The sequence below is a fragment of the Pseudemcibacter aquimaris genome, from assembly GCF_028869115.1.
In the GTDB taxonomy this organism is placed as follows: Bacteria; Pseudomonadota; Alphaproteobacteria; order Sphingomonadales; family Emcibacteraceae; genus Pseudemcibacter; species Pseudemcibacter aquimaris.
Genome location: NZ_CP079800.1, coordinates 1 through 115,343, shown reverse-complemented (window position 1 = coordinate 115,343; position 115,343 = coordinate 1). Strand labels below are relative to the sequence as shown.

Genomic DNA, 115,343 nt, shown 5'->3' with positions numbered 1-115,343 from the left:
CAATGCCGCAATCAATGGCGCCAACTGCTTTTAAAATATGTAATGTGCCATCAGGATCAATTTTGACATCAACAACCCATGCTGCATACCCGCCGAAAGTAAAGTGACAGGCAATGCCACGGCCATACCCGCTTGCTTTTTTGGCATTCACTTGCCAATTTGCTTTTTCGGCGGCAAGTTCCAGTACACCTAATAACCGGTCATGATTAACCGGCAAGTTATCCCATGTGTCATATTGGGCCTGCCCTTTACCGGATAAAAGGTTTCTTTTAAATTCAAATGGGTCTTGCCCCGTTGTAACCGCAATTTCATCAAGGAATGATTGATTGGTAAATCCAGCCAAATTTTCCATGGGGCCACGCCACGGGCCTGTTTGCAATCCTTCTGCCACAGCAAAGCTTGCTCTAAAATTTTCTATGGCATGTGCCGGAAAAGCTTCTGACGCGATGGTGTTATTATTGGCGCAAAGAAGCGTATATGTCATACCACTGATGTTGCCATTCTGGTCAAGGCCTGCTTTTAATATATGTCGTGCTTTCGGGTTAAAGTAATCCTGTTCAATTTCATCTTCACGGGTCCAGTAAACCTTAACTGGTTTATTAATTTCTTTGGATAAAAGGACCGCTTCATAAACAAAATCACGATGTGATTTTCGGCCAAGGCCTGTACCCATTCTTGCCATTTTAACATTGATGTTTTTAAGATCGATGTCCGTTAATTCATGTGTAATTCTCGCCACACGCGCTGTTGTTTGATGGGATACAATGATGTCGGCACCATCATCACGGATATCCGCGATACAGCCGTGCGGTTCCATACACACATGCGCCCAATATGGGTTTTCATAGGTTGCTTCAAAAATTTGATCGGCATCGCTGAAGGCTTGATCAACATCGCCTGATTCATATAGAACCTCATGACCGCCCTGTTTTTCTAAAATATCAAATTGTTCATCCAGCCATTCATTGCTTTTGTGGGCATTGGGTCCTTTGTTCCACACGACGTCCACTGCATCATATGCTTTTTTAACATTCCAGAAACTGTCGCCGATGATGGCCACACCAGCAGACATGATACGGGCTTTAGTGTGATCTTCGGGGATGCGGTTAAATACGGTGACATGATCAATGCCAGGCATATTTTCGATCTCGGCTCTATTAAAATCCTGAACGCTTCCTTCTGAATAGGGGCTTCTTTTGATCATCGCATAACGCATGTTATCGATTTTCATATCTATGCCAAAAGTGGGCACACCCCTTACGATATCAGGGGAAATTTCATTTTTAATTTCCTGACCGATAATGTGAAATTGATCTGCGGTTTTTAAAGGCGGAATTTCATCACCAATATCAATTTTTGCGGCTTCTTCAATCAAATCACCATATGCTATCTTGCGACCATCTGTTTTATGAATGACATGGCTTTTTTCTGTGTAAAGCTCATCCAATCCCACATTCATTTTTTTGGATGCAGCCATTAATAATTGTTTTCTGGCGATCGCACCCGCCTCTCGCATGGCGAGCCATACTTCTCTGATACCCTGACTACCGCCGGCGTTTTGTCTGATATTTTTTTCTTCAACCCGCCCCTTTATCATTGTTAAGTAAGGCTTTAATTTTTCAATTTTGACTTGATCCCAATCTGCGTCAAGCTCATCCGCGAGCAGCATAGGAACGGCAGTGCTTACCCCCTGCCCCATATCAGGAATGGGCGATCCGATGGTAATTATATTTGCTGATGAGATTTTCAAAAAAATACCCAGATCGCCCTCAACAATATCCGGAAGGATATTGCCTGTTACATCTGCCAAGGTTTTTAATGGGCAACTAAGAACAAGCGCCCCCATGGCAAAAGATGATTTTAAGAAATTACGTCTTGATGTTGTTTGTGCGCCGTTATTCATGATTTTTCCTCCGCCATATATTCTGCGGATTTATGAATGGCTTTTCTGATGCGTGAATAAGTCGCACACCTGCAAAGATTTGAAATATTTTCGTTTATGTCTTGGTCTGTTGGATTTGGATGATCATTTAAAAAAGCCACCGTCGCCATGATTTGTCCTGATTGACAATATCCACACTGGGCAACATCTTCATCAATCCACGCACGCTGAACCGGATGCAGGTTATTTTCTTTTTCAAGCCCTTCAATGGTCGTGATATTTGCGTCTTCTGCGTCCTTTACGGAAATGATGCATGATCTAACCGCTTGGCCGTCGATATTGACCGTGCAGGCACCGCACGAACCAATTCCGCAACCAAATTTGGCGCCAGACAGATTTATTTCTTCACGCAGATACCACAATAACGGCATTTCTTCATCGCCATTAAAGTCATGATTTTTACCGTTTATTTTTAAGCTGACCATTGAATGCTCCAGATAAAATTATCAAACATTCATTTGGTAATATGATCACATAACAATGTACAGTAAGTGTGGGCAGCTTTGCGCTAAACGGTCATTACGGGACGCCAAGCGGTCAATTCAGTTTTTCAATTAGAAAATCTTTGACCTGTTTTTGATATCTGCGACTGACGGGAAGCTGTTTTCCGTTCTTCATCTGAACATGATATCCGTCCTTATCGACGAATGATTCCAGATAATTTTCATTGACGGCATGGGACCGGTGAAGTCTGATGAATTTATCCGGATTTAGCATATCCAACAGCGATGATAATGGTTGTCTGTGAATATAGGTATCCCCACCCGCCGTGATACAAAGATAATCACCTGCGACTTCAACCGTTTCAATTTTTTCAACATCAATCATATAGATATTATTCTTGTCTCTGATCCCTAATCTTTTGAGATATGATATTGATTTAGACGGTTTATTATTTTTTGCACTGCTTATTTGAACCGATCTGTTTTTCACACGTTCAATGGTTTCTTTAAAAAGTTCGTCATTGATCGGTTTTAACAGATAATCAAGCGCATCTACCTGAAAAGCTTCAACTGCGTGATCATCATATGCGGTCACAAAAATAATCATGACATCCGCATATTCTGATAATTCTTTCGCAGCATCTAAGCCGTTCATTCCCGGCATATTTATATCAAGGAAAATTAAATCCGGTTTTAATCGGTCCACCAGTAATACTGCATCATTGCCGTTGTCGGCCTGACCGACAATTTCAAAACCATCCTCTTTTTCAAGGCGTAAAATTATGTTTTCTCTGGCAAGAATTTCATCATCAATTATTAATGTTCTTATCATTGATCAAAACTGTCCATCGGAATGGTTATAGTCACTTTAAATTCTTCAGCATTACTAACAATATCCACGTGGGCTTTTTCCCCATAAAAGACGGCAATACGTGCTTTTGTATTATCAAGCCCGATACCATGTTTTTCATTTTTCACGTCCTGACCATTTTCATGATCTCTCGCGGTATTTTTTACATAAATGACAAGTGTGTTCTGATTAAGACGGCTACCGATTTCAATCATGCCCCCATGAATATTGTAATTAATGGAATGCTTAATGGCATTTTCCAAAAGCGGCTGCAGTATCAATCTTGGAACCAGAAAATCATTGGTATCTTGTTCATTTGAAAACCGAATATCCAATTTATCTTTAAAACGCACCTTTTCAATTTCAAGATATTTGGCGGCGCTGCTTATTTCTTCTTTTAAGGTGGTGCTATATTCATTTTTATTTTTTAAAGACTGTCTTAAATATTCACTTAATTTCGCGACCATTGATCTGGCCTCACCGACATCCTCTTTCATCAGCATGGTATCAACGCTATTCAAGACATTAAAAAGAAAATGCGGGCTAATTTGTTGATGAAGTTGTTTGATGATCGCTTCTTTTGCCTGCAATTCTGCCTTCGCTGCGCGCGCCTGTTGATCTTCGTATTTAATATAAAACAGGATTAACAGATACCCGATGCTCCACGCCAAGAGCTGTATGAATGATGACATTCCCCCAATAATATATTTGAAAAAGTCAATTTCCTTTGGCTGTTTACCAAGTAAAATATGGATATCAATATAATTGAATGTATATCGCCAAATTACCGCGACAATCATTGCACAAAAAAGGGCAATGATACATTGGGAATAAAATTCTTTATCCTTACATTTCCATAATATTAGCGCCAGAAATGAACTACAGATAAAGCCACCGGTATTATAGACAATGTACCATGCTGGCTCAGGCGGGGTATATTGATCATAACCAACCCATATAAGGCGGAATATCAAACCATATAAAACCCAAAGCACAATTTGGATTGCATAAAAATATCCCTTATGTGGATCTAAATATTTTAATGCTTTATGGTTCATAGATGCTGTTTCAATTCTAAAATATTAATCATAGCTAAAAATAAATAAGGCCCGCTATAGTAACGAGCCTTAATCATAATCACTATATATTTTTTTATTATGCTTCGTTAAATGGCACCACTTTTTGGTCAATGCGGCCAAAAATTGTGTTTCCATCCGCATCAAACATATCGATTTCAACACGGTCACCAAAGCTCATAAACGGTGTTGTCGGTTTTCCGTCAGCAATGGTTTCTAGACAACGCACTTCTGCAAGACAGCATGATCCATCATGAGAACCTTTATTCGATACGGTACCGGAACCAATTACAGTACCCGCCACAAGCGAGCGTGATTTTGCACAATGTTCAATCAGTTCCGCGAAATCAAATGTCATATCAATACCGGCATTTGGTGAACCGATTTTTTCACCGTTTAAAATTGCATGTAATGGCAAATGTACTTTTGCACCGTCCCATGCATCACCCAATTCATCAGGTGTCGCAAACACAGGCGCAAATGCCGTCCATGGTTTTGATTGATAAAAACCAAATTGTTTCCCAAGTTCCGCCGGGATCAAATTACGCAATGATACATCATTTAAAATTGAGACAAGCTTAATATGTTTTTTGGCGTCTTCACCCTTTGTGCCTGCTGGCACGTCGTCGGTAATTACCGCGACTTCGGCTTCAAGATCGATGCCCCATTCTTCCGATCCGGCCTCAATATCGTCACATGGACCAATAAAAGCATCAGATGCCCCCATATAAACAAGTGGATCTTCCCAAAAACTTGGTGGTAATTCTGCACCACGTGCCTTACGCACCAATTCAACATGGGTTACATAAGCACTGCCATCAACCCAATGATAAGAACGCGGCAGCGGCGCATCACATTCACACGGGTTAAAATCACTGCCTTCGACATCACCATTTTGCAGCGCATCATAAAGCGCGACCAACTTTGGTTCAGTGTTTTCCCAATCATCCAGTGCGGCTTGCATGGTCGGGGCAATATCACCCGCACCCACATATTTTGAAAGATCTTTTGATACGACGACCAGCTTGCCGTCTCTACCCTGTTTTAATGATGCCAGTTTCATGGTTTGCTCTTTCTTACAAATTATATAATATTGACCTATTGAATTGATGAATATATAATAGTTACAAATGAAACTAATTGCAAGTAAATTATAAAAAAGAAATCAAAATGACAAAAAACACACTGCTTCTGGAAGAATTTTTACCGTATAAACTTTCCTATCTTACCAATTTAATCAGTAGTGATCTTGCAAAACTTTACACCGAAAAATTCGGCATTGCCCATACGGAATGGCGTGTGATGGCTGTTCTCGGTGTATCCAGTGGTGTTTCGGCAGGATTGGTTGCTGAAAAAACCGCAATGGATAAGGTGGCCGTAAGTCGCGCCATCAATAACATGATTAAAAACGGTCTAGTCACCCGTTGTTTTTCAGATGACGATAAAAGACGTTCCGAACTTGCCCTATCTGAAAAAGGACAAGAAACCTATAAAGCGATTGTGCCAATGGTATTAAAATATGAAAATGAAATACTTCAATCCCTAAGCAAAAACGAACAGGAACAATTAACCAATATCCTTACCAAGTTGACAGGCTATATCAGGGAAAAATAATTACCCTTCGCTTTCGTGAATACAGCGGTCAATAATATCCGATGAATTTTGATCAAAATATTGGTCAAAGATCGTCGCAATTGCACGAAGGAATGGCTTGCCGCTTTCGGTAATTCTAAATGAATTGCCGTCACGAACCATATAATCCGCATCAACCAGCTTCGACAGATCATCAATTTCTTTATCAAAGTTATAATGAATGCCATGTTCCATCGCGACTTTGACTGGATCAACTTCGAAATAACACATTAATGTGGAAATAACGTCACGGAACATTTTATCGTGACCATCAATTGCAAGCCCTCTCACCACTGGTGAAGCCCCCCCTGTTACTTTTTCGACATACTCTTTGATTGATGGAATATTCTGCGAATACCCATCAGGTAGGCTGCTTATAGCAGAAGGTCCAAAACCAATCAAGCTATCCGCTGCATCATCCGTATATCCTTGGAAATTACGTTTCAATTTTCCATTATCATATGAAACAAATAATTGATCATCCGGCAATGCAAAATGATCAAGGCCAATTGAACGATATCCGCTTTCTTTTAACATTTTGCTGGCCCATTCAAATTGGGCTTGTCGATGTTTCTGTTCCGGAAGGCTGTGTTTACCAACAAGCTGTTGATGTTTTTTCATATGCGGCACATGCGCATATCCAAATAACGCAATCCGGCTCGGTTTAAAGGCAAGCGTCTTCGCCACTGTTTCAGTGATTGTTTCAATGGTTTGATAAGGCAAGCCATAAATCAAATCAAAATTAATACGTTCAATACCACTATCACGTAGGTAACCCATCACTTCTTCGATTAGTTCCTCGCTTTGGATGCGATTAATGGCTTCCTGTGTTTTGATATTGAAATCCTGAATACCAAGGCTGGCACGGTTTACACCCGCTGATGCGTATGCCTTGATTTTTTCCTGGTCAACCGTACGCGGGTCGATTTCCACCGCGAATTCTTTTGCGTCACTGATGTCATAACATTCTTTAAGAACATCAATCAGTGATAAGAAATCATCCGGTTCAAGTATGGACGGCGATCCACCGCCAAAATGAATATGGCTTACTTTTAAACGGCCCGTTTTCTTTGCCGTTTGTTTTATTTCATTTTTCAGTACTTCAAGGAATTTTTGTACCGGTTCATATTTATTGCTGATTGTCGTGAAACAACCACAGAACCAGCATAATTTATCACAATAAGGAATATGGAAATATAGGCTGACCGGCTCACAAATCGGAAGCGATTTAAACCATTCATCATTTTTGCTGCCATCCATCGGGCCAAATTCAAGCGCGGTTGGATAACTCGTATACCTGGGCAGGCGTTTTGGACGCGCCGCAGTATTTACCTTGTTTTTAAGCACTGTTTTCTCCTGAGTCATGCTGACTTTATAGGAGAAAGGCTTTTTAAAATAATTGATCTATGTCAGAAAAGCGGGATTTTTATTAAATTACTTAAATGCTTTGAAAGTCATAATCGTAAAGGTATCCTGAATACCTGGAACAGTTTGCACTTTTTCATTGATAAAACGGCCAATATCAATGTCATCTTCAAGGTGAAATTTGATCATCAGGTCAAAAGCGCCGGAAATGGAGTATAGATCTTCTGTTTCCTCGATATTATCAACAAGCGCTTCCGCTACATCATAGACTTTACCGAGTTCACATTTAATTTGTACGAAGATATTTTGCATGACTTTAATTCCATTTCCAATTGATAGCGCATCATAAAAAACTTTGTATTTTTATTCAATCATTGTTTGACAATACAATTTAATAATTGTTCGAACAAAACCAATTATTCGTATAAAAATCATAACGATATACTTGATATTTTTATTTTAACCGATACCTTATACATCACCTAGAAATGTAATTTCGCAATAGTTAATATAAAGGAAGTAAATGAAGAACCTTCAACAGATAATGTTGCCGATAGTTGCTATCATAATATTATCTTTTGGGAGTTTTTTCATATTTCTAAATTCGCAGATAAAAAATGTCGACCTTATCTCCTTAAATAACAACGAACGCGTTTTACAGATTCACATTAATCAAATTAAATCTAATTTGGCTATTTTAGCAGCAGATTCCGCATGGTGGGACGATGCTTATACCAAAATGTTCGTCGCATATGATCCCGAATGGGTACATAATAGTATTGGGGAAACAGGAAAAACAATTGATGATATCGATACCGCATTTTTATACGGCGTAGAAAATCAAGTGTTATATGAATATTCAATTGATCATGCACCAAGCGCCGACCTTTTATTAGATACAGGATTAGAAGATTATCTAAAAACCTTAGAGGTTAGTGATTATTACAATCCTTTAATTTTTTCAGGGATTATTCAAAAAAATAAACGCCTCTTTTTATTTGGCGCTAGCCTTGTTCAACGCTCGCAAAATACTGATCAAACAACGATAAGCCCTGAAAGACGGCCTGTACTTGTGTATGTGTACGAAATCACCCAAGCCCGTCTTGATAGCTATGGTACTAATTTTGACTTAGAAGGACTTCAAATAAATTCTGATGAAGATGCAATGGAGAATTTTTTATCAATAGATGAAAACCTCTCTCCTTTACTTTTTGCCGATGATGACCAGCTTTCTATTATTTGGGAACCAAAAAGACCAGGGTCAGACCTGATACAAAATATTCTTTTGCCCTTAACCATTGTCATTTTACTAACGATAGCCGCACTTATATATTTCTATCTCAATGTATCAAAATTATTTTCTGCATTAGAAAATGCTAATCAAACTAAATCAAGTTTCTTAGCAAACATGAGTCATGAAATTCGCACTCCTTTAAATGCAATTATTGGCTTTAGCGACTTATTAATGACAAAAGATAAAAACCCCACTTTAGCCAAAAACAAAAATGAATATCTTGGTTACATTAATGAAAGCGGCCAACATTTGTTGGGTATTATCAATGATATTCTTGATATTTCAAAAATTGAAGCAGGCCAAATTGAAATCCTGGAAGAAGATGTTGATGTAATTGAAGTTTTAGAAAACTGTATTGCAACCATGTCTGTTATGTCAGACCAAAGCGGTGTATTAATAGAGACCGAATTACAAGAGATGAACCTCATCACGGATCAAAAATTACTTCGCCAGATTGTTCGAAATATCCTTTCAAATGCAATAAAGTTTACGCCTTCCGGTGGAAGTATCTCTATCAAAAATGAATGTATAAACGGCCATTCATGTATAATAATTTCAGATACAGGAATAGGCATGAGCGAGGACGAACTTAAAGTGGCACTAGAAGAATTCGGACAAGTACAATCCGGCTATTCCAGAAGTTTTCAAGGTACAGGTTTAGGATTGCCATTGGTTATTAAATTTATGGACTTGCTTGGTGGCAAAATGACCATTCATTCAGAAAAGGATGTTGGTACAACTGTTAAGTTAGAATTCCCAATTGATTGACAGTATTATCATAGAAGCACTAAAGATTACCCATATTTGCTCGGCAGATCGGTCTTGTTTTTAAGGGCTTTCAACACGTCATCAGGGTTTGACTGACACCAATAACGAAACATCAATTTAGCGGGTTGATCAGTAAAAATGGTGTTAATTTTTTCATTTGCAGAAATCAGAAAATGAGGAACTGACCATTGTTGCGCCAAAACACCTAAGCAGTGAAGGTCATTGTCCCCTGCATAAATAATCCACGTTGCTTTTCCTCCGGAAATTTTCGGTAACGGGCATGCATCTTGTGCGATTTGCAATAATTCAGATACATCCGAATTGCCGGATAGTTCAACCGAAACACCATGATCATCCATATCATCCGCTGGATGCACGCTATCACGGTCAATTTCGATCATTATCATTTTAAGGGCTTCCCGACATTATTTTAATCAACGCTTTTAATATATTTCGTAATTTTTCTACTTTATCCTGATCAAATTCATTACTCAATTCATTCATATAAGTGATCTGGGAAATTTCCAGCTGTACGGCATGGATTTGATTTTTGGGATCCCCGTAATGGCGGGTGATATAGCCGCCCTTGAAACGGCCGTTGAGCACACTGCTATAATCAGACGTGCGCACAATATTTTCTAACTTTTCCACAAGGGCATGATCCGCCGATATGCCATTGCCTGTTCCAAGGTTTAAATCCGGTAATCGACCATCAAACAGTTCCGGAACGTGGCTTTTGATGGAATGGGCATCCCAAAGACGAACGTAACCGTGTTTTTCTTTTAATCGGCGCAATTCCTTTGCAAGCATTTCATGATAAGGAAGCCAGTATTTATTAATCCTGTCTGCTTCATCGATCTCATAACCATCCTGATAAAGCGGATCACCATTAAACGTATGTGTTGGGCAAAGGGTCGTTACCGTTTGCCCGGGGTATAGGCTAACCCCATCCGTACCACGGTTAAGATCAACCACATAACGGCTATACTTCGCGCCGATAATGGTGACATCCATTGCCCACAAAAAATCATAAAGACGGTCAATATTCCAATCGGTATCAACCATTTCTTTTCCCGCATCCGTCATATGGGCCTTGATATCATCTGGAATTTCAAGACCAATATGCGGCATACTTACGATCAGTGGACTTTCGCCCTTTTTATAATGAAATGCTTCCATTACATATTTCCTGACGGCAAGATATCCATAATATGATCCGAGAAATCACCACCAAGCACCATATTTGTGGCCTGATCCATGTCCGGCGCAAAAAAGCGATCCACCGTATAATGCGGTACTTTATCGCGGATTTTTTTATGTACTTTTTGAAGTATCGGTGATGTTTTATGTGGCGCCCTGAAATCAACGCCTTGCGCCGCCGCCATCAATTCAACACCAATCACCGTCGCACTGTTAAAGGCAAGATCGGTTAATCTACGCGCGCCATAGGTGGCCATGCTAACGTGGTCTTCCTGATTTGCGCTGGTGGGGATGCTATCGACACTGGATGGGTGGGACATGGTTTTATTTTCAGAAACAAGCGCCGCCGCCGAAACTTGTGCGATCATAAAACCGGAATTAACCCCACTGTTTTTCACGAGGAATGCGGGTAAGTCGCTCATTTTCGGATCAACAAGAATGGAAAGCCTGCGTTCTGAAATGCTGGCGATTTCACAAATTGCCATCGCCAGAATATCCGCTGCAAAGGCAACCGGTTCCGCATGGAAATTACCGCCAGAAATCACGTCCCCATTATCGGTGAAAATAAGCGGGTTATCTGTTACCGCGTTGGCCTCGATCAATAAAGTATTCGCTGCATTATTAATAATATCAAGAGCCGCACCCATGACTTGCGGTTGGCACCTTAATGAATATGGGTCCTGCACCTTTTCGCAGTCATGATGGGCAAGATTAATTTCACTGTTCTTAAGTAATGAAAGATATTTTTTAGAAACCGTGATCTGCCCCGGTTGGCCGCGGGCAATATGGATGCGTTCATCAAATGGCGCAACGCTGCCCATTAAGGCATCGATGCTCATTGACCCTGCTACAACGGCGGATGCAAACACATCTTCGGCTTGAAATAGTCCTTTTAACGCAAGGGCGGTTGAAACCTGTGTCCCGTTTAAAAAGGCCAGCCCCTCTTTTGAACTAAGGGATAATGGCTTAAGTCCACATTTTTCTAGTCCCTCTTTCGCGCTCATGCGTTCGCCTTTTAATCTAACGAACCCTTCACCCATAATCGCGGCTGTCATATGGGCAAGCGGTGATAAATCACCGGACGCACCAACCGAACCCTTTCGTGGGATTTCCGCAATGATTCCCGCATTGACAAATTTTAAAAACGTTTCAATGGTCGATGCACGAATGCCTGAATATCCTTGCGCGAGACTTGAAATTTTAAGCGCGTAAATCAGGCGTACTACATCATCGGTTAACGGCCTTCCCACACCTGTACTGTGGGATAACACTAAATTAGTTTGAAGCAGCTCCAGCTCATCATCAGCAATTGATGTCTGTGCAAGAAGTCCAAACCCGGTGTTAATGCCGTAAACGGTTTTACCCTGATCGGTGATATCATCAACCACCTTACGGGAAGCTCTAACCACATCCCATGCGTCATCATTTAAGGAAAGGTTTGCTTCATTACGGTAAAGACCACGTAATTCTTTCAGCGTCATCTGACCCGGATTGATTTGAAAACTCATCTGATTATCCCTCCATCATCGGTAGGTTTAAGCCCTTTTCGCGGGCACAATCTTTGGCAATTTCATAACCCGCATCAGCGTGGCGCATCACACCCGTTGCCGGATCATTCCAAAGCACACGGCCAATACGCTCAGCGGCTTTATCCGTTCCGTCACACATAATCACCACGCCACTATGTTGTGAGAAGCCCATACCAACACCGCCACCATGGTGAAGCGATACCCACGTTGCACCACTTGCCGTATTAAGAAGCGCATTCAGCAAAGGCCAATCAGAAACGGCATCTGAACCGTCCATCATGCTTTCGGTTTCACGGTTCGGGCTGGCAACCGATCCGCTATCCAAATGATCTCGGCCGATGACAACTGGTGCTTTTAATTCACCGTTTTTCACCATTTCATTAAACGCGAGACCTAACTTATGACGTTCACCAAGACCAACCCAGCAAATACGCGCCGGTAACCCTTGGAACTGAATACGGTCACGGGCCATATCAAGCCAGTTATGTAGATGCGGATTATCAGGGATAAGCTCTTTTACCTTTTGATCGGTTTTATAGATATCTTCCGGGTCACCGCTAAGCGCCGCCCAGCGGAACGGCCCGATACCGCGGCAGAATAGCGGTCTTACATATGCGGGTACAAATCCAGGGAAATCAAACGCATTTTCAACGCCCTCATCAAAGGCCACTTGGCGAATGTTATTACCGTAATCAAAGGTTGGAATGCCCATTTTATGATATTCAAGCATGGCTTCCACGTGAACGGCCATTGCTTTTTTGGCCTCTAATTCCACTTCCTTGGGTGCGCTTTCAATTTTGCTTTCCCATTCATCAACGGTCCATCCTATTGGAAGATATCCATTTACCGGGTCATGGGCCGATGTTTGATCGGTTACCGCATCCGGCTTAATGCCTCGCTTGATCATTTCAGGGATGATTTCCGCTGCATTACCAAGCAGGCCGACTGATACCGCCTCACCCTTACTGGTGGCATCATTAATCATCGCCATGGCTTCGTCCAGTGTTTCAGCGCGTTTATCCAGATATCTTGTACGTAGTCTGAAATCAATTCGGTCACTGCGGCATTCGATGGCAAGCATCGATGCACCGGCCATGGTCGCAGCAAGCGGTTGTGCGCCACCCATACCGCCAAGGCCGCCTGTTAAAATCCATTTTCCTTTTAAATTGCCATCAAAATGCTGACGGCCCATTTCAACGAATGTTTCGTATGTGCCCTGCACGATCCCTTGGCTGCCGATGTAGATCCAGCTGCCGGCGGTCATCTGGCCATACATCATCAAACCCTTTTGATCCAATTCATTGAAATGATCCCAATTGGCCCAATGTGGCACAAGGTTTGAATTGGCGATTAATACGCGCGGCGCATCTTCGTGGGTTCTAAAAACACCAACCGGCTTGCCGGATTGAACGAGTAATGTTTCATTTTCTTCTAAGTTTTTAAGACTTTCCACAATCTTATCAAAACATTCCCAGTTTCTGGCTGCTTTTCCGATACCGCCATAAACAACCAGATCTTCCGGACGTTCTGCAACATCCGGATCAAGGTTATTCATCATCATGCGCAGTGGCGCTTCCGCGGCCCAGTGTTTTGCATTTAATTCTGTGCCAGTTGGCGCCTTGATAATTCGTGTGTTTTTACTCATTTTTTTCATCCTGTATATACAAGTTAAAATTTCAGACTAATTCCATGTCCGATTCTTTATAAAATTAAAAATTATTCCGGTTTAAATAACCCTGATAGCTCATACCGTGAGCCGGGGTGGTAAAGTTTCGCTGTTGACGCCACTTGGCCCTTTGTCCAGGTGCGTCTTTCCACAAGTAAACATGCATCATCATCCGACATATCAAGCAATTCTTTTATGCCCTGGGTCGGAATAATGGCCTTCACAATATGTTCCACTTTTTGCAGTGGGGCTTTTTTAATTAAGTATTCATATGGTGTTTGTTCGGTGTAATCCTGTTCGCCGTAACCCGGTACGATCCTCTCATTCACAAGGCGGTCTTCGAGCTGAATAGGAATACCTTGTTCTTTATGTACAATTTGTGTGTGGGTTAATTGATCACCGACCTCAATATTCATAATGGTGGCGATTTTCTCATTGGCTTTAATGACTTCGACCTTTAGCACGTCTGCGGAATGTTCATGATGTCGGGCACGGATTTCATCGGCGATGTTATGAATTTCCAACGGATTGCTTTTGGCCCTAAGTTCCGCAACAAATGTCCCCACGCCCGCTACACGGATCAAATATCCTTCATCGGTAAGCTCACGTAATGCACGATTCGTCGTCATGCGTGAAACGGAGAATTCCTTCACCAATTCATTTTCAGAGGGCACTCGCATGGAAGCACCCCATTCGCCGCTATCAATACGGTCAAGAATGTGGTTCTTGATTTTCAGGTATAATGGTTCTGACTTTACGTCTGTGGTCATTATGGTCTCCTATGAACCGATAAATTATGCACTTGTATATACAGCTTAGTCAAGATGAATTTTCAATCGTTCCACAACGGCTTTAAATTTTTCGAAAATCCGCACTTCGCTGATATGATGGTAATCATTGATGACATGATTGCCACCAACGAAAACATCTTTAACAACATTCTGATTTCCATTAAAAATAAATCGGTCGATAATGTTTTTATCCGGCGTTCCAACCATGGTGGATTTGTTATCATCAAGCACGATTAAATCAGCGCGCTTTCCAACCTCGATCACACCATTATTAAACCCGCTTGCTTGCGCGCCGCCCATTAACACCTGATTATAAAGGTTGGTTCCCGTATGAATTTCATCTTCATTCACAGCAATGTTGCGCCCCTGCTTTGATAAACGCTGACCATATTCAAGAAGGCGTAATTCTTCGCTGACACTTATCGACACATGGCTATCGGATCCGATGGCCATTGTTCCTTGTCTGTCCAAAAATTCTGTTAATGGAAATAACCCGTCCCCCAAATTTGCTTCTGTGGTTGGACAAAGTCCCGCAACCGCGCCCGACGCCGCAATCATACGGGTTTCATCATCATTTAAATGGGTCGCGTGAATGAGGCACCATCGATCATCCACATCAACATTATCATAAAGCCATTCAACGGGCCGTTTTCCAGAAAATTCAATTGAATCATTCACTTCCGCCATTTGTTCGGCAATATGAATATGGATGGGGCCTTTGCATTCGGTGTTTTCAAGCACGTCTTTCATTGCCCCTTCGGGTACGGCACGTAAACTATGAAAACATGTACCAATATGCTGGTTATCATTCAGTAGTTCCAAATCATTCTGAAGTTTTAAATATTCATCAACCGAAAGGCCAAATTGTCTTTGCCTGTCATTGAGTGGCTGATCACCAAAGCCGGACGACATATAAAGCACCGGTAAATGACATAAACCAATACCCACATCATGGGCCGCCGAAAGTATCGCATTTGACATTTGAACCGCATTTCTTCTTCCGCCATGAAGATAATGAAATTCAGAAACGCTGACATATCCGGCCTTTAACATTTCCATATAAAGCTGCGCCGCAATCGCACGCAAATCTTTATCGGAAATAATGCCCGCAAACCGGTACATAATATCCCGCCATGTCCAAAAGCTGTCTTCACTTGATGTTGAATATTCTGCAAGGCCCGCCATCGCACGCTGGAACGCATGACTATGGATATTATTAACACCCGGCAATGCAAACCCGGCAATGAAATGGCCTGATGTTTCAACATTTTCATTTATCGAATGAACGATGCCCGCATCATCAATATCAAGCTGGACATTATCTGCCCATCCGTCCTTTAAATATGCCTTTTTTAAGAATATACTTTTCATTTACGATGCTTCTGGATATAGTTGTATATACAAGTTAGCTTAACTCAAATATTTTAATTGTCAATTCGAAACGGAACAATCGCAAATGGCCGATAAAATCTGGACCAATGTCAATCTAATCACCATGCAGGATAATGGGCACGCTTACGGCCTTATGGAAAATGTATCGATGGTGATTGAACATGATTATATCGCATGGATCGGACCGGAAGAAGAAATCCCCAATCATTATGACTATGAAATGGAAAGCACAGATGGCGATTATATGACACCGGGGCTTATCGATTGTCACACCCATCTGATTTATGGCGGAAACCGCATTGATGAATTTGAATTAAGGTTAAAAGGGGCATCATACGAAGAAATCGCCAAATCCGGCGGCGGCATTCTTTCTACCGTAAACGCAACGCGTGCCGCCACCGAAGGGGACCTAATCGAAAGCGCAAAGAAAAGACTTACTCATTTCAAATCTGAAGGCGTCACCACCATTGAAATTAAATCCGGATATGGTCTTGATCTGGATACGGAATTAAAAATGTTATCTGCTGCCCGTGCGCTTAACATTAGTCCCGCAATTGACGTGATCCCTACTTTCCTTGGTGCCCATGCCTTGCCACCGGAATTTAAAGATAACCGTCAGGGTTACATCGATTTAATCGTAGAAGAGATGCTGCCAAAGATTGCCGAATTGAACATGACGAAAGCCGTCGATGGCTTTTGTGAAAATATCGGTTTTACTTACCCCGAAATGGAACAAATTTTTACCCGTGCCAAAGAACTTGGGTTTGATTTAAAACTTCATGCGGAACAGTTATCCGATCAACAAGGCGCTGCACTCGCGGCAAAATATGGCGCCCTTTCCGCCGATCATCTGGAACATTTAACGGAAGAAAGCATTATCCAAATGAAAGAAGCGGGTACCACCGCAGTGCTACTTCCCGGTGCATTTTATTTCTTGCGTGACACAAAATGTCCGCCCATTGATCTTTTAAGAAAGCATGATGTTCCAATGGCGGTTGCAAGTGACAGCAACCCAGGATCATCACCCGCCCTTTCATTAAAGCTGATGATTAATATGGCAACGACGCTGTTTAAATTAACACCGGAAGAGGCGCTCGCAGGTGTCACCAGAAATGCAGCAAAGGCCCTTGGATTAAATGACCGCGGTATGATTAAAGAAGGCATGCTCGCTGATCTGGTCAGATGGGATATCAGCCACCCGGCTGAACTCGCTTATCACTTTGGTGGTAATCAGGTAAAAGCCGTTTATAAAAACGGCGAACAAGTTCTTTAAAGCCAAACTATTTTAAAAACCTTGCGACATTTAAGCCCGCATCATCAATACCGATTTCTTTTATATCATCCGGAATATCATGGCCAAGTACCATGGACGCGGCAATGCGTGATAACGCCGGTGACGTCATGATGCCAATCCCTTCTTGTCCTGCAAGCCAGAAAAAACCTTCCGCCTCCGGATCATACCCAATGGCAGGGTAACCATCTTTGGTCCGGTTACGAAGACCGGCCCATTTATGATCAATTTTGCGGACCTCGATGTCTGTGCATTCCTGAAAATAATGGGCTGCGTATGCCACATCAATTTCTTCTGGTTGTGCATCACAGGGTTCCGATAATGTTTTATCACAAGGACTAATCAATACCTTACCTGCATCCGGTTTGAAATAAAATACTTCCGCAAGTTCATTGATCATTGGCCAGTGATCAATACTATCTATTCCCGCTGGCGCGTCGATGGTAATCACGGTGCGTCTTAATGGCTCGATACCGATTTCCTTTACCCCTGCCAATTGGGCTATTTCATCAACCCACGCCCCCGCAGCATTGATAATAATGGGTGCTGAAAATTCACCACTTTCTGTTTTAATAATCCATTGATCACCAGTTTTATCAATTTCAACGACTTTGCTATTTGTATGAAGATCTGAACCATTTGACCTTGCCCCTTTTAAGTATCCTTCATGCAGGGCATGGACATCAATATCGGCAATTTCATTTTCCATGATAAAGGCAAGATCACCATAATTTTCATTGAGTATAGGAATTAATTTATTGATTTCTTGTTTTTCAATAAGCCTAACGTTATCGGATTGTTTTCTTAGTTTTTCATAAGCTTGGGTAAGTTTTTCACGGTCACTTTTCGGGGCGATATAAATCATATCACGCGGATGAAGCAGATCATGTTCTGTAAAACCATCCGGCGGGTTTCTTAAAAACTTCCCACTCGCCAGAACAATTGCACGGATAATTGGATCGCCTCCACCATATGTGGTTTCAAAAATGGCGGCACTACGCCCCGTGGTGTGATAACCGGGCTGACTTTCTGCTTCTAGGATAATCGCCTTTCCATGCTTGCTAAGCTCATAAGCAACAGAGGCGCCAGCAATGCCGGCGCCTATGATAATAAAATCAGATTTGATCATTCTTGTTAAATAAATCCGTATCCTAGGAAATCAATAATCAGGTAACCAACCACAATCGGTACCACAAACCTGATGATCGCACGCCAGAATTTAAACAATGTACTGTCACCAAGCCCAAGTTCCTCGAGCGCCTCTTTACGGTGCATAATCCAACCAAGGAAAATTCCGGCAAACAGTGAATTAAACAGCATCATTCCATTTGCCGACATATATTCAAGCAAGTCCATGATGTTCTTGCTCGCGACCGTATCATTAAATGTCAACAGGCGCACATCCGACAGCACATTCATTGAAAGGGCCGATAGTGCAGCCAGACACCAAAGTCCAAAACCAACAACAAGTGATGCTTTACGGCGTGTGAAAATACCACGTTCTTCAAGGTTAGAAACCGCAGGTTCAAACAGTGAAATTGTTGATGTAATCGCTGCAAAGGCAAGAAGCAGGAAGAATAAAATTCCAAATACCTGACCAAATGGCATTTGATCAAAAATCACTGGAAGCGTCACAAACACAAGATTTGGACCACTATCAAGTTCAAGACCATTCGTAAAGATAATCGGGAAAATCGCAAAACCGGCAATCAATGCCACAAATGTATCCGCAAATGCCACACCACATGCAAGCTTTGGAATGCTTTCATTTTTCGGCAAATATGAACCATATACAAGCATCGTCGCACTACCCAAAGAGAGCGAGAAGAAAGCCTGTCCTGTTGCTTCAAGCACGGTTTTCATATTGATCTTTTCAAAATCAGGCGTGAACATAAATTCAAATGTTTCTTTGGTGCCACCATTAAAGAAGGAATAAATCACCAGTGAGACAAGGATTAAGAAAAGCATCGGCATTAAGATATTAACGGCTTTTTCAAGGCCCGCTTTAATGCCACGTGAAATGATAAAGGCCGTGATACCAACACTTAATGTCATCCAGAATATAAGCGTACCCGGGCTTTCCATCATATCGGCAAAAACGGCCTGCGTCTGCCCTTCCTGAAGGTCACTAAGCTGTCCGGTAACAATGCTGACCACATAATTCAACGTCCAGCCGGCAATCACAAAGTAAAAACCTAAAATGCCAAGTGGGGTTAAAATACTGGTAAAACCGATAAATTTCCAAAATGGTTGGCTTTTCTTGCCTTCTGAAAGCTCGGTGAATGCTGTTACTGGTGGTAATTGTCTTCTACGGCCAATGGTGAGTTCCGTCATTACAAGCGGAATACCAAAGAATAAAACAATCCCCAAATAAAGGATTACAAAGGCGCCGCCGCCATTTTCACCAACCACATATGGAAAACGATAAATATTGCCAAGGCCAACCGCGCTACCAATCGCAGCAAGAAGAAACGCCGTACCCGACGACCATTTTTCCTGAGTTACATGTGCCACTTAAAACTCCCGATAATTATTTTTATATAAGCCCCTAACGTAATGGTTCATAACTAGTACGTCCATAAAATAATTGTGCCTTAATTTCGGCACATTTGATTTCTAATTTTTTCACAAGGGTTCATATTCTATTTTAATTCGGGGCATGGCACGACCTCTCATCTCAGAAACCCGCATTATCGAAAAAATAGAAATCATAATATCCTAAGGGGGAATTAGGGATGATAGAATTATCAGTAAACGGTAAAAGCTTCTCATATGATGGTGATGAAGATATGCCACTGCTTTGGTTTATTCGTGAGAATGCTGAATTAACAGGGACAAAATATGGTTGCGGCATTGGTCAATGTGGCGCCTGCACAGTTCATATTGACGGCGAAGCGGTCAGAAGCTGCACCATACCAATGGCTGAAGCTAAAGATGCTGATATCAAGACCATTGAATCAATAAGCGACGGTGAAAAACTTCATTTCGTTCAACGCGCTTGGATTGAAGAAGATGTTCCCCAATGCGGTTATTGCCAATCCGGGCAAATCATGGCAACCGTAAAATTCTTGGAAGAATTCCCAAACCCCACCAATGAAGACATCAATAATTACCATACCAATATTTGTCGTTGTGGTTCTTATGAAGAGATGAGGCGCGCTATTCATTTGGCCGCGAAGCTTAAGTCGGAGGGGGCCGCATAATGGATATTTCAAGAAGATCATTTTTAAAGGCCACGGTAACCACAACAGGAAGCCTGCTTGTTTATGCCCATATTGGTGCACACGCGAATCCAAAAGGACGTGATGCGAACCCTATGCCTATCATTGAAATGGCGCCAAATGGCGATATTACTTTCATCAGCCCAAGATCCGATATGGGACAAGGATCGTTAACATCTCTAGCGCAAATCGTGCTGGATGAAATGAATGCAGATTGGGATAAACTTGTCGCAACCAAAGAAGCAACTGCATCAAGTGCTGACGTTTACGGTGATGATCTTGTTACTGTTGGCGCGATAAGTATGTTTGAAGGTTGGAGAACTTACCGTAAAGCAGGCGCCAGTATGCGTGAAGGTTTTAAGTTGGCCGCATCCGGACTTTGGCAAGTTGACGTCAACCGCTTAACAACCGATAAAAGTAAGGTGATTGATCCAGAAAATGGAAAAATATTTCATTATCATGAACTCATTAACAGCCTGACGGGTCTTTATTTACCTAATGATCCTGAATATAAAACAAAAGAACAGTCAAATCTGATTGGTAAACCGTTCCCGCAACTATTTCCGAATAAACGTGTCACTGGCGAAGCGATATACGGTATGGATATTCATTTTCCAGGGTTAAAAGTAGCAATGGTTGAGCGTTGCCCCACTTTTGGAGGAACATTGAAATCCTTTAACAGTGAAGATGCGATGAAGATTAAAGGCGTCCTTTCTGTCGTTGAGATTTATAACGGGGTTGCCGTCATCGCCGAAGGATTTTGGGCCGCTAAAAAAGGGCGCGATGCCCTTATAATAGAATGGGATCATGGTGAATTAAAAGATACTTCGTCAGCATCCCTTAAACAAATGCTGAAAAGAAATTTGGATGAACCGCCCGTTGACAAAAACCCAGAACCGGGTGAAGCAAAAACCGTCCTTCAACAAGAAGGCGGGAAAAAATTAACAGGCGAATTTGATTTCCCTCTCGTAGCTCATGTTACTATGGAGCCGATGAATACAACGGCATGGGTCACAGATGATAAATGCGAAATCTGGTCTCCTACGCAAAGCATGATTATAGCCCAGGAAGAAGTTGCAAAACTTCTAAATCGTCAGACAAAAGATATCACATTCCATCGCACCCTTTGTGGCGGCGGATTTGGCAGACGAGCACAAGAAGACTTTGTTCTGGAAGCCGTCGATGCATCAAGGAAATCTGGCTACCCTGTAAAGTTAATCTGGACGCGAGAAGATGATATGCGTCATGATTATTACCGTTCTTGCAGCACCATGAAAATCGAAGCCAAAATGGATGATGATGGAAAATTACTTGCATGGGATGCCGATCTTAGTTTCATAAACACAAACCCGTATCATTTTATTCCTGAAAATCGAGGTACGAGAAGAGGGAACGGCATTGGATTAGCGGGCATTGATCCCGCTTATAATATTCCCAATAGATATTTAGAGTTTGGCATGCTCGACCTTCCTATTACTGTTGGAATTCTTCGTGGCATATCTCATGGATATACAAATTTCTCCATTGAAGTCATGATTGAAAGGCTTGCAAAAATTGCCAATAGAGACCCGCTTGAGCTTCGTGCAGAGTTATTAGTTGAAAATAGGCGAGCTCACACTGTTATTACCGAACTTCAGAAATTAAATTCTGAAAACCCCGTAACAGAAGGAATGTCCCGCGGGTTTGCTTTTGCATATGAAGGTAGGCCAGTTATAGATTATCAATATTATAGCGCCCATATGGCTGATGTCAGAAAACTGGATGATGGCCAAATTAAAGTGCATAAAATATGGGTTGTTGCCGACCATGGTCGCATCATTAATCCTCACGGATTCAAAAAACAAATCAACGGATCAATATATTTTGCCCTTTCAATGATGCGTAGCGGTGAAATTACCGTAAAAAATGGTCAGATTGAACAAGGCAATTTTGATGATTATCCGGTTTCCCTAATCGGTGAAGGGCCAGAAAAAATTCACATTAAGCTTCTGGATAATGGTGCACACCCAATGGGATGCGGTGAAAAAATGCAAGCTGGAATTCAGCCAGCCATCGCAAACGCCATTGAAAAATTAACTGATGAAGAAGTAAACGGTATTCCTATCAAGAACCTAGCATAAACCTGCTGCTATAAAATTATCGTTTCGCAGCGTTGGCAATACGAAGACAAGCACGTGCGCATATCGCCTCAACCGGCATGCCTGTGGTTTTACAGTCTTCTTCTGCGGCAGATGTAATCGACATGGCACTGGCAAGTCTGCCAGTCGTCCATTTTGAAAGATCCGCTTTAAATCTGCGGGCTTCCATCGCGAATACTTTTGGCACGAGTTTTCCCATGGCTTGATCCGCAGAAAACCCCTGGTCCATATAGCCGCGTGCGAGATGCATACGGTTAATTTTTCTGGATAACGACCTAAGCACCGCAATTGCATTTTCGCCGCGGTTAAAGGCTTTAAAAAGCGTGTCATCAAGCCGTTTCAAATCACCACTGATTGTGGCACTTGTGATCGTGTCAATGCTAAGTGCACCGCTATCACCAACACATTTCGCCACATCATCAAGCGTCACCATATCGCTTTCACGTTTGCCTTGTGGCCCCATATAAATAGCAAGTTTATTAAGCTCGCTTCTGGAAACAAGTCTGTCACTGCCAAGATTCATTTGTAAAAATGACGCCGCATCGGGATCAATGGATAATCCATTTTCCCGCATGACTTCATGAATAAGTGCATCAAGTGATGCTTGGTTATCTTCATAACAAGGAATAGCGGCAGCATTTTTTGATTTTTCAAAAAGTTTCCGAAGCCCCGATGTGGGCCTTAAATTACCTGCTGTGATAACAATCAGTCCATCCCCAACCGGATTTTCAAGGAAATTTGTTGCGGCCTTTGTTGTGTTTTCAGCTGCACCTTCAACACGGATTACGCGCCTGCCGCCCATCATTGAAATGGCAGCTACTTCATCAGCAAGGATACCCGGTTCAGATTTCAATGTATCAGGGTCAAGGTTCGCGACCAGAAATGGATCTTGAAGATCTTCAACCACCTGTTTGGCAATTTTCGTTGCACGTTCTCTAACAAGTCCTTCATCCGGGCCAAAGACCAATACCGCCTGATATTGTGGTGACAGGGATTTAATCTGCGCATCAATATCACGGTAGCCAATCTTCATTAAAGTGTTCCCTGATTATTACTTAAATAGGTACCGATTCTGGTAACGACTTGATTGGCGGCCTCTTCCGCGAGCCTTTCAAGTGACGATTGTCTTGCCGTCATGTTTGATAAATCCGACTGAACCAGATCATATGTCACAATGGCTCTCGCGGTGCCGTCCATAATCGGTTCATCACTGGCCACATCAACAAGCTGAAAAGCAACAGACAGTCTTAAGTTTTGCAAAGTTACAGATTCGTCTTCCCGGATACCGTATCCTTGCTCAGTGACTTCATACATCGCTTTTAAGATATATTGTGTTTCACCGCTTTTGCTTAAGGGGGAAATACGATCTTTCAGATTATTCTCAATCAGTTGCGAAAGGCGTTCTTGCCTTCCAGCCGGACTTCTAACCGGATCAACCTGAATATTCGCCATTACCTGCGCAAGGCTCGATGAATTCGAAGAACCTTGCCCGTACATCGGTTTAAATCCACAAGCAGCGAGCATAACGATTAATGATATGCCGAGTACTGATCTTATGGATTTAAATATTACTTGCATTAACGGTCCTATATGGATGTTTCCTAGACAACGATATTAACAATTTTGTTTGGCACGACAATGATTTTACGGATTTCCTTGTCACCGACAAATTGCTGAACTTTTTCAGACGCAAGCGCAAGCGCTTCAAGTTCTGTTTTGTCCATATCTTTGGCAACCTCAAGTTTATCTCGTAATTTGCCCTGAACTTGAACCACCACAGTCACGGATGATTCTTGCATTAATTCAGGGCGCGCAACAGGCCAGGCCGCATCAGAAATTAATCCTTCACCACCAATAAGTGTCCACATTTCTTCTGATAAATGCGGCATCATAGGTGCGGTAATTAGAATGATTGTTTCTATCGCTTCATAAAGCGCATATTTATCACCATCTGATCCATCCGGTTTAAACGCGGCAATCGCATTGGCAAATTTATAACACTGCGCAACCGATGCATTGAAATGGAAATTTTCAATATCTTTACCGATTTGTTCTATCGATAGATGCGTCATGCGACGAAGGTCTTTTGCAGCTTTGCCAAATTCTTTTGGCTCTTCCATACCGATCGCACTTTCATCAAGCGATGTCGTGACTGTACGCCATAGACGTTGAGTGAAACGCCATGCGCCTTCGACGCCTTCTTCCGTCCATTCAAGGTCACGTTCCGGCGGGCTATCTGATAGCATGAACCAACGGGCCGTATCTGCACCGTAAGTATCAATAATCGCTGTCGGATCAACCACGTTTTTCTTGGATTTTGACATTTTCACCGAACGGCCGACGGTAATTTCTTCGCCGGTTTTGGTCAAAACATAACTGCCGTCAGATTGTTTGGTCAGATCTTCCGGGTTAACCCAGTCACCATTTTTATCCTGATAAGTTTCATGGCAAACCATCCCTTGAGTAAAGAGACCGTCAAACGGTTCCTTAACATCACAAAGACCCACTTCTTTCATCGCACGTGTATAAAAGCGTGAATATAATAGATGAAGAATAGCATGTTCGACACCACCAACATATTGATCAACCGGAAGCCAGTAATCACCGGCTTCTTTATCATATGGTGCATCTGAATGCGGTGACGCAAAACGGGCGAAATACCACGAACTATCAATAAATGTATCGAAAGTATCCGTTTCACGAACGGCGGGTTTCGAACAATTCGGACAGTTAACATGTTTCCAGGTTGGATGATGATCAAGCGGATTACCCGGTTTATCAAAGGTGATGTCTTCTGGTAACACAACCGGAAGATCAGCTTTCGGTACAGGCACCACACCACAATCATCACAATAAATCATTGGAATTGGTGCGCCCCAGTAACGCTGGCGGCTTACGCCCCAATCACGAAGACGGTAATTAATTTTGGCTTCACCAAAACCGCCCCCTTCACCAAGGGCAATGACTTTTGCTTTCGCATCTTCAACGGCCATACCGTCAAGGAAATCCGAATTGCCAATAGTACCGGCATCCGTATAGGCGACATTTTCAATAGCAAATGTGGATGGGTCTTCGCCATCCGGAATAACAACCGCCTGTACATTAAGGTCATATTTACGTGCGAAATCAAGGTCACGCTGGTCATGGGCAGGACAACCAAATACAGCGCCTGTTCCATATTCCATCAACACGAAATTCGCCACATATACAGGCAACTTGCAATCATCAATGAATGGATGCTGCATATGAAGATCAAGCTTAAAGCCTTTTTTCTCTGCCTTTTCTAATGCTTCTTCACTGGTGCCTAATTTCCGGCACTCTTCGATAAAATCTGCGAGCTCTGAATTCTCTTCGGCGATTTTTAAACTTAATGGATGATCCGCAGCAATCGCAACAAATGACGCGCCGAAAATCGTGTCAGGTCGCGTAGTATAAACGGTTACTTTTTCATCATTCTCGCTAGCCGAAAACGTCAGCAACATACCCTTGGATTTTCCGATCCAGTTTTTCTGCATGGTGCGAACTTTTTCCGGCCATCTCGGCAGATTATCAAGTTCAGCATCAAGATCGTCTGCGGCATCCGTAATTTTTAAGAACCACTGATTTAATTTTCTACGTTCAACCACCGCGCCACTGCGCCAGCCTTTACCGTCAATAACCTGTTCATTTGCAAGAACCGTATTGTCTACAGGATCCCAGTTCACCCATGATTCTTTACGGTAAACTATGCCTGCTTCCATGAAATCTATGAACATGGCTTGTTCTTTACCATAATATTCTGGATCACAAGTCGCCAGTTCACGCGACCAGTCAAAAGAAAAACCAATTCGTTTTAACTGGTTTTTCATATGGTCAATATTTTCATATGTCCATTTGGCCGGGTGAACATTATGTTCCATCGCCGCATTTTCTGCAGGCATTCCAAAAGCATCCCACCCCATTGGATGAAGAACATTAAATCCTTTTGCGCGCTTATATCTGGCAACAACGTCACCTTGCGTATAGTTACGCACGTGTCCCATGTGAATTTTACCAGATGGATACGGGAACATCTCAAGCACGTAATATTTTGGTTTTGAACGATCTTCACCGACTTTGAACGTGTCTTTTTCCGCCCAAATTTGTTGCCATTTTGCCTCAGTTGCACCGGCGTTATAGCGTGTCATTACTTTTACTCTCTAGAAAATAAATATATTATTAGAACGACGTTACAGGCGCATTATCGCGGCGAAGCAGTCTTGCCTGAATTGTAATTGCCTGAACGATTTGTGATGCTGCATTCGGACGTGGTTCAACAGATACCCAGTTACCGTTTTGCATAGTTTCACGGTGCACAGTTACGTTCATTGAATCAGCACGTAGTTCACTGCCTACGATATAGACATCAACTTTTGTTCTTTCATTTGCATCAGAAGGGTTAACTTTCCAGTCTGTAATAATAATACCACTTGTTGGTTCTGCGGAAACCAACGGCATAAAAGAAAGTGTGTCCAGAGCTGCGCGCCAGATATAGGCATTTACACCAATTGTATAAACTTCTTCAGCCGCAGTAATATTCATACGCGGCTCACCAATTTCACTACGCGTATCACAACCAGATACCAAAATGGTAGAGAATATCATCAATATTGTCGCCAGACTTTTCATTGATACTTCCTGCAATTTATTCATTTAAAATATTTTCCTTTGATACATGCATCATATGAACGTGTCATGAATGCCATCACATTTTGTTGCATCATAACCATTGCAACTTGTTAGATAAAGCTGTTTATCGGCTTTTGCACATGTTTTTATTGTTTCACCAAAAAAAAACAGTTTTTTATGAGAGCATATTGAAATTATATATTAATTCTATATACTTAGAGGATGAGTCGTAAAATACGATTTAAAAAATAATGAGAATTTCACAAAGTCAAAAACTGGCAAATATTGCTAAGTTCTTGATTTATAATGTGTTATGTAAATTATATTGGTTTGGAAAGTGACTTTTAATTGCGGTAAAATACGCTTGTTAGCGACTGTTATTAGTGTGCTTGGAGTTATCGGTTCGGTGACTACGGCGAGTGCACAAGAACAGATTCGTTTAAATCCAAACTATAAGGGGCCGACCGATCAAAACCCAGTGATCGGTAATAACGACATTATCTCCGGTGAAATTAGTGAAGAATTTGACCAGTTTTTAAATAAATCAAACGATGATGGCCAGTATATCCTGCTCAAAGATCCTGAAGATGGGCAAAAACCGTTAATCACCCTTAACCCGGAAAAGAAACCAGAATCAGTTCTGACACTGAATCAGGAATATACATATTCACCGTCGCTTTCATTTGGCATGACAGATGCCATGGCCAGCGCAGCGAACCCTTCGATCTTATCTAGGGCTGTTGGCGGTTCTGAAATTGTCCTGTCATTAGAATCTTCTGATCCAAATACGCTAGTGAAAAACGATAGCAAGGCATTAAGCGTACGTATCGGTTCTAGCTTCATGAGATCAGCAGAAAGCCGTTATGCCATGTTGCTAAACAATGGCATCTTCACACAGCAAGCCTATAACCTGTCACTTGGTATTGGATATTCCGGCTTTAGATTGGGTGCATCATTTAGCCGCAATGAAAATAGAATTGCTGCCGACTTGTCCGGTTATGATGTTGGCATCGGTTATTTTGCCGATAGATGGTCAGCAAATTTAAGAATGGCTGAATATAACCGCACCAATTCAATCCTTCTTAATTCAGAATATGATGTATTTGATACTATTTCTGCTTATGAACTTGGTGCTGCATATCGTCTGTTCCCGAACATCAGCTTAACTGGCCGCTTCACATATTATTCATATGGTGCAGAGGTTGATTCACTCGCCATCGAAGATGTCAAATCACTTATGTTTGGCACAAACGTAAGCTTCTAATCCTTTATATCCCGCGAATTGCGGCTATCCCGGCTATACCTGTATCCTTTAATGATAAAGCTGTATCAATATTGATGCCACCAAGTGCATAAATTGCAATTTTCTGTTTGGCACAAATATTGGCCAGTTTGTCCGTACCAATCGTTTTTGATGGGTCGTCAAATGTTTCAGGATGGCTATAGGTTGGAAACACAGGGGCCAAAAGCACGCCATCTGCGTCCGATTTTTCCGCTTTACGCACCGCTGAGTGATCATGTGCAGAAACCGTGACTGTAAAATCCGGATTCTCTCTTTTAATGGTCGCAATCTGATCAAGCATATATTCCGGCAAATGAATGCCGTCTGCCTGAACCATGAGAGCAAGCGTCAAATCACCAGCCACCATAAATTTAATCCCCTTGACGCGACATATATAACAAAGCGCCTTGGCGAGTTCTGCCCGGTTTTCATGATCATAATCTCTTAAGATCACCATTGATCCGGACGGCATTCTTTCGATTACCTCTTCCGGTAAAGGTTGCGCCTTTTTATCGGTCATAAAAATCAATCGCGGCAAATCGTCAAAGCGACTTTCGCGATTGAGCTCCAATGCAATCTCTGTTAGGTTTCGTTTCATATCCCAGACTTTAATGGAAGACAGTGTCGATGACCAGCAATCTGAAAAACATAAATGAAAAAATCAGAACCGCAGAAGAAAAATCAGGACGCAATGAAGGTGACGTAACACTCGTTGCCGTGTCAAAAGTCCATGTTGCTGAAACTATCCGCCCTGTGCTTGAAGCCGGCCAACGTATTTTCGGTGAAAACCGCGTTCAGGAGGCCGCCGAAAAATGGCCGGCGATGAAAGAAGATTTTGATGATGTGGTACTACATCTCATCGGCCCTCTTCAAACCAATAAAGTACGGCAAGCCATTCACCTTTTTGATGTCATTGAAACAGTGGATAGGCCGAAACTTGCGCGAGCGCTCGCACGTATTTTTAAAGAAGAAAATAAATACTGTGATGTATATGTACAGGTTAATACCGGGATGGAAAACCAAAAAGCTGGCATCAACCCTGAAGACGCCGATGAATTTATTGCCCTGTGCCGTGATGAACTTGGATTAAATGTAACCGGCGTCATGTGTATTCCGCCTTTTGATGAAGACCCCACAGATCATTTCAAATTGTTAAAATCCATCGCAGATAGAAATAACATAGAAATCATTTCAATGGGCATGAGTGGCGATTTTGAAAAAGCCATCGAACACGGCGCCACCCACGTACGTGTGGGCACCGCCGTTTTCGGAAAACGTCCCGGATATTAATAAAGTGATATTAACAGTCTTTGCTAAGGATCATGCAACTCGCTGACCCTGTTGCATAAATTTTGCCATTTTCATCAATGATTTTCCCGTCGGCGATTGCAAGCCTGCGGGATTTATTGATCACGCGCCCTTCCGCAATCAGTTCCTGCCCGACTTGAATTGGTCTTACCATTTTGACATTAAGGTCCGTGGTTGCAAAGCCCGTATTTTCATCGAGTAATGTACTAACCGCGCAGCCCGTAACGGTATCCATCACTGTCGCACTAAAGCCGCCATGAACACCCCCCATTAAATTAAGCAACCTGTCATCGGCCGTCACAATAAAACGAACAAATCCATCATCCACACCAACAAGTTTCGTCGACATGGTTTTCGCCATTGTTGGCGGAGGAATGTCCCCCGCCATCATACCTTTTAATCGATCAATGCCATTCATTATTTTGTAAAATCCACATCGACGTCCGCGGCCATATAACTAAACATGGCATAGATTGCAGCATTATGAGTAATTGCATCCATATCGACCTTATCAAGGGTGTCATTGGCCGTGTGATGGAAATCAAAATAATTTGTTGGCTCCATCCCTAAATTAACCGCAGGCATACCTGCATTTCCAAGTAGTGACATGTCAGACTGCCCTTTGGCCGTATTGGTCATTAAGGTTGCTACACCATATGGCGCAAGCACGTAGCCAATTTCACGGGCGACGCTAAGCGATGTTGGCCCGACACCCGGTGCAAAATTTATAATGCGTCCTGTGCCGCTATCCCATTCCGCACCAAGCAGAATATTATCAAAATCCTTATGGTCTTCTTTATGGGCACGAACATATTCTCGCGCACCGATTAATCCTTCTTCCTCAGCCGCGAAAAGGATCACACGAACAGAACGTTTCGGGCGCTTACCGCCATCAAGGATATGTTTCGCCGCTGACATTACAATGGATACGCCAGTGCCATCATCAAGGGCCCCTGTTCCAAGATCCCAACTATCAAGATGAGCACCTATAAGTACAGCTTTTTCCGGATCTTCCGAACCAGTGATTTCACCAAGCACGTTATAAGTCACCACTGGATCATGGGAATGGGATGACATTTCTAGCTTTAATGTTACTGGCTCTCCATACTTAAGTGCATTATCAAGAAGGTCCGCATCTGGATTTGAAAGCGCGGCGGCAGGAATTTTTGTAACACCATCCTCATAATTCATGCTGCCTGTATGTGGCGTGCGGTTATCATCTGTTCCAATTGAACGGATAATGATGGCCGACGCACCGGCCTTTGCCGCGGCTACAGAACCCATACGGCGAGCCTGCCCCGCATAGCCATATCCTTTAAGACCAGTTTTCGCCATACGCAATGAAACATATGCAATCTTACCGTCAAGGCTGTTTGGCTCGGCCTCTACCAAGTCTTTATATTCATCAAACTGAACGACCTCGGCAGTCAAGCCGCCTTCCGGTGTACCGATACTGGTACCAAGCGCCACAATGTGTAGGTCGTGTTCAAATGGCGCCGTCATTTCAAGACTGGCTGAACCGCGGTGCCAAAGTGGGAAATCAACTGGTTCTTCCCATACACGGTCAAAACCCATTTCACGCATTTTACGCATGGCCCACTCGCGGCCCTTTTTATCGTTGGCCGTTCCCGCCAAGCGATGCCCCACTTCTGTAGTCAGGGACGTGATCAAATCTTTTGTAAGGTTTGATTTATATGCGGCCTCACCAATTTTAACGGCATGATCCTTCATTTCCTGTGTCAGGGGGCTTTCCTGTGCAACAGATGAAAATGAAACTGCCATACTGGCAAGTGCGATAAGCGCAAATTTCTTCATTATTCTCTCCCATAAATTATTTGATGGGAGAGAATAACAAGTTAAGCATGAAAGTCAAAAGTGACTATTCAGTTATCCCCAGAAGATCAAAAAAGAACGCATATTCAAGGGCCGTTTGTTTATATCTTTTGAACCTGCCAGATGCACCGCCGTGGCCCGCTTCCATATCGGTTTCAAAAACCAGCAAATTATCATCTGTTTTATAATCACGCAGCTTCGCGACCCATTTCATGGGTTCGAAATATTGTACCTGGCTATCCCAAAGGCCGGTTGTGACGAGAATATTCGGATAATCTTTTCGTTCAACCTGATCATAGGGTGAATAAGAAAGCATATAATCATAATATCCTTTCTGGGCCGGTTTGCCCCACTCATCCCATTCACCGGTTGTAAGTGGAATGGATTCATCAAGCATGGTTGTTACAACATCAACAAATGGCACATGTGCCCCAACCCCAAGATAAAGTTCCGGTGCCATATTAAGAACACCACCCATAAGCAAGCCACCCGCGCTTCCGCCCATGGCGTAAATCTTTTCCGGGTGACCGTATTTCAATGCGGTTAATCCCTTTGTCACATCAATGAAATCATAAAAACTGTTCTTTTTATTATAAAGCTTACCATCCTCATACCACGGGCGGCCCAGCATCTGGCTGCCGCGGATGTGAGCGATGGCATACACAACACCACGGTCAAGCAAACTTAACCGCGGTCCACTAAAGGACGGGTCAATTGTCGCGCCATATGATCCATATGCATATTGAAACAGTGGATTTGTACCATCCGCATTATACATGTCTTTACGGTATACGATGGAAACCGGAACCTGCTTGCCATCTCTGGCTTCTACAAAAATACGCTCGCTTTGGTAATTTTCCGCTTTAAATCCACCAAGAACCTCATCCTGTTTTAACAATGCGCGTTCACCGCTTTTTAAATTAAATTCATAAACACTTGATGGTGTTGTCATGGAACTATAACCAATGCGCACAACTTCACTTGATACTTCCGGATTATTTGAAATATTTGCACTAAAGACCGGATCATCAAATGAAAGGTTCTTACTTTCACCTGTGCTTAAGGTAAGTACACGCATTCTGATGACACCGTTTTCTTTTTCTTTAATTACAAGCGCATCATCAAAAGCCGATAAATCCTGCAGGAATACGTCTTCACGGTGCGCAACCACATCCTGCCACGCCGATTTATCGGATGTTTTATCCTTAGATACACTCATAATACGGAAATTATTAGCATCCCAATTGGTATAGATATAATAAGTATCCCTTAGCTTTTCGACCGCATATTCAAGATTATCTTCAAGCGGCAGGAACGGCTCAAAACTTCCCATCGGATCATCCGCAGAAAGAATTGATACCCCGGTTGTCGTTGTGCTGGAATGATGAATATAAATGACCGACCCATCACGCGATTTCGAAAGATAGGTATAATATGTTTCGTCATCTTCGCGGTACATCAGCACATCTTCGCTTTGGTCAGTGCCGATTTTATGACGGTAAACTTCGTTCCCAAGTAATGTTTGCGGGTCTTTACTTATGTAAAAAATATGCTGATTGTCATTGGCCCAGACCGGTGACCCTTCAGTATTCACGATTTTATCAGATAGAATTTCACCTGAATTTAAATCCTTAATCTGAATTGTATATTGCCGTCTGCTTACTGTATCGGTGCTAAAAGCTGCCATCATATTATTTTCAGATACTGAATATGCGCCAAGCCGGAAATAACCGTGTCCTTCTGCCATTTTATTTTCATCAAATAAAATTTCCTGGGCTTCTGTTCCGTCAAGCCAGCGAACATGAACGGGATACTCACTTGAACCATCAAATTGCGATTGATACCAAAACCCACGTCTTTTTACAGGAACGCTACTATCGTCTTTTTTAATACGGCCAACAATTTCATCATACAGTTTTTTCTGAAAATCTTCTGTGTGTTTCATCACAGATTTTAGATATTTATTTTCCGCTTCCAAATGTGCAAGCATTTCAGGATCTTTACGTTCATCATCGCGCATCCAGTAATAATCATCGATTCGTGTATGTCCGTGGATTTCCATTTCGTGTGGAATTTTTTTGGCAACTGGTGGCATTGCTTCTGAATTCATATTGTTACTCATTTCATTATTGGAATCGGGTGCTGAATTATCGGCACAAGCGGAAAGCAGCATGACTGCGGATAAAACTGATATAAGTTGTTTATTCATATAGAGGCCCGTCATCGTTAGTTTTTTCGAAATATACACTTATTTTTCCGTGAACTACAAAAAAAAGGATGTTTCTGTGATTTTTAAGTGCCTAAATCCTTGCTCTATCGCTTCATTATGCTAAAAACAGTCTGTGGAAGGGGAGGTAATATAGCCTCCTTAAAAATTTAATCTCTAGAGGGAGTAGCAGATGTCTCAAACCAAGCGGCCTACCTCGCCGCATCTGCAGGTATATTCATGGAGCCTCGAGATGGCCTTGTCCATTCTCCATCGTGCTTCTGGCGCAGCTTTAACCGGTGGCGCACTTCTTATTACATGGTGGGTAATCGCCATCGCATCCGGGCCAGAGGCCTACGCACAGTTCAGCGACATTATGGGCAGCATCATTGGTAAAGTCTTTCTTTTTGGTTTTACATATGCCCTTATGATTCACCTTTGTAACGGTATCCGTCATTTATTCTGGGATATGGGTAAAGGTTTCGACCTTGAAGATACTCACCGTTCCAGCCGTGTCGTATTCATTTCATCTGCAGTACTGACAATCCTTAGCTGGGTTATCGGTTACGGCCTGGTATAGGGAGAGAATAAATGAGTTTACGTTCCCCTCTTGGAAAAGTTCGCGGTCTTGGTTCTGCAAAGAACGGGACGCATCACTGGTGGATGCAAAAGGTAACTGCGGTTGCACTTATCCCGCTAACAATCTGGTTTGTTTCCAGCGTCGTACAAATGACACAGGCCGATTACGCAACCGTCCTTAAATGGATGAGTTCCCCTGTCGTTGCAGTACTGCTGACATTATTTATCGTAACAGGTATTTACCATCTGAAGCTTGGCCTTCAGGTAATCATCGAAGATTATATCCATTCTGAAGGTCAGAAAATCGCCCTTCAGATGCTTGTTACTTTTGGCTGTGTGCTTGTTGGTACGCTGGCCGTATTCTCCATTTTAAAAATTGCGCTTTAAGGTACGTTTAAATGACTAAAGCATATGAAATAGAAGATCATGTCTATGATGCGATCGTAGTGGGGGCTGGCGGTGCCGGTCTTCGTGCGGCCATGGGCATCGCCGAAAGCGGCCTTAAAACCGCATGTATTACAAAAGTATTCCCAACCCGTTCGCACACCGTTGCGGCGCAGGGTGGTATCGCCGCATCCCTTGGTAACATGGGGCCGGATAAATGGCAGTGGCATATGTATGACACCGTGAAAGGTTCCGACTGGCTTGGTGACCAAGACGCCATTGAATATATGGTTCGTCAAGCACCAGAGGCCGTATATGAACTTGAACATTTCGGTGTTCCGTTCAGCCGTACCGAAGAAGGCCGCATTTACCAACGCCCATTCGGCGGTATGACAACAGAATTTGGCGAAGGGCCAGCAGCACAGCGTACATGTGCCGCCGCTGACCGTACCGGTCACGCGATGCTTCATTCGCTTTATCAACAATCACTTAAATATGACACAGACTTTTATGTTGAATATTTCGCCATCGATCTGATCATGGAAGACGGTGAATGTCGCGGTGTGATCGCCCTTGATATGAATACGGGTAAACTTCACCGTTTCCGCGCTCATTCAACAACACTGGCAACAGGTGGTTATGGTCGTGCGTACTTCTCTGCAACATCAGCGCATACCTGTACTGGTGATGGTGGCGGCATGGTTCAACGTGCCGGACTGCCGATGCAGGATCTTGAATTCGTTCAGTTCCACCCAACCGGCATTTACGGCGCAGGTGTATTGATCACGGAAGGTGCCCGCGGTGAAGGTGGTTACCTTGTGAACTCAAAAGGTGAACGTTTCATGGAACGTTACGCACCATCAGCCAAGGACCTTGCATCACGTGACGTTGTGTCCCGTTCCATGTCATATGAAATCCGAGAAGGACGCGGTGTTGGTGAACATGGCGATCATATTTTCCTACATCTTGATCATCTTGATGCGGAAACATTGGCAAGCCGTCTACCGGGCATTTCAGAATCAGCGAAAATTTTCGCCGGTGTTGACGTGAACAAAGAACCAATTCCGGTTCTTCCGACTGTTCACTATAACATGGGTGGTATTCCAACCAATTATCACGGTGAAGTGCTTAACCCATCAGAAGATGACCCAGACCGTATCGTGCCGGGCCTTATGGCCATTGGTGAAGCGGCCTGTGTATCCGTTCATGGTGCCAACCGTCTTGGATCAAATTCACTGATTGACCTTGTTGTGTTTGGCCGCGCGGCCGCGCAACGTGTTGCCGATGTGGTAACAGCTGGCGCGCCACATGCGAAACTTTCAGAAAGCCATGCTGACATGGCGCTTGGTCGTCTTGACCGTCTTCGTTATGCGGATGGTGAACTATCAACCGCTGAAATCCGTGACAAGATGCAACGCACAATGCAAGCAAACTGCGCCGTCTTTAGAACCGAAGAAGTTCTTGAAGAAGGTAAAGTCAAGATCGACGAGATTGCGGGTCTGTTACCAGACATCAAAACATTCGATCGTTCGCTTGTTTGGAACAGTGATCTTATTGAGGCGATGGAGCTTGAGAACCTTATGGGGCAAGCACAAGTCACAATGCACTGTGCCGCCAACCGTAAAGAAAGCCGTGGTGCCCACATGCATGAGGACTACCCGGACCGTAATGATGACGATTGGATGAAACATACCGTTGCTCATTTAAATGATAACAAGGTTGAAATCAGCTACCGCCCGGTTCATGACTATACGCTCACGGACGAAGTTGAATACATCAAACCTAAGCCACGTGTTTACTAAGGGAAGGGAATAGAAAAATGGCAGAATTTAAACTTCCCAAGAACTCTACTTATACTAAAGGGAAAACTTGGCCTGCGGAAGCGGGCGCAACCAATGTAAAACGTTTCAACATTTATCGCTGGAACGAAGACGACGGTGAAAATCCACGCATCGACACATACGAAGTCGATCTGGATAAATGTGGCCCGATGGTTCTTGATGCACTGATCAAAATTAAAAATGAAATTGATCCAACACTGACGTTCCGTCGTTCTTGTCGTGAGGGTGTGTGTGGTTCATGTGCGATGAATATTGGTGGTAAAAACACGCTGGCGTGTACCATTGACATTGCGTCATATAAGGGTGATGTGAACATCTTCCCTCTTCCGCATATGGATGTGGTGAAGGATTTGGTTCCTGATCTAACCAACTTTTACGCGCAATACGCGTCCATCAAACCATGGATGCAAACGCAAACACCAACACCATCTGGCACAGAACGCCTACAAAGCCCGGAAGACCGTGAAAAATTAGACGGCCTTTATGAATGTGTGCTTTGTGCATGTTGTTCAACATCATGCCCGAGTTACTGGTGGAACAGTGATCGTTACCTTGGTCCAGCCGTGCTTCTACAAGCATATCGCTGGCTTGTGGATACACGTGATGAAAATACTGGTGAGCGTCTTGATAACCTTGAAGACCCATTCCGTCTTTACCGTTGTCACACGATCATGAACTGTACAAACACATGTCCAAAAGGCCTTAACCCGGCCAAGGCAATCGCCGAGATCAAAAAAATGATGGTCGAGCGTCAGGGATAAATAAAATCCTATAAGAAATTTAAAGGCTCGCTCATTCAGCGGGCCTTTTTTATTTGATGTGATATTTTAAAGACAACGAACATACACCTAATGGAGATACGCTTTGATTACTTGCTATATTCAATATGAAATAAATCCATCTAAAATAAATGAATTTGAAGAATACGCCCGTATGTGGATTCCATTGGTTGAAAAATTTGGCGGCAACCATCATGGATATTTTCTACCCCACGAAAGTCCTAATGATCTTGCAGTATGTTTATTCTCATTCCCATCACTTGCTGATTACGAGCAATACCGTACAGACAGCTTAAAAGATGAGGAATGCTTAAAAGCTTTCAAATATGCAGAAGAGACTGACTGCATCAAACGATATGATCGTCATTTTTTAAGACCTATCTTAAATGAATAAGAAACGCCCATATACCTATGAAAAAAGAAAAGGCCGGATCAAATGACCCGGCCTTTTTAATGCTTTACCTAAAAAGTGACTTAACCCTTTTTAAGATGATCGCGGCAAAGAACTTCAGCGATCTGTACGGCGTTTAGTGCTGCACCTTTAAGAAGGTTATCAGACACACACCAGAAATTAAGGCCGTGCTTCACTGTTTCATCTTTACGCATACGGCTGATGTATGTGGCGAATTCGCCTGCGGCTTCGACAGGTGTGATGTAACCACCGTCTTCGCGTTTATCAACAACCATGATACCCGGTGCTTCGCGTAGAATTTCAAGCGCACGTTCCGGTGTAATTTCACGTTCAAATTCAAGGTTGATGCTTTCAGAATGTGAAAGGAATACCGGTACACGCACACATGTAGCTGTAACACGGATATCAGGATCAAGGATCTTGCCTGTTTCCACAACCATTTTCCATTCTTCTTTGGTGTCACCATTATCCATAAACACATCAATATGTGGGATACAGTTAAACGCGATTTGTTTTGTGTAAACTTCGTTTTCAACCGGGTCATTCACAAAAATCGCACGTGTTTGTGACCATAACTCTTCCATCGCCGCTTTACCGGAACCGGAAACTGACTGGTAAGTTGAAACCACACAACGTTTAATCACCGCCGCATCATGAAGCGGCTTAAGCGCAACCATCATTTGTGCCGTTGAACAGTTCGGATTGGCAATGATGCCTTTCTTTGTGTATCCGGCGATGGCGTCACCGTTTACTTCCGGTACGATCAATGGAACATCAGGATCCATACGGAAATGTGAGCTGTTATCGATCACAACACAACCAGCCGCCGCGATTTTATCGGCGAACTTGGCAGAAATTGACCCACCAGCAGACATAAGCGCAATGTCCGTACCCGTGAAGTCATAGTCATCAAGACATTTGCATTTAATCGTCGTGTCGCCAAAGGTCACTTCGGAACCAATGGAACGACGTGACGCCAATGCGACTACTTCTGAAACGGGGAATTGGCGTTCATGCAGGATATTCAGCATTTCTCGGCCAACGTTGCCAGTCGCTCCCACGACGGCTACTTTATAGGACATTATACTCTCCAGTATGTATTAAGTTGTTTTTGTTTAATTAGATTTTAGTTACTTAGTTTTTCCATGGCATCCACAATGTGGCTACCCATCTCGCTTGTGGATACAAGCGTCATTCCAGGCTGGTTAATATCAGCCGTGCGAATATCGTTAGCGAGAACCTCATTCACTGCGTTCTCAATTAAATCTGCGGCATCACCCTCGTCATATGTATAACGAAGCGCCATTGCGAAACTTAAAATCGTTGCGATTGGGTTTGCTTTGCCCTGCCCTGCGATATCAGGGGCACTGCCATGAACCGGTTCATAAAGGGCACCTTTACCCTTTTCACCAAGGGATGCTGACGGAAGCATACCAAGCGAACCTGTAAGCATCGCCGCAACATCAGATAGCATGTCACCAAACAGGTTATCCGTTACAATCACGTCGAACTGTTTTGGTGCACGCACCAACTGCATGCCACAGTTATCCGCAAGCATATTTTCATATTCCACATCCGGATAATCTTTGGCGATCAGCTCCATTTCTTCGCGCCATAAAAGGCCGCTTTCCATCACGTTGGCTTTTTCAGATGACGTTACCTTGCCGTTTCTTTTACGAGCAAGATCAAAGGCCACATGACCGATGCGGTGAATTTCATATGTTTCATAAACTTGTGTGTTAACGCCGCGACGTTGACCGTTTGTCAGTTCTTCAATACCGCGCGGCTCACCGAAATAAACACCGCCAGTTAGTTCACGAAGGATCATGATATCAAGACCGCTCACCAGTTCCGGCTTAAGACTTGATGCATCAACAAGTGGTTCGAAACAAAGAGCCGGACGCAAGTTTGCAAAAAGGTTTAATTCTTTACGCAGTTTTAAAAGACCCGCTTCCGGACGAAGGCTATATTCAACACCGTCCCATTTTGGGCCACCCACTGCACCGAACATCACAGCATCAACTTCTTTTGCTTTTTCAAGGGTATGATCAGCAAGTGATGTGCCGTATTTATCATATGCCGCACCGCCCACTTCGTCTTCGGAAATATCAAATTCGATACCCTTATTTGCGGTAAGCCATGCAACGACCTTTTTCACTTCAACCATTGCTTCCGGGCCAATACCATCACCCGGTAGAATTAACATGCTGTGTTTTTTGCTCATTTTATTCTCTTCTTATTCTTATTTATATAACCAAGGCTGCTCGGCCTTTTGCTTGGCTTCAAATTCTGAAATCTTCGCGCCCTTTTCCATGGTAATGCCGATATCATCAAGGCCATTGACCATTGAATGCTGCCGGAATCCATCCATTTCAAATTTCACCACTTCGCCGTCAGGACGAGTGATTTCAAGATTTTCAAGATCAACGGTAAATACCGCATTGGCACCTTTATCCGCGTCCGCCATCAAATCATCGATTACTTCTTGTGGCAGCTTGATCGGTAACAAACCATTTTTAAAACAGTTGCCATAAAAAATATCAGCAAAGCTTGGCGCGATAATGCAGCGAAGGCCCATATCCATCAATGCCCACGGCGCATGCTCACGGCTTGATCCACAACCGAAATTCTCACCCGTGATTAGGATTTTTGCATCACGATATGCCGGTTTATTCATAATGAATTCCGGATTTTCAGAACCATCGTCAAAATAACGGATGTTCGTAAAGGCATGCTTGCCAAGACCGGTACGTTCAATTGTGCGCAGGAAGTTTTGCGGGATGATCATATCCGTATCAACATTGGTCATCGGAAGTGGTGCTGCAACCGCACGAATTTTAGTAAATTTTTCCATGTGATTATAGCTCCCTTACATCCGCTAAATGACCCGTGATCGCAGCCGCAGCAGCCATTGCCGGGCTAACCAAATGCGTACGTGATTTTGGACCTTGGCGTCCTTCGAAGTTACGGTTTGATGTCGATGCGCAGCGCTCACCCGGTAATAATTTATCCGCATTCATGGCAAGACACATTGAACATCCTGGCTCGCGCCAGTCAAAACCGGCATCAACAAAAATCTTATCAAGACCTTCTTCTTCGGCTTGTAATTTCACAAGGCCACTACCCGGTACGATCAATGCTTCTTTAATATTGTCCGCGATCTTTTTGCCTTTAACAACGTCTGCTACGGCACGCATATCTTCGATACGGCCATTGGTGCATGATCCGATGAAAACTTTATCAACGGAAATATCAGTCATATTTGTGCCGGCCTCAAGCCCCATATATTCAAGGGCACGTTCTGCGGCCGCCTTTTTATCCGCATCAGCCATATCAGCCGGGTTTGGAACCGCCCCAGTGATCGGAACCACATCTTCAGGGCTGTTGCCCCATGTTACTTGCGGTACGATTTCAGCGGCATTGATAAACACTTCGTTGTCGTATTTTGCACCGTCATCGGATTTTAAGCTGTTCCAGTAATTCACCGCCATTTCAAATTCAGCACCCTTTGGTGCTTTCGGACGGCCTTTGATATATTCGTATGTCTTTTCATCCGGCTCAACAAGACCGGCACGCGCGCCGCCCTCAATCGCCATGTTACAAAGGGTCATACGCCCTTCCATGCTTAAACCTTTAATGGCAGAACCGGTAAATTCAATCACGGAACCCGTACCGCCCGCAGTGCCGATATGACCGATCACAGCAAGCGCCACGTCTTTTGCGGTAACACCCGCACCAAGTTCACCGCTTACATCAATACGAAGGTTCTTTGAACGCTTCAGGATCAGTGTATTGGTCGCCATCACATGTTCAACTTCGGATGTACCGATACCGAACGCAAGCGCACCAAACGCACCGTGTGTCGCCGTATGGCTATCACCACAAACGATTGTTGTGCCCGGTAAGGTAAAACCCTGTTCCGGTCCAACAATATGGACAATCCCCTGACGGGCATCCATCATCGGGATATAATCAAGATCAAATTCTTTTGCGTTTCTTTCAAGCGCATCAAGTTGATTTTTACTTTCGATACTATCAACACGTGTTTCACGGTCAGATGTTGTCGGCACGTTATGATCAGGAACAGCGAGAATAGTTTCCACCCGGCGCAGTGAACGGCCAGCCATACGCAGACCTTCAAAGGCTTGCGGGCTTGTTACTTCGTGGACGATATGGCGATCGATATAAACAAGAGTGTTGCCGCTTTGTTGTTCTTCAACAACATGGGCATCCCATATCTTGTCATACATTGTACGCGGACTTGTCATTTCGCTTATCCTTATTTTTCTTCTATAAACACAAAAAATGAGGCTCCGTTTCCCGAGCCTCATTTTGCTGAGGCTCATTTTCTTGAAGCCTCGAATTCGATATTAGACGGTCAGGTCTTAATTCGCAGACTTCTTGTGATAATCCGTTTTTTCAGCAATACGGGCTTTCTTACCACGCAGACCACGAAGGTAGTATAGTTTCGCGCGACGAACACGACCGCGACGAATAACTTCAATGCTGTCTACATTTGGTGAGTAAAGTGGGAATACACGTTCCACACCTTCACCGTATGAAATTTTACGTACTGTAAATGAAGAGTTAAGAGCACGGTTTGAACGTGCAATGCATACGCCTTCATACGCCTGAATACGTTCACGTGAACCTTCAACAACCTTCACGTTAACTTTAACAGTATCACCAGGAGCAAATTCTGGAATGTCTTTGCCGTCTGTTAATTGAGCGATTTGCTCATTTTCTAGTTTTTCAATAATATTCATAACATTTATCCTTATACGGCGGCCCTTTTAAACAAGTTTGAGCCATATTTCAATATCAATCATCACTTTTATTGTGCGAATCTTTATTTTTCGCCTCAATATATTCTTTCCACAGGTCTGGGCGTCTTTTTTCAGTCAATTTTTCAGACTTTTTAAGGCGCCAGTCCTTAATTTTTCCATGATGTCCTGATGTCAGAACATCCGGTATTCCGAGTCCCTCCCACATTTGTGGTCGGGTATATTGCGGATACTCAAGTAATCCGCTTGAAAAACTCTCTTCCAGTAGCGTATCCGGCTCTCCAATTACCCCAGGAATAAGCCTTACGACCGCATCCATCAGCATCATGGCGGCAATTTCACCGCCGGAAAGCACGAAATCCCCTAACGAGACTTCCATCACTTCTTTCTTTTCAAGAACCCTTTCATCAAGTCCTTCGAAACGCCCACAAATTAATGTGATGCCTTTCTTATTCGCAAATTCATGAACCATTTTCTGATCCAGTCTTTTGCCGCGGGGGGACAAATATATGAGCGGCCAGTCTTCTTTTGCCGTTCCTTCGGGGCGCTTATGGACGGCCGCATCAATTGCACGGCCCATCACATCCGCCCGAAGCACCATTCCCGCACCACCCCCAGCAGGGGTATCGTCCACCGAACGGTGTTTGTCCGTAGCATGGTCGCGAATCTGCATCACATCCATGCCCCATAAATTATTTTTAAGCGCCTTACCCGCCAGTGATAATCCAAGTGGGCCGGGAAACATTTCCGGAAAAAGGGTTAGTATCTGTGCCTGCCACATATGTTACCCTTTCTTAGAATTTTCCCTGTCTTCTTCACCGTCATTAAACGCATCACGGTTAACGACGATGTAACCTTCTTCGATATTCACTTCCGGAACCACTTCATCAGAAAAAGGATACATGCGTTTCCCTTTTTCCTTTGAAAGGTTCACTTCGATAATGTCACCGGCGCCAAAATTATAAACGCCTTCAACCTTACCAAACTGGCTACCCTCCGTATCTCTTGCCATAAGCCCCACCAGATCTTCGAAATAGAAACCGTCTTCTTCTTCAATGTCCGGTAAGGCCGATCTTTCAATATAGAGCTTCGCGCCTTTTAAAGCTTCGGCTTTATTGCGATCATTCACACCTTTTAGTGTCGCCGCAACACCGCCTTTAACTTCATGCAGGATTTTTACCTTATATTTTTTGCCATCTTTGTGATCCTGACTGAATATCGTCACCGGACCATATTGGGAAATGGCTTTTAAATCCTCGGTAAAAACCTTAAGCCTTACAGCACCGCGTATACCAGATGCCCCAAATACCGCCCCAAGACAAATTAAGTCTTCGCGTGGGGCCTCATCATCATATTTACGCGGGTGTGCCATAAACCTTATTCTTCAGCAGCAGCTTCTTCAGCTGGTGCTTCTTCTGCAGGAGCTTCAGCGGCAGCTTTTGCTTCTTCTTCAGCAGCTTTTGCAGCGGCTTCTGCTTCCGCAGCAGCTTCAGCAGCAGCAGCTTCTTTTTCTTTTTTCTCTTCGATACGCTCTAGCGCTTTTGCACCTGGCTTACCTTTGTTCGGGTTGTTACGCTCTTCACGCTTCATAAGGCCAGCAGCGTCAAGAAAACGAGCAACACGGTCAGTTGGCTTTGCGCCTTGACCTAGCCAGTATTGAACACGCTCTGCATCAAGCTTAATGCGGTCTTCGTGATCTTTTGGAAGAAGTGGGTTATGTGTACCTACTTTTTCAATGTATTTACCATCGCGAGGTGCGCGGCTATCAGCCACAACAACACGGTAGTAAGGACGTTTTTTTGCACCACCACGTGCAAGTCTAATTTTAACAGCCATTTAATTTTCCTTTAGCTTATTTAAATCGTTTAATTGGTTTTAATATTTTCAGAAAGCCTGCTTATTTCGGAAGCAAACCATCCATTCCAGGCGGCAATTGTCCGGGCATCGGCATGCGTCCGCCCTGTTTGCCTAATTTCTTCATCATGGTTGCCATTTGCTTTTGCATTTTCATCAACTTGTTGACATCCTGAACGCTGACGCCCGCCCCTGCTGCAATACGTTTTTTACGTGATGCATTCATTAGTTTCGGATTGGCGCGTTCTTTTGGTGTCATACTGTTAATGATGGCTTCCTGTCTTAGTAGAACCTTGTCATCAACCTTGGCGGCGGCCATTTGCTTTTGCATTTTGCCAAGACCAGGAAGCATGCCAAGAATACTGCCCATTCCGCCAATTTTTTTCATTTGCTGAAGCTGGGAACGAAGATCATCAAAATCAAATCTTCCCTTCTTCATCTTTTTGATCATTTTTTCGGCTTCTTCAGCCTCAATGGTTTCCGCGGCTTTTTCAACGAGTGAAACCACATCGCCCATCCCGAGAATACGTGATGCAACACGTTCCGGATGGAATTCTTCCATGTCTTCGATTTTTTCGCCGACACCGACAAGCTTGATCGGTTTTCCAGTAACCGCACGCATACTAAGCGCGGCACCACCACGACCATCACCGTCCATACGGGTTAGGATCACACCGGTTACACCAACCTGATCACCAAACTGTTCCGCCACATTCACTGCGTCCTGACCGGTTAAGGCATCAACAACAAGAAGCGTTTCATGTGGGTTTACGGCGTTACGTACCGCGACAACCTCTGCCATAAGGCTTTGGTCAACATGCAAACGACCCGCTGTATCAAGCATCACAACATCAAAACCCTGAAGTTTCGCAGCTGTCATGGCGCGATTCGCGATATCAACCGGCATTTGGCCCGGGATAATCGGAAGTGTCGCTACATCAATTTGTTTACCAAGTATTTCAAGCTGTTCCATCGCCGCTGGACGTTGAACGTCAAGGGACGCCATAAGAACTTTTTTCTTATTCTTATCTTTAAGGCGTTTGGCAATTTTCGCGGTCGATGTTGTTTTACCAGAACCCTGAAGACCAACCATCAGCATTGGAACAGGCGACGGCGCATTTAGATCAATCGTCTGCGCATCACCACCAAGCATTTCAACAAGTTGGTCATTAACAATTTTAACAACCATCTGGCCTGGGGTCACAGATTTCACAACCTCTTGACCAACTGCGGCTTCTTTAACCTTGGAAATAAAGTTTTTAACAACAGGTAAGGCAACATCCGCTTCAAGAAGTGCAAGACGCACTTCACGCATGGCTTCATCAACATGGGATTCACTTAATGAACCACGCTGTTTCAGCTTATCAAATATACCACCAAGTTTATCACTTAAACTATCGAACATATCGCTCTCTATTTTTAGTTGCCTTAAATTTGCCTAATGAATTTTTCATAACACAAACACACCAGTGGGCGAACCTTCGCTGACTGGTGGGTATCCTTGGACACATATTATGTACGATCCATTCGGGAACGAGCGGAAAATATGAGGATTCCCCGTAAGAGTCAAGTTATTGTTTACGGTGGCTTTAAAAAATGTAATATGATGTCATAAATTTTAGTTCTAATGATCATGGACAACAGACCAATGAACCTGAAAACCATTAAAATATTAATGATATCTGCTATTTCCTATCTTACAATTTCACCAGCGCTTGCTGGACCGGATGGCAGTCCATTTGAAGGCCTTTATTTAGGCCTGGTGACAACCAAAAACACATTCGAAACGACGGCTTCTTACCTTGAAAAACCGAACGATGATTTTCCAAGTAATTTTACCGGCATTACCAGCGGCACATCAAAAGACAGTTATGGTGCCGGAATGCTTGCGGGATACGGCCTAAATTATGGTCCACTTTATCTTGGTGCTGAGGCGGCTTTTATCATCGATAAAGGACATTCCATTTATTCGGATGGATCAAATACCATTAAAATCAATAAAAGTAATACATTCGATATCAATGGCCGTGTCGGCTTCACACTTGCCGATAAGGCACTAGTATTCGGTTTGATTGGTTATTCTGGTCTAAACCTGAAATCCAAAGGTGTTAATGAACAGCGCGCGGATCGTCTTGATTATAATACACGTGTGACAGCCTTCCAATATGGTGGTGGTGTTGAAGTTGCCATTATGGAAAACATCGCGTTACGTGCTGAATATACCCGTCAAAGCGTGAATGACGCCGTTTACCGCGACGGGTCAGACGAATTTACATTCAAACCAAAAACATCCCGCATCCTGGTAAGTGCAGTACTTCATATGTACTAAGAACAAAGTATCAGGGTATAGGGTATGGAAAAAATCGGGGCAAAGAACGTTTATATGCTGTTGGGCATGATGCTTTTTATCATCATGCTCATACTACCCGCGCCTGATGGCATGAGCATCAGCGCATGGCGCGTTGCCGCGGTTACTGTTCTTCTTGCCTGTTGGTGGTCAACAGAAGCATTACCCGTTCCGATTACATCACTGCTTCCCATTGTTTGTTTCCCTATGCTTGGAATATCGAGCATTGGTGCGGCGACCGCCCCTTATGCAGCACCGACGATTTTTCTGCTGATGGGTGGATTTATTATGGCAACGGCTTTGGCGCGTTGGAATCTTCATCGCCGTATCGCGCTTATGGTTCTGGTTCGGGTTGGTAATAACCCTACGGCCCTGATCGGTGGATTCATGGGTGTTACGTCGATGATTTCCATGTGGATCAGTAATACAGCCAGCACCATCATGATGTTGCCGATTGCCATTTCCCTTGCCAGCGAAGTTGTAAAAGAAAAAACAGAACAGACGTATGGCTTTACATTATGTCTTGTCCTTGGGGTTGCCTATGGTGCCAATATTGGCGGCTTTGGCACGCCGATTGGTACGCCGCCTAACCTGCTTGTGGTTGCCTTTATGAAAGAAACATACAATATTGATGTTAGTTTCCTTTCCTGGATGATGTTTGGTGTTCCGGCTATTCTGATTATGTTGCCTGTGGCGATTTTTGTTCTGACCAAATGGGCATATCCCTTTAAACTGGATGCCAATTCAGTAGCGCAGGATTTATTGCAAGAAGAACTGGATGAAATGGGTCCAATGACAACTCCGGAAAAACGCATGGCGCTGACATTTGCTTTTGTTGCCAGCTGCTGGATATTCAGAACACCTATTCAAAATGAATTGGGAATACTTCCATGGTTAAGTGACGCGCTTATTTCCGTTGGTGGCGCCATGATCATGTTCATGATTCCTGCGGGTGCAAAAGACCAAAAGCACGCGACACTATTAAACTGGAAAACGGCCGATACCATTCCGTGGGGTGTATTATTACTGTTTGGTGGTGGATTAAGCCTTGCTGCGGCCGTTAAATCAACTGGCCTTGCTGTTTGGATCGGCAATGAACTTGGTGCCATTGGTTCATTGGAACTGATCTTTATCGTTTTAATTCTTGTAGCGCTGGTCGTATTTTTAACCGAACTAACCAGTAATACGGCGACTGTGGCCACGTTGCTGCCTATTCTTGGGGCGCTTTCCGTTGCAACAGGCATTGACCCAATGATGTTGTTTGTACCCGTCGCAGTATCAGCAAGCTGTGCATTTATGTTACCCGTCGCGACCGCCCCCAATGCGGTTGTTTATTCCAGTGGCGAAGTCACCATACCGCAAATGGCCAATGCAGGGTTCCGCCTGAATTTATTCGCTATTTTCGCCATAACGGGTTCAAGTTATCTATTGGTTCCGGTTATTTTTGGCTGAAAACGCCGAATCCACTGGACATTTCATCAAACACGCCCATATAAGGCCATATGAGCGACAGGAAAACAGAGGTCGTCACCTTTGGGTGCAGGCTAAACACATATGAATCAGAAATTATTAAAAACAACGCCGCCCAGGCGGGGTTAAATAATGCTGTCATTTTCAATACCTGTGCCGTGACCGCAGAAGCCACCCGTCAGGCCAAACAATCCATCAGACGCATGCGCCGCGATAACCCGGATGCAGAAATCATTGTAACCGGCTGTGCCGCGCAGATCGATCCTGCGCAATTTGCCGGAATGGATGAGGTTGACCGCATCATCGGCAACGAGGAAAAACTGGACTCAAAAAGTTATCAGGATTTTGGTTTATCAAATTCTGAAAAGGTCGCGGTCAATGACATTATGTCGGTTAAGAAAACCGCCCCTCACTTAATCGATGGGTTTGAGGAACGATCCCGTGCTTTCGTTCAGGTACAAAATGGCTGCGACCATCGCTGCACATTTTGCATCATTCCTTATGGCCGTGGTAACAGCCGTTCTGTTCCGGCAGGCGAAGTAATAGATCAAATTAAACGATTGGTGGATAACGGTTACAAAGAAGTGATCATCACAGGCGTTGATATCACATCATATGGTCCTGACCTGCCTGGTAATGCAACACTTGGATCATTATGTGAAAAAGTTCTCACCAATGTGCCGGACCTTGAACGATTACGCCTTAGTTCCATTGATAGTATTGAAACGGACGAAGCGTTATTTGATATTATCACAAGCGACAAACGCATGATGCCGCATCTGCATTTATCATTACAGGCTGGCGATAATATGATCCTAAAACGCATGAAACGCCGCCACACCCGTGAGGATTCCATTGAATTTTGCAATCGTGTGCTCGCTGCCCGCCCTGACGTGGTTTTTGGCGCCGATATCATCGCGGGATTTCCCACGGAAACAGAAGAAATGTTTCAAAATTCACTAAAATTAGTGGAAGATTGCAATCTGACATATCTGCATGTGTTCCCCTATTCCGAACGCGAAGGCACGCCAGCAGCAAAAATGCCGCAGATGGACAAAAGCATCCGTAAAGAACGCGCCGGAAGATTAAGAGCGCTTGGCGAAGAAAAGGTTAGAAATCTTCTGTCCTCTCAAGTGGGTCAAGAAGTCAGTATTTTGGTGGAAAAACCACTTAAAAATCAAAATGCTGTCATTGGCCACACGGAACATTTTGCACCGGCAAAAATTATGGGCAATATCCCAACAGGCCATATTGCCAAAGCACGCGTGACGGGCTATCAAGATGGTATATTGATAACGGAAGTAATGGATGTCTGAAGAAGAAAAAAAATTAAGCTGGTTTGGTCGCCTTAAGCAGGGACTAAAGAAAAGCTCAAACGCCCTTACCGAAGGGATCACGGGGATTTTTACCAAAAAACGTCTTGATGCCTCGACATTAGAGGAATTAGAAGACCTGCTGATCATGTCTGATCTTGGTGTTTCGGTAAGCGCACGTGTCTGTGACCGCCTATCAAAAAACCGTTTTGATAAATCCATTTCCGCGGAAGAGGTTCAACAAGCCCTCGCCGAAGAAATTGGTGAAATTATGGAAAATGTCGCCAAACCACTGGTGATCAATTCAGAAAATAGCCCGCATGTTATTTTAATGGTCGGTGTCAATGGTGCCGGTAAAACCACCACCATCGGCAAGCTTGCGAAACAATTTAAAAATGACGGCAAATCAGTCATGCTTGCCGCCTGTGATACATTCCGTGCAGCGGCCGTTGAACAGCTTAAGGTCTGGGGCGACCGTAATGATGTTTCCGTGGTCAGCGGTAAAGAAGGGTGTGATGCAGCAGGACTTGCATATGACGCGCTTGAGCAAGCCAAAAATTCAAATACAGATATTCTGCTAATTGATACAGCAGGGCGATTACAAAATAAAAGCCATCTGATGGATGAGCTTAAAAAAATCGTCCGCGTCATTCATAAATTCGATGAAGATGCACCGCATGATACGGTTCTGATCCTTGATGCGACTACAGGTCAAAATGCGGTTCTTCAAACAGAAGTATTCATGGAAATGGCGGGTGTAAGCGGACTGATCATGACCAAGCTTGACGGCACCGCCCGTGGTGGTGTTCTTGTGGCATGTGCAGAAAAATTTAAATTACCAATCCATGCGATCGGCGTTGGCGAAAGTATTGACGACTTACAAGCATTTGATCCAAATGATTTTTCAAAAATGCTTGTGGGCGTGGAAATAAATTAAAGGGTATTAGATGAGCAATCTTCCAAACCAAGAACAAGATGTTAAACAACAGTTCATTAAGTTGCTAATTGAAATTGGACCAGTTTTCGTCTTTATCTGGGCCAACAAACATTATTCGGATGAGAACGGAATGGGCGGTGCCGTTCCTGCGATCAAAGTCTTTATGATAGCAATGGCAATATCTCTAATCGCATCAAAAATTTATTTAGGAAAAATATCCAGAATGCTTTTGGCATCAGGTGCATTAGTAGGATTCTTTGGTGCTTTGTCTATCTATTTTGATGATGAGTTTTTCATGAAAATTAAACCCACTGTTTTATATGGAATTTTTGCGACTGTACTTCTAGGGGGCGTATTGGGGAAAAAAGCATTTCTAAAAAACGTTTTTAAAATGGGCCTTCCTCCTATGAAAGACGAAGGTTGGCTTATATTAAGCCGAAACTGGGGAATATACTTTCTTATTTGCGCAATATTAAATGAAATAATTTGGCGCAATTTCTCTTTTGCGGATTGGTTATGGGCTAAGTTGTGGTTGTTTATACCTCTGAGTTTTGTATTCGCATTTACGCAAGTGCCTGTTATGATGAAGCATCAAATCGAAGAAGAAAATGTGGACGATTAAACCAGAATATTAATGATCTGACCCAGTTTTTGAAATTCCGGCTGGCCTGGTGCACGGCCTGTTGAACCAAGGCTTTCACGGAAATTGATATTAATCGGGCTTTCCGTTTCATCGGAGGCATCCGTACTTGTAATTTCCGTTGGTTCATATTCAGCGCTTAATGCAGCCAGATTACGCTGTTTAAGTTCTGTTTGTGCTTTTTGTAAAGCATTTCTATTTTGTTGAATGAGTTCCTGACGTTCTTGCTTACGCGCAGCAATACGAGCATCACGGGAATTTTCCTCGTTCAGCTTCTTTTCTTGCTGGTTTTCGCGGTTCACCTGTTGCTGCTGTTTGGCAGCATCAATTAACGATGATAACGATACGAGCGATTGTTGCTCTGGTCCTACTTTCATAAATCATTCCAACACAAAAATCATCATCAGCCCACCAAAAATACTTGATAGCCGATATCATTCTGACTTTCTGCCTTATCGGGAATGCCACTTTTCTGCGGCGATAGAATCGGATTCTACTCTAATATGGTTAATTTTTCCACTTCTTTCTGAAGTGCTGCCTTTTGACCGTCTGGTGCATTATCCACAGCCGATTGCATAGCGGCAATCGCCTGTTCACGTTCACCCAGTACCATATAAGCACGGGATAGTCTGATCCACCCTTCAATGTTGGTTGGATTTTCTGCTTGCTTATCCGCAAGCTGCATAACCATTTGACGAATAAGTTCTGCCTGTTCATCTTCGGACATATTCTGGATGGTTTCGGCTTGTTCCGCTGTAATCGATGGTGCACGTGTTTGCGGTAGTGGTTCTGCAAGTCCTAGTGATACTTCCGCACGGTTAATCCATACATTGATAAGCGGCATTAACGGATCATCATCTGCAAGACCGATTTGAACGCTTTTCCATTTATCAAGGGCGACATCAACATCACCATTTTGGAAATCCGCCAACGCCAGATAATATTTTGGTCCTGCATGATCAGGGGCTTTCTTGGCGGCTTCGTTTAAAATAATAAGTGCCGCCGGTGTCACCCGTTCATTTGCCGCCATAATAAGACTTTCCGCATACATAAGCTGATAATCAAATGTATCGGGGGCTAGCAAGTGCGCGTTATAGAGTGCCTCCGCTGCATTTTGGAAATTGCCCTTGCTCATTTCCAAATTGGCGAGATAAGCCCAGCCCTGAACCTCATCTGGGTTGGTGGCAAGTCGGGCCGTTACGCGGTCAATCATAGCATCTGTTTCCGCCAGTGCAGCTAACCTTTCCGGTGAGCTTTGTGCGGCCTTGTGATCCTCAATCGGGAAATCAGGCATACCCGGTGTACCGATGACGGCATAAAAGGCGGCCGAAAATAAAATGATCGTCACCAATGAAATCATGACCGGCATATTTGGTGCATCAAATGATGTGACCGATCCCGTTTCCGCGACCTTTAAAATACGGCGTTCAATTTCTGTTTTGGTTCTTGCGGCTTCTTCATCATCCAAAAGGCCGCTCGCATGATCATTTGCAAGCTCTTTTAACTGTGCTTTATAGACACTGATGTCCGGTGCTTCGATAAGTTTTACGTCTTTTGCCCTGTAATAAGGAACCAAAAGAAATAAAATGGCGATAAGGCTAAGAACAACAAGAGCAACGATATACATTATTCCTTACCCCCATCATTTAAAAGCGCATCTAACCTTGCTTTTTCATCATCGGAAAGTGGCGCCACCGCCGCAAGTTTCCTGGATTTCATATTTCGGTAAACCAAAAAGAAACCAATCAGCACCAGTAACGCTGGTGATAACCATAAGATCACCGTCGCACCGTCAAAGGGTGGTTTCAATAATACCCAGTCACCATACCGGTCGGTCATATATTTAAGCACTGTTGCTTCATCTTCGCCAAGCGCCACGCGCTCACGCACAATAATTCTGATATCCTTGGCAAGACCTGCGTCACTATCCACAACAGACTGGTTTTGACAGACCAGACATCTTAATTGTTTCATAATTTCTTGGGCGCGGGCCTCATCAGCCGGATTTGCAAGACGTTTTTCATCAACACCAACAGCCAATACCGTTAATGACATCATGATCCAAAGTATGAGGCTTGCAAACATTCTCATTGTGAAAGACTTTCCAAGATTGGCATAAACTCATCTTCAAACTGCATTTCCATAATCGGGCCCGCATGTTTATAACGAATGACGCCATCTTTAATCACGAATGTTTCCGGAAAGCCGTATACGCCCCATTCAATCGCCGTACGGCCATCATTGTCCGCGGCCGTCTTGAAAAATGGATTGCCTTGCTCTTCTAAAAAACGGTTGGTGGCATGTGGCTTGTCTTTATACGCTACCCCGTAAATTTTATAACCGCGTTTTTCAAGTTCCATCAAAAAGGGATGTTCCACATAACAAGGCGCACACCATGATGCGAAGAAATTAAGCAGCACAACCCCCTCTTCGGCGGCAATATCCGCTTTGGTAAAACCAATTTCCTCACCCCCCACAACAGGAAGCGATAATTCCGGCATTGGTTCATCGATGAACACAGAAGGAAGCTTGCTTGGGTTAAGGCCAAGACCAATATAAAGCGCAATTGAAATCACACAAAAAACCGCAAAAGGGATAAATGTTTTTTTCATTTATTTCTTTCCTCCTACTGTGCCGGTTCTGAAACGACGATCAGATAATGAAATAAATCCGCCCAGCACCATAATCGCCGCACCGGCCCAAAGCCAGATTTGCATCGGCTTATAATATAATCTTACCGCCCAGCGATCATATGTGTCACTGTTTGCTTCGCCGATCACAACAAAAAGATCACCCATAAATGTGCTTAAAATGGCCGCTTCCGTGGTTGGCATTGGCGGTGTCATATAAACACGCGCTTCCGGTTTAAGGGTTGTTATTTCACCGCCATTCGTAACATCAAATGTGGCGCGAACAGCCGTATAATTAGGTCCGATAACACCATCTGTGTCTTTTAGGGTGACCTCATACCCGCCAATGCTTGCTTTATCACCATAGGACATAATGCCTTGATATTCTTTATCCCAATATGACGTAGACGCCATACCAAGCACCGCAATCGCAAGACCCAAATGACCGAGGGTCATACCAAGGGACGCCCGCGGTTGGCGTTTAATTCTTTTTAATGCACCACTCTTAAACAATTTTACACGCCCCGCCCATTCAAGAAGGGTCGTGAGCAACAACCAAATCCCAAGCCCAAGCCATACGGCAGCCATGATGGTGCCACCGCCCGCAATATAATAAATCGCGATCATGGCAATCAGGCTCGCCATAAAAACGAACTTAAGACGGTCCACAAGCCCTTTAAGGTCAGCCCGTTTCCAATTTGATAGCGGACCAAGTGCCATCACAAAAATAAGCGGGATCATAAGAGAGCCAAACGCCATGTTAAAAAATGGTGGCCCCACAGTAATTTTTTCACCCGTTAATGCATCACGCAGAAGCGGATAAAGCGTTCCAAAAAGAACAACGAGCGCCGCCACAGACAGAAGCAAATTATTCACCACCAGCATGCTTTCACGGCTAATCGGTGCGAATAGTCCGCCCGGTTGCAATTTGTCGGCCTTAAGCGCGAATAAAAACAAACTGCCGCCAATTACAAGGAATAGAAATGCCAAAATAAACACACCGCGTTCCGGGTCAGTGGCGAATGCATGCACGGACGTTAAAACGCCACTACGGACAATAAAGGTGCCAAGAAGGCTGAATGAAAAGGCAATAATCGCAAGCAAGATTGTCCATGCTTTTAACGTGTCACGCTTTTCAACAACAATCGCCGAATGAAGAAGACCGGTTGCCACAAGCCACGGCATAAAGGATGCATTTTCAACCGGATCCCAGAACCACCAGCCACCCCAGCCAAGCTCATAATAAGCCCACCAAGAACCAAGCGTTATACCCGCCGTTAAAAAACACCACGCAAGCAGTGTCCACGGACGCACCCATCTGGCCCATGCCGCATCAACACGCCCTTCAAGAAGCGCCCCAACCGCAAATGAAAATGTTACCGATAACCCCACATATCCCAGATATAAAAGCGGCGGATGAAACGCGAGGCCCGGGTCTTGCAAAAGCGGATTTAAACCGTTTCCTTCTTCCGGGAACGGGAAAATACGTTCAAACGGGTTTGATGTTAATAATAGAAATAAATAAAACCCAAGCGTTATAATGGCTTGAATGCTAAGCACTTTAACATGGAAACTTTTTGGCAAATTCCGTCCAAAGAAAGCAACCAACGCACCAAAGAGCGCCAGATTTAAGGCCCAGAATAAAATTGACCCTTCATGGCTGCCCCATGTGGCCGAAATTTTATAAAGCATTGGTTTTAATGTATGGGAATTTGCCGCCACATTGGCCACTGAAAAATCCGACACAATAAAAGCATACATCAATGCAGCAAATGAAAGTGCAACGAAGAAAAACTGACCATATGCCGCTGGCCCGGCCAGTGCCATTAAGCGACCATCATTATTATATGATCCATATAACGGGAATACCCCCTGAATAACAGAAAGGGAACACGCAATTATCAGGGCAAAATGGCCAATTTCGGCGATCATACTTCCTCATCTTCTGCGTGGCGGAATACACCCCGCTTTTTAAGACTATCTACAACTTCTTTCGGCATATAATTTTCATCATGCTTAGCGAGCACCTCTGTGGCCTTAAATGGCCCTTGATTGCTAACCTCACCTTCAACGACGACGCCTTGCCCTTCGCGGAACAGATCCGGTAATGACCCCTTATAAACAACACTGACTGTTTCAGCACCATCTGTAATATCAAAATGGTACGTCAAGCCATCCGCATCCTTAATAAAGCTATCTTCTGCGACAAGACCGCCAAGTCTTACGCGCTGTCCATCATCAAGGTTTCTTTCTTTAAGTTCCGTTGGGTCAAGAAACAAACTGATACTATCCTGTAATGCCGTTAGCACAAGACCAACCGCGAGAACAAGAATTGTCATGCTGGTAAGCACCAGATACATTCTTTTCTTTTTGCGTTTTTGTGCCCGTGTATTTACCGGTCCTGACATTTTCTTAATCCTGTTTGTTTAATTCTTCAAACCTGCGGTTCAGGCGATCAAGCTCTTTTTCATCGCGTCTTTTTGATATCCAGCTTTGAACACCAAGCACAAGCAACAAAACCACAACGGCACCATAGCTTGGCCAGACAAAAATACTATATTCACCCATCTTGTGCGCCCCTTTCAGCAATACGCATTTGTAAACCGCGAACCTGTTTTCTGATAATCAAACTTTGAATACGCCAAAGCACCACAGTTAAAAAATAAATATTAAATGCAAAAATACAAATAAGCAGTGGTGCAAGCATATCCGGATGCACACTGCTTCCACCAGACCGCATTAAGCTTGCTGGTTGATGAAGCGTGTTCCACCAATCAACGGAAAATTTGATAATCGGTAAGTTCACGGCACCGACAAGTGCCACAATCGCCGCAACACGTGCCGCTTTTGCGCTATCCTCGATCGCTTCCCAAACGGCCATATAACCAAAATATAAAAACAGAAGTACAAGTTCCGATGTCAGACGCGCATCCCAAATCCAATATGTCCCCCACATTGGTTTACCCCACAGGCTTCCGGTGAAAAGCGCGAGCGCGGTAAAAACGGCGCCAATGGGTGCAGCCGCACGGGCCGATTGATCCGCAAGCGGGTGTTTCCAGATAATACCCACAACGCTTGCAACCGCCATAAACCCATAACCGAACATGGACATATAAGCGGACGGTACATGGATGAAAATAATCCGGTACGCACTGCCCATCTGGTAATCTTCGGGCGCAATAAAAAGACCCCAATATAAACCAACAGCAAGTGAAATCACCGTGATGACGAGACACCATGGCGTTATCATTTTGCTGATCCGTAAGAAACGGGCTGGATTCGCGAACTTATGCATAGGTTTGATCTATCCTTTTCGTGTGATATAATCAAGAAATAGTGAAAAAAAACACGAATTTGCCATATTTAGACCTTCTTATTTCTTTAACTTTGATTATATATATATTCACATAGAATGAATTGAGTATGAATCAGGTATTATGAGCTTGCACACATTTAAAAGACCGTTGAAGCTTTTAATCGGTTGGGTGATGCTAATTGTTGGCATTATCACCGCACCGATCCCTATACCTATTGGCCAAATCATTGCGCTTATCGGCCTAAGTATTCTTGTTTCTGAAAGCCATTGGGTTAAAACCAAAATGCAGAAAATCCGTCGCCGTCTTCCTGTTATCGGAAGACAGCTTAAGAAAATGCATCCTTATATGCCGCGGTTCCTTAAAAAAGTAATTGATGACACGGACCCTACGCATCTTGCGGAATAATTGATTTTCTATACTGACGGATAGAGGGAGAAAGAAAATTTACCAGCCAAAAATTTTTAAAGAAACCCGGCTTGACGTTATCCATGAATTAATCCGGGAACATTCATTTGCGACTTTAGTGACCCAAATTAATGGCGAGCTTTGCGCGGACCATCTGCCCTTTATTTTAAATGATGATAATACCAAGTTGCTCGCACATATTTCAAAAGCAAACCCACTTTGGAAAAAGTTTAAAAATGCAGATGACGTAATGGTGATTTTTCAAGGACCGCATCATTACATCAGCCCCAATTGGTACCCATCAAAACAGGAACACCATAAAGAAGTGCCCACATGGAATTATGCCGTCGTTCAGGTGCAGGGTTCAATGGAACTAAATGATGATCCGGAATGGCTGCTTTCTTTCTTAAATAACCTGACAGACAAACATGAAAATGATCAGGAAATTCCATGGAAAGTCAGTGACGCACCAGATGATTATATTGCGCAACAATTAAAGGCAATCGCTGGCATTGAGGTCACCATCAACACGATTGATGCAAAATGGAAAATGGGTCAGAACAAGCCTGCAAAAGATATCAAGGGCGCGGTTAGCGGCCTATCCGAAATTGATACCAATAATGCAGCCGGTGTTGCCGAACTGATGAATAAGCACACCGATTAAAAATTATCCCTCATTTTTACTGGCGTAATATTGCTTAAGACTTTCACCGCTTGTTAGTTCAAAATCACCCTTTTTAGAACTCAGCTTTACTTTAATCACTGGCTTTTCACCGTATTCAACTGTTGCTGGCACACCAAGCGCTTTATAAATTTTTGCAAGCTCTTCATTTTTTGGATGCTGAACAATAATTTCTTTAAGCTCTATACCCTTTGGTGATGTAGTGCCGGGATGGGTTGATGTACCCCAATTCATCACAAACGGAATAAATTGACCAAATTCATGACCGTAAAATTCCATTTCTGACCATGTTATCACTTCACCCGATGGAATGGTACGTGATCCTTCGTATGGGCCGCCCACTTTTAAACCAAGCTCTTCACCATTTTTTTTGGCCGCGTCGATATCATTTGTCGAATAAGCGAACATATCAACTTCTGAATTTTCAAATTGACTAATCACAGAAGCAAAGGCCGTTTTCGGATTTTCCGTTGGGTTAAATGGCATTTGTGCTGGATCAGGGGCCAAAATTTCCAGATATGTCTGATTACCCGCTGAAAGAAGCGCATTTCTGGTACCGCGTTCTTTTTGTATGGCGCCGTCTGCTGCCTTTATACCGCTTTTATTCTGTAAGAATTCAATGGCCTCGTCATAATCACTTACGGCAAAAATAATATGATCAATTTTATTTTCGTTCGCCATTGCCGATGCACAAAACAACAAACTTAAAACGAACTGAACCGTAAATGATTTAAACATGAGAAATTCTTCCTAAGAATAAGGGATTACATTAATTAGATATTGATAGGGTTTTGCTGTTCGTAATGCAAATCCAATAAATTGATCTATCACTTCAGAAATTTTTATTTTGTAAATTTAATCAAGCGCGAGCCGGATGGCAGCCGCAGCAGCCCACGGCGTAATAGCAAGACTGAATAATGTGGCCGCGCCCAGTATCATCAAAGTGGCGTTTCCGCCAGACCCGATGGTTAAGGCATCCACCGCCATTACGCCGAAAATGAGAATGGGAACATAAAGCGGCAATATCAAAAGGGATAAAAGCACACCGCCCCTTTTTAAGGAAACCGTAAGCGATGCCCCAATCGTCCCAATCAGCGATAGCGCAGGCGTTCCAACAAGCATGGTAAAAATAAGCGGCAAATACGCATTATCCGGCATGTTCATTAATATACCCAGAAGCGGTGTGATTAATATAAGCGGTAAACTGGTTGTGACCCAATGGGCAAGCGCTTTGGCGATCACGATCCATTCCATAGAAATCGGGGATAACGCATATTGATCCAAAGTGCCGTCTTCGTAATCCGCCAGAAAAATACGGTCTAGTGATAGTAAACAAGAAAGTAATGCCGCCACCCAAATCACACCCACGGAAATACGGCTCAGCATATTCAGTTCCGGCCCAACACCAAGCGGGAATAGTGTCACCACAATGATAAAGAAAGCAACCACCATGCTGCTGGTGCTGCCGCCAGACCAGCTTACTTTAATATCGCGCAGGGCTATCGCTTTAAATAATCTAATCATTACCACATCCCCTCATGATGGGAATAGGGAACCGCAAAATCAGCGAGATTTAAGGTATGGATCAGATCATCACTTAATCCCAAATCAACATGGGTTGCGCATAATATAATGCCGTCATCGCTCAAATGATTTTCCATCACTTTAGCCAGCAAATTTAACCCTTCTGTATCCAGCCCCACTGTCGGTTCATCAAATAACCAGATTTTGCCAGGATGGCATATGCTTCTGGCAAGGGCCGTTCTACGTGTTTGTCCGGATGATAAATATCTTACGGGTGTTTCAGATAAATACCCGATGCCAAGCGCTTTAATGGCTGGTTCAATTTTACCCTGCGTTCCCCAAAGATCCGCCCAAAATTCAATATTGTCATAAACACTAAATTCACGTTTTAAGGCGTTCTTATGGCCCAGATAACAAAGATTATGTGATAACCAGTCATGATCAGACAAAATGGACGCATCGCCCGATTTAATATCACCGGTGTCCGGCTCTATTAATCCTGATAATGTTTTAAGAAGGGTTGATTTACCGGCCCCGTTTGGGCCAACAAGCTTTAAAAGCTTTCCAGCAGGTGCCTGAAAGGTCAGATTTTCAAAAACCTTTCTATCACTGCGGCTTACCGTCAGATTTTCTGCTGAAAAATATGCTTCTTGTTTCACTTTTCCCTGCCCTGAAGTTGCAGATTTATTCTTCAAGAAGCTATAGCAGTATATTTAGGGCATGAGAACCCCAAGAATAGAGTGTGGTTCTTTAATGAATAATTATTGATACAGTTTTCTTGATACTTCCCCTGCCCAGATAAGAAGTCCACTGGCCAATGAGAAAAGCGCCGCACCGATTAAGATCGTCATAAATTGACCGCTTTCAATAATGTTGCCTGAACCGGATGCAAACACCATAAATGTCGCAACCATTAAACTGACCAGTGCCAATTTACCATTAAAAAAGGGAACCATAATTTCACGAACAGATTTCTTTCTTTTTAAGATCATTTCCATACTCCTTGTTTTCATGATGTTGAATATGAATGACCCCTATGGTGATTCTTAGACGTCTTTAAGGTCATTTTCGGGCAAATATGGGCCAGATCGCCACAATTTACCTGTAAAGGGGTAATTTAAGACTGTTTTTCCTTGAAAAATTACGCATTTTCCTTCAAAAGGGCCGTGAGAAATTTCAATAAAAATAATTATGGAGAAAAACTCGTGGCAACAGTCGGTCAAGATACCCTGAATACACGCCGCACGCTTAACGTGGGCGGAAAAGAATATGATTATTATTCTCTACCAGAAGCAGCAAAACAGTTAGGTGACATTTCACGTCTGCCTTATTCAATGAAAGTTTTGCTAGAAAACCTTCTTCGTTATGAAGACGGTGTTACAGTTTCAACTGAAGATGTTCAGGCAATTGTTGACTGGCAAAAAGAAAAGCGCATGAACCGCGAAATTCAATATCGCCCAGCACGCGTTTTGATGCAGGATTTCACTGGTGTTCCTGCGGTTGTTGATCTGGCCGCGATGCGTAATGCCATTAACGATCTGGGCGGTGACCCGGAACAAATTAACCCGCTAAGCCCGGTTGATCTTGTGATTGACCATAGTGTGATGGTTGATAACTTCGGTGATAACAGCGCGTTCCAAAAGAACGTTGATCTAGAAATGTCACGTAACAACGAACGTTACCAGTTCCTACGTTGGGGCCAGAACAGCTTTGATAACTTTTCTGCGGTGCCACCTGGCACAGGTATCTGTCACCAGGTAAACCTTGAATATATCGCAAAAACAGTTTGGACAGCGGATGTTGACGGTCGCACAGTTGCGTTCCCTGATACATGTGTGGGAACAGACAGTCATACAACAATGATCAACGGACTTGCGGTTCTTGGTTGGGGTGTTGGCGGTATCGAAGCTGAATCAGCAATGCTTGGTCAGCCAGTATCCATGCTGATCCCTGAAGTTGTTGGCTTCAAGCTAACTGGTAAAGCACGCGAAGGCATTACAGCGACAGACATTGTTCTAACCGTTGTTGAAATGCTACGTAAGCACGGCGTTGTTGGTAAGTTTGTTGAATTTTACGGTGACGGCCTTGATCAAATGACACTTGCTGATCAGGCAACAATCGCGAATATGGCGCCAGAATATGGCGCGACATGTGGTTTCTTCCCTGTTTCACAAGCAACACTTGATTATTTAGAGTTCTCTGGTCGTGATGAAGAAACAATCAACCTTGTTGAAGCATACGCAAAAGAACAAGGCATGTGGCGTGATGCGTCAACGCCTGATCCTGAATATACTTCTGGTCTTGAGCTTGATATTTCAACAGTTGAGCCATCACTTGCTGGCCCAAGCCGCCCGCAGGACCGCGTTTCACTAAGCAATGCAACAAACGCATTCAACGAAGTACTTGAAGCACGCGGTAAAGCCGCTGAAAAAGACACAGGATTTGCCGTTGAAGGAAAAGATTTCGAACTTCACCACGGTGACGTTCTGATCGCGGCGATTACATCATGTACAAATACTTCAAACCCAAGCGTTCTTGTTGGTGCCGGTCTTGTTGCGAAAAAAGCAAACGAGCTTGGCCTTAATTCAAAACCATGGGTTAAAACATCACTTGCCCCTGGATCGCAGGTTGTAACTGACTATCTTGATAAAGCGGGTCTTACACCGCATCTTGATGCTCTTGGTTTCGATCTTGTGGGTTATGGCTGTACAACATGTATTGGTAACTCTGGTCCGCTTGCGGATGACCTACGTACGACAATCAATGACAATGAAATGATTTGTGCGTCTGTTCTTTCCGGTAACCGTAACTTTGAAGGTCGTGTGAGCCAAGATCTTAAGACATCTTATCTTGCGTCACCACCACTTGTTGTTGCTTACGCGATTGCAGGTACACTCCAAATCGACATCACAAAAGATGCCATCGGTCAGGATAAAAACGGCAATGATGTATACCTAAAAGACATCTGGCCAACTAACCAAGAGATCGAAGAAACAATTCGTGCGTGCCTAACACGTGAAATGTTTGTTGAACGTTATAAAGACGTATTCGCAGGCACAGAACAGTGGCAGGCGATCAAATTCCCTGAAGGCCAAACATACGCATGGGATGACACAAGTACATACATCCAACACCCACCATATTTCCAAGGCATGAGCATGGAAACAGGTGACGTTGCGGACATCAGAGGTGCGAACTTACTGGCGCTACTTGGTGACAGTATTACAACTGACCATATCTCACCAGCTGGTGCGATTAAAGCGGATAGCCCGGCGGGTGAATATCTGGCTGCTAATGGTGTTGAGCGTATCGATTTCAACTCATACGGTTCACGTCGTGGCAACCACGAAGTCATGATGCGCGGTACTTTTGCGAACGTTCGTCTTCGTAACTTAATGGCACCGGGCACAGAAGGTGGCATTACGACATATATCCCAACTGGTGAGCAAATGAGCATCTATGATGCATCCATGAAGTACCAAGAAGCCGGCACAAACCTAGTGGTTGTTGGTGGTAAAGAATATGGTACTGGTTCATCACGTGACTGGGCGGCGAAGGGTACAAACCTTCTTGGTGTTAAAGCTGTGATCGTGGAAAGCTTTGAACGTATTCACCGTTCCAACCTTGTTGGTATGGGCGTTCTTCCATTACAGTTTAAAGGTGATGACAACCGCGAGAGCCTAAACCTTGTAGGTACTGAAACATTCGACATCACTGGTATTGCAGGTAACCTTGCACCACAACAAGACGTGAATGTGAAAATCACTTATGCTGACGGCTCAACAAAAGACATTGTTGTTCTAAGCCGTATTGATACAGCAAACGAAGTTGAATATTACAAAAACGGTGGTATCCTTCATTACGTTCTGCGTAATCTTGCATCACAGTAAGTAATAAAAAAGATTTAGAAAAGCCGGGTCATTTAATCCGGCTTTTTTTATGCGCGATTAATCACGTTTCTTTTCACGGGCCCCAAATAAATATTTAAAGGCACTGGCATTCGCCGCCACCACAATCGCAAGCATCACAAATGTCAAAAATGCTGTCGGCAATTCAACAAGGATATCAGCCACATAAACATCAACATTTGCTTGCCTTACAATATTTTCTGCTGAATTGCGGAATAAGAAAGTAATGATGCTAAGCGGTAAAAATGCCCTAAAGATCAGGTGCCAGATTGTCCAGGTATATCCCTTCGTTTTATTCCAGATCATTTTAAAATCGACCGTCTTACGCCCAAGCGCCCGCGCCGCAGAAAGGAATGACAACCGGATAATGACAGGTGATAACAGCAAGAAAACAAGGAACACTGAATTTGATACAATGGATGTGACAAATTGATCGGTAAGCTCCACACCATTTGATGCCTGAAAAATCATCGTGGCAATGGATATGATTAATGCCGGCACGATCAATGCAAAGGTTATAATAACAAACCGTAAGCAGGCCTTAAAAAATGCGTCCATCCCAAGAAATCCGCTCGCGCGCATTGTTTTATATAATTCTTTATAGCTGGCGTATTCTGTCCCCATTAAGAAATGGCGATACCAGACAAGCGCAAAAGCAGCGGATAAGAAAGCCCTTAACACACCGATTTGATTTTCAAAGCCAATTTCCAGATATAAAAAATCCGAGATAATCCCGATCCAAACCCAAAGTAAAATAGGAATTGAAGATAATTTTAAAAACAAGCCGTAATGAGAGGTTAGGAAATTATAACTAAGGCGCATCACTTCCGTTATGGATAATTCACCATCTTTAACGACATTATGATTATGATGAATTTCTGACAACGAATGCTCCTTAAGGTGTTCTTATTCTATAAATTATATCACAGATATGAACGTACCCTTACTTATTCCATAAGCTTTTAATTATATTCATAAAAAAACCGCCCTGATCAAAAGCGGTTTTTAAATTTTTTAAAAAAGAATCGGACGATCTTATTTAAAGCTTTCTTCCATAACTTTTGAAAGCCTCGCTGCAAAAGCGACCGGATCCTCCGGCACCTCGCCTTCTATAATTCTTGCCTGATCCAGAAGCATTAATGACGCATCCTTTAGCGCATCAACCGATCCATCTTTCGCGGCTTGCGATGCAAGTGCCTTGATAAGTCCGTTTTCCGCATTGATTTCCATCACGCGGGCACTGGCCGCTCCATCAAGTTTGTTATGCATTTTAAGAATGCGTTCCATATGCATATCCATATCATTATCATCCGCAACCAGACAAACAGCACTATCGGTAAGACGGTTTGATTTACGAACGTCTTTCACGGCTTCACCAAGATTTGTTTTTAGCACACCAATAAGAGCATCCAGTTCCGGTGCATTTTCCTGGTCTTTCTCATCGTCCTTTTTGTCATCCAGATCAGCTGATCCGCGGGTGACAGACGCTAACTTTTTGCCGTCAAATTCCGGCATCATTTGAAGCCAAAATTCATCCACAGGATCAACGAAATAAAGAACCTCTATGCCCTTGGCTTTAAATCCTTCAAGCTGCGGTGAACGTTTCGCCGCCGCTAGATTATCAGCCGTGATGTAATAAATCGTATCTTGGCCTTCATTCATACGTGAAACATAATCTTCCAGTGTTGTCAGATCATCACCTTCTGTGGAATTAAAGAGCGACATTTTTAAAATTTGATCGCGTCTTTCGAAATCTTCGTAAATACCTTCTTTAAGAACTGCGCCGAAGCTTTCCCAGAATTTTTCATAACCCTCACGGTCTTTCTTTTGCTTTTTCTCTAGCTCGGAAAGAACGCGTTTGGTTACGGCCTTGGAAATAGTGGTCATGACCGGGTTATTTTGCAGCATTTCACGACTGATATTCAGCGGAAGGTCTTCACTGTCCACAACACCGCGAATGAAACGAAGATAACTTGGCAATAGATCTTCACAATCATCCGTAATAAAGACACGCTTTACATATAATTTTACTTTTGTTTTACGGGCTGGATCAAACAGATCCATTGGTTGCTGACTTGGAACAAACAGAAGCACCGTATATTCAATCATGCCTTCTGCGCGGTAATGAATGGTCATGCCCGGATCATCATAGGCATGGGCCACATGATGATAAAATTCTTTATATTGTTCATCTGTAATATCGGTTTTTGGACGCGCCCAAAGTGCAGTGCCATCATTTACCTTTTCCGATGTTTCTTTTTCTTCCGCGTCCTTATCATCATTTTTGCTGATCAAAGTAATCGGAAGGGTGACATGATCACTGTATGTCTTGATGATGTTTTTAAGGCGCATCACTTCAAGAAATTCTTCTGCATCATCCTTGATATGCAGCATAATTGATGTACCCGGCCCCGCTTTTTCAGCATCCGAAATTGTATATTCGCCAATACCGTCCGATGACCACAGATACCCTTGTTCTTCGCCTGCTTTACGGCTTAGGACCTCTACCTTATCCGCAACCATGAAGACGGAATAGAAACCAACACCAAATTGACCAATTAGATTGACGTCTTTTTTCTCGTCACCGGAAATATTTTCCATGAAGGCGGACGTCCCACTACGGGCAATCGTACCAAGATGGGAAATCAGGTCGTCTTTATTCATTCCGATACCGTTATCGGAAACTGTTAATGTTTTTGTATCTTTATCAAGGCGGATATCGATGGCAAATTCGCCAGCATCTTTGATCAAATCTGCATTGGTAAGACCTGCATAACGCAACTTGTCACACGCATCTGATGCATTTGAAATAAGTTCTCTTAAGAAAATTTCACGGTCACTATATACAGAGTGAACCATCATATGAAGAAGTCGGGAAACTTCTGCTTCAAAACCATGTTTTTCGGTTGTCATATTTTCACTAATCCCATTTATTTAACTTTACACGTCAGATATGGCGTAAAGTTAAATAATTTCAAGGGGGGAACGTGAGAAAAACACCCTATTTTATCAATTTTATATTACCGCCAAGACCATCAAATAACCCGTCCATTTTATCCAGCCATTTTTTGATGGGGCTATCCTCTTTCAATATTGATTTCGGGCTGGTTGCACGCGCCCAAAGAAATAAAGAATAAAAACAATAATCCTGATAGGCGGGGCTATCCCCACAAAAATATTCTGATGATTTAAGATAAGCTTCATATGGTATTAAATTATTCTGAAAAGTCACCAGCGCATCATGATAATTTTCTGCGGCATCTTCGATGGTGCAGCCAATACGTGGTTCACGGGTTTTTCTGAAAAAATCCTGATCCCTTTCATCAAGAATTTTATATATATCGGAAACCAACGTTCTGAATAACGGCATCAATAATGGCATGCCCATTTGAAAACCGAAAAGATGCGCCGCCGCACGCCCGCGTGGCCCACCGAATAAGTCTGCACCGTCCGGATATGCATCCTGAATATAACAGGCAATATGCCAGCTATCCGGAATTATGTTTTCGCCGTCCACTAATACAGGCACGGTTTTGCTATCTGCGAAAGAAAGGGTATCCGCGATTTCCGTAAACCTTAAGGGTACGCTTTCAAATTTTAATCCCTTATGTGCAAGCGCAAGTTTGCTACGCCACGCAAAAGGGCTAAAGGGCATATTCGGATCACGACCAACAAGTTCATATAATTTCATGGAAGACTCCCTTATCTTTTATCAAGCGTAACACACCCCATAAAAAATTGCAGCCAGTTGATTTCATATTGCTGGGTGAAGGGGAGGGAAAAGGGTTCGCAATATTTCAAAAAACTGGCCGCAGGGACTAACAAAAACAAATGTATTTTTTAATTAGGGCATTGATAGGACCCAATTAAGGTCATTTTGTGGCATTTTTTATTTGCAAATAAATTCTTCCCGCGACACAATCATTTTAATGACTGATCAGCCAACAATAATTCCATTTTCTTCAAGCCAGAATAACAAGGCTTTTGCGCAAAATATTTTCTTTGAACGTAGGGAATTTGAAGCGATTTTAAACATTTACGGTAAAATGGTTGCATCCGGTCACTGGAAAGATTACGCCATTTCCGGCAGTAAAGACGCGGCTATTTTCGCCGTTTATCAAAAGGCAAGTGAACGGCCCGCTTTTTCCATTACAAAGACACCGGCATTAAGGTTAAAGCAAGGTGCCTTTGCCATTCTTGGCAGTCAGGGACAAGTTTTAAAACGCGGTCACGAATTAAAAACCGTGCTTAAATATTTTGATAAAAAACTGATTAAACTGGTTCAGTAATTATTTTCGATAAGGCTGCCGTGGGGGTTTTAAAACCGTATTCCGACCATCCATATCCGGGTCAGGTTCCGGAAAATCAAGCGTATGATGAAGACCACGGCTTTCGGTTCTGGAAAGGGCCGAACGTACAATCAAATCAGATACCGTCACAAGATTACGAAGCTCAAGCAAATCGGGCGTCACCCTAAAGGCACTATAATATTCACGAATTTCACCCGCGAGCATATCAATACGGCGCGCGGCACGTTCAAGACGTCTTGTGGACCTCACAATGCCAACGTAATCCCACATAAAGTGACGCAATTCGTTCCAGTTATGGGATACAACCACTTCTTCATCTGAATCTCTTACGCGGCTCTCATCCCATGGTTTGATATTTTCGCTAAATTTTTCATGACCGATATTTTTTGCTATATCTTTCGCAGCCGAATGGGCAAACACCAAACATTCAAGAAGCGAATTACTCGCCATGCGGTTGGCACCGTGAAGTCCCGTATGGGCCACTTCCCCAATTGCGTATAAATTTTTCACATCCGTTCTGGCATTAAGATCAGCCATCACACCGCCGCATGTATAATGTGCTGCTGGCACAATCGGAATAGGTTCCTTGGTCAGGTCATAACCAAGCTTCAAACATCTTTTATAAATGGTCGGGAAATGTTCTGTGATAAAATCATCGTCTTTATGGGAAATATCCAGATACAGATGATCTACACCCAAACGTTTCATTTCATGGTCAATGGCATGGGCAACAATATCACGTGGGGCCAGTTCCGCACGTTCATCAAAACGGTCCATAAACCGTTCCCCATCAGGCAGTCTTAATACAGCCCCTTCCCCGCGCAGTGCCTCGGTTAAAAGAAACGTTCGTGTTTCCGGATGATAAAGACAGGTCGGATGAAATTGATTAAATTCCATATTGGCGACCCGACATCCGATGCGCCACGCCATGGCAATTCCATCCCCTGTCGACCCATCAGGGTTTGATGTATAAAGATACGCTTTACTGGCACCACCCGTTGCAAGCACCGTTGCTTTAGCACGGAATAAATCCACCTTGCCGCGTTTGGTATCAAGAATATAGGCACCCACACATTTTTGTGTTTTTCTGTTTTTCTTGTCGCTGCTGATCAGGTCCACCGCCATATGGTGTTCAAATAGGGTGATATTCGGATGTTCTTTCACCTTTTTTTCCAGTGAAATCTGAACTTCCTTACCCGTGGCATCGGCACTATGGATTACACGGCGGAAAGAATGGCCGCCTTCCTTAGTCAGGTGATAATCACCATCGACATTTGAATTTTCATCTTTGGTAAAATCAGCACCATTTTCAATTAACCAATTAATGGCTTCCTTGCCCTGATCAACAACAAACTTAACAGCGTCATATTCACAAAGACCGCCACCCGCGTTCAATGTATCTTCGATGTGTGATTCTTTGGTATCCCGATCATCAAGCACGGCAGCAATACCGCCTTGCGCCCACGACGTGCTACCGCTGTTTAGTTTATTTTTTGATAGAACCGCAACCTTGGCATTATCCGCAACATGCAGCGCAAGACTAAGGCCCGCCGCCCCACTTCCAATCACAAGTACATCGAAATCATGGGCGACATGCATGGCTTATCCTTCCTTACTTTTGGTTAGTTGTAAGAAGATATCCTCAAGATCGCTTTCTTCGGTTCTAAGATCAGCGATTTCAATATCCGTTGCTGATACTTTCTTTAAAATCTCACCGACTGTAATGCTGCTTGGGCTAAAGTGAATAACAATTTCCCCGTCATCATTTAATTTACCGCCAATAGATTTAAGTTCGTCTGGCACCTCATTAACAGGGGTAACGGGTGCAATCACAACCATCTTTTCATCAACCTGTTTTAAAAGCGCAGGTGTTTTTTCACAAATAACAAGTTCACCGTGGTTGATAATGGCAATTTCGTCACAAAGCTCTTCTGCTTCTTCCAGATAATGGGTCGTCAGTACAATTGTCACGCCTTGTTTATTCAGTTCCCTAACATATTCCCAAATATGCTTTCTTAGTTCCACATCAACACCGGCCGTTGGTTCATCAAGCACAAGAATGGGTGGGCTATGGACCATCGCCTTGCCCACAAGCAAACGGCGCTTCATTCCCCCTGATAAAAAGCGGGTATAAGCGTCACGCTGTTCTTCAAGGCGCATGGCTTTTAAAATTTCATCGGATCTGCGTTCTTCTTTTGGAATACCGTAAAATCCGGCATAAAGTTCAAGCATTTCATAAGGCGTAAAATAAACATCAAAGGTTATTTCTTGCGGAACGATACCGATATTGGCCTTGGCATTACGGATATCTTCATCAATATCAAATCCCCATACCTCAACCGATCCTTCGGATTTATCAACGATACCGGCGATAATATTAATGGTCGTTGATTTACCCGCACCATTAGGACCAAGTAGGCCAAAAATAGAACCGCGCGGAATGGAAAGATCAACCCCTTTCAGGGCTTCTTTCGGTTTTGATGCGCCGTCGGCTTTATATGTTTTCTTTAGGCCGCGAATTTTTATCGCGAGTTCTTGATCTGTCATCTTTTATGATCCAATATGAGCTTGCTTATTCGGTATCATTCGCTAGTCTACGGGTCAATGTATAATCTGGGTATAATTCAAAAAAAACGGAAACCAAATCACATGTCAAACGACAAACATCTCTATCTTATTGACGGATCAAGTTTTATTTTCAGGGCTTATCATGCCATCCGTCCATTAACCCGTCCGGACGGTACACCCGTTAACGCGGTATCCGGTTTTTGTAATATGCTGTTTAAATTATTACGTGATCTTGATGATAGCGAACGCCCAAGCCACCTTGCCGTTATTTTTGATGCCGGAAAGAAAACATTCAGAAATGATATTTACCCGGAATATAAAGCACACCGCCCACCGGCACCAGATGATTTAATCCCACAATTTGCGATCATTCATGAGGCCGTCGAAGCATTTAACCTGCCCTCCATCCAGCTTGAAGGGTATGAGGCCGATGATATCATCGCCACCTATGCAAAACGCGCAGAGGCAGAAGGCAGTAAAGTAACCATCGTTTCCACTGATAAAGATTTGATGCAGCTGGTCAGCGAAGATGTCACCATGTTTGATACCATGAAAAACCGCCACATCGGCATTGAAGAAGTCGTTGAAAAATTTGGGCTTGGTCCTGAAAAAGTCATTGAAATTCAAGCGCTTGCCGGTGATAGCGCCGATAACATCCCGGGTGTCCCCGGTATTGGCGTCAAGACGGCAGCGTTACTTTTATCTGAATATGGTGATCTGGAAACATTGCTTGAACGCGCGGGGGAAATAAAACAGAATAAACGCCGTGAGAACCTAATCGAAAATGCGGATCTCGCGCGTGTTAGTCTTGAACTGGTAACCCTTTCCACTGATGTTCCTGATCTGCCGGAAATTAGTACAATGGAACTTGGTGATATTGATCCGGATAAAGTTTTACCATTTCTTGAAGAACAAAATTTCAGAAGCCTGCAAACACGGATTCTTACCCACCTTGGCCCTGATGTATCAGCAGAGTTTGCCCCCATCGAAAATGCCGCACCAAAAGAAGTGAACTATGAAACGGTGACGACGATGGACGCCTTAAAGCGCTGGATCAAAATTTGCGAAAACGAAAGACAGGTGACCATTGATACGGAAACAACATCGGTTAATGCCATGGCCGCCGATCTTGTCGGGATATCATTATCCGTAAAAAGCGGGGATGCCTGTTATATCCCGCTTGCCCATGTAAGCCATAGCGATGAACCGGCTGATTTGTTATCAGAACCAACGGATCAAAAATTACCTGACCAAATTCCAATGCAAGAAGCGTTGGATCTGTTAAAACCGATGCTTATTAACCCGGCCATTTTAAAAATCGGTCAAAATATTAAATATGACGCACTGGTCCTTAAGAAATACGACGTTGCCATCACACCATTCGATGACACCATGCTTATTTCATATGTGCTTGATGCGGGCGTCAATAAACACAGCATGGATGAATTGGCGCAAGTTCATTTGGATCATAAAACGATTCCGTTTAAGGAAATCGCAGGAACAGGCAAAAAACAAATCACTTTTGATAAAGTAGATGTTGAAAAGGCAACCGAATATGCCGCTGAAGATGCGGATATTACAGGACGTTTACATCGGCTATTAAAACCACGTCTTGTGCAGGAAAAGATGGTCAATGTTTATGAAACACTCGAGCGTCCATTGGTTCCGGTGCTTGTTGATATGGAATATAATGGTATCAAAGTCGATAAAGACATGCTGAACCGTCTTTCCAATGAATTCGCCATCCGTCTTAGCGAGCTGGAAAGCGAAATTCATGACCTTGCGGGCCATCCATTTAATATCGCTTCACCAAAACAACTTGGTGAAGTGCTGTTTGATGAAATGGGCATTCCCGGCGGCAAAAAAAGTAAGACCGGCGCCTATAGCACAGGCGCAGATATTCTGGAAAAACTGGCTGCAGAAGGACATACGTTACCAGAAAGGGTTCTTGAATGGCGCGCACTTGCGAAATTGAAAAGCACATATACGGATGCGCTTCAAAACGATATCAATAAAGACACAGGCCGCATTCACACGTCATATTCACTGGCGGCGACAACGACAGGGCGACTGTCATCAACGGACCCGAACCTTCAAAATATTCCGATCCGGAGCGAAGAAGGTCGCAAAATCAGAAACGCTTTTATTCCGGAAAAAGGATATAAACTGGTTGCTGCTGACTATAGTCAGATTGAATTAAGATTGCTCGCACATATTGCCGATCTTGAAAGCCTAAAGAACGCTTTCAACGAAGGCATTGATATTCACGCAATGACCGCATCCGAAGTGTTCGGTGTTCCGATCGAAGGAATGGACCCGATTGTAAGACGTCAAGCCAAGGCGATTAACTTTGGTATCATATATGGTATCAGTTCATTTGGCCTTGCCAATCAATTGGGTATGAGCCGCGGTGAAGCAAAAACATTCATCGATAAATATTTCGAACGTTTCCCTGGCATCCGTCACTATATGGAAGACACCAAACAATTCTGCCGCGATAAAGGATATGTAGAAACCATATTCGGCCGCAAAATCCATATTGGCAGCATCAACGATAAAAATGGCATGCGCAGATCATTCGGTGAGCGCGCCGCTATTAACGCCCCGATCCAAGGATCAGCCGCCGATGTCATTCGCCGCGCCATGATTCGTATGCCGGACGCATTAAAAGACGCAGGATTAAATGCCAAAATGCTGCTTCAGGTGCATGACGAACTGGTATTCGAAGTACCCGAAGATGAACTGGAAAAAACAACGCCAATCATTACAAGCGTGATGGAAAAAGCGGCCCTTCCGGCACTGGAAATTTCCGTGCCGTTAACCGTGGATTGTGGTATTGGTGATAACTGGAACGAAGCGCATTAATTAACGTTTTGCGACCGCAATATCGGAAATAAGTACTCTTGCCTGATCATGGTTCAGAACCTGATTGGTGATGTTTTGCAACATATTGCCAAGCATGTTGGCATTCACCGGACGGTTCACATCCAGATAATTCATCGCCAGTTTCATGGTTTCCTGCATATAGGCATTCTTAAGCCGCGGCATGATCTTCTCAGCAATCTTTCTTTGCTTGTCATCTTCGATTTTAAGCTGCATGACCACAGTCATCGTTCCTGCGGGGCGTTTACGCTTATTATACATTGCGACATTGATCGGTGGAATTTCAAGAAATTCACTGACCTCTTCCGCGGGGGCGTCGGATGGGGGGGCTGCATTCGCCATCACGCCAAACATCATTCCTGCCACCATTATTAACAAATACCTGATCATCATTTGTCCTTTTATATTATTGTGCCACCGGTTACGGCCAATACCCGCTGTAAACCATCCTGATAACGGGATAATCTTTCCTGCAAGTGGGCTGGCGCCGGGCCAAAATTATTCTTTGCTTCCGCAAGTAGTTGCGCTTTAAGCGGATCGAATGTGAGCGATCTATGTGCACTTTCAATCACGCGTAACGCATCATCCAATGCACCCATTATATATTCAGCTTCTTGCTTATTACCAAAATTAAAGGCGTTATTAAGACCTAGTGCAAAAATACCACCCAGATCATTTGGATCTATTTCATCACTGTCATCAAGATCAAATAAAACTTCTGAAGCGATGATGCTGCGCTCTTCTAGTCCAAGCTTTGATAAAGCATCACGTCCATCTTCCCCTGCTTTAAATTCAACAGTCGAACCGTTTTGCGCCTGAATTTTTAGCGCTGGCCCTTCATCACCATAAGTAACGGTCGCCTTTAAATTACGTGTTGAATATGTGTTAATTCTTGTCGCAAGTGTATCGTAGGTATCACCCTCACGAATATCGATTTTAATATCACGCCCACCATTAACGGAAATATAAAAATAATCACCCTCGCGGGCCGATGTCTGTGTTTCAATATTTCTGGTTTGATCGTTATCAATGGTACCCGTCTGAAGCCCGAGCTTATCAAGAACAGATGACCCATTGGCGACAAAAGAAATGGCCGCCGCATCATTATAACCGCTTGCAATACCACCAAGTTGATCTTGTGAGGTAATAGAACCTGATGTCGCATCAATCTTGGTGACAAATCCATCCGTAATACCAGTTTTGCTTTCGCCGCTTAAGGTGCCGGTTGTCGTACCCGCAACATAAACAGACCCATTTGCAATACTTAAATCAGCAATACTATCCGACGCCGCTGTCCCAACATATGTGGTAAAATCAGCAGAAAAACTTCCGCCATTATCCGAAAGTTTGGTGACAAAACCGTCACGTCCACCGCTATAACTGTTTGCAACTGTTCCCCCGTTTAGAGACCCACTTAACGTCGTGCCTGTGACATATACATCAGTACCATCAACGGCAATACCGGTAATTTCACCGCCGTCCAAATCACCAATATCATATGTTGCAAGTGTGTTTGTAAGATCATTCGCATCAAGCTTACGAATGACGGCATTACCGTCTTCTTCCGCAAGAACCAAAAGATTACCATCATCGGCGATCGCGATATTTTTACCGATATCATCGCCAGCGCCGCCATATTGAACCTTTTCACGCACGATACCGTTGTCACCATCAAGCTTTACCAGGGTGACATCCTCACCGCCATTTGCAGTGGTGGTTGCATCAATGCGTCCGCTTACTTGACCCGTAAAATAAACATCACCATTTGCATCCACCGTCAGGCTGTTTGCCTGATCTGTTGCAATGGTATCAAGTTGCTGTGTCCATAATTCTTCGCCTGATGATGAAAACTTGCTAACGAAACTGTCCGTACCGGCGAACACATCGCTTGTGATTAATTCCTCATTGGTTTTTCCGGCAATAACCACATTGTCATTTGCATCAATGGCGATATCAAAGGCTTCTGCCTGATCGCTCGCTCCAACGAGTCGTGACCAGAGAAGTTCGCCTGTCGATGAATATTTCGACAGGAACACGTCGCTGGTTTCTGCTCCATTGATTTGCCCGCCGAGGTCGCCTTCTGTTGTTCCTACAACAAAAGTGTTTCCTTGACTGTCAACTTGAAGCGCAACAGGGGTCGTATTAAAAGTCACAGTGGTCGACTGTGTTTCTGTTGCACCCTCATCATCACTATCAGCGGGAATAACAAACCCATTTTCATCTATGCCTTGAATTTCTGTGCTGAATGATTTCGTCGGATCGGCACTATCAATATTAGAATATTTGGTTAATGTGCCACCAATAATCGATCCAAAATCACCTGATCTTTCTGTACCTGCCACAATCAATGCCGGATCAGAGCTTGCAGCGGAAAATGAAATTTTTTCAATACCGTCAATATCAAATTTTAACGCGAATTTTCCGTCTTCGACCTCTTCCACACTAGCACGGGTCTTATATTTTCCTACCGTTTGGCCTTCGTTGTTTAAGGTGGTGATTTCGCTTATCTTCTGATTAATCAGGTCTTTAAGATTTTCAAGGGACACGGTGCCACTGATTTCAGACAGATCAATGGTAATATCCTCATTTTCAGAAATCGTATCAATGTTAATTGTAAATACTTCATCACCATTTAGCCCCAGAATTGGTGCCGTATCACTAACTGCTGCAACGACACCGCCGACATAATCACGGTCATCTTTACCGAGCGCAGATTCAGTCGTGACATATGATTTTTTCTCACCTGCCATCAATATAAGCTTATCCAGCTCAGCAGATTTAATATAATCATCAACCTGTGAAAGGCCTGTTTGGAACTGCGTGCTTAGCCCCGCAATTTGGGAAGATAGTGTACCACTATCCGATGCATATTCCGCGATTGTCCGTAAATCATTGATGGCTGAATAAATTGTGAAAAGCGCTTTATTGTCTTTGTCAAAACCAGCCTCACGTACAGCACTGGTATTTTCATTGATGAAATTGGTCTTATTTCTGATTTGATTATAACGACTTAGAAGAGAGCGGTCATCCTCTTCTGCCCAAGGGGTTATAACGGCGGGGGTTCTTGATTGCGCGGCCGAAGACGGAGCCGCAAATGAGCTCGTCCCAATGCCATTTCTGACATTATACTGCGTGCCGAGTAACGACACGTCTAAATTTACCAAATTAAAGTCGACCACTTTTTTCTACTCTGATTTCTTCAGATACAATATTGCACTATATAGACTATAACCAAATTGTTAACAAATTATATATTTTCCCAAGAATTCTGGGATTTTTTACAAGTTGCTATTGAAAGATGGGCGTTCTGCATTTACATCTATCAAAAGATATATTTTTGATTTTGGAAATAATTTATGGGTAACTTTGCTTTTATACTCGCTGACCTTGTCTTAACAATCGCCAGCATCGCAAAATTTTTGCTTTTCGTTTACATCATTTTAAGCCTATTGATGTCATTTAATGTCATTAATGCCTATAACCAATTTGTAAACATGATTTATGGCTCCCTTTACCGCTTATTTGAACCTGCGCTTGCGCCATTCAGACGCCTAATGGGCGGCGGCATGGGCGGTCTTGATTTTTCACCGATTATATTATTCTATTATTGGAATTTGGCGCCAGGTTCATTGCTGAAGCCATCGTTTCACTCGCATAAAAAGGATTTTTCATGACCGCATCGATTATTGACGGTAAGGCATTCGCCGCGAATGTAAAAGAAACTGTCGCCCGCAAAGTTGAAACATTAAAAAATGATCATGACCTGACACCGGGCCTTGCGGTTGTGCTCGTGGGTGAGGATCCAGCCAGTCAGGTTTATGTACGCAACAAAAATAAATCCACCGTTGCCGCAGGAATGAATAGTTTCGAGCATCTTATGAATGATGATGTCAGCGAAGCCGACCTGATCGCAAAGGTCAACGAACTTAATAATGATCCTGCTGTTCATGGTATTCTGGTTCAACTGCCGCTACCAAAACATATAAATGAAGCAGCCGTGATTGAAAGTATTTCACCGGAAAAAGACGTGGATGGTTTTCACGTAATCAACAGCGGCTTGCTGGCCACGGGTGGTAAAGGCATGGTGCCATGTACACCCCTTGGCTGCATCATGATGCTTAAGGATAAATTGGGAAATCTTAGCGGACTTGATGCCGTGGTTGTGGGCCGTTCGAATATTGTTGGTAATCCTATGGCGCAACTGCTGCTTAATGAAAGCTGTACTGTGACCATCGCCCACAGCCGCACGAAAAACATCGAAGATGTCGTTCGCCGTGCAGACATTGTTGTCGCGGCCGTTGGTGTTCCGGAACTTGTAAAAGGCGACTGGATTAAAGAAGGCGCAACAGTGATCGACGTTGGTATTAACCGCATCACCAAAGACGATGGCAAAACAAAACTTGTCGGTGATGTTGAATTTGATAGTGCGGCGGAACGAGCGGGCGCGATTACCCCTGTACCGGGCGGCGTTGGCCCAATGACAATTGCGGTTCTTCTTGCCAATACGGTTACCGCCGCCTGCAGACAAGCTGGCATCGAAGAACCAGCTTAAAACCCAGACATAAAAATAACATTTGCTAATTTATTTAAATCGTGTACCTCTTACTCTTAGTGCAGTAAGAGGTAAAAATGACCACGCTTGAAACACATTACGACAAATGGGATAAAGCCCGGATAAAAAGACAGTTTTCACAACTGGTTTCTTTATCATGGCCTATTATCCTGCAGCGCCTTGGGATTATGACCCTTGGTATTGTCGATACGGCGATGGTTGCGCAATATTCCTCAGAAGAACTCGCCTATCAGGGGCTCGCCAATAGTGCGATTGGTTCGACCCTAACGGTTGCCATGATTGGTCTTATGATGGGCACAATGGTTCTGACATCCAATGCATATGGCGCTGAAAATTACAAAGAATGTGGCCGCGTCTGGAAAAGGTCCCTGCCTTATGGGCTTGGAGTCGGGTTTATTGGTTTAATCATATGCCTGTTTGGTGAGCCTATCCTGCTCGCGCTTGGTCAAACGCCAGACATTGCACGTGGCGGCGGTGAAGTTGTCCGCGTGCTTGCCTTTGGCATCATGATGCTAGGGCCGATGTTATGTTCACAGTTTTTCCTTGAAGGAATAAGCCGCCCGCTGCCTGGTATGTTGTTTATGTTAGTTGCCAACTTCCTGAATATTTTCCTGAATTGGATTTTTGTTTGGGGCAATCTTGGGTTTGATCCAATGGGGGCCGTGGGTTCCGCATGGGCAACAACGATAGTTCGTACGTTCCTTGCCTTATCCATGTTTACATATATCTTTATGAAACTGGACCGCGAAAAATACGGCCTGCTTGAAAAAGTGGACCTTAAATGGCCGATTTGGCGCAAACAAAGACACATCGGATATGCGGCGGGCCTAACCAACACGATCGAGCATCTAGGTTTTGCCGCGCTTTATATTTTTGCAGGATATATCAGCAGCCTTGCACTTGGCTCCCTTACCATTGCCTTTACCATCTTTGGTGTTCCGTTCATGGTTTGTTATGGGGTTGCGGCGGCGACATCCGTTCGCGTGGGCATCGCCATGGGGCGTGGCGATCATCATGATATGGCGCTGGCTGGTATTTGCGGCATTGCTTATAATGGCATGATCTGTTTACCGATGATGTTCATATTGTATTTTTACCCTGAAACTATCGTTAGCTTTTTTACAACTGACGCTGCCTTGATTGCCCTCACCATCCCGATGATCATCTTATCCATATGGATGCTGTTTCTTGATACGGCGCAAACCGTTATGGGTAATGCCTTGCGCGGCGCACAAGATATCTGGATGCCGGCAATTTTTTATGTCATCTGTTATTCAATCGTTATGATCCCGCTTGCTTGGTATCTGACCTTTACACTGGATCATGGACAGTTAGGCTTGATTGAATGCGTCATTGTCGCTAGCCTGCTATCGTTTATATTATTAACGTCACGTTTCTTTTATTTAACAATGGTGAAAAAACCGGTCTATGAGCGCGGATAAACAAAAACTAACCTTTTCGATTATCGTTAGATCACTGATCTTTAATTTTTTCTTTTATAGCTTCATCACGCTTGGCGTTCTTTTTTGGCTTTTCCCGACATCTTTCTTCAAATCCCCTGAACCCATGCGTAATGCGATCGGGAAGATGATTGATATCATCATCACCGCATATGAAAAAATCGCGAATATAAAAATAATCGAGCGCGGCATTGAAAATATCCCAGTGGGCAAGAGCTTTATTTTTTGCAGCAAACATATGAGCAATATGGATGCACTTTTTCTTTACCGCAGATCCCCAAACCTTACGGCACTGGCAAAAAAAGAATTATTCAGGGTACCTTGTTTAAATTATGTCTTTAAAAAAATGAAAGTCCCCGCCATCAACCGTGGCGCAAGTGAAGCACAAAAACAAACGGCCGACATTGTAAAAACGCTGATCCAAAACAAAATGCCGCTGATTATTTTCGCGGAAGGCACCAGAACGGTTGTTGGTGAAAGGCGGAAATTAAAATCCGGTACATTCTATTTCCAAGAAGAAGCCGATCTGGATGTGATTGTCGTTGCCCATAATGCTGGTGTTTGTTGGCCAAAGAAATCATGGATTAAATGGCCAGGGGAATTAATCGTTGAATATTCCGAACCGATGCCCAAAGGCCTTGATAAAGAAAGCTTCATGCAAGAGATAGAACACCGCCTGCTCGATCGCAGTGAAGAATTGATGTTGTAAAATCATATAAATTCATTATATTGAACATAAATTCATGAAAGCAGATTTATGTCACAACAACAATTGCCAGACATCGGAAAAACGATCAAACAGTTAAGATCCGCAAAAGGATTAACGCTGGATCAGCTCGCCACAAGCAGCGGTGTTTCCAAATCAATGCTTTCTCAAATCGAACGAAATAAAACCAATCCAACCGTCGGCACACTTTGGAGCCTGACGGAAGCATTGAATATTGATATTGGCGATTTGCTGGGTGCCGCGCCCAAGGAAACCCAAGATAAACAAAATATTCAAATTTTAAAAAGCCATCAAACCCCAGAAATACAGAGCGCAGATGGCCTTTGTACCCTTAGAATTCTTGGGCCACTCGATCTGGTTTCCAAGGTAGAATGGTATGAGCTTAATATCGAAAAAGGCGGCATTCTTGATTCTGAACCCCACACAAATGGCACCCGTGAACATTTAACCGTACTGCGTGGCTCGGTGCTCATTTCCATGGGGGACGAGGAAAAATTATTAGAAGCCGGTGACACCGCGAGATATGACGCCGATGTTCATCACTATATTAAAAACAATGAAGAATGGCCCGCACAAGCCATATTGATCGTTCACACACCATAAATACAATATACTAGACTTTTAGTTTAATATATTGTACAACCTGATTCATGAATATACTATTTATTGGAGCAGGCCATGTCAGATCGCTATAAAAATTTCTTAAATGATCAAATTTCAACACTTAAGACCGACGGTTTATATAAATCGGAACGCGTGATTACCACGCCGCAACAGGCAGCCGTTAAAGTCGCATCATCAAACGATGATGAATTTATCAATTTCTGTGCCAATAACTATCTTGGTCTTTCCAATGATCAGATCCTTGTGGATACGGCCAAAGAATCGCTTGATCAATATGGATACGGCATGTCATCCGTGCGTTTCATTTGCGGAACACAGGACATCCATAAAGAGTTAGAAGAAAAATTAAGCAAATTCCTGAAAATGGAAGATGTGATCCTTTACCCGAGTTGTTTTGATGCCAATGCAGGTCTTTTCGAAACACTTCTGGGGCCGGAAGATGCGATCATTTCAGATGCATTGAACCACGCCAGTATTATTGACGGCGTTCGCCTTTGTAAGGCAAAGCGTTTCCGTTATGCCAATAACGATATGGCTGATCTTGAAAAATGTCTTCAGGATGCGCAAGACGCACGTTTCAGATTAATCGCCACAGACGGTGTTTTCTCAATGGACGGGATCTTAGCAAACCTTCCGGTGATTTGTGATCTAGCGGAAAAATATGACGCTATGGTGATGGTTGATGACAGCCATGCCGTTGGCTTTACCGGTGAAACGGGCGCAGGCACGCCTGAATTTTTCGGCGTTCAAGACCGTGTTAATATCATCACCGGCACATTGGGCAAGGCCATGGGCGGTGCATCCGGTGGTTATACCGCCGCATCGAAAGAGGTCGTTGAATGGCTGCGTCAAAGATCACGCCCTTATCTATTTTCAAACACACTGGCACCTGTGATCGCGGCAACATCATGCAAAGTGATTGATTTGCTATCGGAAAGACGTGAACTTCTTGAAACGCTACGGTTCAACAGTTCTTATTTCCGTGAAAAAATGACAGAAGCCGGATTTACACTTGCTGGTGCTGATCATGCCATCATCCCCGTAATGCTGGGCGATGCCAAGCTCGCATCCGATATGGCGGATAAATTATTGGAAGAAGGCATTTTCGTCATTGGCTTCTCTTTCCCTGTTGTTCCAAAGGGTGAAGCACGCATCAGAACGCAAATGTCCGCGGCCCATACGAAAGCGCAATTGGATAAAGCCATTGCAGCTTTCATCAAAATTGGACGTGAACTCGGTGTTATTGAATAGGTGATAAAATGAAAAGCCTTGTTAAAGCAAAGTCAGAAGTCGGTATCTGGCTAGAAGAAATTGAAAAACCAACCATTGGCCATAATGATGTACTGATTAAAGTAAAGAAAACGGCCATTTGCGGTACGGACATCCATATTTACAATTGGGATGATTGGGCACAACAAACCATTCCCGTGCCCATGACAGTAGGCCATGAATTTGTCGGTGAAATCGTTGAGCTGGGTTCAGAAGTTGTTGGCCTTTCTATCGGACAACGCGTTTCAGCAGAAGGACACGTCACATGTGGACATTGTCGGAAATGTCGCGCTGGCGAACGCCATCTTTGTCGTAATACGGTCGGTATAGGTGTTAATCGCCCGGGCGCATTCGCGGAATATATCAGCGCGCCAGCAACAAATGTATGTCCGTTACCATCAACCATTAGTGATGACCTTGGTGCGATCCTTGATCCGCTTGGTAATGCGGCCCATACGGCGCTTACTTATGATCTCGTGGGTGAAGACGTGCTTATTACTGGTGCTGGCCCCATCGGCATTATGGCGGTTGCCATTGCCAAACATGTCGGTGCCCGCAATGTCGTCATTACCGATGTAAATGATTATAGGCTGGGTATGGCGAAACAAATGGGCGCAACGCGCGCCGTTAATGTAACACGCAAATCCGCGGCCGAGGTTATGGATGAATTAAACATGACCGAAGGGTTCGATGTGGGTCTTGAAATGTCAGGTAATCCATCTGCCTTTGGTGATATGCTAGATTTGATGAATCATGGCGGTAAAATCGCGCTACTTGGTATTTTACCGGAAGAAACCACGATTAACTGGAACCATGTGATTTTTAAAGGACTTGAAATTCGCGGGATTTATGGCCGCCGCATGTTTGAAACATGGTATAAAATGATTGCAATGCTGGAAGGCGGACTTGATTTAAGCCCGATCCTGACACATCATTACAAACTGGATGATTACCAACAAGCGTTTGACGCCATGCTTTCCGGACAATCCGGAAAGGTGATCATTGATTGGGAATAATGGATGCGCATCACCACTCGTTTATACACAAGCGATGGTGATGCCTTTTTTCTCAAGATATTTCTGATGATATTCTTCAGCTGGCCAAAATGTTGTTGCCTCTTCAAGTGATGTAACAACAGGGTCTTTAAATTTTCCTGATGCATCAAGATCAGCAATCGATTTTTCAGCTGCCGCCTTTTGTTCATCATTAAGATAGAATACAGCCGAACGATATTGTGTACCCACATCCGGTCCTTGACGGTTTAATGTTGTCGGGTCATGAAATTCCCAAAGATTTTCAAGAAGCCCTTCAAAACTGATCACATCAGGATCATACATAATTTCAATTGCTTCGGCGTGTTTGGTTCCCTTGCCGCATACTTCCTCGTATGTTGGGTTTTCTGTATCCCCGCCGATGTAACCTACTTTTGTTTCTTTAACGCCTTCTACTTTTGAAAAATTAAGCTCCACGCCCCAAAAGCATCCTGCTGCAAAAATTGCTTTTTCCATAATATTCTTACCTTTCTATGGTGCTGGTGATGGATTATCACGGTGAATTTTATTCACTTGCTCTTCCAGCTCATCATTCCATTTGATATCAAATGCATCAATATTTTCTTTTAACTGATCCATGCTCGTTGCGCCAATAATACTTGTTGTGACAAACGGTCTTGTATCAACAAATTTTTGTGCAAGTGCCGTTAGTGTCAAACCATGCTCTCTTGCCAGGTTATAATATTTTTCAACCGCCACGCTCGTATGATCAGAACTATATCTCGTTGTAAATTCCGGGAATAATTCTCTGCGGCTTCCTTTTGGTAGTGCGCCGTTCACATATTTACCGGACAGCACACCCGCCGCAAGCGGTGAATAGGCAGCAAGTCCCATATTTTCACGCATTGAAAATTCCGCAAGTCCATGCTCGAATAATCTATTCACCAAACTATAAGCATTTTGAATAAGGCCGACACGTGGCCCTGTGCTGTTTAAATATTGCATCGCGCCCCACGGCGTTTCATTGGAAATGGCCACATGACGAACCTTGCCGGATTTCACAAAATCGTTTAACACTTCCATGGTTTCTTCAATGGGAACGGCATCCGGATCATCAATATGATTATAGCCAAAACTATCTTTAAACAGTCCGATTTTACGGTCCGGCCAGTGGGTATAATAAACATCAATATAATCGGTGCCCAACCGTTTAAGGCTGTTTTCAAGTGCATATGTCATTTGATCACGGTTAAGACGGGTTTCTTTTTCACCGTCACGTAACCAGTCCGCCGTTGAATAACCCGCCACTTTACTGGCAATGATTAATTCATCACGGTTTCCATTTTTGGAAAGCCAGTTACCAATGATTTTTTCTGTTTGCCCTGCATATTCAGGGCCACTTGGAACCGCATAAAGTTCCGCCGTATCGATAAAATTGATGCCTTTACCGATGGCATAATCAAGCTGTTCGTGGGCCTCAATTTCTGTGTTTTGTCTGCCCCATGTCATGGTGCCGAGGCAGATATTCGATACTTTTAAATCGGTTCTGCCGAGTGGTCGATATTCCACGTAAAAATTCCTTATTTTTTATTCGTAACCCTGTGTTAGTATCTATAGGTAATATGGAATATTGAAAAGTCAACAACATGAAAAAAACAGATCAAAACTGGCAAGAAGAATTAGATAGTGACGCCTATCAGGTAACCCGCTGCGGCGGAACGGAACACCCCTTTAGCGGTAAATATTACCACCATAAAGAGGACGGCACATATAATTGCATATGCTGTAACGCGCCGCTTTTTTCATCAGAAACAAAATATGACAGCGGTAGCGGCTGGCCCAGTTATTATGCCCCATATAATGACACTGCCCTGACCATTCACCGCGACACAAGTCACGGCATGATCCGCGAAGAGGTAAAATGCGCCGGATGCGATGCCCATCTTGGCCATGTATTTCCAGATGGTCCAAAACCAACAGGGCTACGCTATTGTATTAACAGCGTAGCCCTTGATTTTGAAAAATCTGAATAATTCGAATTGATTTAATCGAACGCTTCTTCCCATTTCCCTTGTGTTGATGCACGGGAATATTCGGTCGCGCGATTTTCAAAAAAGTTCGTATGTTCAATACCGTTTAGAATTTCATCCATCCACGGAAGCGGGTTATTACCCACAAAATAAATCGGGTTAAGCGCAAGCTGCGTTAAACGACGGTCTGCGATATAACGAATATAATCTTTCACTTCTTTCGCTGTCAGCCCTTCGATATCACCCATTTCAAACGCCAGGTCAATGAAGGCATCCTCGTGTTTAACGATTGTTTTACACGCTTCAGTCAGATCATTTTGCAGCTCTTCTGTCCAGACTTCCGGATTTTCATGAACAAACGCATGGAATAACTTAATGATCGATGTCATATGCAACGTTTCATCACGCACTGACCATGTTACGATCTGGCCCATGCCTTTCATTTTATTGAAACGAGGGAAATTCATCAAAATCGCAAATGATGCAAATAACTGAAGCCCCTCGGTAAAGGCGCCAAACACGGCAAGCGTTTTTGCGATATCTTCTTTGGTATCAACGCCCCACATTTGCATGTAGTCGTATTTGTCTTTCATTTCTTCATATTTTAGAAATGCTTCATATTCCACTTCAGGAATACCAAGAGTATCAAGAAGATGGCTATATGCCGCCACATGCACCGTTTCCATATTAGAAAAAGCCGCCAGCATCATTTGAACTTCTGTTGGTTTAAACACACGGCCGTATTTCTGCATGTAACAGTTGTTTACTTCCACATCGGCCTGGGTAAAGAAACGGAAAATCTGCATCAGAAGATTACGTTCCGCATCGGAAATTTTTAAGTTCCAGTCTTTAATATCATCGGCCATTGGCACTTCTTCAGGAAGCCAATGCACACGTTGCTGCGTAAGCCACGCATCATACGCCCATGGATATTCAAATGGTTTATAATAAATTCGTTCCTGAAGTAGACCCATGATAAAACTTACCTAATCATTCTACTGGCAAGAGAGGCATTCTTCATAATCTGAAGATTCTTGCGCCTTTGCCATTGCTTTTAACATTTCTTCTTTTGCTGTTTCCCCAGATGCCTCTGAACTTTCCGCACGCTGGATTGATAGCGAACGACAGTAATAAAGACTTTTTAGTCCTTTTTTCCATGCTTGGAAATGGATCTGATGAAGATCACGTTTATGAACATCCGCCGGCAAGAATAGATTTACTGATTGCGCCTGGTCAACCATCGGCGCACGGTCCGCAGAATGCTCAACCACCCAGCGTTGATCCAGTTCAAACGCCGTTTTGAAAACGTCTTTTTCAAGATCATCAAGGAAATCAAGATGCTGTACAGATCCACCATTAATGGTGATGTTTGACCATACTTCCTCGGTGTTTTGGCCTTTTTCCTCTAATAGTTTCGTAAGTGCACGGTTACGAACGTTGAAAGAACCAGAAAGCGTTTTTTGCGTGAAGCTATTGGCCGCAATCGGCTCAATACCTGGGCTTGCACCGCCACAAATAATCGAAATCGATGCTGTTGGTGCAATCGCCGTTTTATTTGAAAAACGTTCCATCATGCCGTAATCGGCTGCGTCCGGACATGGTCCTTTTTCTTCTGCAAGTGTTTTTGATGCTTGGTCCACACCTTCTTTAATGTGGTTGAAAATCTTTTTGTTCCAAACCTGCGCCATTACACTTTCAAACGGGATCATGCGGTCCTGAAGGAAGGAATGGAAACCCATCGCACCAAGGCCCACACTGCGTTCACGCATTGCGGCATATTTTGCGCGTGACATGCTGTCCGGTGCACGGTCAATAAAGTCCTGAAGCACATTATCAAGGAAACGCATCAGATCTTCGATAAATCTCGGCTCTTCTTTCCATTCATCATATTTTTCAAGGTTAATAGATGAAAGACAACATACGGCCGTACGCTCTTCACCAAGGTGGTCTGTACCAGTCGGTAATGTAATCTCACAACAAAGGTTCGATGTTTTCACATTAAGACCGGCAAGCTTATGATGTTCTGGTGTTGCTTTATTCACATGATCGATATTCAGGATATATGGCTCACCTGTTTCAATACGGGCCGTCAGAATTCTGATCCATAACTCACGCGCTGAAATTGTACGTTGCACGGTACCATCGTGCGGGCTTGTTAGCGCCCATTCTTCGTCCTTTTCAACGGCACGCATAAAATCATTTGAAACCGCAACACCGTGGTGCAGGTTAAGCGCTTTACGGTTTGGATCACCACCTGTTGGACGACGAATTTCAACAAATTCTTCAATTTCCGGATGGCTGATCGGCAGATATACGGCTGCGCTACCACGACGAAGTGAACCTTGCGAAATCGCAAGTGTTTGGCTGTCCATCACACGGATGAACGGAATAATACCTGATGTTTTACCGTTTGTGCTGACGTTTTCACCAATTGAACGAAGGTTACCCCAGAAACTACCGATGCCGCCGCCTTTTGATGCAAGCCATACATTTTCGTTCCAAAGCTCAACAATACCGGAAAGGCTGTCGTTGGCTTCGTTTAGAAAACATGAAATCGGAAGACCGCGTTTTGTACCGCCGTTACTTAAAACAGGTGTCGCAGGCATAAACCAAAGTTTACTGATATAATCATATAGACGTTGTGAATGGGCTTCGTTATCACCGTAATAACTGGCAACACGGGCAAACATGTCCTGATAATCTTCACCCGGCATTAGATAACGATCGGTAAGCGTTGCTTTACCGAAATCTGTTAGTAAGTCGTCTCTTCGATCATCGGTTTTTACCCTAGCATGGTCTTTAACCTGAATAGTTTCATTTAACAATGACGCAGACAATGTTCCACTCCCGTTTATCAATCCACTTACGGATCAAAAGCATTTCCAAAAAAACGACTCTAAAAAAGGCCAGAATTATTCGTTAGATTTCATAAATTATGAACCTTATCGGTGCTTTTTCTCTCTCGTTTACAGTATTTTTATCGCAACTTTTTATGTGTTTCTTATGACACTGATTACTATTGTTATTTGGTTATGATTCGCTAGAGCCTTGCTTTTTAATCATTTTCTAGGCGCCGTATGGGCGAAGCACCCGAATAACACAAGATATGGTATTTATGTGACCGTTTAATGTCAATAACTAGTATGTCGGTTTTTTTAAAAATTTATAAAATGTTAATAATTCTGCGGCGTTCAGAATGAAAAAAAATTATTTACCTTTGGGCTTGACTTTTCGCGTTGGATTTGCCGCCATCGGATCATCCGGCCAAGGGTGCTTCGGATAGCGGCCTTTCATCTCTTTTTTCACATCTTGATAGGAACTATTCCAGAATCCAACCAAGTCAGTTGTGATCTGCAAAGGTCGGCGTGCGGGCGACAATAAATGCACCGTTAATGGCTGTTTGCCATTTAAAATTCGTGGACTTTTCGTTGCGCCAAACATTTCCTGTAACTTAACCGCCAGTACGGGCGGATCATTATCATAATCAATCATGATATTGGATCCGCTTGGTACCTTGATATGGGTAGGTGCAAGCTGATCCAGTTTTTGCCCTTGTTCCCAGTCCAATGTGTTTTTAAGTATTTCTTCGAGGTTTATTTTACCAACAGCCGTTAAGCTTGCCATACCATCAATATATGGCCCGATCCATTCTTCGAGATTTTCTAACAACCATTCATCCTTATAAGAACATTCAATCTCACCACAAGAAGAAAGCAATCGGATTCGGCGCAATAACGTATTGCTTTTTTTATCCCACGGCAGCACGTTCAATCCGTTTGTGCGAATGCCTTGGATAAGTGCCTCTTTGATGCTGTCCGGATCTGGGTTTGAAATATTTGATGAAGTGATCGGCATTTTTCCAAGCAGCACTTGTTCACGGGCCGTGACCTTTTTCTGTCTTTGGTCCCATGCAACATCACATTTTTTGATTATTTGATCCGCGAAATGTTCTTCGATCCATTCCCGCTCAATTGGCGCCGCAAGAAATACACGAGCATCTTTTCCGCCTTTATCCAGATCACCAATCACAATGAAACTTTCCGATACAAGAGGATCATCATTTAATAACCTGGCGCCGCGCCCGCCGGACAAAATATATGCCCCATCGTTGTTGCCCCTTCTGGCAGCAATGCGGTCCGGAAAGGCAAATGCAAGACAAAGACCGGCCATTTCAACATCAACATTTTGATTGGAAATCCGGAATTGTTTTTGCCAACGTTTAACCTGTTCTTTAATCCTGCTTACGATACCTTTTTTTAAACCCACCCCTTTTGCATCAGCACCCAGTAGTATTTCCAACCTTAATCGAAGATCGGCTGTTCTTTGATCTGGCCTTAGATTTAAGATATCCCGCTCTTCGAGCAAGGCCGCAATCATAAGTGCCAATTTTCCATGACCAATATCACCCGCTTTAATCACCATATGGGCAAGGCGTGGATGCATTGGAAACTCAGCCATTTTACGGCCAAGATCGGTGATGCCATTTTCTGTTAAGGCCTCAAGCGATTTTAAAAGTGACTTTGCCTGCGCCATGGTAGCTTGATCCGGAATATCCAACCATTTCAGGCTTTTTGCATCCTGAACGCCCCACTGGGCCAGGCTTAAAGAAAGTGGCGTTAAATCAACGCGTTTTATTTCCGGCTCATCAAATGGGATCAATGCCCGGTCTTCTGCCTTGCTCCAGAGGCGGTAACAAACCCCCTCTTCAAGCCTGCCGGCGCGACCGGTTCTTTGGTCCGCTGACGCACGGGACACCATTTTGGTTTCTAAGCCTGACATGCCGCTTCTGGTGTTAAAGGTGGCGTATCTTGACCTGCCGCTATCAATAACAATCCTGATCCCGTCAATGGTTAAACTGGATTCTGCGATTGCCGTTGAAAGTACAACTTTTCTTTTTCCCAGTGGTGCAGGGCTAATGGCCAGATCCTGATCTTTGAAATTCATCATGCCGTAAAGCGGGCAAATTAAAACATCATTTCCCAGTTGATAATCTTCAAGAATTTTTCGGGTGCGTTCTATTTCACCGGCACCGGGTAAAAAGGCAAGAATACTGCCGGTTTCTTCGTTCAGTGCTTTTGAAATGGCCAATGCCATTTCCCGGTCAATATAATCTGATTTTTTATAATCCAGATGTTTAATTTCAACATCAAAACTACGGCCCTCACTGGTAATAACAGGGGCGTCATTCATCAGTTTCGCCACTCTTTCACCGTCAAGGGTCGCTGACATCACAAGAATTTTTAAATCATCGCGTAAAGCGTCCTGAATATCCAGCGTCAACGCCAAACCAAGGTCAGCTTCGATTGATCGCTCGTGAAATTCATCAAAAATGACGATGCCAACACTGGAAAGTTCCGGATCATTTTGAAGCTGGCGTATTAAAATACCCTCTGTGACAACCTCAATACGGGTTTTGGGACCAACTTTATTATCCATACGCACACGGTACCCTACCGTTTCACCGACCTTTTCACCTAGCATATCCGCCATACGGTGCGCGGCCGCCCTTGCGGCCAGCCTTCTGGGTTCAAGCATGATGATCTTTTTATCCCCAAGCCATGATTCTTTTATTAGCTCAAGTGGAACAGCTGTTGTTTTACCTGCCCCGGGCGGTGCTTGTAAAACAGCAGAATTATTCACCGTTAAGGCATCCAACAGATTTGGAATAATTTCATAGATAGGCAGGTTCGAAGACATAACACCTTGTTTAAATGGCATATTGTTCAATGTAAATATTCTAATTTTTTAACGAGATTTACAATGTTATACCAAAACATTCTTTTGATATATTGTATACAAAACGAATTTTCTTCGCTTTTGTTATATTATTACTTGCAAAATAAATTTTTCACGCTACAAATAGCGCTTGGATACAGTTTTTAAAGATTGAAACATTTGACGGGTTAAACCCTGTTTAACAGCACCGTCCGTTTTAATCGTCTACAATATTACCGAGCATAACGCATTACGTTTTCATATTTGAAAGACGCAATCTTCATCGCTCGGCTTAAATGCGCGTTATGGTAATTTTCATTACTTTTGGCGCCACTTGGATGAATAAACATAAACTAAGGAATGATCAAAATGACCCATCAGGTGCCATTGAACAGTCGTGGACTGCCAAAATCACAGGGACTATATAACCCTGCGAACGAACATGATAGTTGCGGTATTGGATTTCTAGCCAATATCAAGGGTAAGAAAAGTCATTCCATTATTAAACAAGGCTTAAAAATCCTTGAAAACCTGAACCACCGTGGAGCGGTTGGTGCTGACCCGCTCGCCGGTGATGGCGCCGGCATCCTTTTACAAATCCCTGATCAGTTTTTTAGGGAAGAAACCAATAAGATCGGCATCGCCCTACCGCAAGAAAGCGAATATGGCGTACTGATGATTTTCTTGCCACAGGAAAAAAAGGTAAGAGAAAAGATCAAAAAAACATTCGAAGAACTGGTTAATCAGGAAGGACAAAAATTCCTAGGTTGGCGGGATGTTCCAACGGACAATTCCGGCTTCAGTGAAAATGTAAAATCAACTGAACCATTCATCGCGCAAGGCTTCGTTGGTCAAGCGGACGATATAACCAGCAATGGTGATTTCGAACTAAAGCTATATATCATCAGAAAACAGCTTTCCAACATCGTGATTGAAATGGAAGAGGACACGAGCGCCTATTACGGATGTAGCTGTTCAAGCCGCACCGTGCTTTATAAAGGAATGCTGCTTGCGGGACAGGTGGGCGAATATTATACGGACCTTCTTGATGAACGTGTTGTTTCCGCGCTTGCACTTGTCCACCAACGCTTTTCCACAAATACTTTCCCGACATGGAGCCTCGCTCAACCATTCCGCATGGTATGTCATAACGGTGAAATTAACACCGTTCGCGGTAACGTGAACTGGATGGCATCACGCCGCTTTAACATGGAATCAAATATCATCGGTGATGACCTTGATAAATTATGGCCGCTGATCCCGGAGGGGCTATCAGACACCGCCTGTTTTGATAACGCACTTGAATTGCTTGTCGCGGGTGGTTACAGCGTGTCCCACGCCATGATGATGTTAATCCCGGAAGCATGGGCCGGAAACCCGCTGATGAATTCAGAACGTCGTGCTTTTTATGAATATCATGCCGCCCTTATGGAACCATGGGACGGTCCAGCGGCGGTTGCCTTTACCGACGGTATTCAAATTGGCGCGACACTTGATCGAAATGGTCTGCGTCCCGCGCGTTATATTGTGACCGACGATGACATGGTGATCCTAGCGTCTGAATCTGGCACCTTACCCATCAAGGAAGAAAACATCGTCCAGAAATGGCGTTTGCAGCCGGGCAAAATGCTGCTGATTGATACGGCGGAAGGGCGCATTATTTCCGATGATGAAATTAAAGCGGAAATGGCGGGCGCCTTTAATTACCGGGATATCCTGAACCGCACCCAAATTAAATTGGAAGAACTGCCTGCGGAAGTTTCACCACAACCCGCAAGCGGCGAAGACCTGCTTGGTAAGCAACAAGCCTTTGGTTACACCCAGGAAGATTTGAAACTGTTATTCCCGCCAATGGTCACTAGTGGACAAGAAGCTCTTGGTTCCATGGGAACGGATACACCAATTTCGGCATTATCCGACAAATCAAAACTGCTTTATACATATTTCAAGCAAAATTTTGCGCAAGTCACCAATCCACCAATTGACCCGATCCGAGAAGAAGCGGTGATGTCGCTTGTGTCATTCATCGGGCCACGCCCGAACCTGCTTGATCTTGAAGGGGTCGGCACCATCAAACGACTTGAGGTCAGCCAGCCCGTTCTAAGAAATAATGATCTGGAAAAAATCCGCACCATTGGTGACATTCCGGATAATGACTTCAGAACGGTTACAGTCGATTGCACTTATGACGCGGAACTGGGCGCCGATGGTATGGATAACGCCATTGAAAGCATCTGCCTGCTTGCTGAAGTGGCAGTGATCGAAGGTGATAATATTATTATCCTGTCCGACCGTAAGGTGAGCGCAGAACGTATCGCGATCCCATCATTACTGGCCACATCATCGGTACATCATCACTTGATCCGTAAGGGTTTAAGAACCAGTGTTGGCCTTGTGGTTGAAACCGGTGAAGCGCGCGAGGTACATCATTTCTGCGCCCTCGCCGGATATGGGGCAGAGGCCATCAACCCTTACCTTGCCTTTGAAACCATTGAAAATATGTTGCCGCAATTACCGGAACAGGTAAATGTGCACACTGCCAAGTCCCGTTATGTAAAAGCCATTAACAAAGGCATCCTAAAAGTCATGTCGAAAATGGGTATTTCCACATATCAGTCATATTGTGGTGCGCAGATTTTTGATGCGGTTGGGTTAAACAGCGAATTTATCGAAAAATATTTCACAAACACCAAATCCGCGATCGAAGGCGTCGGTCTTGATGAAATATCACGCGAAACCACCATGCGCCATGCGCAAGCTTATGGCGACAGTCTGATTTATAAAAAATCATTAGATGTTGGTGGTGATTATGCCGTGCGTGTTCGTGGTGAAGCACACCAATGGAATGCCGACAGCATCAGTTCATTACAACATGCGGTACGCGGCAATTCTGCCGAAACTTATGATGAATATGCCAAGATTATTAATGATCAAGCGGAAAAATTAATGACGCCGCGCGGGCTTTTCAAAATTATTCCGGCGGGTAAACCCGTTCCAATTGACGAAGTTGAAAGCGCAGCCGAAATCGTTAAACGTTTCGCCACCGGCGCCATGTCATTTGGATCGATTAGCCGCGAAGCACACACAACTCTTGCTATCGCCATGAACCAAATCGGCGGCAAATCCAATACCGGAGAAGGCGGTGAAGAACCAGACCGCTTTACACCGGATAGAAACGGTGAACTGCGCCGCAGTGCCATTAAGCAGGTGGCATCCGGCAGGTTTGGTGTCACAACAGAATATCTTGTGAACGCCGATGATATTCAAATTAAAATGGCGCAAGGCGCAAAACCCGGTGAAGGCGGTCAATTACCCGGCCACAAAGTGGATCCCGTGATTGCAAAAGTGCGTCATTCAACACCGGGTGTAGGTCTTATTTCCCCGCCACCACATCATGATATTTATTCTATTGAGGATCTGGCGCAGCTTATTTACGACCTTAAAAACGTCAACAGCGGCGCACGCATCAGCGTGAAGCTCGTTTCTGAAATCGGTGTTGGCACCGTTGCCGCTGGCGTATCTAAGGCCAAAGCGGATCATGTCACGATTTCCGGATTTGATGGCGGCACGGGTGCAAGCCCGCTGACCAGTTTAAAACATGCCGGTTCCCCGTGGGAAATTGGCCTTGCGGAAACGCAACAAACGCTCGTTCTAAATCGTCTGCGTGACCGAATTTCCGTACAGGTGGACGGCGGCCTTAAAACCGGCCGTGATGTGATTATTGGAGCACTATTAGGCGCGGATGAATTTGGATTTGCCACAGCACCACTGATTGCCACAGGATGCATTATGATGCGTAAGTGTCATTTGAACACCTGTCCGGTTGGCGTTGCAACACAAGACCCCGTTTTACGCCGTAAATTCACTGGTAAGCCTGAACATGTTGTGAATTATTTCTTCTTTGTCGCCGAAGAGGCGCGCAAAATTATGGCGGAAATGGGTGTCCGGTCGTTAAATGAAATTATCGGACGTTCTGACCTGCTTGATAAAAATGACGCCATTTCACATTGGAAAAGCGATGGTCTGGATTTCAGTAATTTATTCCACCGCGTTCAGGAACTTGATGGTGATGATATTTATAACACCAAATCGCAAGAACATGATGTTGTCGATATTCTTGACCGCAAGTTGATTGAACAAGCCACAAGTGCACTTGAAAATAAAACACCGGTGAAAATTGAAAGTGATGTTCATAATTATGACCGTTCAACGGGTGCTATGCTATCCGGCGAACTTGCCAAACGGCATGGTCATAAGGGGCTAAAGGATGACAGCATTCACGTAAAATTAAACGGGATTGCCGGTCAAAGCTTTGGCGCCTTTGTCGCAAAAGGCATCACATTCGAGCTTGAAGGCGAAGCGAACGATTATGTCGGTAAGGGCTTAAGCGGCGGAAAACTGATCGTTTATCCACCAAAAGGCACAAAAATTGTGCCGGAAAACAGCATTATCGTTGGTAATACAGTGCTGTTCGGTGCGATCAATGGTGAATGCTATTTCCGCGGGTTTGCCGGTGAACGGTTTGCCGTGCGTAACAGTGGCGCCATCGCCGTTGTTGAAGGCGTCGGCGATCACGGCTGCGAATATATGACGGGTGGCTGTGTTGTTGTTATCGGCCCAACAGGTCGTAACTTTGCCGCCGGTATGAGTGGCGGTATCGCATACGTCCTGGACGAAGAGGGCGAATTTGAAAACCGTTGTAACCTTGCGATGGTGGAACTGGAGCCGCTACCCGAAGAAGATGCCATGGCAAAACTGCATGGTTCCGGTGAACTCGAAGGACATGGACGCGTTGATGTTCTTCGCGGAAATATGTCCGGCCATGATAAAGAACGCCTTGTGCAGCTTCTTGAAAACCATGTTCGCTATACCAACAGCGACCGCGCGAGAACCATTCTCGCCAATATTGATGAATATTTGCCAAAATTCGTGAAAGTCATGCCCGTTGAATATAAACGCGCCCTCGAAGAAATGGCAGCCGCAGCCACATCGCTGTCGGCTTATACAGGACCGGGAGAATAATTATGGGTAAAACAACAGGATTTTTGGAACTGCCGAGACAAGATCGTACCTATGCGCCAGCTGGTGACCGTGTTCGTCATTATAATGAATTTATAAACCCGCTTTCTGATGGTGCGGTTGCCAAACAAGGTGGGCGCTGCATGGATTGCGGCATTCCGTTTTGCCATACCGGATGCCCGGTCAATAATATGATACCGGACTGGAATGATCTGGTTTGGAACCGGGACTGGGAAGAGGCGCTTGATAATCTTCAATCCACCAATAATTTCCCTGAATTTACAGGACGAGTGTGCCCAGCACCTTGTGAAGCTGCCTGTACATTAAACATCGACGATCAACCGGTTACCATTAAAACCATTGAATGCGCCGTCGTTGATAAAGGATGGGAAGAAGGATGGATCAAACCGATGATCAACCCAGACAAAACCGATAAAAAAGTGGCCGTTGTGGGCAGTGGCCCTGCCGGGATGGCCGCCGCACAGCAACTCGCCCGCGCTGGGCATGCTGTGTCGGTTTATGAGAAAAATCGTCGTGTAGGTGGTCTTTTAAGATACGGTATTCCTGATTTTAAAATGGAAAAGAAATTGATCGACCGCCGCGTGCGCCAAATGGAACGCGAAGGGGTGACATTCTGGACAAGCATGGAAGTCGGTAAAGATATTCAGGGTGCAAAAATCGTTGACCATTATGATGCAGTGGTTCTTGCCGGTGGTGCAGAGCATCCACGCGATCTACCCATTCCAGGGCGTGGCCTTAAAGGCATTCATTTTGCGATGGACTTCCTTACGCAACAAAATAAACGAAACGCTGGTGAGCCATTACCAAATGTGAAAGATATCATCGCCAGCGGTAAAAAAGTGGTTGTGATCGGTGGAGGTGATACCGGGTCAGACTGTATCGGTACATCATTCCGTCAACGTGCCGTTTCGGTAGCGCAGCTTGAAATTATGCCCGCGCCACCGCTTAAAGAAGATAAAGGAACAACATGGCCAGCATGGCCGCATATATTCCGCACATCTTCATCACAGGAAGAAGGGGCAGACCGTATCTTCAGTATCGCTACAACAGAATTTATTGGCGATGAAGACGGTAATGTCGCTGCGATACGTTGTCATGAAGTTGACGAAAACTTCGAAAAAATCGAAGGATCAGAATATGAAATGGATGCGGATCTAGTCTTGCTCGCGATGGGTTTTACCAATCCTGTTAAAGAAGGATTGCTAGATGAACTTGGCGTGGCACTTGATGAACGCGGTAATGTATCTGCCCCAATAAGCAATTATAAAACCGATATTCCAAAGGTTTTTGCCGCCGGTGATATGCGCCGTGGCCAGTCACTGGTCGTCTGGGCGATACGTGAAGGAAGACAGGCCGCCCAAGCCGTCGATGAATTTTTAATGGGGCATTCACAGCTTCCGCGTTAAAAACGATAGATGATCCAATGAAAAGCACTGTGAATCTCACGGTGCTTTTTTATTTTATGGTACTTAACCTGCTTGCATGATATATCAACGACATTATGACAGATTTAAACGACAGAATTACCGAACTTGAGATTAAGGCCGCGCATCAGGATCAACAAATCAATGACCTGAGCGAAATGGTTTCCGAACAATGGAAACTGATTGAAAAGCTTGGCGGACAACTTACCAAAGCCAACGACCGCATTGAAAGTCTGGAAAATAATGTCCCCGGCGAAAAATCAAGCTTATTGGATGAAAAACCACCGCATTATTAACCAGAAATCAATTTGGTGATTTCTTAATGAGCTTACTTAGTTCACGCATTGCAAATTTCCACGTTTGCAAATTTGGTGCAGAAAAAGCGATCCGAACACCTTTTGGTGATACACCTGAAGAAACCGCAAAAACGCTACCTGATGCAATGGCTATTCCTAACTTTGCGCACTCGGTTACAAAGCTTTCTGCTCTCCAATAACTAGGAAGCTCAAGCCAACCATGTAATGCGAATGGGTCACCTTGAAAATTAAGACCGGCTAACTCCTTTTTTGCTATTTTATACATTTGCTTTGCCTCTTCTCTCTTTTCATTTGCGACGGAATAAACAACGCTCTCCTCTATCCAATGTTTTGCAAGTGCTACAGATAATTTAGGGGCCATCCACCCTCCCGCTTTTAATGAGATAGAAATGTTTTCTTCCAATTGAGATGGGGCGAGTATTAACCCGATAGTTAATCCCGGCATAAAACATTTGGAAAGGCTGTTTATTTGAATAACATGATCAGGGGCATAAAATGCAATTGGCTTGGTCGGCTTTAAAAAATCATATACCCGGTCTTCTATGGCGATTAAGTCATTCTTTTGCAATAAATTAGCAATTTCTTTTCGCCGCGCATTTGTCATTGTTAAAACCAATGGATTTTGAAGCGTTGGCTGTAGATATATTCCATCTAATCCTTTTGCAGCCTCATGATCTAATGCATCAGGAATAATACCTTCTTGATCCATAGGTAATGACACCAAATCAATTCCTAATAATCTTGCTGTTGCAATAACAAATGGATAGGTAAGTGCCTCAACGCCTATTCTTCCGCCACGTGGTGCCAATGCCGACAGCGATGCTGCAATCGCTTCCTTTCCACTTCCTGCGAGTAACAACGACCCTTCTTGAAGATACTGATCTTCCGCCATCATAATATCCAATAATATTTTTGACGTGTTTTGGTCCGCTTTTACTGATGGTGGCGCAATATCAAGTGTATCAATGCCCTTTTTAAAGAACCTTGAAGTTGATGCAGAAATTTTTTCTTTGGCACTTGATCCTAAGCGAAAAACAATTTCAAGATCCAATTCAGCTGTCGATGGTTCCTGCAATGATGCATCAATAGGAGTAAAACGATTAGTAACATATGTGCCGCGCCCTACTTCACCGATAACAAAACCTCGTCGCCCTAACTCTTCATAAACTCTGCTGGCAGTAGAGTTGGCAATACCATGTTCATAAGCAAACAACCGCTGTGAAGGTAATCTGGTTCCAACAGGTAAATCACCCTTAACTATCTTTTCAATGATTTGATCAGCAATCTGCGCATACGGCTTGAACATTAAATTGCTCCGAGGATAATGTTTTAATTGATCGGTACAATATTAGAATGTAAATCATTTCCATACAAGGAGATTGATATGAACAACGCTTCAACTATACGGCAAATGGTGGCCTATATGGCCTGGGCTGATGATGTGATGCTAAAAAATGTAGAAAGCATCCCAAGCAAAGAAATCATCGCCGATCGCAATGCTCTTTTTAAAAATATTGCCGGAACCTTTGATCATATTTTGGTCGTTGGTGAAATATTTAAAGCTCATCTGGAAGGTCGTCCTATCCCACATAACGCACTGCGTCGTCAAGAAACATTAGCTTTTAATGAAATCGCAAAAGGCTTGCGTTCTATAAATAAATCCTTTGTAACACTATCCAACGAATGGTCACAAAATGAACTAGAAGAAGACATTCAATTCACGTTTATAGACGGCAAACGTGGTAAGATGACCCGTACGAATATCTTAATGCATCTTGTAAACCATGCTACTTATCACAGAGGGTTTATTAGCACGTTGCTCTATCCAATCAAAAGTGACGGTGCCGCCAATGATCTTACGGTTTTCCTAAGAGATATTTGGCCAAAATACAATAGAAGTAAAAATGGTTTCACTATATAAATAACCTTATGGACAAAATGGTAAACTCTCCCCTTAAATTATTTAGATAAAGGAAGTTAAATGAAGGTCAGTTTTATTGGTTTAGGCGTAATGGGTTACCCAATGGCGGGTCACTTGAAAAACGCAGGTCATGACGTCACTGTTTATAACCGCACAAGCGCAAAAGCGGAAAAATGGGCCGCTGAATATAATGGCGCATATGCCAAAACACCAAAGGATGCGGCCACGGAGTCGGAAATTGTCTTTATCTGTGTTGGAAATGATGATGATGTTCGCAGCGTGGTTTATGGCGATGATGGTATCCTCGCCGGAATGGAGCCGGGTTCAATCCTTATTGATCACACAACCACATCAGCCATTCTTGCCCGTGAACTTGGTGAAGCCTGTGCCGATAAAAAAATTGCCTTTCTTGACGCCCCTGTTTCTGGCGGGCAAGCCGGCGCAGAAAACGGTGTCCTTACCGTTATGATGGGCGGTGATGATGCGAATTATGATAAAGCTTCACCGATTATTGATTGTTATGCACAAAAAACCAAACTACTGGGCGCCGTGGGCAGTGGCCAGCTTGCAAAAATGGTCAACCAAATATGCATCGCTGGTGTGGTACAAGGTTTATCAGAAGCACTTAATTTCGCAATGAAAACCGGTCTTAATGCCGACGATGTCGTGGATGTCATTTCCAAGGGCGCTGCCCAAAGTTGGCAAATGGAGAATCGCTCAAACACAATGGTCAGGAATGAGTTTGATTTTGGCTTTGCCCTTGACTGGATGCGTAAGGATTTGGGGTTTGCGATTGACGAAGCAGACAAGAAAGGTATCCCCCTACCCGTGACAAAGCTGGTGGATGAATTTTACGCTGAAATTCAGCAAAATGGGGGTGGACGCTGGGATACTTCTGCGTTAATTACTTTATTGAATAAATAATTAGACAGGGTCTTAAAATGATTGCAGTAGATACTCAAAGCTATTCACGTGACAGCTATTCGACAATGACAGCCATCCTACGTGGTTTTCGCCGTACTTGCCCACATTGTGGTAAAGGTTCATTCTTTACTGGATATCTTAAAGTTGGTGATTGTAAATCATGTAATGCCCCACTTGCTGAAATCAGAGCAGATGATATGCCGCCATACCTAACTATTTTTATTGTTGGCCATATTATTATTCCAGCACTTGTGCTTGTAGAAGCAGCCTATGCACCACCAATGTGGATGCAAACAGTTGGCTGGTCTGCACTTACTCTAGGTCTAACATTAGGCTTTCTACCCTATATTAAGGGTGCAGTGGTTGGCCTGATGTGGCATCTGAAAATGAAGGGCGACGAACAGCGCTAATTTAAAATTAGTGATCTGATTCTTCGAAACTTCCAAGCAGCTTTGTATCGAATTCCTGTCCCGCCTTATTTAATATGATTCGGAACGGGTATTCTGATATGGCGAGACCTTTACGTTCTAACGCTTGCCAGACTTTTTCATTATTAAAACCACTGGCATCTTTGGCGGATACCACATATTTGCCAATATGAACATGATCGCCATGAGGTTCAGGAATAAACATAATAGAAATATCGTCTGAACCCTCTATTTTTGCTGAGGTTTCATCACTTTTCGCAAGTTCCTGAAAAAGCGCGAGTGTTCTATTTTGCAGTGCGTTGAGTTTGATTTTTTTCATCACATTTCCTGATCAATTCTTTTGGCAGAGCGTATTGATACACTTTTTCATGAAATTTCGCATTTCTTTTATCAATAAACTTGATTTTTTATAAAAATCGCAGTACTTGACTTAGGTCAATGATTAAATTGAGTTAAAGAATTAGAACTACTCAGGAAAGAAAAGGAAAACCATGGCTAATACAATCAATATCATCGCATGTGGAATCACTTGTTTGTTTCTATTTGTTTCGATCTTACTTGCTGGACCGCATCTACTGCTTCCTGCAACATTTATGATTGTAACCGTTCTTGTTGGTGGTCTTTGTGTTTACGTTGCTGATGGCATGATCAAAGCACGTAACAAGATCGAAAAAGAATGGGAAGCTGAAAACCCGGAATAAAATTGTTCCAGGGACCTTTTCAAAGGTATACCCTGAGTACTTAATACCTGATAAGTACTATAACTGGCGTCTTGCTTATTCAAGCAAGGCGCCTTTTTTTATGTCTTATTAATTTTGTTAACTGATCTGTAACCAAATAGTGAGTATTTTAATAAAATACATAGCATAATTTTCATTTAGAAAAGATCAGAGGTTCAGAATGAACGGAAAATTATTAAAAACCATACTCGTAGTGTGTCTATACACTATTATGACCCCTTTAAATTCGCACGGCAAACCCAGCCTTTTCGGATCAACCGAAAATGAATATTCCGATTTAAGCGCATTTAAACAATGGAATGATTTACGCGCGCGTCACACAAAAGAAGAATCATATAGAAAAAGCAGCTTTAAACGGGTGAATAAACATAACTGCCGTATGAGCAAAAAATTCAGATGTGTCAGTGATGAATGGACGGTATTAATTAACGAACTTAGAAACAAACCCGTTCAAGAACAATTGGACGGCGTCAACAAGTTCTTTAATGACATCACCTATGTCTCGGATGAAAAAAACTGGAAAGAAGAAGATTACTGGGCCACACCAGACCAATTTTTAAATAATGCCGGCGATTGTGAAGATTTTGCCATTGCAAAATATTTTTCACTAAAGGAACTTGGGTTTTCAGCAAATGATCTACGTATCGTCGTATTACAGGACCAAAAGCAGAATCTTCCCCATGCCGTTTTAGCCGTGTATCATAATGGGAAGGTATGGATACTGGATAATCAAATTCAAAAGGTTATTCCAGATGACCGTATTGTGCATTATAATCCATTATATTCTATCAACGAGAATGCATGGTGGCTTCATAAAAAGTCATAAACTAACTAAGCAAATATTGAATTTCTTAGTCCTTATTAATGAGTTAGATAGTATAGTAAATGAGCACAACCGAAAAAAATGTATATGCCGAAAGTTCAGAAGCCCCCGATCAATTAGAAGATTTAATCGGTTATATTCGTTCGATTCGTCGTTTTCCAAAGGGTTTCACAGCATTACAGCTGCATTTTTCTGTTCTTGACCGTTTGCATCAACAGCCCCACCATCGCCGCCTTATTGCGCAAAGCTTTAACAATATTGTTAATGCCCATGAAGGAAAATTATTCTGGACAAAAAATTTCGATCTTTTTGTCGTGTGTAAACAATGCCCGGAAATAAAACTCGAAAAAGCGCAAATGCTGGCTATTCGCGCCGTCGAAGAAGCCGAAATCATGAAGAACCTGATTGAAACCGGCAGAGAAGCCAGCCTTTGCAAAACATATAAACTTAGTATGGATTACGATGATTTTCTGGAAACCATCGAAGCCATGCATAGAAACAAAGAACAGCTTGATAACCCCGGCAACCAACCAACGCTTCAAACATTAATGGCGGATATTGATAAACCTATTGATCAAGATAAGCCAGAAGATAAGCCCGCAGTTATCGTCGAGCCAAAAAAGAAAACAGTTCCTTTATATGAACATGTCTTTCCTGGCCATGTTGACCCGCCAATGGGACCTATGGAACTGGATAAATTGGAACGTAATCTGCAAACAATGGATATGTTTAATTTAATTCGGGAACAAAATGTTTGCGTCGTCATGGACGGTATTTCACCCGAAGTCATTTATACAAAAAAATTCGTGTCCATGTCAGAAGTTAATGAATCCGTTTTGCCTGGTTATCAATTAGCCGGTGACAAGTGGTTATTTCAACGTTTGACCAGCACTCTAGATTATAGATTGATGCAGGCGCTCATAGATTACAGCAGCTTCCCGGCAGGGGTTTTATCTATCAATATGAATGTCTCTAATGTGCTGACCAAAGAATTTGATAAATTTATATCCGAACAAAAAAAATTCTCAGATAAGCCCATGATACTCGAGTTTTCATTATTCGATATTATGTCAGATTTAAGTGAATATTATGTAGCTCAAAAGAAAATAGAGCAACTAGGACTTAAAATTTGTATCTGTAAAATGGACATCCAGTCGTTCTACATACTTGATCGCAGCTTGATGAATGTTGATTTCTTAAAAATATCATGGAAAAAGAGCTACTTACATTCCCTTGACACTTCTGAAAGAGAACGAATAATTCAAGCGATTAAAGAACAAGGAAAAATGCGTGTTGTTCTTTCAGAATGCGACACACATGATGCCATAAAGTATGGCTCTGATCTTGGGATAGTCATGTTTCAAGGATTCGAAGTCGACCGACGACAGGGTATCTAAGCGTTAGTACTCGACGCCAGCACTTTCAAGCACACGTACAATTGATCGTAATCTTCTATCTTCCTTGGCAATATCAAGAGGTGTTCTGCCCGTGTTATCAGCAATTGACCAATCTGCATTTGCCTCAAGCAGCATTTTTACAGTCTCGCGGTCATTACCAACAACCGCTTTGTAAAGAGCTGTTTCACCGCTTCGATCAGAAATATTCACATCTGCATTTTGTGAAATAAGAAGCTCAACAACATCACGAGCCCTTAATCTTGCTGCTACCATAAGCGGTGTCTCACCAGTGGATTTACGCGGAATATCCGTTTTCGCATTTTCACTTAAAAGAAAAGTGACCATCACACGGTCTTTTTGCGCAGCCGCCAAATATAACGGTGTTTCACCATCTGAATAATCACGCGTATTCACGTTAGCGCCTTTTTGAAGATACGATTGCAGTTTTGCGTAATCTTTATCTTTAACCGCTTCCAATAAGTTATATGCATCCGACATACTTCCTTCTTGCGCAAATGTCATAACAGGCGCCGTCATTATCATGAACAAGGTCATAATGAATAACTTTAAGGATTTTCCATTGCACATACGTCAACTCCGGTCTTTATAATTTGTGAAACTCATACTATATATAACATACTTTATATTGAGTCTATTATTAACCTAGCTTGAACTGCGGTGATACCATGAGCAAGAATGTACAACCCAAAAAACCCAATGTAAAAATACTGTTAAGTGCAGTATTGGCGATTATTGCTGCGATTGTTTGGATTCAAGCCTTAAATCAGGATAACACCCCGACGGCTTCAGAAAACAGTCGCGCACTTATTGGTGGTGAATTTGCATTAACCAATCACATGGGCGAAGCGGTTACCGATAAAGATTTCTTAGGTAAATATATGCTTGTCTATTTTGGTTATACATATTGCCCAGATGTTTGCCCAATGGACCTACAGATTATGGCAGATGCCATGAATGAACTTGACCCATCACTTGTTGATCAAATCAACCCGGTATTCGTTTCCGTTGACCCGGAACGCGATACCGTCGATGTCATGGCGGAATACGTGGGATTTTTCCATAAAGATATGATCGGCCTAACGGGAACAGTGGATCAGGTAAATAACATTAAAAAAGCATATCGTGTATATTCTGCTAAAGCTGATGATAGCGCAGACTATCTGGTGGATCATACATCATATACTTACCTTATGGACAAGGATGGTTCACTTTTAAAACATTTCAATCACGGCGAAGATCCGGTTGAAATGGCAAGCACAATCACAGCACTTATCAATTAATGGCGCCCGTAAACAAACCTTTCTGGAACGAAAAATCATTTTCTGAAATGACCCATGATGAATGGGAATCGTTATGTGATGGTTGTGGGCTTTGCTGTTTACACAAACTTGAAAATGCGGATACCGGGAAAGTTTCCTATACCAATGTGGCTTGTAGATTATTAAATACCGAAAACAGCCGCTGTAAAAAATACAACAAACGAAAAAAACTGGTTCCTGATTGCATCATATTAAAACCTAGCGATCTGGATCGGTTTAAATGGTTGCCAAAAACATGTGCTTACCGTCTTATCCATGAAGGCAAAGATTTATATGACTGGCATCCGTTAAAGAGCGGCTCTAGCTTAACCGTTTTTGAAGCGGGCATATCTGTTGCCGGCAAAGTTATATCGGAACGCGACGCAGGTAATCTTGAAGATCATATTATCCATTTCGAATGGGAAGATGATGAATAGCATTCATGATTTTAATCCAGAAATTAAATATCATAAAAGGGCAAGACGCATAAAGCTTCGTTATGATGCTGAAAATGGCCGCGCCATCATCACCTTGCCACCATTCACGAGCAAACGTTCCGCTTTATCTTTTGCTGAAAACCACATTGACTGGTTAATTGAACAACGTGATAAGTCACCAGATATCATACTAATGAAACCCGGTAGTATTATTCCCTTTCTCGGTATCGATAAAACCATTATTCACGAACCAGATTTCCCTGCACGCGTCATCATGACAGAAGATGAAATTATTGTCGGTGGCCGGATAGAAGGTTTTGGGGTCAGAATAGAGAATTTCTTAAAAAAAGAAGCTCGTTTACTGATTGAACCTATTGCCCATGAACTGGCCGACAAAACCGGAAAATCATTTAAACGTATTCACATACGTGACACCAAAAGCAGATGGGGAAGCTGTTCTTCAACCGGTACATTATCCTTTTCATGGCGCCTTATCATGACACCTCCGGAAATATTGGAATATGTGGTTGCCCATGAAGTGGCACATATTTCTGAAATGAACCACAGCTCTGCTTTTTGGGCAATTGTTGATCAATTGGTTGATAATTCTAAAAAATCGCGAAAATGGTTAAAGACTGAAGGTCAGAATTTGATGCTCATAAAGGCGTGTTAATCAAATTTGTGGTCGTGATCTTGGGCTTACATTCGGTGTTTCAAGCGTTGCGTCATTCCTTCCAATATCTACACGGTACATGAAATTTTTCCAGATATGGGCTGGCGTGCTACCGCCTGTAATCCCCTGCATGGGGGTACTATCATCTTTACCAACCCAAACCCCATTGATCATGTTTTTACCGTACCCTACAAAAAGCGCATCTTTATAATTCTGCGTCGTACCGGTTTTTCCAGCCACTGGGAAATTCATCAAGGCGGACCTTGCGGTGCCGGTTGCAACCACATTTTGCAGCATTGCATGCATGGTATAGGCCACTTCCTGATCAAGAATACGGATTTCATCTTCTGGAATGTGTCTATATAAAACCTGACCCGCGCTATTTTGAATTTCCACAATACCATATGGTGTCGTCGCAATGCCTCCCCGCGCAATTACGGTATAAGCGGCCGTTAATTCAAGCAAGTTTACTTCCGATGCTCCAAGGGCAATACTTGGTTCAGTTGTCAGCGGTGATACAATTCCAAGTCTACGTGACATGTTAATCACGTTATTTCTATTTACTGATTCTGAAAGCTTCACAGCCACTGTGTTAATGGATTTTGCAAAGGCCGTTTCTAAATTTACATCGCCAAGATATTCGTCGGTATAATTTTTCGGCGCCCATCCATTTAACATGATCGGACTATCACGCATCATTGTTTCTGGTCCGTATCCTGCTTCAAGTGCCGCGAGATATACAAATAATTTAAACGCGCTTCCCGGTTGACGCTGTGCTTGAACGGCACGGTTAAATTGGCTTTCGTTATAATCACGTCCACCAACCATAGCACGCACAGCACCGTCCGTATCCATGGAAACAAGCGCGCCTTGCATATTTTCTTCATCACGTCTGCCGAGCGTTTGTCTTACGGCCCCTGCGGCCATTTGCTGCATTTCAGGGATCATGGTTGTGTGAATAATTATCGGTTCTGATATACTGCCGATTAAATCCGGTAATTGTTCGACAATCCAATCAGTAAAATATCTGACATTACCGCCAGAATTTTGATTGATCCGAACATTATCGCGCTTTGCACTATCCGCTGTTTGCTGATCAATAAATTCTGTTGCCACCATATTATCAAGAACGATCGCCGTTCGGTCATAGGCACGCTCAACATCCCTAAGCGGGGAATATAATGCTGGTCCCTTTAACATCCCGGCGAGCATCGCCGCTTCCGTTAGTGATAAATCACGTGCGCTATGGCCGAATATGGTTCTAGCCGCCGCATCGATGCCATATGCGCCTGACCCAAAATAAGCACGGTTCATATATATGGTTAAAATTTCTTGTTTACTAAGTCGCATTTCAAGCAGAAAACTCAGTAGCAATTCCTGTACTTTTCTTTTCAAAGTTCTGCTTGAGCTTAAATATAAATTTTTGGCTAGCTGTTGTGAAATTGTGCTGCCGCCTTCTACAAGCCTGCCTTCTGAAATATTATTAAACATCGCACGGGCTAGGCCGCGAAAATCAATTCCATTATGATCAAAGAATCGTCTGTCTTCAGTGGCAATGATAGCTTCGATTTGTTCGACGGGAATTTCTTCATATTCCAGCCATTCACCAAAAACATCACCATATGTGGCGATTGTGCCACCGTCACGGTCCATAACCATGATTGTATTTGATGATGTTGCCTTATCGATATTGGAAATATCCGGAAGGTCATATGAATAATATATGACGAGTGGCACCATTAAGACTGTCGTCCAGACAACAGCCACCGCCACACCATAAAAAAGACGGCTAAAACCCGTTCTTTTTTTGATGATCTTTTCTCTGGCGCCTTTTTTAGCAGGCTTCTGTTTTTCTGCTTTCTTCTTTACCATCACTGCTCTTCTTCATGAAACTGTTTCACCATAAGAGAGCGGCAAAAATATGACAAGTAAAGAGTGATATTCTAATTTACTTGACATTAGTTTCATTTGTAACTATTTTATTATTTATAACTTGAAACAAAGGATTTTGCCATGATTGACCGAATTCACCACGTTGCCTACCGCTGCATGGATGCGAATAGAACTGTGGACTTTTACAAAAAATATATGGATATGGATTTGGTTTTGGCAATTTCCGAAGACAAGGTTCCGTCAACCGGCGAGCCAGACCCATATATTCATATATTCCTGGATGCTGGCAGTGATAATGTTCTGGCTTTTTTTGAAATCCCCAATTCACCCAAAATGGGTTTTGATGATAATACACCAGACTGGGTACAGCATATTGCTTTTAAAGTGGCTGATGAAGAAACGCTCATGGCCGCCAAGAAAAAGTTAGAAGATGATGGCATTGAGGTCGTCGGCCCAACCAATCATCATATTTTCCAATCCATTTATTTCCGTGATCCGGATGGCCACCGCCTTGAACTTGCTTATGATACAGCAAGCTCGGAAGACCTTAAAAAATTAAATGAAATTGCACCTGAAATGATGGTCGAATGGGCCAAAAGCAAAAAGACGTTAAAACATGCGGCCTGGCTTCATGAAGAACAGTTTAAAGAATAAATAAGACATAAAAAAAGCGGGTCCAACTGGCCCGCTTTTTTATTAAATTGAGTATATCCTATACATCAAGGTTCGCAACACTCAGGGCATTATCCTGAATAAATTCACGGCGTGGTTCCACCACATCACCCATCAGTTTCGAGAATATTTCATCGGCCGTATCACCATGATCTACTTTAACCTTGAGCAAACTTCTTGCATCAGGGTCCAATGTTGTTTCCCACAGCTGATCCGGGTTCATTTCACCAAGACCCTTATAACGCTGAATAGAAAGACCCTTACGGCCATATTTAATGATATATTTCAAAAGCTCACTTGGTAAATGAATATCGTGGCTTTCTTCCTTACGCTTAATCACAGACGTTGTTGCGAAAATATCTGCGCGTTCTGTGGCCGCTTCGTTTAATTTACGTGCTTCCGCAGAAGCAATGAACACAGCATCAAGACGGTAAACATCTTTGATACCGCGAATTTCTTGTACAAAAACAGCACCATCACCATTTTCGTCCAATTGCGCAGTCCAGTTGTCTTCACCAATGCTCGCACGGGCATTAAGACGCGCGGTTACTTTTGCAAGAACGTCATCAGCCCCGTTACCACGAATAAGCACATCTTCATTAAGCGCACCTAACACGGCAAGTTCTTCGATGATTTCTTTATTGTATCTGTTGGATACATGAGCAAGAACACGGTTTACATTGCGCGTATTTTCAACAAGGTCCGCAAGGTCATTACCAGCGATTTGTGTACCGTCACCAAGGGTCAGCAACATTTCTTCAAGCTGCTGCGCAATCAAATAATCCTCAAGTGCCGGATCATCTTTTAGGTATACTTCCGATTTACCGCGGCTCACTTTATAAAGTGGTGGCTGCGCGATATAAAGATAGCCATTTTCAATCAGTTCCGGCATTTGACGATAGAAAAACGTCAGCAGAAGCGTACGGATATGCGCACCGTCCACGTCCGCATCGGTCATGATGATAACTTTATGATAACGCAATTTTTCAATATTAAAATCTTCGCGACCAATGCCGGTACCAAGCGCCGTGATGAGCGTGCCTATTTCCTGACTGCCGAGCATACGGTCAAAACGTGCGCGTTCCACATTCAAAATTTTACCTTTTAGCGGCAAAATTGCTTGGTTCTTACGGTGGCGACCTTGCTTGGCACTACCGCCCGCACTGTCACCCTCCACGATGAATATTTCAGCAAGTTCAGGATTTCTTTCCTGACAATCCGCAAGCTTACCGGGCAGTGACGCCACATCAACAGATTTTGTTCTGGTTAGCTCACGTGCTTTACGCGCTGCTTCACGGGCTGCTGCCGCTTCGCAGATTTTACCGATGATGGTTTTGGCTTCCTGTGGATGCTCTTCAAACCATTGGCCAAGTTTTTCATTCAGCAAGCTTTCAACAACCGGACGCACTTCTGAAGACACCAGCTTGTCTTTTGTTTGTGATGAGAACTTCGGATCAGGAACTTTAACGCTAAGCACACATGTCAGTCCTTCACGGCTATCATCACCAGAAAGGGACACTTTTGCCTTTTTCGCAATGCCCGTCGAATTGGCATAACTGTTAATCGTTCTGGTTAGCGCACCACGGAAACCCGCCAAATGGGTGCCCCCGTCACGCTGCGGAATGTTATTGGTAAAACAAAGCACATTTTCATGATAGCTATCATTCCATTGAAGCGCACATTCAAATACGATGTCGTCTTTTTCACCCATAATCGCAATCGGTGCATCAATGAGCGCCGTCTTACTACGGTCTAGATAATCAACGTATGCAATAATACCGCCTTCATAATAAAGCTCGACTTCTTCGTGATCAGAACCACGGTGATCTTGAACAACGATACGCACACCACGGTTTAGAAACGCAAGTTCACGGAAACGATGCTTCAATGTTTCATAACTAAACTCTGTTTGCGTAAATGTTTCGGCTGATGGCTTGAATGTCACCATTGTACCCGTTTTACCCGGTGCATCACCAACGACAACGAGGTCTTCAAGCGCTTCACCATTTTCAAAGCGCATATAATGTTCTTTGTCATTTCGCCAGATACGAAGATCAAGATAATCGGATAGCGCGTTTACAACAGAAACACCCACACCATGAAGACCACCGGAAACTTTATAGCTGTTACTATCGAATTTACCACCCGCATGAAGCTGGGTCATAATCACTTGCGCGGCTGAAACGCCCTCTTCTTCGTGGATATCAACAGGAACACCACGACCGTTATCGGTAACAGATACGGAACCATCATCATTCAGGGTCACAAGAACCTTGTCACAATAACCCGCAAGCGATTCATCGATCGCATTATCGGAAACCTCAAAAACCATGTGGTGAAGGCCAGTACCATCATCAGTATCACCGATATACATACCCGGTCTTTTACGCACCGCATCAAGCCCCTTAAGAACTTTAATCGAGTCCGCACCGTAATTTTCTGCGCCCTCAGTTGCGTCTTTTGTTTCCATTTCGTCAGACATAAAATCCCGTCCTTTTTTATACAAATATTTTACTGCGTGACTATAGCACGCTTCGTTTTAATGTGCTTCTATTTTTCCGTCTTTAAAGTGAAAAAAACGTGCTCTTTTTTGCATTAAATCAAATAATGATCTGTCTGTTCCCGTAAGCCAGACTTGTGATCCAATATCCCCTAATTCTTCGAATAAAAATCCGCGTCTTTTTTCATCCAAATGCGCTGCAACTTCATCAAGTAATAATACTGGAGGCGCACCAAATTGTGTGGCGGTCAGACGCGCACTCGCAAGCGTTATACCGATAAGAAGCGCTTTTTGTTCACCCGTCGAACATAATTCCGCGGGCATGTTTTTTTCTTTATGGCGCACAAGCAGATCCGTTTTATGAGGGCCAACGGATGTACGGCCGGATCTTGCGTCAATATGACGGCTGGCAACCAATTTTTCACAAAATTCCGCTTCAACCTCGAGCGCCGGTTTGCTTAATAATCCCTCTTCCAAAAGTCCACCAAGGGCAAGAACCGCACTTGGGAAAGCAGATTGGCTTTCCGCGATTGCACTGGATAACTTTTCAAGGGCATCTAGCCTTGCTGCAGCCACCGCAACACCATGTTCAGCCATCCTGCTTTCAAGGGATCCGATCCAGACGGGATCTGCACCACCCTCGCTTAATAATTTGGCTCGTTCACGCATCACACGTTCATACGCACTGACCTCGCGGGTGTGGGACGGATGATAGGCCGCCACCATGCGGTCTAAAAAACGTCTGCGGCTTGAAACACCATCAATGAACAAACGGTCCATTTGCGGTGTAAGCCACGCCACTTGTAATATTTCACCAAATGCAGCAGGACTGGATAATGTTTCCCCGTCCAACCTGCCGATGCGTCTGTCATTGGCGGTTTCAGAACTTAAATCCGCCCTTGGTACAAGACCGCTGCCCATTTGGCGTTCACCATTTGGCGTCATAACACGGCCCGCCACCGCCCAACTGCTGTTTGCATTAATGCGGCTAACATCAGAAAGTTTGGCCCGTCTTAATCCGCGCCCCGGCGAAAGGAATGAGATCGCCTCTAATAGGTTTGTTTTTCCGGCACCATTTGCACCGGTCAGCACCACTGAATTTGAACCCGCATCCAGCGTCATGCTTTCATATGAACGAAAATTCGTCAGCATAATACGGTCCACATAAAGAACCAGTGCCTTACCCAAGGGCAAGGCACTGACATTATCATGTGTTTCGTTAGACTGTGCTGAAACGTTCACCAAGGCGTCCTAATTATACGCGCATCGGCATAAGAACATAAAGCGCACCTTCATCCGTTAGATCTTTAAGGATTGTTGGCGCCGCAGCATCCGCAAAGGATACCTGAACCACATCACCTTCGACCTGCGCCAAAATATCCAGAAGATATCTTGAATTAAATCCGATTTCCATTTCATCAGATTCATAACTTACCGATACTTCTTCACGGGCAGTGCCATGTTCCGGACTTGTCACCGTCAAACGAAGCTGGCCATTGCTCATGGCGAGTTTCACAGAACGTGTCTTGTCGGATGAAATGGTTGATACACGATCAACGGATTCAGCAAGAACCTTGCTATCCACTTCCATGTTTTTATCGTTACCTTCCGGGATAACGCGCGAATAATCCGGGAAAGTACCGTCGATTAATTTCGATGTCAGCACAATGTCCGCAAATGCAAAGCGAATTTTTGTATCTGAAAGGCTGACTTCTACTTCGCCTTCATATTCGTCGATAAGTTTACGAAGCTCGCCAACGGCTTTACGCGGAACAATAATGCCCGGCATATCCGCCGCACCTTCCGGCTGATCAACATCAAAACGAGCAAGACGGTGACCGTCCGTTGCCACACCACGAAGTACCGCTTCACCGTTATCATCAGATGCTGCATGTAGATAAATACCATTTAGATAGTAACGTGTTTCTTCGGTCGATACCGCAAAGCGTGTTTTATCGATCAAACGTTTCAGATTAACACCTGTTACATTAAACTTTACCGGAAGGTCACCCTCTGACATCACCGGGAAATCTTCGCGTGGAAGACAGGAAAGCGTAAATTTGGAACGTCCTGCACTAATAGACAGTCTACCGCTATCCACATCATAATATAATTCGACCTGCGCCCCTTCAGGAAGCTTACGAACGATATCATAAAGCGTATGTGCTGGCGCTGTAATACCGCCTGCTTCTTCTGTTTCAACAGCAACACTTTCACCAATGGCAATATCCAGATCGGTAGCGGCCAGATTCAAGCGTCCTTCTTCTCCCTCAAGTAAAACATTTGACAAAATGGGAATCGTATTGCGGCGCTCAACAACACTCTGGATGTGACCAAGAGATTTAAGCAATGCGCCTCTTTCAATATTCAATTTCATTTGATAATTTCACGCTTCTATTCGTTAAGATTTTAAATCAAAGACTTTAATAAAGCCCAATTCATTTTATTATTTTTTTATGAAAAACAGACTATCATAATCAGCCATTACGTCAATGGCTTTTTAAGAGTTTTCTGCCGAGTCGCAATATATTGTGGGTGAGAGAGAATCGTGCCTATATTTCGTCTTAAAATCAGGTACTGAACATACGTTCCAGATGAAGGATATCCTCTTCTAGCACACTATCGGTTTGCCTTAGTTCTTCAATGCGTTTTACAGCATGCATTACCGTTGTATGGTCACGTCCGCCAAACTTTCTGCCGATGCTTGGCAGTGATTTTGATGTCAGATGTTTACATAAATACATGGCAACCTGTCTTGGGCGCGCAACCTGTCTGGCGCGGCGGGATGACAGCAAATCAGATAGTTTAATGTTGAAATAATCGGCAACCTGACGCTGGATTTCATCAACGGTAACGCGGCGGTCATTGGCACGTAGCAAGTCCTGTAAAACTTCCTGTGTCATTTCCAGTGTAATCGGGCGACCAATAAGGGTCGAATGAGCCACCATACGGTTAAACGCCCCTTCAAGCTCACGCACATTGGAACTAATTCTACGCGCCAGAAGCTCGATCACTTCGCTTTGGATTTCCACTTCAGGAATGCTGTTTGCTTTTTGCTGTAAAATACCAAGTCGCAGTTCATAATCCGTTGGATGAATATCAGCAACCAGCCCCCAACCGAGCCTTGATCTGATGCGCTCTTCAACGCCTTCAAGGTTTGATGGTGAACGATCCGCAGACAGAATGACTTGACGGTTATGATCAATCAACGCGTTAAAGGTATGGAAAAACTCTTCCTGGGTTGAATTTTTATTGGCGATAAATTGTAAATCGTCAATCATCAACAGATCTACGTTTCGGAACTTTTCCTTAAAGCTCATTGTGTCTTTATATCGGATTGACGAAATGAACTGATACATGAATTGTTCCGCCGAAAGATAAACAACCTTTTTATCGGGGAAATTTTCACGGATCGCCCACGCGATCGAATGCATCAGATGGGTTTTACCAAGCCCCACGCCACCATGCAGGAATAGCGGGTTAAAATTCACGTCTTTATTTTCAGCAACCCTGCGCGCTGCGGCATAGGCAAATTCATTGGATTTACCGACAACAAAGCTATCGAATGTAAACCTCGGGTCAAGCGGCGCGCCAAAACTATTGTCACTGACGATGCGGATGGCTTCTTTCTTTTCTTTTTTCGCTTTTTTGGGTTTTGACTTGGAAACCGTGTTATCAACATCTTCGATTTCTTTATCAGCCCCCTGAAACCCGGAAAGAACAACAATATCAATATCAGTGACACTAATATTGACACGTTGCCATGCATTTTTAAGACGATCGGAAAAATTGGATAAAATCCAGTTGCGCATGAAACGTGTTGGCGCAGCCATAATGGCGCAGCCGCCCTCAACATTGATAAGTGCTAAAGGCTTAAACCAGCTTTTATAGGTATTCTCATCAAATTCAGCGCGCAAGGTATCCAGTACCAGATTCCATTGCATATCAATAGTATTACTCATGACCGCTTCATTTGTGTTTTGATGTCCCACTTCACCCTTCAT

Annotated in this window: 107 protein-coding genes (1 of these 107 running past the window's edge); 43 read left to right on the top strand and 64 right to left on the bottom strand. The window is 43.5% G+C overall.

Annotated elements, in window-relative coordinates:
• From KW060_RS00535 to KW060_RS00515, 5 genes are all read right to left on the bottom strand, one after another.
• Nucleotides 1–1,903, bottom strand: partial view of a xanthine dehydrogenase family protein molybdopterin-binding subunit gene (locus tag KW060_RS00535; protein WP_249036523.1) — the 5' portion only. It extends 311 nt beyond the left edge of the window; the window shows 1,903 of its 2,214 coding nt (coding positions 1–1,903); its start codon is at nucleotides 1,901–1,903; its stop codon lies beyond the left edge, outside the window.
• Nucleotides 1,900–2,367 (bottom strand): (2Fe-2S)-binding protein, encoded by a 468-nt coding sequence (locus tag KW060_RS00530; RefSeq protein ID WP_249036522.1) that lies wholly within the window; start codon nucleotides 2,365–2,367, stop codon nucleotides 1,900–1,902. The genes KW060_RS00535 and KW060_RS00530 overlap by 4 nt, the downstream gene beginning before the upstream one ends.
• A 112-nt stretch (nucleotides 2,368–2,479) precedes the next feature.
• Nucleotides 2,480–3,217 (bottom strand): LytR/AlgR family response regulator transcription factor, encoded by a 738-nt coding sequence (locus KW060_RS00525; protein ID WP_249036521.1) that lies wholly within the window; start codon nucleotides 3,215–3,217, stop codon nucleotides 2,480–2,482.
• Nucleotides 3,214–4,293: a sensor histidine kinase gene (locus KW060_RS00520; protein WP_249036520.1), complete on the bottom strand. Its 1,080-nt coding sequence runs from the start codon at nucleotides 4,291–4,293 to the stop codon at nucleotides 3,214–3,216. Before KW060_RS00520 ends, KW060_RS00525 begins: the two co-directional genes overlap by 4 nt.
• 97 nt (nucleotides 4,294–4,390) lie before the next feature.
• The gene (locus KW060_RS00515; protein WP_249036519.1) at nucleotides 4,391–5,374 is read right to left on the bottom strand and encodes a fumarylacetoacetate hydrolase family protein; all 984 of its coding nucleotides are present in this window, start codon (nucleotides 5,372–5,374) and stop codon (nucleotides 4,391–4,393) included.
• A gap of 107 nt (nucleotides 5,375–5,481) precedes the next feature.
• Here KW060_RS00515 and KW060_RS00510 point away from each other — a divergent pair, with 107 nt between their 5' ends.
• Nucleotides 5,482–5,925, top strand: a complete 444-nt coding sequence (locus KW060_RS00510) for a MarR family winged helix-turn-helix transcriptional regulator (RefSeq protein ID WP_249036518.1) — start codon at nucleotides 5,482–5,484, stop codon at nucleotides 5,923–5,925.
• Here the strand turns inward: KW060_RS00510 and hemN are convergent, their stop codons facing one another.
• The gene (gene hemN / locus KW060_RS00505; protein WP_249036517.1) at nucleotides 5,926–7,290 is read right to left on the bottom strand and encodes an oxygen-independent coproporphyrinogen III oxidase; all 1,365 of its coding nucleotides are present in this window, start codon (nucleotides 7,288–7,290) and stop codon (nucleotides 5,926–5,928) included. It abuts the gene before it with no gap.
• A gap of 87 nt (nucleotides 7,291–7,377) precedes the next feature.
• Nucleotides 7,378–7,620 carry an Lrp/AsnC ligand binding domain-containing protein gene (locus KW060_RS00500; protein ID WP_249036516.1) on the bottom strand — a complete coding sequence of 81 codons (243 nt, stop codon included), beginning with the start codon at nucleotides 7,618–7,620 and terminating at the stop codon, nucleotides 7,378–7,380.
• Between the two features lie 211 nt (nucleotides 7,621–7,831).
• On the opposite strand from KW060_RS00500, the gene KW060_RS00495 reads away from it, so the two are divergent.
• Nucleotides 7,832–9,370: a sensor histidine kinase gene (locus tag KW060_RS00495; RefSeq protein ID WP_249036515.1), complete on the top strand. Its 1,539-nt coding sequence runs from the start codon at nucleotides 7,832–7,834 to the stop codon at nucleotides 9,368–9,370.
• Between the two features lie 26 nt (nucleotides 9,371–9,396).
• Here the strand turns inward: KW060_RS00495 and KW060_RS00490 are convergent, their stop codons facing one another.
• From KW060_RS00490 to KW060_RS00465, 6 genes are all read right to left on the bottom strand, one after another.
• Entirely contained in the window at nucleotides 9,397–9,777 is a 381-nt protein-coding gene (locus KW060_RS00490; RefSeq protein ID WP_249036514.1) for a hypothetical protein, read from the bottom strand.
• 1 nt (nucleotide 9,778) lies between these two features.
• Entirely contained in the window at nucleotides 9,779–10,549 is a 771-nt protein-coding gene (gene hutG, locus KW060_RS00485; protein WP_249036513.1) for an N-formylglutamate deformylase, read from the bottom strand.
• Nucleotides 10,549–12,078: a histidine ammonia-lyase gene (hutH, locus tag KW060_RS00480; RefSeq protein WP_249036512.1), complete on the bottom strand. Its 1,530-nt coding sequence runs from the start codon at nucleotides 12,076–12,078 to the stop codon at nucleotides 10,549–10,551. Before hutH ends, hutG begins: the two co-directional genes overlap by 1 nt.
• A 4-nt stretch (nucleotides 12,079–12,082) precedes the next feature.
• Nucleotides 12,083–13,744 carry a urocanate hydratase gene (hutU, locus tag KW060_RS00475; RefSeq protein ID WP_249036511.1) on the bottom strand — a complete coding sequence of 554 codons (1,662 nt, stop codon included), beginning with the start codon at nucleotides 13,742–13,744 and terminating at the stop codon, nucleotides 12,083–12,085.
• A gap of 71 nt (nucleotides 13,745–13,815) precedes the next feature.
• Nucleotides 13,816–14,535 carry a histidine utilization repressor gene (gene hutC / locus KW060_RS00470; protein WP_249036510.1) on the bottom strand — a complete coding sequence of 240 codons (720 nt, stop codon included), beginning with the start codon at nucleotides 14,533–14,535 and terminating at the stop codon, nucleotides 13,816–13,818.
• 45 nt (nucleotides 14,536–14,580) lie between these two features.
• On the bottom strand, nucleotides 14,581–15,927 hold the full coding sequence (locus KW060_RS00465; RefSeq protein WP_249036509.1) for a formimidoylglutamate deiminase: 1,347 nt from the start codon (nucleotides 15,925–15,927) through the stop codon (nucleotides 14,581–14,583).
• Between the two features lie 85 nt (nucleotides 15,928–16,012).
• Here KW060_RS00465 and hutI point away from each other — a divergent pair, with 85 nt between their 5' ends.
• Nucleotides 16,013–17,221 carry an imidazolonepropionase gene (hutI, locus tag KW060_RS00460; RefSeq protein WP_249036508.1) on the top strand — a complete coding sequence of 403 codons (1,209 nt, stop codon included), beginning with the start codon at nucleotides 16,013–16,015 and terminating at the stop codon, nucleotides 17,219–17,221.
• A 7-nt stretch (nucleotides 17,222–17,228) separates the two neighbouring features.
• Here the strand turns inward: hutI and KW060_RS00455 are convergent, their stop codons facing one another.
• Together KW060_RS00455 and KW060_RS00450 are read right to left on the bottom strand one after the other, a co-directional pair.
• Complete coding sequence (locus tag KW060_RS00455; RefSeq protein WP_249036507.1) at nucleotides 17,229–18,368, bottom strand: NAD(P)/FAD-dependent oxidoreductase; 1,140 nt, start codon at nucleotides 18,366–18,368, stop codon at nucleotides 17,229–17,231.
• Nucleotides 18,369–18,373: 5 nt separating this feature from the next.
• Nucleotides 18,374–19,753 carry a sodium-dependent transporter gene (locus tag KW060_RS00450; protein ID WP_249036506.1) on the bottom strand — a complete coding sequence of 460 codons (1,380 nt, stop codon included), beginning with the start codon at nucleotides 19,751–19,753 and terminating at the stop codon, nucleotides 18,374–18,376.
• A gap of 221 nt (nucleotides 19,754–19,974) precedes the next feature.
• Here KW060_RS00450 and KW060_RS00445 point away from each other — a divergent pair, with 221 nt between their 5' ends.
• Together KW060_RS00445 and KW060_RS00440 are read left to right on the top strand one after the other, a co-directional pair.
• Nucleotides 19,975–20,442, top strand: a complete 468-nt coding sequence (locus tag KW060_RS00445) for a (2Fe-2S)-binding protein (RefSeq protein WP_249036505.1) — start codon at nucleotides 19,975–19,977, stop codon at nucleotides 20,440–20,442.
• Nucleotides 20,442–22,580: a xanthine dehydrogenase family protein molybdopterin-binding subunit gene (locus KW060_RS00440; protein WP_249036504.1), complete on the top strand. Its 2,139-nt coding sequence runs from the start codon at nucleotides 20,442–20,444 to the stop codon at nucleotides 22,578–22,580. Before KW060_RS00445 ends, KW060_RS00440 begins: the two co-directional genes overlap by 1 nt.
• A gap of 16 nt (nucleotides 22,581–22,596) precedes the next feature.
• On the opposite strand, the gene holA is transcribed toward KW060_RS00440, so the two are convergent.
• The 4 genes from holA to KW060_RS00420 are packed head-to-tail and all read right to left on the bottom strand — an operon-like array spanning nucleotide 22,597 to nucleotide 27,269.
• Complete coding sequence (gene holA, locus KW060_RS00435; protein WP_249036503.1) at nucleotides 22,597–23,631, bottom strand: DNA polymerase III subunit delta; 1,035 nt, start codon at nucleotides 23,629–23,631, stop codon at nucleotides 22,597–22,599.
• Nucleotides 23,631–24,176 (bottom strand): LPS assembly lipoprotein LptE, encoded by a 546-nt coding sequence (gene lptE / locus KW060_RS00430; protein ID WP_249036502.1) that lies wholly within the window; start codon nucleotides 24,174–24,176, stop codon nucleotides 23,631–23,633. Before lptE ends, holA begins: the two co-directional genes overlap by 1 nt.
• A gap of 23 nt (nucleotides 24,177–24,199) precedes the next feature.
• Nucleotides 24,200–26,764 (bottom strand): leucine--tRNA ligase, encoded by a 2,565-nt coding sequence (gene leuS, locus KW060_RS00425; RefSeq protein WP_249036501.1) that lies wholly within the window; start codon nucleotides 26,762–26,764, stop codon nucleotides 24,200–24,202.
• 31 nt (nucleotides 26,765–26,795) lie between these two features.
• Nucleotides 26,796–27,269, bottom strand: coding sequence for a DUF3576 domain-containing protein (locus tag KW060_RS00420; RefSeq protein WP_249036500.1), 474 nt, complete (start codon nucleotides 27,267–27,269; stop codon nucleotides 26,796–26,798).
• A 382-nt stretch (nucleotides 27,270–27,651) separates the two neighbouring features.
• On the opposite strand from KW060_RS00420, the gene KW060_RS00415 reads away from it, so the two are divergent.
• Nucleotides 27,652–28,509: a porin gene (locus KW060_RS00415; RefSeq protein WP_249036499.1), complete on the top strand. Its 858-nt coding sequence runs from the start codon at nucleotides 27,652–27,654 to the stop codon at nucleotides 28,507–28,509.
• 4 nt (nucleotides 28,510–28,513) lie between these two features.
• Here KW060_RS00415 and KW060_RS00410 read toward each other — a convergent pair whose 3' ends face one another.
• The gene (locus tag KW060_RS00410; protein WP_249036498.1) at nucleotides 28,514–29,125 is read right to left on the bottom strand and encodes a thiamine phosphate synthase; all 612 of its coding nucleotides are present in this window, start codon (nucleotides 29,123–29,125) and stop codon (nucleotides 28,514–28,516) included.
• A 29-nt stretch (nucleotides 29,126–29,154) separates the two neighbouring features.
• Between KW060_RS00410 and KW060_RS00405 the strand changes: the two genes are divergently transcribed.
• Nucleotides 29,155–29,817: a YggS family pyridoxal phosphate-dependent enzyme gene (locus KW060_RS00405; protein WP_249036497.1), complete on the top strand. Its 663-nt coding sequence runs from the start codon at nucleotides 29,155–29,157 to the stop codon at nucleotides 29,815–29,817.
• A 10-nt stretch (nucleotides 29,818–29,827) separates the two neighbouring features.
• Here KW060_RS00405 and KW060_RS00400 read toward each other — a convergent pair whose 3' ends face one another.
• The 3 genes from KW060_RS00400 to KW060_RS00390 all read right to left on the bottom strand — a co-directional run bounded on the left by KW060_RS00400 (nucleotide 29,828) and on the right by KW060_RS00390 (nucleotide 33,877).
• A complete protein-coding gene (locus tag KW060_RS00400) occupies nucleotides 29,828–30,253 on the bottom strand; it encodes a PaaI family thioesterase (RefSeq protein ID WP_249036496.1) in 426 nt (141 codons plus the stop codon).
• Nucleotides 30,253–31,650 (bottom strand): M20/M25/M40 family metallo-hydrolase, encoded by a 1,398-nt coding sequence (locus KW060_RS00395; protein ID WP_249036495.1) that lies wholly within the window; start codon nucleotides 31,648–31,650, stop codon nucleotides 30,253–30,255. The genes KW060_RS00400 and KW060_RS00395 overlap by 1 nt, the downstream gene beginning before the upstream one ends.
• Nucleotides 31,651–31,714: 64 nt before the next feature.
• Nucleotides 31,715–33,877, bottom strand: a complete 2,163-nt coding sequence (locus KW060_RS00390; protein ID WP_249036494.1) for a S9 family peptidase — start codon at nucleotides 33,875–33,877, stop codon at nucleotides 31,715–31,717.
• Between the two features lie 190 nt (nucleotides 33,878–34,067).
• On the opposite strand from KW060_RS00390, the gene sdhC reads away from it, so the two are divergent.
• The 5 genes from sdhC (at nucleotide 34,068) to KW060_RS00365 (ending at nucleotide 37,851) form a co-directional block, all read left to right on the top strand.
• Nucleotides 34,068–34,454 carry a succinate dehydrogenase, cytochrome b556 subunit gene (gene sdhC / locus KW060_RS00385; RefSeq protein ID WP_274757306.1) on the top strand — a complete coding sequence of 129 codons (387 nt, stop codon included), beginning with the start codon at nucleotides 34,068–34,070 and terminating at the stop codon, nucleotides 34,452–34,454.
• 11 nt (nucleotides 34,455–34,465) lie between these two features.
• Complete coding sequence (gene sdhD / locus KW060_RS00380; protein WP_249036492.1) at nucleotides 34,466–34,840, top strand: succinate dehydrogenase, hydrophobic membrane anchor protein; 375 nt, start codon at nucleotides 34,466–34,468, stop codon at nucleotides 34,838–34,840.
• An 11-nt stretch (nucleotides 34,841–34,851) separates the two neighbouring features.
• Complete coding sequence (gene sdhA / locus KW060_RS00375; RefSeq protein ID WP_249036491.1) at nucleotides 34,852–36,639, top strand: succinate dehydrogenase flavoprotein subunit; 1,788 nt, start codon at nucleotides 34,852–34,854, stop codon at nucleotides 36,637–36,639.
• 17 nt (nucleotides 36,640–36,656) lie between these two features.
• Nucleotides 36,657–37,439: a succinate dehydrogenase iron-sulfur subunit gene (locus KW060_RS00370; protein WP_249036490.1), complete on the top strand. Its 783-nt coding sequence runs from the start codon at nucleotides 36,657–36,659 to the stop codon at nucleotides 37,437–37,439.
• A 103-nt stretch (nucleotides 37,440–37,542) separates the two neighbouring features.
• Complete coding sequence (locus KW060_RS00365; RefSeq protein WP_249036489.1) at nucleotides 37,543–37,851, top strand: NIPSNAP family protein; 309 nt, start codon at nucleotides 37,543–37,545, stop codon at nucleotides 37,849–37,851.
• A gap of 80 nt (nucleotides 37,852–37,931) precedes the next feature.
• Here the strand turns inward: KW060_RS00365 and KW060_RS00360 are convergent, their stop codons facing one another.
• From KW060_RS00360 to ffh, 9 genes are all read right to left on the bottom strand, one after another.
• The gene (locus KW060_RS00360; protein ID WP_249036488.1) at nucleotides 37,932–38,951 is read right to left on the bottom strand and encodes an aspartate-semialdehyde dehydrogenase; all 1,020 of its coding nucleotides are present in this window, start codon (nucleotides 38,949–38,951) and stop codon (nucleotides 37,932–37,934) included.
• Nucleotides 38,952–38,995: 44 nt separating this feature from the next.
• On the bottom strand, nucleotides 38,996–40,093 hold the full coding sequence (leuB, locus tag KW060_RS00355) for a 3-isopropylmalate dehydrogenase (RefSeq protein WP_249036487.1): 1,098 nt from the start codon (nucleotides 40,091–40,093) through the stop codon (nucleotides 38,996–38,998).
• 18 nt (nucleotides 40,094–40,111) lie between these two features.
• Complete coding sequence (gene leuD, locus KW060_RS00350; RefSeq protein ID WP_274757305.1) at nucleotides 40,112–40,723, bottom strand: 3-isopropylmalate dehydratase small subunit; 612 nt, start codon at nucleotides 40,721–40,723, stop codon at nucleotides 40,112–40,114.
• Between the two features lie 4 nt (nucleotides 40,724–40,727).
• On the bottom strand, nucleotides 40,728–42,137 hold the full coding sequence (gene leuC / locus KW060_RS00345; RefSeq protein ID WP_249036486.1) for a 3-isopropylmalate dehydratase large subunit: 1,410 nt from the start codon (nucleotides 42,135–42,137) through the stop codon (nucleotides 40,728–40,730).
• Between the two features lie 117 nt (nucleotides 42,138–42,254).
• On the bottom strand, nucleotides 42,255–42,635 hold the full coding sequence (gene rplS, locus KW060_RS00340) for a 50S ribosomal protein L19 (protein ID WP_249036485.1): 381 nt from the start codon (nucleotides 42,633–42,635) through the stop codon (nucleotides 42,255–42,257).
• A gap of 55 nt (nucleotides 42,636–42,690) precedes the next feature.
• Nucleotides 42,691–43,434: a tRNA (guanosine(37)-N1)-methyltransferase TrmD gene (trmD, locus tag KW060_RS00335; protein WP_249036484.1), complete on the bottom strand. Its 744-nt coding sequence runs from the start codon at nucleotides 43,432–43,434 to the stop codon at nucleotides 42,691–42,693.
• 3 nt (nucleotides 43,435–43,437) lie between these two features.
• Nucleotides 43,438–44,025, bottom strand: coding sequence for a ribosome maturation factor RimM (gene rimM, locus KW060_RS00330; RefSeq protein WP_249036483.1), 588 nt, complete (start codon nucleotides 44,023–44,025; stop codon nucleotides 43,438–43,440).
• A gap of 5 nt (nucleotides 44,026–44,030) precedes the next feature.
• Nucleotides 44,031–44,489, bottom strand: a complete 459-nt coding sequence (gene rpsP, locus KW060_RS15835; protein WP_338050540.1) for a 30S ribosomal protein S16 — start codon at nucleotides 44,487–44,489, stop codon at nucleotides 44,031–44,033.
• Nucleotides 44,490–44,550: 61 nt separating this feature from the next.
• Nucleotides 44,551–45,912, bottom strand: a complete 1,362-nt coding sequence (gene ffh, locus KW060_RS00320) for a signal recognition particle protein (protein WP_249036482.1) — start codon at nucleotides 45,910–45,912, stop codon at nucleotides 44,551–44,553.
• Between the two features lie 243 nt (nucleotides 45,913–46,155).
• Between ffh and KW060_RS00315 the strand changes: the two genes are divergently transcribed.
• The 5 genes from KW060_RS00315 to KW060_RS00295 are packed head-to-tail and all read left to right on the top strand — an operon-like array spanning nucleotide 46,156 to nucleotide 51,196.
• Nucleotides 46,156–46,836 (top strand): outer membrane protein, encoded by a 681-nt coding sequence (locus KW060_RS00315; protein ID WP_249036481.1) that lies wholly within the window; start codon nucleotides 46,156–46,158, stop codon nucleotides 46,834–46,836.
• A 24-nt stretch (nucleotides 46,837–46,860) separates the two neighbouring features.
• Complete coding sequence (locus KW060_RS00310) at nucleotides 46,861–48,306, top strand: SLC13 family permease (RefSeq protein ID WP_249036480.1); 1,446 nt, start codon at nucleotides 46,861–46,863, stop codon at nucleotides 48,304–48,306.
• 50 nt (nucleotides 48,307–48,356) lie between these two features.
• Nucleotides 48,357–49,640 carry a tRNA (N(6)-L-threonylcarbamoyladenosine(37)-C(2))-methylthiotransferase MtaB gene (gene mtaB / locus KW060_RS00305; protein ID WP_249036479.1) on the top strand — a complete coding sequence of 428 codons (1,284 nt, stop codon included), beginning with the start codon at nucleotides 48,357–48,359 and terminating at the stop codon, nucleotides 49,638–49,640.
• Nucleotides 49,633–50,574, top strand: a complete 942-nt coding sequence (gene ftsY, locus KW060_RS00300; RefSeq protein ID WP_249036478.1) for a signal recognition particle-docking protein FtsY — start codon at nucleotides 49,633–49,635, stop codon at nucleotides 50,572–50,574. The genes mtaB and ftsY overlap by 8 nt, the downstream gene beginning before the upstream one ends.
• A gap of 10 nt (nucleotides 50,575–50,584) precedes the next feature.
• The gene (locus tag KW060_RS00295) at nucleotides 50,585–51,196 is read left to right on the top strand and encodes an inner membrane-spanning protein YciB (protein WP_249036477.1); all 612 of its coding nucleotides are present in this window, start codon (nucleotides 50,585–50,587) and stop codon (nucleotides 51,194–51,196) included.
• Here the strand turns inward: KW060_RS00295 and KW060_RS00290 are convergent.
• The 8 genes from KW060_RS00290 to KW060_RS00255 form a co-directional block, all read right to left on the bottom strand.
• A complete protein-coding gene (locus KW060_RS00290) occupies nucleotides 51,193–51,591 on the bottom strand; it encodes a hypothetical protein (protein ID WP_249036476.1) in 399 nt (132 codons plus the stop codon). The two genes, KW060_RS00295 and KW060_RS00290, sit on opposite strands and share 4 nt — an antisense overlap.
• Nucleotides 51,592–51,707: 116 nt before the next feature.
• On the bottom strand, nucleotides 51,708–52,841 hold the full coding sequence (gene ccmI / locus KW060_RS00285; protein ID WP_249036475.1) for a c-type cytochrome biogenesis protein CcmI: 1,134 nt from the start codon (nucleotides 52,839–52,841) through the stop codon (nucleotides 51,708–51,710).
• Nucleotides 52,841–53,305, bottom strand: coding sequence for a cytochrome c-type biogenesis protein (locus tag KW060_RS00280; protein ID WP_249036474.1), 465 nt, complete (start codon nucleotides 53,303–53,305; stop codon nucleotides 52,841–52,843). Before KW060_RS00280 ends, ccmI begins: the two co-directional genes overlap by 1 nt.
• Nucleotides 53,302–53,826 (bottom strand): DsbE family thiol:disulfide interchange protein, encoded by a 525-nt coding sequence (locus KW060_RS00275; protein WP_249036473.1) that lies wholly within the window; start codon nucleotides 53,824–53,826, stop codon nucleotides 53,302–53,304. The genes KW060_RS00280 and KW060_RS00275 overlap by 4 nt, the downstream gene beginning before the upstream one ends.
• Nucleotides 53,827–55,776, bottom strand: a complete 1,950-nt coding sequence (locus KW060_RS00270) for a heme lyase CcmF/NrfE family subunit (RefSeq protein WP_249036472.1) — start codon at nucleotides 55,774–55,776, stop codon at nucleotides 53,827–53,829. It lies immediately after the preceding gene.
• On the bottom strand, nucleotides 55,773–56,252 hold the full coding sequence (gene ccmE, locus KW060_RS00265; protein WP_249036471.1) for a cytochrome c maturation protein CcmE: 480 nt from the start codon (nucleotides 56,250–56,252) through the stop codon (nucleotides 55,773–55,775). Before ccmE ends, KW060_RS00270 begins: the two co-directional genes overlap by 4 nt.
• Before the next feature lie 4 nt (nucleotides 56,253–56,256).
• Nucleotides 56,257–56,412, bottom strand: a complete 156-nt coding sequence (gene ccmD / locus KW060_RS00260) for a heme exporter protein CcmD (protein ID WP_249036470.1) — start codon at nucleotides 56,410–56,412, stop codon at nucleotides 56,257–56,259.
• Nucleotides 56,405–57,139 carry a heme ABC transporter permease gene (locus KW060_RS00255; RefSeq protein ID WP_249036469.1) on the bottom strand — a complete coding sequence of 245 codons (735 nt, stop codon included), beginning with the start codon at nucleotides 57,137–57,139 and terminating at the stop codon, nucleotides 56,405–56,407. Before KW060_RS00255 ends, ccmD begins: the two co-directional genes overlap by 8 nt.
• 142 nt (nucleotides 57,140–57,281) lie before the next feature.
• Here KW060_RS00255 and KW060_RS00250 point away from each other — a divergent pair, with 142 nt between their 5' ends.
• Nucleotides 57,282–57,566 carry a PGPGW domain-containing protein gene (locus KW060_RS00250; RefSeq protein WP_249036468.1) on the top strand — a complete coding sequence of 95 codons (285 nt, stop codon included), beginning with the start codon at nucleotides 57,282–57,284 and terminating at the stop codon, nucleotides 57,564–57,566.
• A gap of 10 nt (nucleotides 57,567–57,576) precedes the next feature.
• Nucleotides 57,577–58,230, top strand: a complete 654-nt coding sequence (locus KW060_RS00245; RefSeq protein ID WP_338050569.1) for an FMN-binding negative transcriptional regulator — start codon at nucleotides 57,577–57,579, stop codon at nucleotides 58,228–58,230.
• Nucleotides 58,231–58,233: 3 nt separating this feature from the next.
• Here the strand turns inward: KW060_RS00245 and KW060_RS00240 are convergent, their stop codons facing one another.
• The 4 genes from KW060_RS00240 to KW060_RS00225 all read right to left on the bottom strand — a co-directional run bounded on the left by KW060_RS00240 (nucleotide 58,234) and on the right by KW060_RS00225 (nucleotide 60,764).
• The gene (locus KW060_RS00240) at nucleotides 58,234–58,986 is read right to left on the bottom strand and encodes a VOC family protein (protein ID WP_249036467.1); all 753 of its coding nucleotides are present in this window, start codon (nucleotides 58,984–58,986) and stop codon (nucleotides 58,234–58,236) included.
• 117 nt (nucleotides 58,987–59,103) lie between these two features.
• Complete coding sequence (gene ccmB / locus KW060_RS00235; protein ID WP_249036466.1) at nucleotides 59,104–59,772, bottom strand: heme exporter protein CcmB; 669 nt, start codon at nucleotides 59,770–59,772, stop codon at nucleotides 59,104–59,106.
• On the bottom strand, nucleotides 59,772–60,431 hold the full coding sequence (ccmA, locus tag KW060_RS00230) for a heme ABC exporter ATP-binding protein CcmA (RefSeq protein WP_249036465.1): 660 nt from the start codon (nucleotides 60,429–60,431) through the stop codon (nucleotides 59,772–59,774). The genes ccmB and ccmA overlap by 1 nt, the downstream gene beginning before the upstream one ends.
• A 102-nt stretch (nucleotides 60,432–60,533) precedes the next feature.
• Nucleotides 60,534–60,764 carry a hypothetical protein gene (locus tag KW060_RS00225; RefSeq protein ID WP_249036464.1) on the bottom strand — a complete coding sequence of 77 codons (231 nt, stop codon included), beginning with the start codon at nucleotides 60,762–60,764 and terminating at the stop codon, nucleotides 60,534–60,536.
• 213 nt (nucleotides 60,765–60,977) lie between these two features.
• Here KW060_RS00225 and acnA point away from each other — a divergent pair, with 213 nt between their 5' ends.
• Nucleotides 60,978–63,662: an aconitate hydratase AcnA gene (acnA, locus tag KW060_RS00220; protein ID WP_249036463.1), complete on the top strand. Its 2,685-nt coding sequence runs from the start codon at nucleotides 60,978–60,980 to the stop codon at nucleotides 63,660–63,662.
• Between the two features lie 57 nt (nucleotides 63,663–63,719).
• Here the strand turns inward: acnA and KW060_RS00215 are convergent, their stop codons facing one another.
• From KW060_RS00215 to KW060_RS00205, 3 genes are all read right to left on the bottom strand, one after another.
• The gene (locus KW060_RS00215) at nucleotides 63,720–64,565 is read right to left on the bottom strand and encodes a hypothetical protein (protein ID WP_249036462.1); all 846 of its coding nucleotides are present in this window, start codon (nucleotides 64,563–64,565) and stop codon (nucleotides 63,720–63,722) included.
• Between the two features lie 150 nt (nucleotides 64,566–64,715).
• Nucleotides 64,716–66,593, bottom strand: coding sequence for a molecular chaperone HtpG (gene htpG, locus KW060_RS00210; protein WP_249036461.1), 1,878 nt, complete (start codon nucleotides 66,591–66,593; stop codon nucleotides 64,716–64,718).
• An 88-nt stretch (nucleotides 66,594–66,681) separates the two neighbouring features.
• A complete protein-coding gene (locus KW060_RS00205; protein ID WP_249036460.1) occupies nucleotides 66,682–67,371 on the bottom strand; it encodes a glutathione S-transferase N-terminal domain-containing protein in 690 nt (229 codons plus the stop codon).
• Between the two features lie 238 nt (nucleotides 67,372–67,609).
• Here KW060_RS00205 and KW060_RS00200 point away from each other — a divergent pair, with 238 nt between their 5' ends.
• Entirely contained in the window at nucleotides 67,610–67,969 is a 360-nt protein-coding gene (locus tag KW060_RS00200; RefSeq protein WP_249036459.1) for a DUF2794 domain-containing protein, read from the top strand.
• Here the strand turns inward: KW060_RS00200 and nadB are convergent, their stop codons facing one another.
• Nucleotides 67,970–69,589, bottom strand: coding sequence for an L-aspartate oxidase (gene nadB / locus KW060_RS00195; RefSeq protein ID WP_249036458.1), 1,620 nt, complete (start codon nucleotides 69,587–69,589; stop codon nucleotides 67,970–67,972).
• A gap of 3 nt (nucleotides 69,590–69,592) precedes the next feature.
• Entirely contained in the window at nucleotides 69,593–70,537 is a 945-nt protein-coding gene (locus tag KW060_RS00190; protein ID WP_249036457.1) for an ABC transporter ATP-binding protein, read from the bottom strand.
• A 102-nt stretch (nucleotides 70,538–70,639) separates the two neighbouring features.
• Here KW060_RS00190 and polA point away from each other — a divergent pair, with 102 nt between their 5' ends.
• The gene (gene polA / locus KW060_RS00185) at nucleotides 70,640–73,423 is read left to right on the top strand and encodes a DNA polymerase I (RefSeq protein WP_249036456.1); all 2,784 of its coding nucleotides are present in this window, start codon (nucleotides 70,640–70,642) and stop codon (nucleotides 73,421–73,423) included.
• Here the strand turns inward: polA and KW060_RS00180 are convergent, their stop codons facing one another.
• Nucleotides 73,424–73,831, bottom strand: a complete 408-nt coding sequence (locus KW060_RS00180; RefSeq protein ID WP_249036455.1) for a hypothetical protein — start codon at nucleotides 73,829–73,831, stop codon at nucleotides 73,424–73,426.
• An 11-nt stretch (nucleotides 73,832–73,842) separates the two neighbouring features.
• On the bottom strand, nucleotides 73,843–76,620 hold the full coding sequence (locus KW060_RS00175; RefSeq protein ID WP_249036454.1) for an NHL repeat-containing protein: 2,778 nt from the start codon (nucleotides 76,618–76,620) through the stop codon (nucleotides 73,843–73,845).
• 177 nt (nucleotides 76,621–76,797) lie between these two features.
• On the opposite strand from KW060_RS00175, the gene KW060_RS00170 reads away from it, so the two are divergent.
• The 7 genes from KW060_RS00170 to tdh all read left to right on the top strand — a co-directional run bounded on the left by KW060_RS00170 (nucleotide 76,798) and on the right by tdh (nucleotide 83,110).
• Complete coding sequence (locus tag KW060_RS00170) at nucleotides 76,798–77,115, top strand: YggT family protein (protein ID WP_249036453.1); 318 nt, start codon at nucleotides 76,798–76,800, stop codon at nucleotides 77,113–77,115.
• Entirely contained in the window at nucleotides 77,112–77,993 is an 882-nt protein-coding gene (gene folD / locus KW060_RS00165; RefSeq protein ID WP_249036452.1) for a bifunctional methylenetetrahydrofolate dehydrogenase/methenyltetrahydrofolate cyclohydrolase FolD, read from the top strand. The genes KW060_RS00170 and folD overlap by 4 nt, the downstream gene beginning before the upstream one ends.
• A 77-nt stretch (nucleotides 77,994–78,070) precedes the next feature.
• Complete coding sequence (locus KW060_RS00160; protein ID WP_249036451.1) at nucleotides 78,071–79,456, top strand: MATE family efflux transporter; 1,386 nt, start codon at nucleotides 78,071–78,073, stop codon at nucleotides 79,454–79,456.
• On the top strand, nucleotides 79,443–80,183 hold the full coding sequence (locus tag KW060_RS00155; RefSeq protein ID WP_249036450.1) for a lysophospholipid acyltransferase family protein: 741 nt from the start codon (nucleotides 79,443–79,445) through the stop codon (nucleotides 80,181–80,183). Before KW060_RS00160 ends, KW060_RS00155 begins: the two co-directional genes overlap by 14 nt.
• A 48-nt stretch (nucleotides 80,184–80,231) precedes the next feature.
• Entirely contained in the window at nucleotides 80,232–80,804 is a 573-nt protein-coding gene (locus KW060_RS00150) for a helix-turn-helix domain-containing protein (protein ID WP_249036449.1), read from the top strand.
• Nucleotides 80,805–80,879: 75 nt separating this feature from the next.
• Nucleotides 80,880–82,076 carry a glycine C-acetyltransferase gene (locus tag KW060_RS00145; protein WP_249036448.1) on the top strand — a complete coding sequence of 399 codons (1,197 nt, stop codon included), beginning with the start codon at nucleotides 80,880–80,882 and terminating at the stop codon, nucleotides 82,074–82,076.
• 8 nt (nucleotides 82,077–82,084) lie between these two features.
• On the top strand, nucleotides 82,085–83,110 hold the full coding sequence (gene tdh, locus KW060_RS00140) for an L-threonine 3-dehydrogenase (protein WP_249036447.1): 1,026 nt from the start codon (nucleotides 82,085–82,087) through the stop codon (nucleotides 83,108–83,110).
• A 21-nt stretch (nucleotides 83,111–83,131) separates the two neighbouring features.
• On the opposite strand, the gene msrA is transcribed toward tdh, so the two are convergent.
• Both msrA and KW060_RS00130 read right to left on the bottom strand, forming a co-directional pair.
• Nucleotides 83,132–83,602, bottom strand: coding sequence for a peptide-methionine (S)-S-oxide reductase MsrA (msrA, locus tag KW060_RS00135; RefSeq protein WP_249036446.1), 471 nt, complete (start codon nucleotides 83,600–83,602; stop codon nucleotides 83,132–83,134).
• A 15-nt stretch (nucleotides 83,603–83,617) separates the two neighbouring features.
• Nucleotides 83,618–84,655 carry an aldo/keto reductase gene (locus KW060_RS00130; RefSeq protein WP_249036445.1) on the bottom strand — a complete coding sequence of 346 codons (1,038 nt, stop codon included), beginning with the start codon at nucleotides 84,653–84,655 and terminating at the stop codon, nucleotides 83,618–83,620.
• A 77-nt stretch (nucleotides 84,656–84,732) separates the two neighbouring features.
• On the opposite strand from KW060_RS00130, the gene msrB reads away from it, so the two are divergent.
• Complete coding sequence (gene msrB, locus KW060_RS00125) at nucleotides 84,733–85,119, top strand: peptide-methionine (R)-S-oxide reductase MsrB (protein ID WP_249036444.1); 387 nt, start codon at nucleotides 84,733–84,735, stop codon at nucleotides 85,117–85,119.
• 11 nt (nucleotides 85,120–85,130) lie between these two features.
• Here the strand turns inward: msrB and KW060_RS00120 are convergent, their stop codons facing one another.
• From KW060_RS00120 to hrpB, 3 genes are all read right to left on the bottom strand, one after another.
• Nucleotides 85,131–86,090: a ribonucleotide-diphosphate reductase subunit beta gene (locus tag KW060_RS00120; RefSeq protein ID WP_249036443.1), complete on the bottom strand. Its 960-nt coding sequence runs from the start codon at nucleotides 86,088–86,090 to the stop codon at nucleotides 85,131–85,133.
• Nucleotides 86,091–86,111: 21 nt separating this feature from the next.
• Nucleotides 86,112–87,953 (bottom strand): ribonucleoside-diphosphate reductase subunit alpha, encoded by a 1,842-nt coding sequence (locus tag KW060_RS00115; RefSeq protein ID WP_249036442.1) that lies wholly within the window; start codon nucleotides 87,951–87,953, stop codon nucleotides 86,112–86,114.
• Nucleotides 87,954–88,323: 370 nt separating this feature from the next.
• On the bottom strand, nucleotides 88,324–90,834 hold the full coding sequence (gene hrpB, locus KW060_RS00110) for an ATP-dependent helicase HrpB (protein WP_249036844.1): 2,511 nt from the start codon (nucleotides 90,832–90,834) through the stop codon (nucleotides 88,324–88,326).
• Nucleotides 90,835–91,200: 366 nt separating this feature from the next.
• Between hrpB and gltB the strand changes: the two genes are divergently transcribed.
• From gltB to KW060_RS00095, 3 genes are all read left to right on the top strand, one after another.
• Complete coding sequence (gene gltB, locus KW060_RS00105) at nucleotides 91,201–95,853, top strand: glutamate synthase large subunit (protein ID WP_249036441.1); 4,653 nt, start codon at nucleotides 91,201–91,203, stop codon at nucleotides 95,851–95,853.
• Nucleotides 95,854–95,855: 2 nt separating this feature from the next.
• Nucleotides 95,856–97,277 (top strand): glutamate synthase subunit beta, encoded by a 1,422-nt coding sequence (locus KW060_RS00100; RefSeq protein ID WP_249036440.1) that lies wholly within the window; start codon nucleotides 95,856–95,858, stop codon nucleotides 97,275–97,277.
• 95 nt (nucleotides 97,278–97,372) lie between these two features.
• Complete coding sequence (locus KW060_RS00095) at nucleotides 97,373–97,591, top strand: SlyX family protein (RefSeq protein WP_249036439.1); 219 nt, start codon at nucleotides 97,373–97,375, stop codon at nucleotides 97,589–97,591.
• Nucleotides 97,592–97,598: 7 nt separating this feature from the next.
• Here the strand turns inward: KW060_RS00095 and KW060_RS00090 are convergent, their stop codons facing one another.
• Nucleotides 97,599–98,918: an aminotransferase-like domain-containing protein gene (locus KW060_RS00090; protein ID WP_249036438.1), complete on the bottom strand. Its 1,320-nt coding sequence runs from the start codon at nucleotides 98,916–98,918 to the stop codon at nucleotides 97,599–97,601.
• Nucleotides 98,919–98,996: 78 nt separating this feature from the next.
• Between KW060_RS00090 and KW060_RS00085 the strand changes: the two genes are divergently transcribed.
• Genes KW060_RS00085 through KW060_RS00075 form a run of 3 tightly spaced genes read left to right on the top strand, consistent with a single transcriptional unit; the run spans nucleotide 98,997 to nucleotide 100,867 of the window.
• The gene (locus tag KW060_RS00085; protein ID WP_249036437.1) at nucleotides 98,997–99,533 is read left to right on the top strand and encodes a DinB family protein; all 537 of its coding nucleotides are present in this window, start codon (nucleotides 98,997–98,999) and stop codon (nucleotides 99,531–99,533) included.
• A 60-nt stretch (nucleotides 99,534–99,593) separates the two neighbouring features.
• Nucleotides 99,594–100,457 (top strand): NAD(P)-dependent oxidoreductase, encoded by an 864-nt coding sequence (locus tag KW060_RS00080; RefSeq protein WP_249036436.1) that lies wholly within the window; start codon nucleotides 99,594–99,596, stop codon nucleotides 100,455–100,457.
• Between the two features lie 17 nt (nucleotides 100,458–100,474).
• Entirely contained in the window at nucleotides 100,475–100,867 is a 393-nt protein-coding gene (locus KW060_RS00075; protein WP_249036435.1) for a DUF983 domain-containing protein, read from the top strand.
• 7 nt (nucleotides 100,868–100,874) lie between these two features.
• Here the strand turns inward: KW060_RS00075 and KW060_RS00070 are convergent, their stop codons facing one another.
• Nucleotides 100,875–101,204, bottom strand: a complete 330-nt coding sequence (locus tag KW060_RS00070) for a hypothetical protein (RefSeq protein ID WP_249036434.1) — start codon at nucleotides 101,202–101,204, stop codon at nucleotides 100,875–100,877.
• A 172-nt stretch (nucleotides 101,205–101,376) separates the two neighbouring features.
• Between KW060_RS00070 and KW060_RS00065 the strand changes: the two genes are divergently transcribed.
• The 3 genes from KW060_RS00065 to KW060_RS00055 all read left to right on the top strand — a co-directional run bounded on the left by KW060_RS00065 (nucleotide 101,377) and on the right by KW060_RS00055 (nucleotide 103,845).
• Nucleotides 101,377–101,586 (top strand): hypothetical protein, encoded by a 210-nt coding sequence (locus KW060_RS00065; RefSeq protein ID WP_249036433.1) that lies wholly within the window; start codon nucleotides 101,377–101,379, stop codon nucleotides 101,584–101,586.
• A gap of 199 nt (nucleotides 101,587–101,785) precedes the next feature.
• Entirely contained in the window at nucleotides 101,786–102,451 is a 666-nt protein-coding gene (locus KW060_RS00060) for a transglutaminase-like cysteine peptidase (RefSeq protein WP_249036432.1), read from the top strand.
• A 59-nt stretch (nucleotides 102,452–102,510) separates the two neighbouring features.
• On the top strand, nucleotides 102,511–103,845 hold the full coding sequence (locus KW060_RS00055; RefSeq protein ID WP_249036431.1) for a hypothetical protein: 1,335 nt from the start codon (nucleotides 102,511–102,513) through the stop codon (nucleotides 103,843–103,845).
• Nucleotides 103,846–103,848: 3 nt separating this feature from the next.
• On the opposite strand, the gene KW060_RS00050 is transcribed toward KW060_RS00055, so the two are convergent.
• Nucleotides 103,849–104,367 (bottom strand): ankyrin repeat domain-containing protein, encoded by a 519-nt coding sequence (locus KW060_RS00050; RefSeq protein WP_249036430.1) that lies wholly within the window; start codon nucleotides 104,365–104,367, stop codon nucleotides 103,849–103,851.
• 164 nt (nucleotides 104,368–104,531) lie between these two features.
• Between KW060_RS00050 and KW060_RS00045 the strand changes: the two genes are divergently transcribed.
• Genes KW060_RS00045 through KW060_RS00035 form a run of 3 tightly spaced genes read left to right on the top strand, consistent with a single transcriptional unit; the run spans nucleotide 104,532 to nucleotide 106,274 of the window.
• Entirely contained in the window at nucleotides 104,532–105,146 is a 615-nt protein-coding gene (locus KW060_RS00045) for an SCO family protein (RefSeq protein ID WP_249036429.1), read from the top strand.
• Complete coding sequence (locus tag KW060_RS00040; RefSeq protein WP_249036428.1) at nucleotides 105,146–105,601, top strand: YcgN family cysteine cluster protein; 456 nt, start codon at nucleotides 105,146–105,148, stop codon at nucleotides 105,599–105,601. The genes KW060_RS00045 and KW060_RS00040 overlap by 1 nt, the downstream gene beginning before the upstream one ends.
• Entirely contained in the window at nucleotides 105,594–106,274 is a 681-nt protein-coding gene (locus KW060_RS00035) for a M48 family metallopeptidase (protein ID WP_249036427.1), read from the top strand. Before KW060_RS00040 ends, KW060_RS00035 begins: the two co-directional genes overlap by 8 nt.
• Here KW060_RS00035 and KW060_RS00030 read toward each other — a convergent pair whose 3' ends face one another.
• Nucleotides 106,275–108,146 (bottom strand): transglycosylase domain-containing protein, encoded by a 1,872-nt coding sequence (locus KW060_RS00030; protein WP_249036426.1) that lies wholly within the window; start codon nucleotides 108,144–108,146, stop codon nucleotides 106,275–106,277. It lies immediately after the preceding gene.
• A gap of 141 nt (nucleotides 108,147–108,287) precedes the next feature.
• Here KW060_RS00030 and KW060_RS00025 point away from each other — a divergent pair, with 141 nt between their 5' ends.
• The gene (locus KW060_RS00025; RefSeq protein ID WP_249036425.1) at nucleotides 108,288–108,821 is read left to right on the top strand and encodes a VOC family protein; all 534 of its coding nucleotides are present in this window, start codon (nucleotides 108,288–108,290) and stop codon (nucleotides 108,819–108,821) included.
• 58 nt (nucleotides 108,822–108,879) lie between these two features.
• Here the strand turns inward: KW060_RS00025 and gyrB are convergent, their stop codons facing one another.
• The 4 genes from gyrB to dnaA form a co-directional block, all read right to left on the bottom strand.
• The gene (gyrB, locus tag KW060_RS00020; protein WP_249036424.1) at nucleotides 108,880–111,321 is read right to left on the bottom strand and encodes a DNA topoisomerase (ATP-hydrolyzing) subunit B; all 2,442 of its coding nucleotides are present in this window, start codon (nucleotides 111,319–111,321) and stop codon (nucleotides 108,880–108,882) included.
• 57 nt (nucleotides 111,322–111,378) lie between these two features.
• Nucleotides 111,379–112,581, bottom strand: coding sequence for a DNA replication/repair protein RecF (gene recF, locus KW060_RS00015; RefSeq protein WP_249036423.1), 1,203 nt, complete (start codon nucleotides 112,579–112,581; stop codon nucleotides 111,379–111,381).
• A gap of 13 nt (nucleotides 112,582–112,594) precedes the next feature.
• Nucleotides 112,595–113,716 carry a DNA polymerase III subunit beta gene (dnaN, locus tag KW060_RS00010; RefSeq protein ID WP_249036422.1) on the bottom strand — a complete coding sequence of 374 codons (1,122 nt, stop codon included), beginning with the start codon at nucleotides 113,714–113,716 and terminating at the stop codon, nucleotides 112,595–112,597.
• 193 nt (nucleotides 113,717–113,909) lie between these two features.
• Nucleotides 113,910–115,343, bottom strand: a complete 1,434-nt coding sequence (gene dnaA / locus KW060_RS00005) for a chromosomal replication initiator protein DnaA (protein ID WP_249036421.1) — start codon at nucleotides 115,341–115,343, stop codon at nucleotides 113,910–113,912.

Bases quoted from the DNA above. Each gene is read 5' to 3' on its own strand.
- KW060_RS00530 (WP_249036522.1), bottom strand. From the start codon at position 2,367: ATGGTCAGCTTAAAAATAAACGGTAAAAATCATGACTTTAATGGCGAT.
- KW060_RS00525 (WP_249036521.1), bottom strand. From the start codon at position 3,217: ATGATAAGAACATTAATAATTGATGATGAAATTCTTGCCAGAGAAAAC.
- KW060_RS00520 (WP_249036520.1), bottom strand. From the start codon at position 4,293: ATGAACCATAAAGCATTAAAATATTTAGATCCACATAAGGGATATTTT.
- KW060_RS00515 (WP_249036519.1), bottom strand. From the start codon at position 5,374: ATGAAACTGGCATCATTAAAACAGGGTAGAGACGGCAAGCTGGTCGTC.
- KW060_RS00510 (WP_249036518.1), top strand. From the start codon at position 5,482: ATGACAAAAAACACACTGCTTCTGGAAGAATTTTTACCGTATAAACTT.
- KW060_RS00500 (WP_249036516.1), bottom strand. From the start codon at position 7,620: ATGCAAAATATCTTCGTACAAATTAAATGTGAACTCGGTAAAGTCTAT.
- KW060_RS00495 (WP_249036515.1), top strand. From the start codon at position 7,832: ATGAAGAACCTTCAACAGATAATGTTGCCGATAGTTGCTATCATAATA.
- KW060_RS00490 (WP_249036514.1), bottom strand. From the start codon at position 9,777: ATGATAATGATCGAAATTGACCGTGATAGCGTGCATCCAGCGGATGAT.
- hutG (WP_249036513.1), bottom strand. From the start codon at position 10,549: ATGGAAGCATTTCATTATAAAAAGGGCGAAAGTCCACTGATCGTAAGT.
- hutH (WP_249036512.1), bottom strand. From the start codon at position 12,078: ATGAGTTTTCAAATCAATCCGGGTCAGATGACGCTGAAAGAATTACGT.
- hutU (WP_249036511.1), bottom strand. From the start codon at position 13,744: ATGAGTAAAAACACACGAATTATCAAGGCGCCAACTGGCACAGAATTA.
- hutC (WP_249036510.1), bottom strand. From the start codon at position 14,535: ATGACCACAGACGTAAAGTCAGAACCATTATACCTGAAAATCAAGAAC.
- KW060_RS00465 (WP_249036509.1), bottom strand. From the start codon at position 15,927: ATGAAAAGTATATTCTTAAAAAAGGCATATTTAAAGGACGGATGGGCA.
- hutI (WP_249036508.1), top strand. From the start codon at position 16,013: ATGGCCGATAAAATCTGGACCAATGTCAATCTAATCACCATGCAGGAT.
- KW060_RS00455 (WP_249036507.1), bottom strand. From the start codon at position 18,368: ATGATCAAATCTGATTTTATTATCATAGGCGCCGGCATTGCTGGCGCC.
- KW060_RS00445 (WP_249036505.1), top strand. From the start codon at position 19,975: ATGATAGAATTATCAGTAAACGGTAAAAGCTTCTCATATGATGGTGAT.
- KW060_RS00440 (WP_249036504.1), top strand. From the start codon at position 20,442: ATGGATATTTCAAGAAGATCATTTTTAAAGGCCACGGTAACCACAACA.
- holA (WP_249036503.1), bottom strand. From the start codon at position 23,631: ATGAAGATTGGCTACCGTGATATTGATGCGCAGATTAAATCCCTGTCA.
- lptE (WP_249036502.1), bottom strand. From the start codon at position 24,176: ATGCAAGTAATATTTAAATCCATAAGATCAGTACTCGGCATATCATTA.
- leuS (WP_249036501.1), bottom strand. From the start codon at position 26,764: ATGACACGCTATAACGCCGGTGCAACTGAGGCAAAATGGCAACAAATT.
- KW060_RS00420 (WP_249036500.1), bottom strand. From the start codon at position 27,269: ATGAATAAATTGCAGGAAGTATCAATGAAAAGTCTGGCGACAATATTG.
- KW060_RS00410 (WP_249036498.1), bottom strand. From the start codon at position 29,125: ATGAAACGAAACCTAACAGAGATTGCATTGGAGCTCAATCGCGAAAGT.
- KW060_RS00405 (WP_249036497.1), top strand. From the start codon at position 29,155: ATGACCAGCAATCTGAAAAACATAAATGAAAAAATCAGAACCGCAGAA.
- KW060_RS00400 (WP_249036496.1), bottom strand. From the start codon at position 30,253: ATGAATGGCATTGATCGATTAAAAGGTATGATGGCGGGGGACATTCCT.
- KW060_RS00395 (WP_249036495.1), bottom strand. From the start codon at position 31,650: ATGAAGAAATTTGCGCTTATCGCACTTGCCAGTATGGCAGTTTCATTT.
- KW060_RS00390 (WP_249036494.1), bottom strand. From the start codon at position 33,877: ATGAATAAACAACTTATATCAGTTTTATCCGCAGTCATGCTGCTTTCC.
- sdhC (WP_274757306.1), top strand. From the start codon at position 34,068: ATGTCTCAAACCAAGCGGCCTACCTCGCCGCATCTGCAGGTATATTCA.
- sdhD (WP_249036492.1), top strand. From the start codon at position 34,466: ATGAGTTTACGTTCCCCTCTTGGAAAAGTTCGCGGTCTTGGTTCTGCA.
- sdhA (WP_249036491.1), top strand. From the start codon at position 34,852: ATGACTAAAGCATATGAAATAGAAGATCATGTCTATGATGCGATCGTA.
- KW060_RS00370 (WP_249036490.1), top strand. From the start codon at position 36,657: ATGGCAGAATTTAAACTTCCCAAGAACTCTACTTATACTAAAGGGAAA.
- KW060_RS00360 (WP_249036488.1), bottom strand. From the start codon at position 38,951: ATGTCCTATAAAGTAGCCGTCGTGGGAGCGACTGGCAACGTTGGCCGA.
- leuB (WP_249036487.1), bottom strand. From the start codon at position 40,093: ATGAGCAAAAAACACAGCATGTTAATTCTACCGGGTGATGGTATTGGC.
- leuD (WP_274757305.1), bottom strand. From the start codon at position 40,723: ATGGAAAAATTTACTAAAATTCGTGCGGTTGCAGCACCACTTCCGATG.
- leuC (WP_249036486.1), bottom strand. From the start codon at position 42,137: ATGACAAGTCCGCGTACAATGTATGACAAGATATGGGATGCCCATGTT.
- rplS (WP_249036485.1), bottom strand. From the start codon at position 42,635: ATGAATATTATTGAAAAACTAGAAAATGAGCAAATCGCTCAATTAACA.
- trmD (WP_249036484.1), bottom strand. From the start codon at position 43,434: ATGTGGCAGGCACAGATACTAACCCTTTTTCCGGAAATGTTTCCCGGC.
- rimM (WP_249036483.1), bottom strand. From the start codon at position 44,025: ATGGCACACCCGCGTAAATATGATGATGAGGCCCCACGCGAAGACTTA.
- rpsP (WP_338050540.1), bottom strand. From the start codon at position 44,489: ATGGCTGTTAAAATTAGACTTGCACGTGGTGGTGCAAAAAAACGTCCT.
- ffh (WP_249036482.1), bottom strand. From the start codon at position 45,912: ATGTTCGATAGTTTAAGTGATAAACTTGGTGGTATATTTGATAAGCTG.
- KW060_RS00315 (WP_249036481.1), top strand. From the start codon at position 46,156: ATGAACCTGAAAACCATTAAAATATTAATGATATCTGCTATTTCCTAT.
- KW060_RS00310 (WP_249036480.1), top strand. From the start codon at position 46,861: ATGGAAAAAATCGGGGCAAAGAACGTTTATATGCTGTTGGGCATGATG.
- mtaB (WP_249036479.1), top strand. From the start codon at position 48,357: ATGAGCGACAGGAAAACAGAGGTCGTCACCTTTGGGTGCAGGCTAAAC.
- ftsY (WP_249036478.1), top strand. From the start codon at position 49,633: ATGTCTGAAGAAGAAAAAAAATTAAGCTGGTTTGGTCGCCTTAAGCAG.
- KW060_RS00295 (WP_249036477.1), top strand. From the start codon at position 50,585: ATGAGCAATCTTCCAAACCAAGAACAAGATGTTAAACAACAGTTCATT.
- KW060_RS00290 (WP_249036476.1), bottom strand. From the start codon at position 51,591: ATGAAAGTAGGACCAGAGCAACAATCGCTCGTATCGTTATCATCGTTA.
- ccmI (WP_249036475.1), bottom strand. From the start codon at position 52,841: ATGTATATCGTTGCTCTTGTTGTTCTTAGCCTTATCGCCATTTTATTT.
- KW060_RS00280 (WP_249036474.1), bottom strand. From the start codon at position 53,305: ATGAGAATGTTTGCAAGCCTCATACTTTGGATCATGATGTCATTAACG.
- KW060_RS00275 (WP_249036473.1), bottom strand. From the start codon at position 53,826: ATGAAAAAAACATTTATCCCTTTTGCGGTTTTTTGTGTGATTTCAATT.
- KW060_RS00270 (WP_249036472.1), bottom strand. From the start codon at position 55,776: ATGATCGCCGAAATTGGCCATTTTGCCCTGATAATTGCGTGTTCCCTT.
- ccmE (WP_249036471.1), bottom strand. From the start codon at position 56,252: ATGTCAGGACCGGTAAATACACGGGCACAAAAACGCAAAAAGAAAAGA.
- ccmD (WP_249036470.1), bottom strand. From the start codon at position 56,412: ATGGGTGAATATAGTATTTTTGTCTGGCCAAGCTATGGTGCCGTTGTG.
- KW060_RS00255 (WP_249036469.1), bottom strand. From the start codon at position 57,139: ATGCATAAGTTCGCGAATCCAGCCCGTTTCTTACGGATCAGCAAAATG.
- KW060_RS00250 (WP_249036468.1), top strand. From the start codon at position 57,282: ATGAGCTTGCACACATTTAAAAGACCGTTGAAGCTTTTAATCGGTTGG.
- KW060_RS00240 (WP_249036467.1), bottom strand. From the start codon at position 58,986: ATGTTTAAATCATTTACGGTTCAGTTCGTTTTAAGTTTGTTGTTTTGT.
- ccmB (WP_249036466.1), bottom strand. From the start codon at position 59,772: ATGATTAGATTATTTAAAGCGATAGCCCTGCGCGATATTAAAGTAAGC.
- KW060_RS00225 (WP_249036464.1), bottom strand. From the start codon at position 60,764: ATGATCTTAAAAAGAAAGAAATCTGTTCGTGAAATTATGGTTCCCTTT.
- htpG (WP_249036461.1), bottom strand. From the start codon at position 66,593: ATGACAACCGAAAAACATGGTTTTGAAGCAGAAGTTTCCCGACTTCTT.
- KW060_RS00205 (WP_249036460.1), bottom strand. From the start codon at position 67,371: ATGAAATTATATGAACTTGTTGGTCGTGATCCGAATATGCCCTTTAGC.
- KW060_RS00200 (WP_249036459.1), top strand. From the start codon at position 67,610: ATGACTGATCAGCCAACAATAATTCCATTTTCTTCAAGCCAGAATAAC.
- nadB (WP_249036458.1), bottom strand. From the start codon at position 69,589: ATGCATGTCGCCCATGATTTCGATGTACTTGTGATTGGAAGTGGGGCG.
- KW060_RS00190 (WP_249036457.1), bottom strand. From the start codon at position 70,537: ATGACAGATCAAGAACTCGCGATAAAAATTCGCGGCCTAAAGAAAACA.
- polA (WP_249036456.1), top strand. From the start codon at position 70,640: ATGTCAAACGACAAACATCTCTATCTTATTGACGGATCAAGTTTTATT.
- KW060_RS00180 (WP_249036455.1), bottom strand. From the start codon at position 73,831: ATGATCAGGTATTTGTTAATAATGGTGGCAGGAATGATGTTTGGCGTG.
- KW060_RS00170 (WP_249036453.1), top strand. From the start codon at position 76,798: ATGGGTAACTTTGCTTTTATACTCGCTGACCTTGTCTTAACAATCGCC.
- folD (WP_249036452.1), top strand. From the start codon at position 77,112: ATGACCGCATCGATTATTGACGGTAAGGCATTCGCCGCGAATGTAAAA.
- KW060_RS00160 (WP_249036451.1), top strand. From the start codon at position 78,071: ATGACCACGCTTGAAACACATTACGACAAATGGGATAAAGCCCGGATA.
- KW060_RS00155 (WP_249036450.1), top strand. From the start codon at position 79,443: ATGAGCGCGGATAAACAAAAACTAACCTTTTCGATTATCGTTAGATCA.
- KW060_RS00150 (WP_249036449.1), top strand. From the start codon at position 80,232: ATGTCACAACAACAATTGCCAGACATCGGAAAAACGATCAAACAGTTA.
- KW060_RS00145 (WP_249036448.1), top strand. From the start codon at position 80,880: ATGTCAGATCGCTATAAAAATTTCTTAAATGATCAAATTTCAACACTT.
- tdh (WP_249036447.1), top strand. From the start codon at position 82,085: ATGAAAAGCCTTGTTAAAGCAAAGTCAGAAGTCGGTATCTGGCTAGAA.
- msrA (WP_249036446.1), bottom strand. From the start codon at position 83,602: ATGGAAAAAGCAATTTTTGCAGCAGGATGCTTTTGGGGCGTGGAGCTT.
- msrB (WP_249036444.1), top strand. From the start codon at position 84,733: ATGAAAAAAACAGATCAAAACTGGCAAGAAGAATTAGATAGTGACGCC.
- KW060_RS00120 (WP_249036443.1), bottom strand. From the start codon at position 86,090: ATGGGTCTACTTCAGGAACGAATTTATTATAAACCATTTGAATATCCA.
- hrpB (WP_249036844.1), bottom strand. From the start codon at position 90,834: ATGCCATTTAAACAAGGTGTTATGTCTTCGAACCTGCCTATCTATGAA.
- gltB (WP_249036441.1), top strand. From the start codon at position 91,201: ATGACCCATCAGGTGCCATTGAACAGTCGTGGACTGCCAAAATCACAG.
- KW060_RS00100 (WP_249036440.1), top strand. From the start codon at position 95,856: ATGGGTAAAACAACAGGATTTTTGGAACTGCCGAGACAAGATCGTACC.
- KW060_RS00095 (WP_249036439.1), top strand. From the start codon at position 97,373: ATGACAGATTTAAACGACAGAATTACCGAACTTGAGATTAAGGCCGCG.
- KW060_RS00090 (WP_249036438.1), bottom strand. From the start codon at position 98,918: ATGTTCAAGCCGTATGCGCAGATTGCTGATCAAATCATTGAAAAGATA.
- KW060_RS00085 (WP_249036437.1), top strand. From the start codon at position 98,997: ATGAACAACGCTTCAACTATACGGCAAATGGTGGCCTATATGGCCTGG.
- KW060_RS00080 (WP_249036436.1), top strand. From the start codon at position 99,594: ATGAAGGTCAGTTTTATTGGTTTAGGCGTAATGGGTTACCCAATGGCG.
- KW060_RS00075 (WP_249036435.1), top strand. From the start codon at position 100,475: ATGATTGCAGTAGATACTCAAAGCTATTCACGTGACAGCTATTCGACA.
- KW060_RS00070 (WP_249036434.1), bottom strand. From the start codon at position 101,204: ATGAAAAAAATCAAACTCAACGCACTGCAAAATAGAACACTCGCGCTT.
- KW060_RS00065 (WP_249036433.1), top strand. From the start codon at position 101,377: ATGGCTAATACAATCAATATCATCGCATGTGGAATCACTTGTTTGTTT.
- KW060_RS00060 (WP_249036432.1), top strand. From the start codon at position 101,786: ATGAACGGAAAATTATTAAAAACCATACTCGTAGTGTGTCTATACACT.
- KW060_RS00055 (WP_249036431.1), top strand. From the start codon at position 102,511: ATGAGCACAACCGAAAAAAATGTATATGCCGAAAGTTCAGAAGCCCCC.
- KW060_RS00050 (WP_249036430.1), bottom strand. From the start codon at position 104,367: ATGACATTTGCGCAAGAAGGAAGTATGTCGGATGCATATAACTTATTG.
- KW060_RS00045 (WP_249036429.1), top strand. From the start codon at position 104,532: ATGAGCAAGAATGTACAACCCAAAAAACCCAATGTAAAAATACTGTTA.
- KW060_RS00040 (WP_249036428.1), top strand. From the start codon at position 105,146: ATGGCGCCCGTAAACAAACCTTTCTGGAACGAAAAATCATTTTCTGAA.
- KW060_RS00035 (WP_249036427.1), top strand. From the start codon at position 105,594: ATGAATAGCATTCATGATTTTAATCCAGAAATTAAATATCATAAAAGG.
- KW060_RS00030 (WP_249036426.1), bottom strand. From the start codon at position 108,146: ATGGTAAAGAAGAAAGCAGAAAAACAGAAGCCTGCTAAAAAAGGCGCC.
- KW060_RS00025 (WP_249036425.1), top strand. From the start codon at position 108,288: ATGATTGACCGAATTCACCACGTTGCCTACCGCTGCATGGATGCGAAT.
- gyrB (WP_249036424.1), bottom strand. From the start codon at position 111,321: ATGTCTGACGAAATGGAAACAAAAGACGCAACTGAGGGCGCAGAAAAT.
- dnaN (WP_249036422.1), bottom strand. From the start codon at position 113,716: ATGAAATTGAATATTGAAAGAGGCGCATTGCTTAAATCTCTTGGTCAC.
- dnaA (WP_249036421.1), bottom strand. From the start codon at position 115,343: ATGAAGGGTGAAGTGGGACATCAAAACACAAATGAAGCGGTCATGAGT.